The organism is Nocardioides sp. (genome assembly GCF_044226305.1).
Classification (GTDB): domain Bacteria; phylum Actinomycetota; class Actinomycetes; order Propionibacteriales; family Nocardioidaceae; genus Nocardioides.
On sequence record NZ_JBGAHF010000008.1, the window covers coordinates 57007 to 170153 of the forward strand.

The window sequence follows — 113147 nt, forward strand, 5'->3', positions numbered from 1 at the left end:
CGTTCAACGTCAAGGGCGGCCGGTGCGAGGCCTGCTCCGGCGACGGCACGATCAAGATCGAGATGAACTTCCTGCCGGACGTCTACGTCCCGTGCGAGGTCTGCCACGGTGCGCGCTACAACCGCGAGACGCTCGAGGTGCACTACAAGGGCAAGACCATCGCCGAGGTCCTCGACATGCCGATCGAGGAGGCCGCCGAGTTCTTCGCGGCGGTGCCGGCGATCGCGCGGCACATGAAGACGCTGGTCGAGGTGGGCCTCGGCTACGTCCGGCTCGGCCAGCCGGCGACGACGCTGTCCGGCGGCGAGGCGCAGCGGGTCAAGCTGTCCTCGGAGCTCCAGAAGCGCTCCACCGGACGAACCGTCTACGTGCTCGACGAGCCGACCACCGGGCTGCACTTCGAGGACATCCGCAAGCTGCTGCTGGTCCTCGGCCGGCTCGTCGACCAGGGCAACACGGTGCTGGTCATCGAGCACAACCTCGACGTCATCAAGACCGCGGACTGGCTGGTCGACATGGGGCCCGAGGGTGGGTCCCGGGGCGGCATGGTGGTCGCGGAGGGCACCCCCGAGACCGTCGCGGCCGACCCCGGCAGCTACACCGGCCAGTTCCTCAAGCCGCTGCTCGACGGTCGGGAGGCCTCGCAGCCGACCACCCGGCGTACGCCGCGCTCGTCGACCGCCACCGCGAAGAAGGCGGCGAAGCCGCGGACCGCCGCCAAGAAGGCGGCCGCGCGCGCCCGGCGGGCGAGCTGAGCCCCGACGGATTCACAGCGAACTCACATCGAGGTGAACCACCTGCGGTCTCCGGCCGTGGGTACGGTGAAGATTCAACCACCAGCGGCCGAGAGGACGACACCGTGAGCACCCCCCACCCCCCGTCGGGGATGACCCGTCGCCAGACCCTGACCGGAGCGACGGTGGTCGGCGTCGGTGTGCCGCTGCTCGCCGCCTGCGGCTCCAGCGGTGGCAGCGGGGCGACCGACACGGCGCCCACCGCGCAGGCGGGGGAGACCCTCGGCGCGGCCTCGGACGTCCCGGTCGGCGGCGGCACCGTCTACGCCGACCAGAAGGTCGTCGTGACCCAGCCGAACGACGGGGACTTCAAGGGCTTCTCCGCGGTGTGCACCCACCAGGGCTGCCTGGTGTCGAACGTCGAGGGCGGCACCATCAACTGCACCTGCCACGGCAGCAAGTTCTCGATCGAGGACGGCTCGGTGGTCAACGGCCCCGCGACGTCGCCTCTCCCGGCGGTGCCGGTCGAGGACAAGTCGGGTCAGATCACGACGGCGTGAGCGCCGGTCCGGCAGGACTCCCGCCACCGCTCGTCCCGCGGTGAGCGACGCCGGTCGAGCCGCTCGTCGAGCAGCACGCGCGCCTCGTCGAGGCGGTCGGCGCGCAGCAGTGCCGCGATCCGCGCCTCCTCGACCACCTCGCGCTGGGCGTCGGACCCGCCGAGGCGCGGCACCGACGGCGTGAGCGCGGCGAGGGCGTCCGCCGCGGCCGAGCACTCGCCGGCACCCATCCGGGCGAGCGCGGCGGCCAGCGGCGCGACCACCTCGCGGTGGGTCGGGTTGCGGTGGCCGGCGGCCCAGGCCTCGAGGCGGCGCAGTCCGGCCAGGTCGTCGGTGGCGAGCAGCGTGACCGCCGCGTGCATGCCGAGGAACGGCGTGGCGGGGCGCTCCAGCGTCCCGCGCCCGGCGGCGTCGGCGACCGCCCGGATGTCCGGCACCGCCGTCGCGTCCGGGGTGAGCGCCCAGCGGAAGAGCAGCGAGCCGCTGTCGACCAGCGCGCGGCAGCCGAGACCGTGGTCGGGGCGCAGCTGGGCGTCGTACCGCCGGCGGACGGCGTCCTGGTCGCCGAGCGAGAGCTCGTGGAGGGCGGCGTGCCACGAGAAGTGGCTCAGGCTGTCGATCGAGGCGCCGTCGCCGGTGACCCAGGCGTCCATCCAGGCCAGCCCGGCCACGTGGTCACCGGTCTCGTAGTGCGCGTGCGCCCGGGCGTGGGCCGAGTGGCCGGCCCCCGGCTCGACGGCCAGCGAGGTCAGGGCCAGGTCCATGGCCTCGTCGAAGCGGCGCTGCTCCTGCCGCACGAACGCGAGGAGGCCGAGGAACCACCAGTCGTCGTCGTACGCCGGGATCGCGGCCTCGACGAGCGCCCAGGCCTCCTCGGGGACTTCGGTGACGCCGGCGAAGGCGATCGTCGGGACCGCGGTCGAGAGCAGCACGGCGTCGCGGGGGTGGTCCCGGAGGTGCCGCACGAGCGGGCCGGAGTCACCGCGGAGGTGGGCGACCACCGCGTGCACGTGGCTCCGCTCGCGGGTGGTGGCCCGCGCGGCGTGGCGCTCGGCGTCGCGGACCCGGGCGGGGATGTCGACGGCGGCGCACATCTCGTGCCCGAGCAGCGCCAGCGTCGCGTGGCCGACCGCGAAGGTGGGGTCGAGCGCGATCGCGGTCGCGATGGCGTGCACGGCGCCCGCCCGGAGCCGAAGAAGGTCCAGCACGCCGCGGCTGTAGGCGGCGCCCGCCTCGTCCGTGCACGAGAGGGCGTAGCCGTAGGGATCGCGACAGACCATGTAAGTAGAGTAAGACACGCGACATAAGGTCGGCAGCACCGGAGTGTCGGGGCCGGTGTCGGCACCGGACCGTAGGGTTGGAGGCGTGTCACGCGCCCTGTCGTACCGGCCCGCTCCGGGCTCGATCCCGACCCAGCCGGGCGTCTACCGCTTCCGCGACCCGAAGGGCCGGGTCGTCTACGTCGGCAAGGCGAAGAACCTGCGCGCGCGGCTGTCGTCGTACTTCCAGGACATCGGCAACCTGCACCCGCGCACGGCCACGATGGTGACCACGGCGGCGAGCGTCGAGTGGACGGTCGTGAAGACCGAGGTCGAGGCGCTCCAGCTCGAGTACTCCTGGATCAAGGAGTTCGACCCGCGGTTCAACGTCAAGTACCGCGACGACAAGTCCTACCCGTGGCTCGCCGTCACCGTCGGCGACGAGTTCCCGCGGGTGATGGTCGGCCGGGGCGCCAAGCGCAAGGGCACCCGGTACTTCGGCCCCTACAGCCACGCCTGGGCGATCCGGGAGACCGTCGACCTGCTCCTGCGGGTCTTCCCGATGCGCTCGTGCAGCAACGGCGTGTTCAAGAGGTCGGGCCAGATCGGTCGGCCGTGCCTGCTCGGCTACATCGACAAGTGCGTCGCCCCCTGCGTCGGCAACGTGACCGCCGAGGAGCACCGCGCCATCGTCGACGACTTCTGCGACTTCATGGCGGGGCACACCGCCGCCTTCGTGCGCCGGGTGGAGAAGGAGATGTACGCCGCCTCCGACGCGCTCGACTTCGAGAAGGCGGCCCGGCTCCGCGACGACCTGGGCGCGCTCAACAAGGCGCTGGAGAAGCAGGCCGTCGTGCTCGGCGACGGCACCGACGCCGACGTGATCGCGCTCGCCGAGGACCCGCTCGAGGTCGCGGTGCAGATCTTCTACGTGCGGGGCGGCCGGATCCGCGGCCAGCGGGGCTGGGTCGCCGACCGGGTGGACGAGGGCGGCACCGCCGAGCTCGTCGACGACTTCCTCCTCCAGCTCTACGCCGGCGGCGACCCCGACTCGATCCCCCGCGAGATCCTGGTGCCGGCGCTGCCGCCCGACCACACGACGTACGAGCAGCTGCTGAGCGACATCCGCGGGTCCCGGGTCGCGATCCGGGTGCCGCAGCGCGGCGACAAGAAGACGCTCCAGGAGACGGTCGCGCAGAACGCCGCGCAGTCGCTCGCGCTCCACAAGACGAAGCGGGCCAGCGACCTCACGACCCGCAACCGGGCGCTCGAGGAGATCCAGGAGGCGCTCGGCCTCGACGAGGTGCCGCTGCGGATCGAGTGCTACGACGTCTCCAACCTCCAGGGCACCGAGGTCGTCGCGTCGATGGTGGTCTTCGAGGACGGCCTGGCGCGCAAGAGCGAGTACCGCCGCTTCGTGATCCGTGGCGTCGACGGGCAGAACGACGTCGCGTCGATGCACGAGGTCATCACCCGGCGGTTCCGGCGGCTGCTGGAGGAGCAGGCCTCGTCGACCGAGACGGTCACCGACAGCGGCCCGATGCTCGTCGATCCCGAGACCGGGCGCCCCCGGAAGTTCGCCTACGCGCCCGGGCTGGTGGTCGTCGACGGCGGCCCGCCGCAGGTGGCCGCCGCCCAGCGGGCGCTCGCCGAGCACGGGATCGTCGACATCCCAGTCTGCGGGCTCGCCAAGCGGCTCGAGGAGGTGTGGCTCCCCGACCAGGAGGACCCGGTGATCATGCCGCGCTCCAGCGAGGGCCTGTACCTCCTCCAGCGGGTGCGCGACGAGGCGCACCGGTTCGCGATCACCCACCACCGGTCCCGCCGGTCCAAGTCGATGGTGGAGAGCGTGCTCGACGACGTGCCTGGGCTCGGCGAGGTACGCCGCAAGACGCTGCTCAAGCACTTCGGCTCGCTGAAGAAGCTGCGCGAGGCCTCGGTCGACGAGATCGCGCTGGTCCCGGGGATCGGACCGCGGACCGCGGACGCGATCAAGGGTGCGGTGGCTCAGGCGAGCAGCAAGACTGGGTCCACGGCCCGCGGGCCCGTGAGCATCAACACCGCCACCGGCGAGATCGAGGAGGGCTGAGGTGACCCAGCACGAGGAGCACCCCGGCGAGCTGGTCGTGGTGACCGGCATGACCGGCGCCGGACGGAGCACGGCGGCCAAGGAGCTCGAGGACCTCGGCTACTACGTCGTCGACAACATGCCCCCCAGCCTGCTCCGCGACGTCGTCCGGCTCGTCGACGAGAGCCGCGGGGTCGGGCAGCCGATCGCGGTCGTGGTCGACGTACGGTCCGGGTCGTTCTTCGAGTCCGTGCAGGCCAACCTGGCGCAGGGCGCGACCGGTCGGCACGCCACCTTGGTGTTCCTCGAGGCCACCGACGACGTGCTCGTGCGCCGCCAGGAGGCGGCCCGCCGGCCGCACCCGCTCCAGGGCGCCGGCCGGCTCCTCGACGGCCTGCACCGCGAGCGCGAGGTGCTCGCCGACCTGCGCAGCGACGCCGACCTCGTCATCGACACGACCACCCTCAACGTGCACCAGCTCACCGACCGGATCGCCGAGGCCTTCGGCACCCCCGACACGGTGCGGCTGAAGGTCACGGTCACCAGCTTCGGCTTCAAGTACGGCATCCCGGTCGACGCCGACTTCGTCGCCGACATGCGGTTCCTGCCCAACCCGTACTGGGTCCCGGAGCTGCGCCTCAGCACGGGCCGCGACCGCGAGGTCGTCGACTTCGTGCTCGCCCAGCCGGGGGCGGCGGAGTTCCTCGACGGCTACGTGCCCGTGCTCGAGGGGGTCGCCGCCGGCTACCTCCGGGAGGGCAAGCGGTTCATGACGGTGGCGATCGGCTGCACGGGCGGCAAGCACCGCAGCGTGGCGATGAGCGAGGAGATCGCGCGCCGGCTGAGCCTGGCCGGCTACGAGACCCGCGCCAGCCACCGCGACCTGGGGCGGGAGTGACCCCGGTCGGCCGCGCCCTGCAGCGGGCGCAGTCCGTCGTCGCGTTCGGCGGCGGCCACGGGCTGGCCGCGACGCTCCAGGCGCTGCGTCGGCTCGTGGACGACCTGGTGGTCGACGACCTCACCGCCGTCGTCACGGTCGCCGACAACGGTGGCTCCTCGGGCCGGCTGCGCTCGGAGTTCGGGGTGCTCCCGCCGGGCGACCTGCGGATGGCGCTCGCGGCGCTGTGCTCGCCGGACCGCTGGGGCGACACCTGGGCGCAGGTCCTCCAGCACCGGTTCGCGGGACAGGGCGAGATGCGCGGGCACGTGATCGGCAACCTGCTGATCGTCGGCCTCTGGGAGCAGCTCGGCGACCCGGTCGCCGCCCTCGACTGGGTCGGTCGGCTGCTCGGCACCTCGGGCCGGGTGCTGCCGATGGCGCTCACGCCGCTCGACATCACCGCCGACGTCCGCGGCCTCGACCCCGCCGACCCCGACCTGCTGACGACGGTGCGCGGCCAGGTGGAGATCGCCACGACCGACGGCGTGATCACCTCGATCGCGCTCGACCCGCCGGACCCGACGCCCTGCCCCGAGGCGATCGAGGCCGTGCACGGCGCGGACTGGGTGGTGCTCGGTCCGGGGTCCTGGTTCACCTCGGTCATCCCGCACCTCATGGTCCCCGCCCTGCGCGAGGCGATGATCGGCAGCGACGCCCGCGTGGTGGTGACGCTCAACCTCACCGAGCAGGAGGGGGAGACCCCCGGGTTCGAGGCGTCCGACCACCTCGCCGTGCTCGCCCAGCACGCCCCGGACCTGCGCCTGCACACGGTCCTCGCCGACGAACGGCACGTCGCCGACGGCCTCGAGGACCTCGAGGACCTGGTCCGCGCGACCGGCGCCACGTTGGTCGTCGCCGACCTCGCCCGCGACGACGGCACGCCCCGCCACGACCCGGCGAAGCTGGCGGCGGCGTACGCCGGGATCATGGCCTCGGTGCCGGCCTGAGCCGATTTCGACGGGGCCGATCCGGGTCGTTGACTCGCGTGGAAAGATCGGCCCCATGGCGATGACGGCACAGGTGAAGGCTGAGCTGGCGAGCACCCAGATCACGAAGACGTGCTGCCGCAAGGCCGAGGTCGCCTCGATGCTCCGCTTCGCCGGCGGGCTGCACATCGTGAGCGGCCGGATCGTGGTCGAGGCCGAGTTCGACACGGGGGCCGCGGCGCGTCGGCTGCGCACCAACATCGCCGAGGTCTACGGCCACCAGTCCGACGTCGTGATGGTGCAGGGCAACGGGATCCGCAAGGGCAGCCGCTACATCGTCCGCGTCGTCAAGGACGGCGAGGCACTCGCCCGGCAGACCGGGCTCCTGGACTCGCGCGGTCGCCCGGTGCGCGGCCTGCCGCCCGCGGTCGTGTCCGGCGGCGGCTGTGACGCCGTCGCCGCGTGGCGCGGGGCCTTCCTCGCGCACGGCTCGCTGACCGAGCCGGGCCGGTCCTCCGCGCTGGAGGTCACCTGCCCCGGCCCGGAGGCGGCGCTCGCCCTCGTGGGAGTCGCGCGCCGGCTCGGCATCCACGCGAAGGCCCGGGAGGTGCGGGGCGTCGACCGGGTCGTGATCCGCGACGGCGACGCGATCGGCCAGCTCCTGACCCGGCTCGGCGCCCACGAGTCGCTGATGGCCTGGGAGGAGCGCCGGATGCGCCGCGAGGTGCGCGCGACGGCCAACCGGCTCGCCAACTTCGACGACGCCAACCTGCGACGCTCGGCCCGGGCCGCCGTCGCCGCCGGGGCACGGGTCGGCCGGGCGATGGAGATCCTCGCCGACGACGTACCCGACCACCTCCGGATGGCCGGCGAGCTGCGCCTGGAGCACAAGCAGGCCTCGCTCGAGGAGCTGGGCCAGCTGCACGACCCGGTCCTCACCAAGGACGCGATCGCGGGCCGGATCCGGCGGCTGCTGGCGATGGCCGACAAGCGGGCCGAGGAGCTCGGCATCCCCGACACCGAGGCCTCCCTCACCCCGGAGATGCTCGCCGACGAGGGCTGAGCGGCTGCGGACCGCGTGACTTCGGTTTCCTGAAGGCTGAAGGCCCAGGTCGACGGGACCTTCGGTCGTTACCCGCACGTACGGCGGGACGCGAGACTGGCGGCGGCGGCCCGGGCGATAGGGTCAAGACACCGCGGGTTCGCCGTGCGTGACCCATGCACTGACCACGGAACCCCCACCAGCTACCGCTACAGAGGAGCCCTGCTGTGACCGTTCGAGTAGGCATCAACGGGTTCGGCCGGATCGGCCGCAACTTCTTCCGCGCCGTCGTCGCCTCCGGCGCCGACATCGAGATCGTCGCCGTCAACGACCTGACCGACAACAAGACGCTCGCGACGCTGCTGAAGTACGACTCGATCCTCGGACGCCTCGACGGCGACGTGTCCCACACCGACACCGAGATCACCGCGGCCGGCCACACCTTCAAGGTCTTCGAGGAGCGCGACCCGGCGGCCCTGGACTGGAGCGGCGTCGGCGCCGACATCGTCATCGAGTCCACCGGCTTCTTCACCGACGCGACCAAGGCCAAGGCCCACATCGACGGCGGCGCCAAGAAGGTCATCATCTCCGCGCCGGCCAAGAACGAGGACGTCACCATCGTGATGGGCGTCAACGAGGGGGACTACGACCCGGCCGCGCACACGATCATCTCGAACGCGTCCTGCACGACCAACTGCCTCGCCCCCATGGCGAAGGTGCTCAACGACGAGTTCGGCATCGTCAAGGGCCTGATGACCACCGTGCACGCCTACACCGGCGACCAGAACCTGCTCGACGGTCCCCACAAGGACCTGCGCCGGGCCCGCTCCGCCGCGACCAACATCGTCCCGACCTCGACGGGGGCGGCCAAGGCCATCGCCCTGGTGCTGCCCGACCTCAAGGGCAAGCTCGACGGCTACGCGCTGCGCGTCCCGGTCCCGACCGGCTCGGCGACCGACCTGACCTTCGAGGCCGGTCGCGAGACCACGGTCGAGGAGGTCAACGCCGCCGTGAAGGCCGCCGCCGACGGCAAGTTCCTCAAGTACAGCGAGGACCCGATCGTCTCGAGCGACATCACCACCGACCCGGCGTCCTGCATCTTCGACGCGCCGCTGACCAAGGTCATCGGCAACCAGGTCAAGGTCGTCGGCTGGTACGACAACGAGTGGGGCTACTCGAACCGGCTGGTCGACCTCGTCGACTACGTCGGCGCGAGCCTCTGACCGTGGGCGACTACTCCTCCCTCGGCGACGTCGCCGGCAAGCGGGTCCTTGTCAGGTCCGACCTGAACGTCCCGCTCGACGGGGCCACCATCACCGACGACGGCCGGGTGCGCGCGAGCGTCCCGACCATCAAGGCGCTGGCCGACGCCGGCGCCCGGGTCGTGGTCGTCGCCCACCTCGGGCGGCCCAAGGGTGAGCCGGACGAGCGCTACACGCTGCGGCCCGTGGCCGCCCGCCTCGGCGAACTGCTCGGCCAGGAGGTCGCGTTCGCGACCGACACGGTCGGTGAGAGTGCCCAGGAGACGGTGGCCGGCCTGGCCGACGGGCAGGTCGCGGTCCTCGAGAACGTGCGCTTCAACGCCGGCGAGACCAGCAAGGACGAGACCGAGCGCGGTGCCTTCGCGGACCAGCTGGCCGGGCTCGCCGACGCGTTCGTGTCCGACGGGTTCGGGGTCGTGCACCGCAAGCAGGCGTCCGTGTACGACGTGGCGCAGCGACTCCCGCACGCGATGGGGCAGCTGGTGGCGACCGAGGTGGGCGTGCTGCGGCGACTCACGGAGGACCCCGAGCGGCCCTACGTCGTCGTGCTGGGCGGCTCGAAGGTGTCCGACAAGCTCGGCGTGATCGACAACCTGCTCGGCAAGGCGGACCGGCTGCTCATCGGCGGCGGGATGGTCTTCACCTTCCTCAAGGCGCAGGGCCACGAGGTCGGGAAGAGCCTGCTCGAGGAGGACCAGCTCGACACCTGTCGCGGCTACCTCTCCCGGGCCGCGGAGTCGGGCGTCGACATCGTCCTGCCGACCGACGTCGTCGTCGACACCGAGTTCCCCTCCGGGGACCGGGAGCCGCACCCGCAGGTCGTGGCCGCCGACGCGATCCCGGCCGACGCCCTCGGGCTCGACATCGGGCCCGAGTCGGCGCGTGCCTTCGCGGCGGCCCTGTCGGACGCGCGCACCGTGTTCTGGAACGGCCCGATGGGCGTGTTCGAGGTCGCCGCGTTCGCCGAGGGCACCCGCGCGGTCGCCGAGGCGCTGACCGGCATCGACGGCCTGTCCGTGGTCGGCGGGGGCGACTCCGCCGCCGCCGTACGCAAGCTGGGCTTCGCGGAGTCGGCGTTCGGGCACATCTCGACCGGTGGGGGTGCCAGCCTCGAGTACCTCGAGGGCAAGACCCTGCCGGGCATCGCGGTTCTGGAGGACTGATGGCGAGCAAGCGCACCCCGCTGATGGCGGGGAACTGGAAGATGAACCTGAACCACCAGGAGGCGGTGGTCCTGGTCCAGAAGCTGGCGTGGACCCTCGCCGACAAGAAGCACGACTTCGGTCGGGTCGAGGTGGTCGTCGTGCCGCCGTTCACCGACCTGCGGTCGGTGCAGACGCTGGTCGACGGTGACCGGCTCCTGGTGAAGTACGGCGCGCAGGACGTGTCGACGCACGACTCCGGGGCCTACACCGGCGAGATCTCGGCGGGCATGCTCGCCAAGCTCGGCTGCTCCTACGTCGTCGTCGGTCACAGCGAGCGCCGCGAGTACCACGCCGAGGGCGACGACCTGGTCAGCGCGAAGGCCCACCAGGCGCTCGCGGCCGGCATGACGCCGATCGTGTGCGTGGGCGAGGGCCTCGACGTGCGCAAGGCCGGCGAGCACGTGCCGCACTGCCTCGCCCAGGTGGACGGCTCGCTGGCCGGCTTCACCGCCGAGCAGGTCGCCGGGCTGGTCGTCGCCTACGAGCCGGTCTGGGCGATCGGGACCGGCGAGGTGGCGACCCCCGAGGACGCCCAGGAGGTCTGCGCCGCGATCCGGGTGCGGATCCGGGAGGTGCACGGCGATGCGGCGGCCGACGGCGTCCGCATCCTCTACGGCGGCTCCGTGAAGGCCTCGAACGTCGGCGGCATCATGGCGCAGGGCGACGTCGACGGCTGCCTGGTCGGTGGCGCGAGCCTCCAGGCGGACGAGTTCGGGGGCATCTGCCGCTTCTACGACATGCCGATCATCTGATCGTCGGACACCTGACGTAGGGTTTGCACCGTGCAACTGCTCCTCACCATCGTGCTCCTGATCACCAGCGGCCTGCTGATCCTGCTCGTGCTTCTGCACAAGGGTCGCGGTGGCGGACTCTCGGACATGTTCGGTGGTGGCGTATCCAGCTCACTCGGCGGGTCGTCCGTCGCGGAGCGAAACCTCGACCGCCTCACGGTCGGGATCGCCGTCATCTGGTTTGCCTGCGTCATCGCCCTCGGGCTGCTGCTGGCGTACTGAGAGATCGAGAAAGGGAACGAATTCCGTGGCTGGTGGAGGAAACGCTATTCGCGGGAGCCGGGTCGGAGCCGGCCCGATGGGAGAGGCCGAGCGCGGCGAGGCTGCGCCGCGTCAGTCCGTGACCTACTTCTGTGCTCACGAGCACCGGTCGGTGGTCACGTTCTCGTCCGAGGCCCAGGTGCCGGACATGTGGGACTGCCCCAAGTGCGGTCTGCCGGCGAGCCTGGACTCCGACAACCCGCCTCCGGCTCCGAAGATCGAGCCCTACAAGACGCACCTGGCCTACGTGAAGGAGCGCCGCTCCGACAAGGAGGCGGCGGACATCCTCGACGAGGCCCTCGAGCTGCTCCGCTCGCGGCGCAAGTCCGGCGACATCGTCTTCTAGGTCGGATCGAGACTTCTGACCGTCCGATCGGGAGTTCTGGACACCGCGGTGGCCGGAACTCCCGATTCGGGTGTCCGGAAGTCCCGACTCGAGCGCCAGAGGTCTCGACTCGACCGTCAGAGCTGGCTGGCGGCGCCGCGGTCGAGGAACCAGATGGTCTCCTCGTGGCCGGTGACGCCGGCGGCGGGGACGTCGTGGTGGTCCGCGTCGTCCCCCAGGGCGGCGGCGACTGCCCCGGACTTCCCCTCGCCGCTGACCAGGAACCAGACCGACCGGGCCCGGTTGAGCGCCGCGAAGGTGAGGCTGATCCGCTCGGGCGGCGGCTTGGGGGAGCCGGTCACGCCGACCGCGATCCCGTCGTCGTCGAGCTGCGGGAACCCCGGGAACAGCGACGCCACGTGGCCGTCCGGACCCACGCCCAGCATCACGATGTCGAACTCGCCTCCGCCGTGCGTGCGCAGCTCGTCGGCGTACGCCGCCGCACCGGTGTCGACGTCCGTCGCGTCCGCCGTGGAGGGCATCTCGTGCACCCGCGCCGAGTCTGCGCCGACGGCGTCGAGGAACGCGGTCCGCGCGCCCGCCGCGTTGCGGTCGGGGGAGTCGGGGGCGACGAACCGCTCGTCACCCCACCAGAACCCGACCTGCGACCAGTCGACCTCGGTGCCGGGGGCCAGCCGCGCGATCTCGCGGTGGATCTCCTCGGCGATCGTGCCGCCGGTCAGGGCGACCTGGGGTACGCCGCCGGCGGCCTGGGCGTCGGCCAGCCGGCTGAGCAGCTCCCCGGCGACGGCGGTGGCGAGCGTCGCGGGGTCGGGGTGGACCTCGATGCGCGGGGTGCCGGTCACGTCGCCGTCTCCATCTTCAGCAGCCTCCGGGCGGTCTCGGCATAGACGTCGTCCTCGTCGAGGCGGCGCAGCTCCTCGGCGAGCAGCTCCGGCAGGTCGCGGCGCTTGAGGGCGATCGGCCGGTCGGGCCGGTCGGGGGAGGTGAAGGTGGCGAGCTTGCCGTCGGTCCGCGAGATCCGGATCGGGCCCTCCTTGGTGTCGAGCACCACCTCGGTGATCCCCGGCCCGGCCGAGTTCTTCCGGGTGATGTCGACCTTGAGCCGGTCGGTCAGCCAGGCGACGAGGAGGTCGGCGCTCGGGCTGATCCGCTCGGCGGTCACCGAGCCACCGGTGACCTTGAGCGGCTGCTGGTCGAGCGCGGCCGCCAGCAGGGCCCGCCAGGAGGTGATCCGGGTCCACGCCAGGTCGGTGTTGCCGACCGTGTAGGCCTCGCACTGGCGGTGGATCGCCCGCCTCTTGGCGCGCGCCGCGGCGGCGGCGTCGGTGATCCGGCGCTGGCCGAGGCGCCCGATCGGGTCGGACGCCGGGTCGTCGGGCGGGTGGTTGGGCCACCACACGGCGACCGGCGAGTCAGGGAGCAGCAGCGGCAGCACGACCGACTCCGGGTGCTTGACCACCTCGCCGTGGAGCCGGATCAGGGCGGTCTCGCCGGTCCAGCCGGAGCCGATGCCGACCTGCGCGTTGATCTGGGCGGCGCCGCGGGCGGTGCCGAGGATCACGCCGAGGACCCGGGCCGGGTGCTCGTGGGAGGCGGCGCGGGCGGCGTCCATCGCGCCCTCCGCGTCGTCGTCGTCGACGACGATGACGAGGGTCATCACCATGCCCATGGCCGGGCTCCCGGCCCGGGTGCGGGCGCGGATGAACTCCGCGGCGATCTCGGACGAGTTCGTGTCGAGGAGCTCGATCATCAGGGACGCCTCCAGACGCGGCCGTCGCGGGCCAGCATCGCGTTCGCCGACTCCGGGCCCCAGGCGCCGGAGGGGTACTGCTCGGGCTTGCTCTTGCCGTTCGCGTCCTGCTTGGCCCAGTGCTCGAGGATCGGGTCGAGGATCTTCCAGGAGAGCTCGACCTCCTCGTGGCGCGGGAAGAGCGGCGGGTCGCCGAGCAGGACGTCGAGGATCAGCCGCTCGTAGGCCTCCGGCGAGGACTCCGTGAAGGCACCGCCGTAGACGAAGTCCATGTTGACGTCGCGGATCTCCATGTGGGTGCCCGGGACCTTCGAGCCGAACCGCAGGGTCACGCCCTCGTCGGGCTGGACCCGGATGACCAGCGCGTTCTGCGTCAGCTCCTCGGTCGCGGACGCGGCGAACGGCAGGTGCGGGGCTCGCTTGAACACGATCGCGACCTCGGTCACGCGGCGGCCGAGCCGCTTGCCGGTGCGCAGGTAGAAGGGCACGCCGGCCCAGCGGCGGGTCTCGACGTTCAGCTTCACGGCCGCGAAGGTCTCGGTGGTGGAGGACTTCTTGATGCCCTCCTCCTCGAGGAAGCCGGCGACCTTCTCGCCGCCGGCCCAGCCCGGCGCGTACTGGCCGCGGGCGGTCGTGAGGTCGAGGCGCCGCGGGAGCGTCACGCTAGAGAGCACCTTCTGCTTCTCGATCCGCAGGCTGTCGGGGTCGAACGACGTCGGCTCCTCCATCGCGACCAGGCACATCAGCTGGAGGAGGTGGTTCTGGATGACGTCGCGGGCCGCGCCGATGCCGTCGTAGTAGCCGGCGCGGCCGCCGATCCCGACGTCCTCGGCCATCGTGATCTGGACGTGGTCGACGTAGTTGGAGTTCCAGATCGGCTCGAACATCTCGTTGGCGAACCGCATCGCCAGGATGTTCTGCACCGTCTCCTTGCCGAGGTAGTGGTCGATCCGGAAGATCGATCCCGACGGGAAGACGTCGCCGAGCACCGCCTGCAGCTCGCGGGCCGACTGGAGGTCGTGCCCGAACGGCTTCTCGATGACGACGCGGCGCCACGAGCCGGGCTCGGGGTCGGCGAGCCCGTGCTCCTTGAGCTGGCTGACCACGTCGCCGAAGAAGCCGGGCGGGATCGCCAGGTAGAACGCGTGGTTGCCACCGGTGCCGCGGAGCTCGTCGAGCTCCTCGATGGTGCGGCGCAGGTGCTCGAACGCATGGTCGTCGTCGAAGTTGCCGGGGACGAACCTGAAGCCCTCGGAGAGCTGCTTCCAGACCTCCTCGCGGAACTCGGTGCGGGCGTGCTCCTTGACCGAGTCGTGGACGATCTGCGCGAAGTCCTGGTCCGCCCAGTCCCGGCGCGCGAAGCCGGTGAGGCTGAACCCGGGTGGCAGCAGGCCACGGTTCGCGAGGTCGTAGATCGCCGGCATGATCTTCTTGCGGGACAGGTCACCCGTTACGCCGAAGAGCACCATGCCGCAGGGCCCGGCGATGCGCGGCAGCCGGCGGTCGCGCGGGTCGCGCAGCGGGTTCTCGATCACGAACGGTGCCTCCGGTAGTAGTCGATGAGCGCCTGGGTCGACGCGTCCTGCTGGGCCGCCACCTCGGTGTCGCCGGCGACCGCGGGGCTGATCTGCTGGGCGAGCTGCTTGCCGAGCTCCACGCCCCACTGGTCGAAGGAGTCGATGCCCCAGACCGCACCCTGTGTGAACGTGATGTGCTCGTAGAGCGCGATCAGCTGACCGAGCACGGACGGCGTCAGCCGCGGCGCCATGATCGAGGCCGTCGGCCGGTTGCCGGTGAACACCCGCGCCGGGACGATCTCCTCGGCCGTGCCCTCCGCGCGGACCTCGTCGGCCGTCTTGCCCAACGCGAGCGCGCGCGTCTGCGCGAAGAAGTTCGCGAGGAACAGCTCGTGGACGTCCGTGCTCTGCCCGTCGTGGACGTCCTTCAGGGGATAGGCAGGGTCGGCGAACGCGATGAAGTCGGCCGGGACCAGGCGGGTGCCCTGGTGGATGAGCTGGTAGAACGCGTGCTGGCCGTTGGTGCCCGGCTCGCCCCAGAAGACCTCGCCGGTGTCGTAGCCGACCCGGGTGCCGTCCCAGCGCACGCCCTTGCCGTTGGACTCCATCGTCAGCTGCTGGAGGTACGCCGGGAAGCGGTGCAGCAGCTGGGAGTACGGCAGCACCGCGTGGGTCTGGGCGCCCAGGAAGTTGGAGTACCAGACGTTCAGCAGACCCATGAGCACCGGCACGTTGCGCTCCGGGGGAGCGGTGCGGAAGTGCTCGTCCATGGCGTGCATGCCGGCCAGCAGGTCGGCGAAGCCCTCCGGTCCGATCGCGACCACGAGGGACGTGCCGATCGCCGAGTCCACGGAGTACCGACCGCCGACCCAGTCCCAGAACCCGAACGCGTTCGCCGGGTCGATGCCGAACGCGGCGACCTTGTCCAACGCCGTCGAGACGGCGACGAAGTGCTTCGCGACCGCGGTCTGCTCGTCCAGGCCGGCGTCGAGGCCGGCGAGGCCCTCGAGCAGCCACGCCTTGCACAGCCGGGCGTTGGTCAGCGTCTCGAGGGTCCCGAAGGTCTTGCTGGAGACGATGAACAGGGTGGTCGCGGGGTCGAGACCGGCCAGCGTCGTCGCGGCGTCGGTCGGGTCGATGTTGCTGATGAACCGGCACTCGAGGCCGTCTTGGTGGTAGGGACGGAGCGCCTCGTAGGCCATCACCGGTCCGAGGTCGGACCCGCCGATCCCGATGTTGACGACCGTGCGGATCCGCTCGCCCGTGACACCGGTCCAGGTCCCGCTCCGGACCTTCTCCGCGAAGTCGTACACGCGCCGGAGGACGTCGTGGACGTCGGCGACGACGTCCTGCCCGTCGACCTCCAGGTGGGCGTCGGCGGGCAGCCGGAGGGCGGTGTGCAGCACCGCGCGGTCCTCGGTGGCGTTGACGTGCTCACCACGGAACATCGCGTCGCGGCGCGCCGACAGGCCTACCTCGTCGGCGAGCGCCAGGAGCGAGCCGAGCACCGCGTCGTCGACCAGCCCCTTCGAGAGGTCGACGTGGAGGTCCGCCGCGGTGAACGTGAGGCGCTCGACGCGCCCGGGGTCCTCGTCGAACCACCGGCGCAGGTCGGGCTCGAAGGTCTCGGCGACCGTGCTCAGCCGCGTCCAGGCCGGGGTCGTGGTCGGGTCGACCGCCGGAGCGGTCACGCCCGGGCCTTCTCCATCTGGCCCGAGACGGTCTCGACGAGCTCGTTCCACGACTTCTTGAACTTGTCGACGCCCTCGTGCTCGACCGTCACGAGCACGTCCTCGAAGTCGACGCCGACGGCAGCCAGCCGGTCGAGGACGGCCCGGGCCTCGTCGGCCTTGCCGGTGACCTGGTCGCCCTGGACCTCACCGTGCTCGGCGAAGGCGTCCATCGTCTTCTCCGGCATCGTGTTGACCGTCTTCGCGACCACGAGGTCGGTGACGTACATCGTGTCCGAGTACTCGGGGTTCTTCACGCCCGTCGACGCCCACAGCGGTCGCTGCGGGTTGGCGCCGGCCTCGGCCAGGGCCTTCCAGCGGTCGCTCGCCACGACCTCCTCGTAGGCGGCGTAGGCGACGCGTGCGTTGGCGACGGCGACCGTGCCCTGGAGGGCCTTCGCCTCGTCGGACCCGATCTCGTCGAGGCGGTTGTCGACCTCGGTGTCGATCCGGGACACGAAGAACGACGCCACCGACTGGATCCGGCGCAGGTCGAGCCCCGCGTCGCGGGCCGCCTCGAGGCCGGACAGGTAGGCGTCCATGACCTCGCGGTAGCGCTGCTCGCCGAAGATCAGGGTGACGTTGACGCTGATGCCCTCGGCGATCGCCGCCGTGATCGCCGGCAGGCCCTCCTTGGTGGCGGGGATCTTGATCAGCACGTTGGGGCGGTCGACCGCGGCCCACAAGGCCCGGGCCGAGGCGATGGTGCCCTCGGTGTCGTTGGCGAGGTCCGGCTCGACCTCGATCGACACCCGACCGTCGGCGGACTCCTCGCCCGCCAGCGGAGCGAAGATGTCGCAGGCGTTGCGGACGTCCTCGGTGGTCAGCTCGAAGACCACCCGGTCGACGGGCTCGCCCTTGTCGACCAGCTGCGCGACCTGCTCGTCGTAGCGCTCGCCGTCGGCGATCGCTGCCGCGAAGATCGTCGGGTTGGTGGTCACGCCGACCACGGACTTCTTCTCGATGAGGTCGGCGAGGTTGCCGGTCTCGATCCGCTCGCGCGACAGGTCGTCGAGCCAGATCGATACTCCCGCGTCGGCGAGATCCTTGAGGCGGTCGGTCATTGTTCCTCCTAGGAACGCTGGGGTGTGGGTACCTGGTCCGGCGTCGATCAGACGCCCGCCGCCAGGATCGAGTCGTGCGCGGCGGAGACCACGGCGTCGGCGGTGAGGCCGAACTCCTGGTAGATCCGGGCGTAGTCCGCCGAGGCGCCGTAGTGGTCGATCGAGATGATCCGGCCGTGGTCGCCGACGTACTCGCGCCAGCCCTGCTTGACGCCGGCCTCGACCGAGACCCGCGCCTTCACGATGGGCGGGAGCACGGTGTCGCGGTAGGACTGGTCCTGGTCCTCGAACCACTCCAGGCACGGCATCGACACGACGCGGGCCTGGACGCCCGCCTCGGCGAGCTTGGCACGCGCCTCGACGGCGATCTGCACCTCCGAGCCGGTGCCGATCAGGATGACGTCGGGGGTGCCGCCCTCGGCGTCGAGCAGGACGTAGCCGCCGCGGTGCACCTCGCTGGTCTCGGCGAACCCGTCCTCGCCGCGCGGGAAGACCGGCACGTTCTGGCGGGTCAGGGCGAGGGCGGCGGGCCGGTCGGTGTGGCCCAGGACCGTGAACCAGCAGGCGGCCGTCTCGTTGGCGTCCGCCGGGCGCACGACGTCGAGGCCCGGCATCGCGCGCAGGGCGGCGAGGTGCTCGATCGGCTGGTGGGTCGGACCGTCCTCGCCCAGGCCGATCGAGTCGTGCGTCCAGACGTAGGTCACCGGGAGCTGGCTCAGGGCCGCGACCCGGACGGCGCCGCGCATGTAGTCGGAGAACGTGAGGAACGTCCCGCCGAAGACCCGGGTGAGGGCGTCGGCGGCGATGCCGTTCATGATCGCGCCCATCCCGTGCTCGCGGATGCCGAAGTGGAGCACCCGACCCTGGTAGGGGTCGGCCTTCCACTCCTCGACACCGCGGTCGGCCGGGAGGAACGACGGCGCCGACTTGATCGTGGTGTTGTTGGAGCCCGCGAGGTCGGCCGAGCCGCCCCACAGCTCGGGCATCAGCGGCGCGAGGGCGTTGATGACCTCGCTCGACGCGACGCGGGTGGCGACACCCTTGGTGCTGGCCTCGAAGGTCGGGAGCGCCTCCTCGAGCCCCTCGGGGAGGGTGCGGGCCTTCAGCCGGTGCAGGAGCGTGGCCTTGTCGGGGTTGGCGTCCGCCCAGGCGGCGTACTGCTCGTCCCAGGCCGCGCCCCACGCGGCACCTCGCTCGCTGAGCCTGCGGGTGTGGGCGAGCACGTCCTCCGGCACCTGGAACGTGAGGTCCGGGTCCCAGCCGAGGACCTTCTTGGTGGCCGCGACCTCCTCGTCGCCCAGGGCGCTGCCGTGGGCCTTCTCGGTGCCCTGCGCGTTCGGGGCCGGCCACGCGATGATCGTGTCGAGCACGATGAGGGACGGCCGGTCCTTCACCTTGCCCGCGGCGGTGATGGCGTCGTAGAGGGCGGGGACGTCCTCGACGTACTTCTTGCCGCCGTTGGTCCAGTCGACGACCTGCACGTGCCAGCCGTAGGCCTCGTAGCGGGCCGCCACGTCCTCGGTGAACGCGATGTCGGTGTTGCCCTCGATCGAGATCCGGTTGCGGTCGTAGATGACGGTCAGGTTGCCGAGCTGCTGGGTGCCGGCGATCGAGCTGGCCTCGCCGCTGACGCCCTCCTGGAGGTCGCCGTCGGAGCAGAGTGCGTAGACGTGGTGGTCGAAGAGGCTCTTGCCGGGCGCCGCGTCGGGGTCGAGCAGGCCGTGGACGCGCCGGGCCGACATCGCCATGCCGACGGCGTTCGCGACGCCCTGGCCGAGCGGGCCGGTCGTGACCTCGACACCCGCGGTGTGGTGGAGCTCGGGGTGGCCCGGGGTCTTGGAGCCCCAGGTGCGCAGCGCCTTGAGGTCCTCGAGCTCGAGGCCGAAGCCGCCGAGGTAGAGCTGGGTGTAGAGGGTGATGCTCGAGTGGCCGCAGGAGAGCACGAAGCGGTCCCGGGCGATCCAGCGCGAGTCCGCGGGGTCGTGCCGCATCACCTTCTGGAAGAGGAGGTAGGCCGCCGGCGCGAGGCTCATCGCGGTGCCGGGGTGGCCGTTGCCGACCTTCTGCACGGCGTCCATCGCGAGCACCCGAGCCGTGTCCACCGCCTTCTCGTCGAGGTCGGTCCAGTCGAGTCGAGCGGTCTGCGTCACAGGGTTCCTTTCAGGGGGCTACGGCCAACCCCGAGCGTACTCATGACGGGGGCTAGACTCCCACCCGTCCAATGCCGTGATCCGGTACCCGCATTCCCCGCCCGAGGAACCTCGTGACGTACGTCGGCCAGTCGGCCTCCGCTGCTCAGCAGCCAGCGGTGGAGCGGGCGACCGTCAAGGACGTCGTGGCGGCGTACGTCGGCCTCACCAAGCCCCGGGTCATCGAGCTGCTGCTGCTCACGACGGTGCCGGTGATGTTCTACGCCGCGCGCGGTGTCCCCGACCTCGGGTTGGTCGTGGCGACCGTGATCGGCGGCACGTTCTCGGCCGGGTCGGCGTCGGTCTTCAACTGCGTCTACGACCGCGACATCGACGAGCAGATGCGAAGGACCCGGCGACGCGCACTGCCCCGACACATCGTGTCGCCGAGGTCCGCGCTGGTCTTCGGGTTCGTGCTCGGCATCGCCTCGACGGTGATCCTCTACGTCTGGGTGAACCCGCTCTCGGCCCTGCTGGCGGTGCTGGCCAACGCGTTCTACGTCTTCGGCTACACGATGCTGCTCAAGCGGCGCACCACCCAGAACATCGTCTGGGGCGGGATCGCCGGCTGCTTCCCGACCCTGATCGGGTGGACGGCGGTCACCGGGTCGCTGTCCTGGACGCCGGTCGTGCTGTTCCTGGTGGTGTTCTTCTGGACGCCGCCGCACACCTGGGCGCTCGCGCTGCGCTACCGCGAGGACTACGCGAACGTCGACGTCCCGATGCTGCCGGTGGTCGCCTCCGCCCGCACCGTCGGCCGGCAGGTCGTCATCTACAGCTGGCTGATGGTCGCCACCTCGCTGCTCCTGTGGCCGGTCGCGGACACCGGGCTGTTCTACCCGGTCGCCGCCGCCGTGCTGGGCGCCGTGTTCCTGCTCGAGGCCTACCGCATGTGGGCCCGCGCCCGGGGCACCGAGAGCCTCGCGGTGATCCAGCCGATGCGGCTGTTCCACACCTCGAACCTCTACCTGTCGCTGCTGTTCGTGGCCGTCGCGCTCGACCCGCTGATCAGCCGCTGACCCTCGTCGACGAAAAATGTCTGCACCCGAGGCAACCGATCGGGCCGCGACCTCGTCTAGGTGAGTGACGGCGGCCTGCCCGGCCACGGGGGACGGGCGGCCGGCCGTCGCCAACGTGCGGCCCGGCGAGACTCAGCCGACCTGGCTCGGCACCCGCTCGGACGGCCGGGACGAGCGCGCGGGCTCGCGGACCTGGATCAGCGCCCAGGTGACGGTCGCGGAGATGAGCGCGGCACCGAGCATGTGGAGCGCGACCAGCACGACCGGCAGCTCGGTGAAGTACTGCACGAAGCCGACGGCGCCCTGGGCGACCTCGACGACGAGCAGCCAGACGACCGCGGTCCGGGTGGCGCGGGGGTACCCGCCGGCGAGCACGGCGAACAGCAGCCCGAGCGTGAGGCCGACGAAGAGGAACACCAGGTCGGCGTGCAGCTGGCTCATCTGCAGGGGCGAGAGGCCGTTGCGGTCCGAGCTCGCGTCGCCGGCGTGCGGCCCGGAGCCGGTGACCACGGTGCCGACGTACAGGACCGCCCAGGCGGCGGCGAAGGTCGCCCACGCGAGCCCGACGACGGCGCCGCGGGGTGCGACCTCGGGCGCCGGGTGGGAGACGCGCTGCAGGAACAGGACGGCGACGTCGATGATCACCAGCGAGCAGATCAGGTGGAGCGAGACGATCCACGGGTTCAGGTCGGTGAGGACCGTGATCCCGCCGATCACCGCCTGGGCCGGGATGCCGAGCGCCATCACCAGCGCCAGGCGGCGCAGGTCGCGGCGGCCGGACTGCCAGGCGGCCACGAAGGTGCCGACGGCGACCGCCACCAGCACGTAGGTGAGCATCCGGTTGCCGAACTCGATCGCCTGGTGCACGTCGTACGCCCCGTGCGGGGTGAAGGACTCTTCGGTGCACCGCGGCCAGGTCGGGCAGCCCAGGCCGGACCCGGTGAGGCGGACCACCCCGCCGGTCACCACGATCACGCAGTTCGCGATGATCGAGGCCCAGGCCCAGCCGATCAGCCAGTCGTCGAGACGCTTGAGGCGCGCCGTCACTCCCACTTGAAGGTCCTTGCCGTGAGGGTCGTGCCGACCGCGGCCCAGCCGCAGAGCACGAGGAGGTCGCGCCACGAGGTGACGCCGTCGATGAGCGCAGCGCGCATCGCGCTGCCCAGCGCCCCCGAGGGCAGCCACCGCACCACGTCGCCGAACGCGCCGTACGCCGAGATCGGCAGCACGACCGCGCCGCCGGCGAGCAGCAGCAGGTAGACGAGGTTGGCCGCGGCCAGGGTGGCCTCGGCGCGGAGGACGCCCGCGAGGAACAGCCCGAGCGCCGCGAACGCCGCCGTGCCGGTCACCACCGCGAGCAGGAAGCCCAGCACGTCCGGGGTCGGGTCCCAGCCCAGCGCCAGGGCGACCGCGCCGATGACGACGACCTGGAGCGCCTCGACGAGCAGCAGCGCCCCGACCTTCCCCATGAGCAGACCGGAGCGGGGGAGCGGCGAGGCGCCGAGGCGCTTGATCACGCCGTAGCGGCGCTCGAAGCCGGTCGCGATCGCCAGCGAGGTGAAGGCGGTCGACATGATCGCCAGGGCGAGGACGCCGGGGGTGAACACGTCGACCGGGTCGTGGTCGAGGGAGAGCCCGAGGTGCTCGGAGCCGGTGACCCCGCCGATCAGCACGATGACCGGGATCACCACCGCGAGCAGGAGCTGCTCGCCGTTGCGCAGCATCAGCCGCGCCTCCATCCGGGCCTGGGCCCGGACCTGGCGCGCCAGCGGGGCGGCCCCGGGCAGCGGCGTGAAGGTCCCGGTCACGAGGCCGCGTCCTCGGCCGTGGTGCGGAGCACCTCGTCCGGGCCGACGGCGAGCCCCCGGCCGGTCAGCTGGAGGAACACGTCCTCGAGGTTGCGCTGACCCAGCGTGAGGGACTCCGGGAGCACGTCGTTGGCCTCGCACCAGCGCGACACCCGGGCGAGCGTCGAGGCGTCGGCCGGCCCGGTGACGAGCAGGCTGACCTCGTCGAGCTGGGTCACCTCGGTCCCGGCGCCGAGCGCGGCGCGCAGCGAGTCCGGGGCACCGGGCGGGAACGGCCGGGTGACCACCAGCCGGATGGTCGCGTGCGTGCCGCCGCGGGTCAGCTCCAGCGGCGACCCCGAGGCGATCAGCCGGCCCTGGTCGATGATGTGGATGTGGTCCGCGAGCCGCTCGGCCTCGTCCATGTAGTGGGTGGTCAGCACCACCGTGACGCCGTCGCCGCGCAGCTCCTCGAGCAGCGCCCACGTCGTGCGGCGGGCCTGCGGGTCCATCCCGGCCGTCGGCTCGTCGACGAACACGATCTCGGGGCGGCCGACGATCGCCATCGCGAGACCGAGGCGCTGCTGCTGGCCCCCGCTCAGCCGGCGGTACGGCGTCCGCCCGCAGTCGCCCAGGCCCAGCCGCTCGGAGAGCATCGCGGTGTCGAGCGGGTGCGCGTGGAGACGGGCGACGTGCTCGAGCATCTCCATCGCCCGCACGCCGCTCCACGCCCCGCCGCCCTGCAGCATCACGCCGATCCGGGGGAGCAGCGCGTGGCGGTCGTGCACCGGGTCGAGCCCGAGCACGCGAACCGACCCTTGCTGGGGCTTCCGGTAGCCCTCGCAGGTCTCGAGCGTGGTGGTCTTCCCGGCCCCGTTCGGACCGAGGACCGCGGTGATGGTCGCCCGCTCGACGGCGAGCGAGAGCCCGTCGACGGCGACCTTGTCGCCGTACCGCATCACCAGGCCGTCGACCTCGACGGCGGGAGCGGTCTCAGCAGTCACGCACCGAGTCTAGGAACGTGCGCCGGGTCACACCTCGGCGCCCTCGGTGACCGACGACCCGGCCGAGTCCGGCGCGATGGCGTCGAAGGCGGCCGGCGGCTCGCGCCACAGGTCGGGGAGGGTCCCGGAGCGGGCCTGCTGGACCGCGCGCCAGACCCGCTCCGGCGTGCAGGGCAGGTCGAGGTGGCGGACGCCGAGGTGGCTGAGCGCGTCGACGACCGCGTTCTGCACGGCGGGCGTGGCCCCGACGGTCGCGGACTCGCCGATCCCCTTGGCACCCAGCGGGTTGAGCGGCGTGGGGGTCTCGGTGGTCGACACCTCCAGCCGGATCGCGTCGGCGGCCGTCGGGATCGCGTAGTCGACGAACGACGACGTGAGCGGCGTCCCGTCGTCGTCGTACTGCATGTGCTCCCAGAGGGCCTGCGAGATGCCCTGGAGCGCGCCGCCGTGCTGCTGGCCCTCGACGAGCAGCGGGCTCAGGACCGTCCCGCAGTCGTCGACCGCGACGTGCCGCAGCGGGGTGACCTGCCCGGTCTCGGTGTCGACCTCGACGACCGAGACGTGCGCCCCGAACGGGAAGGTGGCGCCGCGGCTGGTGAAGTCGTGGGTGCTCGACAGGCCGCCGACCCGGCCGGCGACCTCGGCCCAGGTGACGCTCGCGCCGGTGCCGCGGACACCGAGGCCGCCGTCGACGACCTCCACGTCGGCCGCCGCCGCCTCCAGGAGCTCGGCAGCGACCTCGCGGGCCCGCTCCAGGACCTCGTCCGCCGCGCCCCCGACGGCGCTGCCGCCGAGCTGCAGCGAGCGCGACCCGCCGGTGCCGCCGCCGGTGCGCACCCGCGCCGTGTCGGACTGGACGAACGAGATCCGGTCCATCGGGATCCCGAGGCGGTCCGACACGATCATCGCGAACGCCGTCGCATGTCCCTGCCCGTGCGAGGAGGTCCCGGCGGTGACCGTCGCGGAGCCGTCCTCGTGCACCTCGACCGCCCCCAGCTCGGTGCCGCCGAACCCGGTGATCTCGACGTACGTCGACAGCCCGATGCCGAGCAGTCGCGTCTCGCCAGCGTCGCGACGCCGGCGCTGCTCGGCGCGGAGCGCGTCGACGTCGGCGATGCGCAGCGCCTCCCGCAGCGGCAGGTCGAAGTCGCCGACGTCGTAGCGGGCACCGGTGCGCGTGCGGTAGGGGAAGGCGTCCGTCGGCACCAGGTTGCGTCGCCGGATCTCCTCGGGCTCGAGGCCGACCTCGTCGGCCGCGACGTCCATCAGCCGCTCGACGAGCGCCGCCGCCTCCGGCCGGCCGGCGCCACGGAACGCGCCCATCGGCGTGGTGTTGGTGAGCGCGGCGATGGCGGCGTACCGGATCTCCGGGATCTCGTACACGCCCTGGCTCATCAGGTAGGTGCCGCCGAGGACGAAGGATCCGCCGAACCCGGCGTACGCGCCGCTGTCACCGACCAGGCGGAGCCGGAGCCCGAGGATGTGCCCGGCGGCGTCCAGCCCCATCTCGGCGTACTGCACCTGGCCGCGGCTGTGCATCGAGAGCATCGTCTCGCTGCGGGTCTCGGTCCACTTCACGGGTCGGCCGAGCATCCGGGCCGCCGCGACCACCGCGCCGTGCTCGGCGGTCACGCCGGCCTTGCCGCCGAAGGCCCCGCCCACGTGGGGCGCGACGACCCGGACCCGCTCCGGCGGCAGCCCGGTGAACCGGGCGATCTGGTCGCGGGCGCCGTGCGGCTGCTGGGTCGCGACGTGCACGGTCAGCACGTCCTCGCCGGGGCGCACGACGATCGTGTGCCCCTCCATCGGGGCGGTGGCGACCCGCTGGTTCTCCATCCGGACCCGGACCACGTGCGCGGCGCCGGTCCACGGCTCGGCCTGGTCGTCGTCCTTGCGCGAGCCCGCGATGTTGCTGCCCCGCTCCTCGAACTGGAGCGGAGCGCCGGGCTCCAGGGCGGCCTCCATGTCGGTCACCGCGGGGAGCGGGTGGTAGTCGACGTCGACGAGCTCGGCCGCGTCGACCGCGGCCGCCCGCGACCCGGCGACGACGAGGGCGACCGGGTCACCGACGTACCGGACCTTGTCCCGCGCGAGCGGGTAGCGCTCGATCCGCTCGTCGACGACCGCGAACGGCGGGAACGCGCGGTCGGCGACGTCGGCCCCGGTCAGGACGGCCACGACGCCGGGGGCGGCCGTCGCCTCGGACGTGTCGACGGCGGTGATCCGCGCGTGCGCGAACGGGCTGCGGACGAAGACGGCGTGCAGCAGGCCGTCCTCCTGCTGGTTGTCGACGAAGGTCGACCTCCCGACGAGGAGGTCGGGGTCCTCGACGCGTCGGACCATGGTCCCCAAGATCGATCCAGGCACGCGACGACCCTATGTCGCGGGTGGGAGGCCCCTGCGGCCCACGGGTAAGGCATGCCTTACTTGAACGGCCACGACCAATAACGGCACACTGACGTTGTGGAATTGGACGAGAGGCCCGTCACCGGGCACGACCAGCCGACGCGTGAGCGCGTGGCCCGGTCGATCCTCGTCAACGGACCCTCGACCGCGGCCGTGCTGGCCGGGCGGCTGGACCTCACCCCGGCCGCCGTCCGCCGCCACCTCGACCAGCTGCTCGAGGAGGGTGCCGTCGAGGCGCGCGAGCCGCGCAGCCAGGCCGTCCGCGGGCGCGGCCGGCCGGCGAAGGTCTTCGCCCTGACCGAGGGCGGACGCGACCGGTTCGACCAGCAGTACGACGACCTGGCCGTGCAGGCGCTCCGGTTCCTGCGCGAGACCGGGGGTGACGACGCCGTCCGGGAGTTCGCGACCCGCCGGGCCTCGTTCATCCAGGACCGCTTCGAGGACGTCCGCGCGGAGCACCCCGAGCTCGGGTCGGCTGAGGTGCTGGCCAAGATCTTCACCGACGAGGGGTACGCCGCCGCGGTCCGCGAGCTGCCGGTGGGGGAGCAGCTGTGCCAGCAGCACTGCCCGGTCTCCCACGTCGCCCACGAGTTCCCGCAGCTGTGCGAGGCCGAGACCGAGGCGATCAGCCAGGTGCTCGGCCGCCACGTGCAGCGCCTGGCGACCATCGCCCACGGCGACGGCGTCTGCACCACCTGCATCCCCACCCTGCCGATCCACGACATGCCCACGACCACCGACAAGAAGGAGCGGGTCAGCTGATGACCTCCATCGAGGAACTCAACCCGGAGCTCAAGGGCATCGGCCGCTACGAGTTCGGCTGGGCCGACAAGGACGACGCCGGCGCCACGGCCAAGCGCGGTCTGAACGAGGACGTCGTCCGCGACATCTCCGGCAAGAAGAGCGAGCCGCAGTGGATGCTCGACCTGCGACTCAAGGGCCTCAAGCTCTTCGGTCGCAAGCCGATGCCCTCCTGGGGCTCGGACCTGTCCGGCATCGACTTCGACAACATCAAGTACTTCGTGCGCTCCAGCGAGAAGCAGGCCGCGACCTGGGACGACCTCCCCGAGGAGATCAAGAACACCTACGACCGGCTCGGCATCCCGGAGGCGGAGAAGCAGCGCCTGGTCTCGGGTGTCGCGGCGCAGTACGAGTCCGAGGTCGTCTACCACTCGATCCGCGAGGACCTCGAGGCCCAGGGCGTGCTGTTCCTCGACACCGACACCGCGCTCAAGGAGCAGCCTGAGCTGTTCCAGGAGTACTTCGGCACCGTGATCCCGGTCGGCGACAACAAGTTCGCCGCGCTCAACACCGCGGTCTGGTCCGGCGGCTCGTTCATCTACGTGCCGAAGGGCGTGCACGTCGACATCCCGCTGCAGGCCTACTTCCGGATCAACACCGAGAACATGGGCCAGTTCGAGCGGACCCTGATCATCGTCGACGAGGACGCCTACGTGCACTACGTCGAGGGCTGCACCGCGCCGATCTACAGCTCGGACTCGCTGCACTCCGCGGTCGTCGAGATCATCGTCAAGAAGGGCGGCCGCTGCCGCTACACGACCATCCAGAACTGGTCGAACAACGTCTACAACCTCGTGACCAAGCGCGCGACCTGCGAGGCCGGCGCGACCATGGAGTGGGTCGACGGCAACATCGGCTCCAAGGTGACGATGAAGTACCCGGCCGTCTACCTGATGGGCGAGCACGCCAAGGGCGAGACGCTGTCGATCGCGTTCGCCGGCGAGGGCCAGCACCAGGACGCCGGCGCCAAGATGGTGCACGCGGCGCCGCACACCTCGTCCTCGATCCTGTCGAAGTCGGTCGCGCGGGGCGGCGGGCGGACGTCGTACCGCGGGCTGATCCAGATCAACGAGGGCGCGCACGGCTCGAAGTCCAACGTGCTGTGCGACGCGCTGCTCGTCGACCAGATCTCGCGCTCGGACACTTACCCCTACGTCGACATCCGCGAGGACGACGTGTCGATGGGGCACGAGGCCAGCGTCTCCAAGGTCTCCGACGACCAGCTCTTCTACCTGATGTCCCGGGGCATGGAGCAGGACGAGGCGATGGCGATGATCGTGCGCGGCTTCGTCGAGCCGATCGCCAAGGAGCTGCCGATGGAGTACGCCCTCGAGCTCAACCGCCTCATCGAGCTGCAGATGGAGGGGGCCGTGGGCTGACCCGTCTCGCTCCGCTCGCCGTGCCGGCCCCCGGAGACTCGCGTGTCGTCGCTTCGCTCCGCCACGCGGGCCCCCACCTGGGCCACCGCGGTCTGTGGTCACCGTGACGTGGTTGCGGCCCTGCCCTCCCGAAGGAAGAAAGAGAAACACTCTTGACTGTGACTGATGCTGCTCGTGAGAGCGTCACCGCCGCCCTGGAGCAGGGGCCGGTGGAGAGCCATCTGAACCCGGCGCCGTCGTACGACCTGGAGGACCACCCGGTCCCGACCGGGCGCGAGGAGGTGTGGCGGTTCACGCCGCTCAAGCGCCTGCGGGGGATCCTCGACGGCGAGGCCTCCGATGCGACGCTCACCTGGGACACGACGATCCCCGAGGGCGTGACGCTCTCGAGGATCACCGCCGACGAGGCGCGTGACCTGGGCGAGCTGGGGCCGAACGACCGCCCAGCCGCGCTGGCCGTGGCCCGCGCCGACGGCGCCGTCCTGCTCGACGTCCCGGCCGACCAGGTCGTGGCGGAGCCGGTCGTGCTGCGCCTCACCGGCGAGTCGGTCGACGACCTGGTGTGGGGACGGCTGCTGTTCCGCGTCGGCGCGCACGCCGAGGTGACGATCGTCCTGGTGCACACCGGCTCGGCGCGCTACTCGGCGATCTCGAGCTTCCTGGTCGGCGACGGCGCGAAGGTCAACGTGCTCAGCCTGCAGGACTGGGACGACGACGCGGTCCACCTCGGCCGCGACGCCATCCGCGTCGGCCGCGACGCCAGCGTCCAGCACACCTCGATCTCCTTCGGCGGCGACCTGGTCCGGATGCACGCCAACGTCGAGTACGCCGGCCCGGGCGGCTCGGCCGAGCTGCTCGGCCTCTACTTCGCCGACGAGGGCCAGCACCTCGAGCACCGCCTCTTCGCCGACCACAACGCGCCGAAGACCCGCAGCCACGTCGTCTACAAGGGCGCGCTGCAGGGCCAGGGCGCCCACACCGTCTGGATCGGCAACGTGCTGATCCGCAAGGTCGCCGAGGGCATCGAGACCTACGAGGAGAACCGCAACCTCGTGCTCACCGACGGCTGCCAGGCCGACTCGGTGCCCAACCTCGAGATCGAGACGGGCGAGATCGAGGGCGCCGGCCACGCGTCCGCGACCGCCCGGTTCGACGACGAGCAGCTGTTCTATCTGCGCTCGCGGGGCGTGTCGGAGAAGGAGGCCCAGCGCCTCGTCGTGCACGGCTTCTTCAACGACCTGATCCGCAAGGTCGGCGTCCCCTCCATCGAGGAGCGGCTGCTCACCACCGTCGAGGACGAGCTGGCCAAGAACGTGCTGAAGGAGACCTCGTCATGACGTTCGAGCGCGCGTGCGCGCTCGCCGAGGTCCCCGAGGACGAGGCCCTCGGCGTCACCATCGGCGCCTACGACGTCGCCGTGGCCCGCCACGACGACGAGGTCTTCGCGATCCAGGACCTCTGCTCGCACGCCGCAGTCGCTCTCAGCGAGGGCGAGGTCGCCGACTGCACGGTCGAGTGCTGGCTGCACGGCTCCCGCTTCGACCTCCGCACCGGCAAGCCCACCGGCCTGCCGGCCACCGAACCCGTCGCGACCTTCCCCGTGGAGGTCCGCGGCACCGACGTCTACGTCGACACCACCACCACCCTGAACGGAGTCACCCCCTCATGAGCGAGCTCGTCATCAAGGACCTGCAGGTGTCCGTGGACACCGAGGACGGTCCCAAGGAGATCCTCAAGGGCGTCACGCTGACCATCCGCGACGGCGAGACCCACGCGATCATGGGCCCCAACGGGTCCGGCAAGTCCACGCTGGCCTACTCGGTCGCCGGCCACCCGAAGTACACCGTCACCGGCGGCTCGGTCACGCTCGACGGCGAGGACGTGCTGGCGATGTCGGTCGACGAGCGCGCCCGCGCGGGCCTGTTCCTCGCGATGCAGTACCCCGTCGAGGTGCCCGGCGTGTCGGTCTCGAACTTCCTGCGGACCGCCAAGACCGCCATCGACGGCGAGGCGCCGAAGCTGCGCACCTGGGTCAAGGACGTCAACGCCGCTCTCGAGCAGCTCAACCTCGACCCGACGTTCGGCACCCGCTCGGTCAACGAGGGCTTCTCCGGCGGCGAGAAGAAGCGCCACGAGATCGCCCAGCTCGAGCTCCTGGACCCGAAGGTCGCGATCCTCGACGAGACCGACTCCGGCCTCGACATCGACGCGCTCAAGGTGGTCTCGGAGGGCGTCAACCGCTTCCGGACGCGCGAGGGCAAGGGCGTCCTGCTGATCACGCACTACACGCGGATCCTGCGCTACATCAAGCCCGACCACGTTCACGTCTTCGTCGACGGCAAGGTCGCGGAGTCCGGTGGCTCCGAGCTCGCCGAGCAGCTCGAGGCCGAGGGGTACGAGAAGTACCTCGGCGCCGGGGTCTGACATGACCACGACGCAGCTGCCCGGACTCCTCCCCGAGCTGGAGGTGATCCGCGCGGACTTCCCGATCCTCGAGCGGACCCTCGCGGGCGGGCTGCCGCTGGTCTACCTCGACAGCGCGAACACCTCGCAGAAGCCGCAGGTCGTCATCGACACGATGGTCGACCACCTCGAGCGCCACAACGCGAACGTCGCCCGGGCGATGCACCAGCTCGGCGCGGAGTCCTCCGAGGCGTTCGAGGCCGCGCGCGACAAGGTCGCCGGGTTCATCCATGCGCCGAGCCGCGACGAGGTGATCTTCACCAAGAACGCCTCCGAGGCGCTCAACCTGGTGGCGAACACCCTCGCCTGGGCCCGCGGCGACCTCGAGATCGGTCCCGGTGACGAGGTCGTCATCACCGAGATGGAGCACCACTCCAACATCGTGCCGTGGCAGCTCCTGACCGAGCGCAAGGGCGCCACCCTGCGGTGGTTCGGGCTCACCGACGACGGCCGTCTCGACCTCGGCGACATCGACTCGCTGATCAACGAGCGGACCAAGGTGGTCTCGCTGACCTGGGTCTCCAACATGCTCGGCACCGTCAACCCGGTCGCCGAGATCGCCCGTCGGGCGCACGAGGTCGGCGCGATCGTCGTCCTCGACGCCTCGCAGGCCACACCCCAGCTCCCGGTCGACGTCGTCGCCTCGGGGGCCGACCTGCTGGCCTTCACCGGCCACAAGACGGTCGGACCCACGGGCATCGGCGTGCTCTGGGGCCGGCGCGCGGTGCTCGACCAGCTGCCGCCGTTCCTCGGGGGCGGCGAGATGATCGAGACGGTGCGCATGGAGCGGTCGACGTACGCCCCGATCCCGCACAAGTTCGAGGCCGGCACCCCGCCGATCGTCGAGGCGGTCGGTCTCGGCGCGGCGGTCGACTACCTCTCGGCGGTCGGCATGGAGGCGATCCACCGGCACGAGCAGACCATCACGGCGTACGCCCTGGAGGGTCTGGCCACCATCCCCGGCCTCACCGTCCTCGGCCCGCTCGACGCCGCCGAGCGTGGGGGAGCGGTGTCGTTCGAGATCGAGGGCGTGCACCCGCACGACGTCGCGCAGGTGCTCGACTCCCGCGGCGTCGCGGTCCGTGCCGGCCACCACTGCGCCAAGCCGGCGCACGCGCGGTTCGGCGTGCAGAGCTCGACCCGGATGTCGTCGTACCTCTACACGACGCCCGCCGAGATCGACGCGCTCGTCGAGGGCCTGGAATACACCCGCTCCTACTTCAAGTTGGGTTGAGGCGATGACCCAAGAGCTCGACAACCTGTACCAGGAGATCATCCTGGACCACTACAAGAACCCCCACCACCGAGGGCTGCGTGACCCCTTCGAGGCGGAGGTGCATCACGTCAACCCGACCTGCGGCGACGAGGTGACGCTGCGCGTCCACGTCGCGGCCGGCGCCGACGGCGTGCCCCGCGTCGAGGACGTCTCGTACGACGCCGTGGGCTGCTCGATCTCGCAGGCGTCCGCGTCGGTCCTGACCGACCTCGTCATCGGCAAGCCGGTCGACGAGGCGATGTCGATCCACGAGACGTTCCTGACCCTGATGCAGGGAAAGGGCACCGTGGAGCCGGACGAGGACGTCCTGGAGGACGGCATCGCGTTCGCCGGTGTCGCCAAGTTCCCCGCGCGCGTGAAGTGCGCACTGCTGTCCTGGATGGCCTGGAAGGACGCCACCGCGCGCTCCCTGGAGGGCTCGAACTGATGGAGGAAGCCATGGCTGACCACAGCGACCTGCCCGAGGTGCCCGAGGCCACCGGCGGGGGCGTCTCGACGGTGTCCGTCGACGACGTCACCGAGGCGATGAAGGACGTCGTCGACCCCGAGCTCGGCATCAACGTCGTCGACCTCGGCCTGGTCTACGGCGTGCACCTCGACGAGGGCACCAACGTCGTCATCGACATGACGCTGACCTCGGCGGCCTGCCCGCTGACCGACGTGATCCAGGACCAGACCAACTCCGCCCTCGAGGGCCTGGTCAACGACGTCGCGATCAACTGGGTCTGGATGCCCCCGTGGGGCCCGGACAAGATCACCCCCGACGGTCGCGAGCAGTTGCGCGCCCTCGGCTTCAACGTCTGATTCCGCCTGCCCGGCACGCACGCACGCGGCGTTGGGGTGCTCGACGACCCGCTTCGCTCCACGGTCGCCTTCGCGTCCCCGCCGTGCGAGCGCACGCACCGGACGACCGGAATCCGGCCGTCGTAGTCTCACCGCATGCCAGTCGTCCTCGTCCCCGCGGACCGGGTGGCCCGCTGGGTGGAGAACTTCACCGACCGCCACGGCGGTGCCGAACTGGCGGTCGACGGCGGAGCGTTCACGGGGCTGGCCGAGGACGGCAGCACCTTCACCGCCCGCCTCCCCTTCGCCGAGGGGTACGGCGGCAGCGCGGACGCGAGCGCCTTCGCGGCCGCCGTCCGGGCGCCTGACGACTGGGGCGTGCTGCTGGTGCGCAAGGGCGGGTTCGCGGTCGCCCGGCTGCACGGGGCGGCCGTCGTCGACAGCAAGGTCGGCCAGCGGCACGTCCAGGGGCGCACCAAGGCCGGCGGGCAGAGCCAGCAGCGGTTCGCCCGGCGCCGGGACAACCAGGCCCGCCAGGCCTACGAGGCGGCCGCCGACCACGCAGCGCGGATCCTGGCCGGGCTCCTCGGACCGCTGGTCACCGGGGGCGACCACACGGCCGTCGAGGAGGTGCTCGCCGACCCGCGGTTCCGGGAGGTGGACGTGGCGGGTCCCTGGCTCGCCGTCCCGGACCCGAGGCGGGGCGTGCTGGAGCAGGCGGTCCGCGACGCCTGCTCCGTCCGCGTCGAGGTGGACAACGCCTAGCCGCAGTAGGTCGCGTCCTGGGTGCCGGAGATGCCGTGCCAGGCGCGCTCCATCGGCTTCTCCCACCGCTGCGTGACGGCCGCGAACGCCCGCGGGGTGCGGATCGGGTCACCGGGCGGGTTGGTGGAGCGCGCGCGGACGACGGTGATCCGCAACGTGACCGCGTCCTTCGCGGTGCCGGCCCAGCAGGCGGAGGCACGCTTCTTGGTCCGGGCGACCGCGTCGGTGACCTCGTCGCCGACCCGCTCGCCGCCGTAGCGGAAGGCGACCGTCGGCACGTAGCCCGCGCCACCGTCCCACGGGGCGAGCACGGTGACGCTGAGGCCGTGGGTCCGGCTGGTCGGGATGCTCCAGGAGGCCGTGCCGTGCCGGACGGTGCGTCCCTTCGACTGCCACACCTGCTCGCGTCCGTCGAGCGCCTGGGTGAGCCTGATGTCGCAGCCGTTGCAGCCGGTGAACCTCATCGTGAGATGCGTGCGGGGTACGTCGGCCCGGGCCGCCTCGGGCGGCCCGGTCGGAGCGCCCGCGGTCGCGGATCCGGCAGCGAGTGAGGTGGCGATCGCGGCGGCGAGCGTGGTGGCGAGCGTGGTGGTCAGAGCGGCGGTGCGAGCCCGAGAGAACATGTCCCGTCCTTCGTCAGCGGCCCGGCCGGTCCGGGCGTCACGGGGGAGACGCGCGGCCGGCTCGGTTTGTTGCCGGCCCGCGCAGGTGGGGACACGACGGCCGCGACCTCCAGGACCGCGACGCTCCAGGACAGGGACCTCGGGCACGTCGATCTGCACCCTCTGCCCCTGCGCACCCGAGGTCGCCGGCGTTACCGTCGAGGGGTGACCGACGGACCTGTCATCGAGATCAGCGGCCTGGTGAAGTCGTTCGGCAAGGTCCGGGCGCTCGACGGGCTGGACCTGACGGTCAGCGCCGGCGAGGTGCACGGCTTCCTCGGCCCGAACGGCGCCGGCAAGTCGACCACGATCCGGGTCCTCCTGGGCCTGCTGCGCAAGGACGCGGGGGAGGTGCGGCTCTTCGGCGCCGACCCGTGGGCCGACGCGGCCGAGCTGCACCGACGCCTCGCGTACGTGCCCGGGGACGTGAACCTGTGGCCGAACCTCACCGGCGGGGAGGTCATCGACCTGCTCGGCCGGCTGCGCGGGGGAGTGGACCGGTCGCGGCGCGACCGGCTGCTCGAGGCGTTCGAGCTCGACCCGACCAAGAAGGGACGCAGCTACTCCAAGGGCAACCGGCAGAAGGTCGCGCTCGTCGCCGCGCTCGCCACCGACGTCGAGCTGCTGGTCCTCGACGAACCGACCTCGGGGCTCGACCCGCTGATGGAGTCCGTCTTCCGCCGCGAGGTCGACGCGCTCCGTGACGAGGGGCACTCGGTCCTGCTGTCCAGCCACATCCTCGAGGAGGTCGAGCGGCTCTGCGACCGGGTGAGCATCATCCGCGCCGGCCGCTGCGTGGAGTCCGGGACCCTCGCGGACCTCCGGCACCTCACCCGGACCTCGATCACGGCCGACCTCCGCAGCGTCGCGACCGGGCTGGACGCGCTGCCGGGCGTGCACGACGTCGAGGTCGACGGGCACCGGGTCCACCTGGAGGTGGACAGCACGGCGCTCGACCCGGTGCTCGACGCGCTCCAGGCCGCGGGCGTCGAGTCGCTGACCAGCCAGCCGCCGACGCTGGAGGACCTGTTCCTGCGGCACTACGGCGACCAGGTGGAGCCGGGGGCCGAGGCCGACACGTGACCGGCACCCTCACCTTCCTGCGCGTGTTCCTGAGGCGGGACCGCTGGTTCTACCTGTGGTTCGGCCTCGGCACGGCTCTGCTCTACGTCAGCCAGGGCTGGAGCGTGGACGGCCTGTACACCACCCAGGCCGAGTTCGACCGGGCCGCCGCCGGGATGGGGGACAACGCGGCGTTCGTCGCGATGGCCGGGCCGGCGCGGGCGCTGAACACCACCGGGGGCCAGGTCGCCTGGCAGGCGTCCGCCTTCGGGGCGGTCGTCGTCGGCCTGATGGTGATGTTCATCGTCGGGCGGCACACCCGCGCCGAGGAGGAGACCGGTCGCGACGAGCTGCTGCGAGCCGCTCCCGTCGGGCGGTACGCGACGAGCGCCGCGGCGCTGCTCGACGCCCTGCTGGCGAGCGTCGTGGTGGGCCTCCTGGTCGCGGCCAGCCTGATCGCCTACGGGCTCGCCACCGCTGACTCGCTCGGGCTGGGGGTCGGGGTCGCCGGCTGTGGGTGGTTCTTCGCCGGTACGGCGCTGCTGGCGGCGCAGCTGTCCTCGAGTGCCCGCGGCACCTACGGGCTCGCGGGCACCGTCATCGGCCTGTCGTACGGCCTCCGAGCGGTGGGGGACGTCAGCGCGCCCGTGCTGAGCTGGCTGTCGCCGATCGGCTGGTACCAGGCCATGCATGCCTTCTCCGGCCTGCGGTGGTGGCCGCTGCTGCTCCTCGTCGTCGGCGCGGCGGTGGCTGCTGCCGTGGCGTTCGCCGTCTTCGACCGGCGCGACTACGGATCGGGCGTGCTGGCGACGCGACCGGGCCCGGCCCGCGCGGGTCGAGGGCTCCGCAGCGGGCTCGGTCTCGCCTGGAACCTCCAGCGCCCGGCCTTCCTCGGCTGGGCCGTCGGGATGTTCGTCTTCAGCCTCGCGTTCGGGGTGATGGGCGACGACGTGGGTGACCTCGTCGGCGACTCCGACCTCAGCAAGGAGATGGTCTTCCAGGGCGGTGGGAACCTCGTCGACGCCTTCTACGCGACCATGCTCGCGATGCTCGCCCTCCTGGTGTGCGGGTACACGGTCTCGTCCGCGTTGCGGCCGCACGGCGAGGAGGAGGCGGGCCGCCTCGAACCTCTGCTCGCCACGGCCCTGCCGCGCTCCCGCTGGCTGGTCGGCCACGTCGCGATCACGGTCGTCGGCACGGTCGTGGTGCTGCTCCTGTGCGGCGTCGGGCTGGGGACGACGTACGCGCTGGTCACCGGCGACGGGAGCGCCGTGCTGCGCATGACGGCCGGCATGGCGTCGTACCTGCCGGCCTGCCTCGTGCTGAGCGGCACCGCCCGTCTGCTCCACGGCGCGGTACCACGCGCCTCGCAGGCCGCCTGGCTCCTGCTCCTGCTCGCCTCGGTGGTGCTCCTCTTCGGCGAGGTGCTGCGGCTGCCGCAGTGGTTCCAGGACCTCTCGCCGTTCGAGCACCTGGCGTTCGTGCCCGCCGAGCCCTTCGCCTGGGCGCCGTTCCTGGCGCTGAGCGCGCTCGCGCTGGTCCTGAGTGTCGCGGGCCAGCTCGCGTTCTGGAGGCGCGACATCCACTAGCGTGCGAGGCATGTGGCAGCCCCAGCCCGGCTGGCACCTGCTCCAGAGCGGGTCCGGTGGGTCCACGGTCGGTGTGTGGCGCACCGTGCTCGGCGACCAGGCCGTGGTCGTCAAGAGGATCGCCGCTCCGGCCGAGGGCGACCCGCCCGAGCTGTCCGAGCCGCGCCACTTCGCCTACTGGCGCCGCGCGGCCGACGTCGTCACGGCGGGCACCCTCGCGGACACCCCGGGGCTGCGCTCGCCGCGGCTGGCCGCGGTCGAGGAGGACGACGAGGGCGTCACGCTCACCGAGGAGTGGGTCGAGGACGCGGCGACCAGCGGGCTGTTCGTCGCGCACGCGCTGGGCAGGTTCGCCGGCTGCCACCTCACGCCCGCGCCGTGGCTGGCCCGCAACCACCTGCACGACCGGATGGCCCGGGTCGAGCGCAACGGCGGCTGGCGGACCCTGGCGCGGACGACGGTGGCCGACGTCGCCGACGTGCTGTGGGCCCGCCGCGCGGAGCTGCTGGCCGCGGCCGACGCGCTGGTCCAGGTGCCCGTCCACGGTGACGCCACCCCGGCCAACCTGCCCGGGCGCGAGGGCGACGACGTGCTCGCGGTGGACTGGGCGATGCTCGGGACCGGGCCGGTCGGCTCCGACCTCGGGTTCTACGCCCTCGCCGCGCGCGAGGAGCTCGAACCGCTGCTCGACGCCTACCTGATGGGTCTCCCGGACGGCCTCGCCACCCGCGAGGAGGTCACCCTCGGCGCCCGCGTCACCGCCGTCTACACCGTCCTCAACCGCGCCGAGTGGGCCCTCGCCCGGGTCGCCGGTGGTGAGGGAGCGCTGGCGGGGAAGTACCGGCACCCCGCCGTCGCGCCGCACCTGCGTGCCCTCCAGCGGCAGTTCCCGCACCTCGAGGCGCTCGTCGGGCGGTAGGGCGGGCGTTTCCGTTCAATTGCTGGGGAAGGGACCGGTGGGAGCGCGCCCAGGGGGCCGGACGGCGCAATAGGCCTCCAGCGAGCCCGAGCTGTAGCCGGTGCGGAACCACTGCACCCGCTCCTGCGACGAGCCGTGGGTCCACGAGTCGGGGTCCACCCCGCGGCCGGACTGCTGCTGGATCCGGTCGTCGCCCACGGCGGTGGCGGCGTCGATCGCCTGTTGCACGTCCTGCTGGGTCAGGTCGGAGATGAGCACGACGCCCTGCGCGTCCTCGGTCGAGGTGGCCGACCGCGCCCACATCCCGGCGTAGCAGTCGGCCTGGAGCTCCAGCTTGACGCTGTCGCTGTGCGGGCCCTGCTGGGTCTTCACCCGCCCCATCGTGCCGAGCAGGTTCTGGATGTGGTGGCCGTACTCGTGCGCCAGCACGTACGGCTCCACGAACGCGCCGCTCGGCCCGGCGAGCTGGCCCTGGAGGACGTCCTCGAAGAACGTGGTGTCGAGGTAGATGGTCTGGTCGCTCGGGCAGTAGAACGGGCCCACGTCGGCGGAGGCCTGGCCGCACCCGGTGGAGATCGCGCCGGTGAAGGTCTCGACCTTCTGCTCGGGCCGGAACGACGCGTCCGACTGGTCCGGCAGTGTCGAGGACCAGTAGTCGTAGAGCGAGTTCTCGACTGCGACCCGGGCGCAGTCGGTCGAGGAGTTCGCGTCCTCGCCGGTCTGGCAGCCGTCGTAGCGGCCGGTGTCGGACATCCGGCTGTCGTCGTAGCCGCCGCCGGACGAGCCGCCGCCGGGCAGCCCGCCCCCGAGCCACATCGACAGGCCGACGACGATGACCAGGATGATCAGCCCGCCCACGCCGCCGCCGGCGAGGCCGCCGGGGATCGGCAGCCCGCCGCCCCCGCCGGCGCGCGCCCCCGAACGACCGGCATCGCCCATCCGGCGGGTGTCGAGCCGCGCCTTGGGGTTGAACCGCATGCTGTCTCCTCGGGTGCTGCGCCGATGTCAGTCAGGACCGTACCCACATCTAGACTCTCTGCCCTCATGATCCCCTCCCCACGGAGTCGCGCGATTCCCCCGCTTCGCTCCTCCACCGCACGATTCCGCGGGGACCCCGGATGATCACCACTCACCGCCTGGAAGTCCGGGCCGGTGCCCGTCTGCTCATGGAGGACGTCAGCTTCCGCGTCGGACCCGGCGACAAGGTGGGCCTCGTGGGCCGCAACGGCGCCGGCAAGACCACGCTCACCAAGATCCTGGCCGGCGAGGCGCTGCCCGCGTCCGGCTCCGTGCAGGCCACCGGCGAGGTCGGCTACCTCCCGCAGGACCCCCGCACCGGCGACCCCGAGGTCCTGGCCCGCGACCGGATCCTGTCCGCCCGCGGCCTCGACGCCGCCGTACGCCGGCTGCGGCAGTCCGAGCTCGACATGGCCAGCGACGACCCGCAGGTCCGGGAGCGCGCGATGCGCCGGTACGAGCGCGCCGATGCCGAGCTGCACGCCGCGGGCGGGTACGCCGCGGAGTCCGAGGCGGCGCAGATCGCCCAGAGCCTCGGCATCGAGGAGCGGGTCCTCGCGCAGCCGCTCAAGACCCTCTCCGGAGGTCAGCGCCGGCGCGTCGAGCTGGCCCGCATCCTCTTCTCCGGCGCCGAGACCCTGCTGCTCGACGAGCCGACGAACCACCTCGACGCCGACTCGATCGTCTGGCTGCGCGACTTCCTCAAGGCGCACCGGGGCGGCCTGATCGTGATCAGCCACGACACCGGGCTGCTCGAGGCGACGGTCAACAAGGTGCTGCACCTCGACGCGAACCGGGCCGAGATCGACGTCTACAACATGGGCTGGACGGCGTACCTGACCCAGCGCGAGACCGACGAGAAGCGCCGCAAGCGCGAGCGGATGAACGCCGAGAACAAGGCGCGGACGCTCACCGACCAGGCGAACAAGATGCGCGCGAAGGCGACCAAGGCGCAGGCCGCGCAGTCGATGCTCAAGCGCGCGGAGAAGCTGCTCGCCGGTGTCGAGACCGAGCGGCAGTCCGACAAGGTCGCCCGGATCGCGTTCCCCAAGCCCGCACCGTGCGGCAAGACGCCCCTGACGGCGAGCGAGCTGTCGAAGTCCTACGGCTCGCTCGAGGTCTTCACCGACGTCGACCTCGCGATCGACCGGGGGTCGCGCGTGGTCATCCTCGGGCTCAACGGCGCGGGCAAGACGACGCTGCTGCGGATCCTGGCCGGGATCGACCGTCCCGACACCGGCGCCGTCGAGCCCGGGCACGGGCTCAAGCTCGGCTACTACGCCCAGGAGCACGAGACCCTCGACGTCGAGCGCACCGTCCTGGAGAACATGCAGAGCGCGGCGCCGCAGCTGACCGACACCGAGGCCCGCTCGGTGCTGGGGTCCTTCCTGTTCTCCGGCGACGACGCCTACAAGCCGGCGAAGGTGCTCTCCGGAGGTGAGAAGACCCGGCTGGCGCTCGCCTCGCTGGTCGTCTCCAGCGCCAACGTGCTGCTGCTCGACGAGCCGACCAACAACCTCGACCCCGCCTCGCGCGAGGAGGTGCTGGCGGCGATCCGCGCCTACGAGGGCGCCATCGTGCTGGTCACCCACGACGAGGGCGCCGTCCTGGCCCTGGAGCCGGACCGGGTGCTGATCCTGCCCGACGGGGTCGAGGACCTCTGGAACCCCGACTACGCCGACCTGGTGTCGCTGGCGTAGGCCTGCCTGGCCGCGGGTCCGGGGGAGGGCACCTCTATCGTGCGGAGCATGGACGCCTCCACCCTCGAGCGCGCCGGCCTGCAGTACGACGTGACCGGGCCGGTCGCCACGATCACCCTGCACCGCCCCGACGTGCGCAACGCCCAGACCCCCAGGATGTGGCGGGCGCTGGCCACCCTCGGGGCCGAGATCCCCGACGACGTACGCGTCGTCGTGGTGAAGGGCTCGGGCCACTCCTTCTCCGCCGGCCTCGACCGAGCGATGCTCGACCCGGCGAACACCTCCGGCGAGGAGTCGGTCGCCGGACTGCTCGCCCTCTCGGACGCCGAGCTGTCCGCGACGATCGACGACTACCAGCGCGGCTTCACGTTCCTGCGTGACCCGCGGTTCGTCTCGATCGCGGCGGTCCACGGCTACGCGATCGGCGCCGGCTTCCAGCTGGCGCTGTCCTGCGACCTGCGGGTGGTCGCCGACGACACGCAGTTCTGCATGAAGGAGTCGGCGCTGGGCCTGGTCCCGGACCTGACGGGAACAAAGCCGCTCGTGGAGTGCGTTGGGTACGCCAGAGCGCTGGAGATCTGCGCGACCGCCCGGATGGTGGGTGCGGCGGAGGCCGTGGACATCGGACTGGCGATCGCCGCCGTTCCGGTCGCCGAGCTGGACGCGTCGGTCGCAGACCTCGCGGGCGCCCTGACCGCCCCGATGGCCGGTGCGGTCCGGGAGACCAAGGCGCTGCTGCAAGGAGCGGCCGACCGCAGCCTCGACGAGCAGCGGCGGCTCGAGCGTGAGGCGCAGTCCCGGCGGTTCCGGGAGCTGGCCGCGTTGATGGGGGCCTGACAGCCGGGCCATGGGGTCCGACCGGGGCCGGTGATCGAGGAGGACACGTGGCGCACACGGGGATGGGCATCGGACCGGCGTTCCGGTCGTTGCGGACCGACCGGACCGCGACCCAGCAGCGGCTGGCCCGTGGCACGCTCCGGCGCGTCGTCGCCTACGCGAGCCCGCACCGGGCGCTGATCGCCCTGTTCCTGGTCTTCACCGTCGTCGACGCGGGCCTCGTCGTCGTCTCCCCGTTGCTGGTCCAGCGCATCGTCGACGACGGCATCCTCGGCGACGACGCGGAGCTCGTGACGGTGCTCGCCCTCGCGATGGCTGCGGTGGCGGTCTTCGACGCGCTGCTGACCGTGCTCACCGGCTACCTGTCCTCGCGGATCGGCGAGGGCCTCATCTACGACCTCCGCACCGAGGTCTTCGGCCACGTGCAGCGGCAGTCGCTGGCGTTCTTCACCCGCACCCAGACCGGCGCGCTCGTCTCCCGTCTCAACAACGACGTCATCGGTGCGCAGCGGGCGTTCACCACCACCCTCTCGGGCGTCGTGTCGAACGCGATCTCGGTGGTCGTCGTCGGTGTGGCGATGCTGGCGCTGAGCTGGGAGATCACCCTGCTCTGCCTGCTGCTGTTCCCGATCCTCTACCTCTGCTCGCGCTGGGTCGGCAACCGGCTGGCCGGCCTCACCCGCGACCAGATGAACGGCAACGCCGACATGGGCAACACCATGACCGAGCGCTTCAACGTCGGCGGCGCCATGCTCCTCAAGCTCTTCGGCCGGCGGGACGAGGAGGACCGCGGCTTCGCGACCAAGGCGGCCGTGGTCCGCGACCTCGGCGTCCGGATCTCGCTCATCCAGCGGGTGTTCATGGCCACGATGCTCGCGGTGCCGGCGCTGGCGACGGCGGTCGTGTACGGCGTCGGCGGCCACCTCGCGATCAGCGGGGCGCTCACCGTCGGGACCGTGCTCGCCCTCGCCACCCTGCTGGTGCGGCTGCTCGGCCCCCTGCAGGGCCTGTCCAACGTCCGCATCGACGTGATGACCGCCCTGGTCAGCTTCGAGCGGGTCTTCGAGGTCCTCGACCTGCCGTCGCTCATCGAGGAGAAGCCCGACGCCGTGGTGCTCCCGCCGACGGCGTCCAGCCTGGAGTTCGACCACGTCGCCTTCGGGTACCCGAAGGCCGAGGACATCTCGCTGGCGTCGCTGGAGTCGATCGCCCGCACCGAGAGTCGCGACAGCGGCCAGGTGCTCGCCGACATCACGTTCACCGCCGAGCCGGGCCAGATGGTCGCGCTGGTCGGGCCCTCGGGCGCCGGCAAGACCACGATCACCCACCTGGTGGCGCGCCTCTACGACGTCGGCGCCGGCGAGGTCCGGGTCGGCGGCCAGGACGTCCGCGACGTGACGCTCCAGTCCCTGGAGGACGTCGTCGGCTACGTCACCCAGGACGCCCACATGTTCCACGACACCATCCGCGGCAACCTGCTGTACGCCCGTCCGGGGGCCTCCGACGAGGAGGTCTGGCAGGCCCTGGAGGCCGCGCAGATCGCCACCTTGGTCCGGAGCCTGCCCGACGGGCTCGACACCGTGGTCGGGGACCGCGGCTACCGGCTCTCCGGTGGCGAGCGACAGCGCCTGGCGATCGCCCGGCTGCTGCTAAAGGCGCCCGCGATCGTCGTGCTCGACGAGGCGACCGCTCACCTCGACAGCGAGTCCGAGGCCGCCGTCCAGCGGGCGCTGGACAACGCGCTGGCCGGCCGGACGTCGCTCGTCATCGCCCACCGGCTCTCGACCGTGCGGGACGCCGACCAGATCCTGGTCGTCGCCGACGGGCGGGTCGTGCAGCGCGGGACCCACCTGGAGCTGCTCGCCGAGGGCGGGCTCTACGCGGACCTCTACCGCACCCAGTTCCAGGACTCCGGCCAGGCGGACGCGTGGACCTCGGCCTGAGAGACCGGGTCTTCCTCGTCACCGGCGGTGCCCGGGGTCTCGGTCGGGCGACGGCCGACGAGCTCGTCGGCGAGGGGGCGCGGGTCGTCATCTCGAGCCGCACCGCCGCGTCCGTCTCCCGCGCCGCCCACGACCTCGGGGAGCAGGCGGTGGGGGTGGTGGCCGACAACGCCGACCCGGACACGCCGTCCCGGCTGGTCGGGGCCGCCCTGGAGCGCTGGGGGCGGCTCGACGGAGCGCTCGTGAGCGTGGGTGGCCCGCCTCGGGGACCGGTCACGACCGTGACCGACGAGCAGTGGACGGCCAGCTTCGGGTCGGTGTTCCTCGGCGCCGTGCGGCTGGCCCGCCAGGTCGGGGAGGTCCTGGGACCCGGCGGCTCGATCGCGTTCGTGCTGTCGACGACCGCGCGCGCGCCCCAGGCCGACATGGCGCTCTCCAACGGGCTGCGGCCCGGGCTGGCGATGGTCGCGAAGACCCTCGCCGACGAGCTCGGGCCGGCCGGCATCCGGGTCAACGGCCTGCTGCCGGGGCGCGTGCACACCGAGCGGCTCGAGGAGCTGGAGGAGGCGTCCGGAGACCCGGCGGCGGCGCGCCGGGCCGGCCTTGCCGAGGTCCCGCTGGGGCGCTACGGGGAGCCGGCGGAGTTCGGCCGGGTGGCGGCGTTCCTGCTGTCTCCGGCGTCCTCGTTCGTCTCGGGGGCGATGGTGCCCGTCGACGGCGGGATGCTGCGCGCGCTCTGAGCGTCCTCCCGCTCGCGGCGCTCCGCCTCGTAGGCACGCTGGTAGGCGGCCCGCACGGCCTGCTTCTTGGCGTTCTTCGCCGCACGCCGGCGCTTGCGCTCGGCGAGCGCCTCCTCCTGGCCCGCCTCCACGCCGCCGTTGCGGGTGCGCCACTCGTCGACGGCCAGGTAGCCGAACCCGACGATCGCGAGCAGCCCGAAGAACCACCACTGGAGGCCGTAGAAGAAGTGCGGTCCGTTGTCGAGCTCGGGCAGCTCCACCGGCTCCAGGCCGGCGGCGGGCCGCCCGTCCTCCGACCTCAGCTCGACGAAGCCGCCGTACACCGGCCGGTCGAGCGCCGCTCCGATCGCGGCGCTCGAGATCGCCCGCGTCGAGTGGTCGTCGACCGCCGTGCTGTCACCCGTGGCGTCCGCGCGGACCCACCCCTCGACGGTGACCTCGCCGGACGGCGGCTCGGGCAGGTCGGTCGGGCTGGCGCCCTGGTTGTCCGAGGCCATCCAGCCCCGGTCGACGAGCAGGGCGGTCCCGTCCTGCGTCACCAGTGGGACGACGGCATCCACTCCCGAGTCCCCGTCGCGGGTGCGGTAGCGGACGATGACGGTGTCCTCGACGTCGTACGTGCCCGTGGCCGTGACCACCCGCCACTCGTCGGCGTCGTCGACCGTGCCGCCGGGCGCGAGCACGTCCTCGACCGCTGCCGGTGCCCGGTCCTCGTTGGCCTGGACGATGGCGTTGCGCTGCTTGCGGTCGTCGAGACGGTGGAACTGCCACTCGCCCAGCCACCAGGTCGCGTAGCACAGCACGACCACGATCAGCGCGAACAGCAGCCACCGCCGACTCAGCAGGAAGCGCAAGGACCGCACCGCTCGAGGCTAGCCGCCGCCCACCTGCGACCTAGACTGCAGGGGTGCAGACGAGCAAGCTCGAGGATCGCTTCGGCCGGGTCGCCACCGACCTCCGCGTGTCGCTGACCGATCGGTGCAACCTGCGGTGCTCCTACTGCATGCCCGCCGAGGGCCTGGACTGGCTCCCCGACGAGTCGGTGCTCACCGACGACGAGGTGGTCCGGCTGGTCCGGATCGGCGTCGAGCTGCTCGGTGTGCGCGAGGTGCGGTTCACCGGGGGCGAGCCGCTGGTCCGTCGCGGGCTGGTCGACATCGTGCGGGCGACCAGTGCGCTCGGGGTCGAGACGTCCCTCACGACCAACGCGCTCGGGCTCTCCCGGACCGCCCACGCCCTGGCCGCCGCGGGGCTGGACCGCGTGAACGTCAGCCTGGACAGCATCCGCCGGGAGTCGTTCCGCGAGATCACCCGCCGCGACCGGCTCGGCGACGTGCTCGCCGGGCTGGCCGCCGCCCAGGAGGCCGGCCTCGGCCCGGTCAAGGTCAACGCGGTGCTGATGCGCGGGACCAACGACGACCAGGCTGCCGAGCTGCTCCGCTGGGCGGTCGCGGAGGGCTACCAGCTCCGGTTCATCGAGCAGATGCCGCTGGACGCCCAGCACGGGTGGAGCCGTGAGGGCATGGTGACGGCCGACGAGATCCTGGCGCGGCTGGAGGCGGAGTTCGTGCTGACGCCGGCCGCCGAGCCGCGCGGGAGCGCGCCGGCCGAGCTGTTCGTCGTCGACGGCGGTCCTGCCACGGTCGGCGTGATCGCGAGCGTCACGCGGCCGTTCTGCGGCGACTGCGACCGGGTCCGACTGACCGCGGACGGTCAGGTGCGCAACTGCCTGTTCGCCCGGGAGGAGTCCGACCTGCGTGGTGCGCTCCGTGCCGGCGCGTCCGACGAGGAGATCGCCGAGCGCTGGGTCGTCGCCATGCGCGGCAAGCGGGCCGGCCACGGGATCGACGATCCGTCGTTCCTCCAGCCGGACCGGCCGATGTCCGCCATCGGCGGCTGACTGCGGCGCCGGCCTCCGCTCAGTGCGGGACGACGTCCCGCAAGAACCTCCGGGCCTCGAGGAACTCCGACAGCGACTGTCGGTGCTCGTCGCACGCCAGCCAGGTCTTGCGCCGCTCGGGCGTGTGCAGCTTGGGGTTGTTCCACAGCAGCTCCCAGGCGGCGGGCGCCTGGCAGCCCTTCGCGGAGCAGATGTCGCTGGTCACCGGAAGCCTCCTGGGAACAGGAACGGTGCCGGACAGCCACGGGGGAAGCCGTCCGGCACCGTTGCGAACCAGGACGGGGGAGACCCGGCTCGCGCGCAAGATTGTGTCATGCGGACGGTTTCAGTCCAAGGGTGGCTGGCGAGGTTCCGCGACCGGATCCGCTCCCGAGGTCAGCTGCTGACGGCCGTACTGCGTGTCGAGGAGCTCGAACCCGTCGGACTTCGAGAACGTCGCGTTGGCCATGACGACGGCGACGTACGGCAGGACCAGCGCTCCCGCGATGAGGATCGGCCACAACCAGGCGATGCCGGCCAGGGCGGCGACGATCGCGCCCACGAAGCAGACCGAGCGCAGCGTCATCGAGAACAGGTAGCGGCGCTGCCGGGCGGCGATCTCGTCCCGGCGGTTCGACGGGGCGGTGGTGATCCGGACTGCCTCGTCCGCCCCCTGTCGGGTGCTGCGACGAACGTCCCGGGCCATGACCCCCATCGTACGTCGGGGCTCCACAGCGTCTCGTCGTGGCTACCCTCAGGGCATGAGCAACCGCACCTACCGCGTCACCGAGATCGTCGGCACCTCTCCCAACGGGATCGACGAGGCCATCCGCAACGGCATCGAGCGTGCGGGCCGGACCCTGCGCCACCTCGACTGGTTCGAGGTGACCCAGGTCCGCGGCCAGGTCAAGGACGGGGCCGTCGAGCACTTCCAGGTCGGCATGAAGGTGGGCTTCCGGCTCGAGGACGACTGAGCCGCCGCCGTACCGCCGACCGACCCGGCCCCATTCGGTCTACCGACGGGTAGTCGCTAGCGTCACGTGACGTGAGCGAGACGCAGGAGTCCAGGTCGGTCCTGGTGACCGGTGGCAACCGTGGCATCGGGCGCGCGATCGCCGAGGCCTTCGCGGCGAACGGCGACCGGGTGGCGGTCACGACGCGCAGCGGCGGTGCCCCGATGGGCACGCTCGACGTGCGCTGCGACATCACCGACCCCGGCCAGGTCGAGGCGGCCTTCGCGACCATCGAGGAGGCCCACGGCCCGGTCGAGGTGCTGGTCGCCAACGCCGGCGTCACGGCCGACACCCTGATGCTGCGGATGTCGGAGGACGACTGGTCCACGGTGCTGGACACCAACCTGACCGGCTCGTTCCGGCTCGCCAAGCGCGCCTCGAAGGGCATGCTGCGGATGCGCCGCGGCCGGATCGTGTTCATCTCGTCGGTGGTCGGCCTTCTCGGGTCGGCCGGCCAGGTCAACTACGCCGCGTCGAAGGCCGGCCTGGTCGGCATGGCCCGCTCGATCGCCCGCGAGCTGGGCTCCCGGTCGATCACGGCGAACGTCGTCGCGCCGGGGTTCATCGAGACCGACATGACCGCGGTGCTGTCCGACGAGCAGAAGGACGCGATCAGGACGCAGGTCCCGCTGGGCCGGTACGGCTCACCGGAGGAGATCGCACAGACAGTGCTGTGGCTGACCGGCCCCGGCGCGGCGTACGTCACCGGGGCCGTCATCCCGGTCGACGGTGGACTCGGAATGGGGCACTGACGATGGCAGGCATCCTGGAGGGCAAGCGCATCCTCGTCGCGGGCGTGACGATGGACAGCTCCATCGGCTTCGCGACCGCGAAGGTCGCGCAGGAGCAGGGCGCGACCGTCCTGATCTCGAACTTCGGCCGCGCGCTCGGCATCACCCGCAGGATCGCGCGACGGCTGCCGGTCGAGCCGCCGGTCCTCGAGCTCGACGTCACCGACGACGACCACCTCGCCGGGCTGGAGGCGCAGGTGCGTGAGCACGTCGACGGCCTCGACGGCGTCGTGCACTCGATCGCCTACGGCAACCCGGAGACGCTGCTCGGCGGCAAGTTCCTCACCGGCCCGTGGCCGGACGTGGCGCAGGCCGTGCAGGTGTCGGCGTACTCCCTGATGTCCCTGACCCAGGCCTGCCGCCCGCTGATGGCCGACGGGGGCTCCGTCGTGGGGCTCACCTTCGACGCGACCGTCGCGTGGCCGGCGTACGACTGGATGGGCGTGGCGAAGGCCGGGCTGGAGTCCTGCGCGCGCTACCTCGCCCGCGACCTCGGCCCGGAGGGCATCCGGGTCAACCTGGTCTCCGCCGGGCCCCTGAAGACGCTCGCGGCGAAGGCGATCCCGGGGTTCGAGGACCTCGAGGCGATGTGGAGCACCCGGGCGCCCCTGGGCTGGGACAACACCGACCAGGAGCCGACGGCGAAGGCGGTCTGTGCGCTGCTGTCGGACTTCTTCCCGGCCACCAGCGGCGAGATCGTGCACGTCGACGGCGGCTTCCACGCGATGGGTGCCTGACGACCGTCGCCGTGCCAGAGTGTGCGGGTGGACCTGGCTGAGAACCCGGCACGTCTCCTCGTCGTCATGCGGCACGCCAAGGCCGAGCAGGTCGGGCCGACCGACTTCGACCGCGCCCTGGCCGACCGTGGGCACACCGACGCCCGCGAGGCGGGCAGCTGGCTCGCGGGCCAGGGGTTCGTCGCGGACCACGCGCTCGTCTCGGCCGCCCTGCGGACCCGGGAGACCTGGACGACCGTCGCGGAGTCGGCCGGCTGGGACGTCGACCCGGACCTGGACCGGGGCCTCTACACCGCGGAGCCCGCGACCGCGGTCGACCTGGTCACCCGCGTCGACGACGACGTGCGCCGGCTGGTGATGATCGGTCACAACCCGACGATGGCCTACCTGGCGCAGCTCCTCGGCGACGGTACGGCGCCCGCCGAGCTCGAGCGCGAGCTGCTCTCCGGCTTCCCGACCTCGGCGCTCGCGGTCTTCGCCGTCGACGGCCCGTGGAGCGGTCTCACCGAGGGCAGCGCCCGCCTGGTCGGCTACCACGTCGGTCGCGGCTGACGCCGACTCGGCGTCCTGGGGGTCAGACCGGGGGAGCGGGGGTGACGATGCCGGCCTCGGCGTCGGCCGCCACGATCTCCTCGCGGGAGATCCCGAGCAGGTAGACGATCGTGTCGAGGTACGGGACGTTGACGGCGGTGTCGGCGGCGTCGCGCAGGACCGGCTTGGCGTTGTAGGCGATGCCGAGGCCGGCCGCGTTGAGCATGTCGAGGTCGTTCGCACCGTCGCCGATGGCGATCACCGCGGCCTCGGGCACCCCGATCTCCGCGGCGAACTCGCGCAGCGCGGCCGCCTTGCCGGCGCGGTCGACGACCGGTCCGACGATCCGGCCGGTGAGGAGCCCGTCGACGACCTCGAGCTCGTTGGCGCGCGAGAAGTGGATGCCGAGGTCCGCGGCGAGCCGGTCGGTGATCCGGGTGAACCCACCGGAGACGATCGCGAACCGGTAGCCGAGGCGGCGCAGCGTGCGCACCATCGTGCGCGCGCCGGGGGCGAGCTCGATGGCGTCGTACACCTCGTCGAGCGCGGACTCCGGCACCCCCTCGAGCAGCGCGACCCGGGCCCGCAGCGACTCCTCGAAGTCCATCTCGCCGCGCATGGCGGCCTCGGTCACCGCGGCCACCTCGGCCTCGCACCCGGCGTGCGCGGCGATCATCTCGATCACCTCGCCCTGGATCAGCGTCGAGTCGACGTCCATGACGATCAGGCGAGTGCCGCGCCGGAGCAGGTTCGCGGGCTGGACGGCGATGTCGATCGACTGGCGGGCGGCCTCGGCGGCGAGCACCGTCCGCAGCGCCTCGGTGTCGACACCGCTGACGTGCAGGTCGATGGCGGTGACCGGGTAGCGCGCCATCCGCTCGATCCGGTCGATGTTCGCGCCGGCGTCGGCGATCCGGCCGGCCACCGCCCCCATCGCGGCGGCCCGCAGCGGAGCACCGATCACGGTGACGTGGGAGCGGCCCGACGCGCGCGACCGGTTGTCGCCGGCTCCGGTCTCGAGGTCCACGCTCATGCCCAGCTCGGCGGCGGTCGACTGCACCGCCTCGGTCACCCGGCGCAGGTTGCGCGGCGCCGTCACCAGCACGCCGAGGATCAGCCGGCCGCGCAGCACGATCTGCTCGATGTCGAGCACCTCCACACCGGCGCCGGCGAGCGCCGAGAAGACCGACGAGGTCACGCCCGGACGGTCCCGGCCGGTCAGCGTGATGAGCAGGGTCTCGGGCTTGGCGGCAGTCATGACACCCGGGAGGCTATCCCGCGGCGCCGCCCGGCTCAGTCGGGCGGCCACACCTCGGGCGAGCAGGCCGCGGTCAGGGCGGCCCGTCCGGCCCGGTCCAGGGGCACCAGCGCGTCCCGCCGTCGCCGCGCCTCCTCGGCCGTGACGGCAGCGCCGTCGTCCTCCAGGGCCAGCCCGACGATGCCCGTGGCCTGGAGCCCGCGGGCGGCGAGCTCCACGCAGCGGGCCGGCACGCCGTCGGGCGCGGCGACCGGCTCCCGGTGCCGGAGGTCCATCAGCCGGTCCGCCACCTCGGGCCGCCAGCGGGCGACCTCGAGCGCGGCCAGGGCGTCGGCGGTCTCGACCAGCGCCCGGCGCAGGCCGCGGTCCGCCTCGCCGACGTCCGGCAGCTGGCGGCGGTCCGCCGGCTGCGCCGTCCAGACGACGGCGGCGCCCGTGCGCTGCGGCACCAGCCCGAGACCGGTGCCGGCGACGACGACCGCCTCGCCGGCGTCGAGGGCGTCGGTGTTGAAGGTCCGCGGCCCGCCCAGGCCGACCGGGTCGCCCTCGGCGGGGAAGGCCGCGCCGAAGCCGGTCGCGCCCAGCCGGCGCAGTGCGCCCAGCCCCTCGACGAGGGTCGCGGTGCCGTCCGCGTCGGGCAGCCCGGCGACCACGTGCGTCGCGTCGTCGGCGATCACGGCGTCGATGACGAGGTCGGTGACGACGTACCCACGGAGCCAGCCGGTGGCCCACCAGGCGAGCCGGGCGGAGGCGGGGAGCAGGTGCGTCACGGCGGCCGAGGATACGCGTGAACGGGCTGCGGGACGGCGCGGGGTGTCTCTATAGGGTGAGGCCCATGACCGCCGTTCTCGACTTCGCCGAGGTGACCATCCGGCGCGGAGGGGCGACGCTGCTGGACCGGGTGTCCTGGCGGGTCGAGGAGGAGGACCGCTGGGTCGTCCTCGGCCCGAACGGCGCCGGCAAGACCACCCTCCTGCAGGTCGCGTCCGCGCAGATCCACCCCACCGAGGGCGTCGCCGGGATCCTGGACGAGGTGCTCGGCACCGTCGACGTCTTCGAGCTGCGTCCCCGGATCGGGCTCACGAGCGCGGCGCTCGCCGAGCGGATCCCGCGGCACGAGCGGGTGCACGACGTCGTCGTGTCCGCCTCGTACGGCGTGGTCGGCCGCTGGCGCGAGGCGTACGACGACCTCGACCACGACCGCGCCGGGCAGCTGCTCACCGAGGTCGGTGCCGCCCACCTGGTCGACCGCACGTTCGGGACCCTGAGCGAGGGCGAGCGCAAGCGGGTCCAGATCGCCCGGGCGCTGATGGCCGACCCCGAGCTGCTGCTGCTCGACGAGCCGGCGGCCGGTCTCGACCTCGGCGGCCGCGAGGACCTCGTCTCGACGCTCTCGGTGCTCGCCGCCGACCCGGGGTCGCCGGCGACCGTGCTCGTCTCGCACCACGTGGAGGAGATCCCGCCCGGCTTCACCCACGCGCTCCTGCTGCGTGGCGGTGGGGTGGTCGCCTCCGGCCCGATCGACGAGGTGATCACCGAGGAGCACCTGGCGGCGACGTTCGGGATGCCGCTGGTGCTGGGCCACGAGGACGGCCGGTGGAGCGCCCGTCGCCGGACCAGGCACCGCTGAGGCCGCGTGTCCGGTCGGGAGTTGAGGCGCTGAGGATAGGGTCGGAGACATGGACTGGCTGAGTGAGCACGCGTGGGTCGCGTGGCTCGGCATCGCGGCCGTGCTCGGCGCCGCCGAGCTCGTCAGCCTGGACCTGGTCCTCATCATGCTCGCGGTCGGCGCGCTGGCCGGAGGGGTCAGCGCCGCCCTCGGAGCCGCCGTCGTCGCCCAGGTCCTGGTCGCCGGCATCGCCTCGATCGCGATGCTCGCGCTGGTCCGTCCCGGCCTCGTCTCCAAGCTGCACCAGGGGCCCGAGCTCCGGCTCGGCCACACCAAGCTGGTGGGGCAGCGCGGCGTCGTGACGCAGCGGATCACCGGCCTCGCGGTCGGCCAGATCAAGCTCGCCGGCGAGACCTGGTCCGCGGCCCCCTACGACGAGAACGTCACCATCGAGCCGGGGTCGACCGTGGAGGTCTTCGAGATCCGCGGCGCCACGGCGTACGTCCACCCGGTCGCCGAGCTCGGCGAGTGACCCTGTGAAGGAGAGTCCCGTGCCCCTCGCGATCCTGATCGTGCTCCTGCTGCTGCTGATCTTCGTCGTGGTGCTGCTGGCCAAGACGGTGCGGATCATCCCGCAGGCGCGCGCCGGCGTGGTCGAGCGCTTCGGCAAGTACCTCAAGACCCTGCCGGCCGGCCTCAACATCGTGGTGCCGTTCGTCGACAAGGTGCGCTACATCATCGACCTGCGCGAGCAGGTCGTCAGCTTCCCGCCGCAGCCGGTGATCACCGAGGACAACCTCGTGGTCTCGATCGACACGGTCATCTACTTTCAGGTCACCGACCCGATCGCGGCGACCTACGAGATCGCCAACTACATCCAGGCGATCGAGCAGCTCACGATGACCACGCTGCGCAACATCGTCGGCGGCATGGACCTCGAGGAGACGCTGACCAGCCGCGACCAGATCAACTCCGGGCTGCGCGGGGTCCTCGACGAGGCCACCGGCAAGTGGGGCATCCGGGTCAACCGGGTCGAGCTCAAGGGCATCGACCCGCCGCCCTCGATCAAGGACTCGATGGAGAAGCAGATGCGCGCCGACCGCGAGAAGCGCGCGGTCATCCTCACCGCCGAGGGCCAGCGCCAGGCCGCGATCCTCACCGCCGAGGGTGCGAAGCAGTCCTCGATCCTCAACGCCGAGGGCGACCGGGAGTCGCAGATCCTGCGCGCCCAGGCCGACCGTGAGTCCCAGATCCTCCGCGCCCAGGGCGAGGGGCAGGCCATCCAGACCGTCTTCCAGGCCATCCACGACGGCCAGCCCGACCAGTCGCTGCTTGCCTACCAGTACCTCCAGATGATGCCCAAGATCGCCGAGGGCGACGCCAACAAGGTCTGGATCGTGCCCAGCGAGATCGGCAAGGCGCTCGAGGGCCTCGGCTCGACGATGAACAGCCTCCAGGGCATCCCGCAGGACGTGGCCGGTCCGCTCAAGCGCGTCGACATGGGACCCACCGAGCCCGAGCTGCCCAAGACGGACACCACGCTGAACGAGACCAACGCCGCCGTGGAGGCCGCGATCAAGGAGGCGGAGAACGCCGCGAACCCGGGCCGCTCCGGCCGCGCCGCACCGGCCGACCCGTCGACGCCGCCGGCCGCGCCGCCGACGACGCCGCCGACCACGCAGCCGACCGCGACGGACCCGTCGATCGACCCGGGTGAGGTGCCCCCCGCGACGTGAGTCCGTTCGAGGTCGTCGCGATCCTGCTCGCCGGGGTCGCGGCCGGCACCATCAACACCGTGGTGGGGTCGGGAACGCTGATCACGTTCCCGACCCTGCTGGCGTTCGGCATCCCGCCGGTGACCGCCAACGTGTCGAACACGATCGGCCTGGTCCCCGGCTCCGTCTCCGGCGCCGTCGGCTACCGCCGCGAGCTGGCCGGGCAGCGGTCGCGGGTGCTGCGGCTCGGCGTCGGCTCGCTGATCGGCGGCACCCTCGGCGCGGTCCTGCTGCTCGTCCTGCCCGCGGGCGCGTTCGAGGCGATCGTGCCCGTGCTCATCGTCCTCGGCCTGGTGCTCGTCGTCCTCCAGCCACGCATCTCGGCGTGGGTCGCGCGCCGCCACGAGGCGTTCGGCGGGATGCCGCACCACGGCACCTGGTGGGTGTGGCCGGGGGTCCTGCTGACCGGCGTGTACGGCGGCTACTTCGGTGCCGCCCAGGGCGTGCTGCTGATGGCGGTGATGGGCACCGGCATCGACGAGTCGCTCCAGCGGCTCAACGCCGTGAAGAACGTGCTGGCCGCGATCGTCAACGCCGTCGCGGGCCTGATCTTCGCGCTCGTCGCGGACGTCGACTGGTGGATCGTGCTGCTGATCGGCGTCGGCTCGGTGATCGGCGGGCAGCTCGGCGCGACCGTGGGCCGGCGGCTGCCGAGCACGGCTCTGCGGGTGACGATCGTCGTCGTCGGTCTCGTCGCGCTCGGCGTGTTCCTGCTCGGCTGAGCGCTAGGGTCCCTCGGGCGCCCGGATGCACCAGTCAGCTCGTGTCGTTGGTGCCCGCGTCCGGGGGACCTTGGTCCCTACGGTGCACCTGCACCCCGGGGGACCGTCGACACCATGAGCTTGCGGATGCAGATCACCCAGGGCGTCGACGAGACGTGGGCCTGCGTCCTCGAGGGCGTCGAGCTCGACGAGCACGACAGCCTGGTCGACGCGCTCCTGCACCTCCAGGAGGAGGCCGACCACCTCGAGGACGAGCCGGAGCTGTGGGTGCTCTTCGCCGACGGCGTCACCGAGGAGCTGGCGGTCGTCCCGTTCTTCCCGCTGATGTGACCGCCGCGCCTCAGCCCCGGCGGACCATCCCGACGAGCCCGGCGCCGATGGCGCCGACCGCCGGCCCGATGAGGGTCATTGCGGTCTTGCGGGAGACGGTCCCGTCCTGCATCGCGAGGTAGCCGGTGGCGGCGTCCGCGGCGTCGACGAGGATGCCGACGCCGATCAGGCCCTTCTGCGCGCGGCCGCGTGCGACCAGCGTGACCAGGCCGAGGGCCACCTCGCGGGAGCCGAAGATGCGCGCCACGTAGGGGACCTGCGGGTTCGACACCGGGTCGAGCTGGAACATGCGGGCGGCGGTCTCGGGGCTGGCCAGGGCCACCGCCCCGACCGCGATCCGGCCGAGGGACAGTCCGATCACAGGGTTCATGGCGAGCAACCTAGCGTCCCCGTGACAGGCTCGGGGCATGGATCTGTACGACGTCATGCGCACGACCCCCGCCGTCCGCGAGTTCACGGACGATCCGGTGCCGGACGAGACCCTGCACCGCATCCTCGACCACGCCCGGTTCGCGCCGAGCGGTGGCAACCGGCAGGGCACCCATGTCGTGGTGGTCCGCGACCAGGGGACGCGGGAGCGGCTCGCCGAGCTCAACCAGCCCGCGGTGCGTCGCTACGTCGCCCAGATCAAGGCCGGCCAGAGCCCGTGGAACCCGCTCGAGCCGCCCGCTCCCTCGGCCGAGGAGATCGCGGCGACCGAGGTCCCGGAGCAGTTCACCCGGCCGGTCCTGACGGCCGCCGCGGTCCTGGTCTTCTGCGTGGACCTGGGGGTCGTCGCCGCCATGGACCAGGACCTCGACCGGGTCGGCCTCGTCTCCGGCGCGTCGGTCTACCCCCTGGTCTGGAACGTGCTGCTGGGCGCCCGCAACGAGGGCCTGGGGGGCACCATCACGACGATGGCGGTCGCGCAGGAGCCGGCCGTCCGCGAGCTGCTCGGGATCCCCGATCAGTACGCCGTCGCCGCCGTCGTCCCGCTGGGGAGGCCGGTCCGCGTGATCACGAAGCTGCGTCGGGTCCCGGTCTCCGAGCTCGCCACCCGGGAGCGGTTCGACGGCGAGCCCTTCTGAGCGACCCGGGCACCTGGTCCGGCGAGCACGCGGGCGCCGTACAAGTGCACGTTCGGGTCGTACGACGGGAGGTCGGCCGGGTCGTCGGGGTGGGTCGGGTCCCAGTGGTCGACCACCGCCAGGTCGCCGACCCGCCCGAACGACCCACCGCCGGCCTGGACCCAGCGGGGCTCGCCGAGGCACCGACGCGGGACCAGCACGGTGAGCGCCCGGCCGTCGTCCGACACGCGCGCGCCGAGCGGCGTGGGGCACGGTGCGTAGCCGATGCCGCCGTACCAGGCCTGGCAGTCCGGCGTGCCGTCGTCATCGACGTCGACGGGGACCTGCGAGTAGGTGATCTCCGGCATCAGCTCGGCGGCGGGCCCGTCGCCGCCGGGTGTCACGTCGACGAACCACCGGCGGCCCGGCGTGCGGAGGTGCAGGTCGACGCTGCGTGCGTCCGCGGCTCCTGCGTAGCGCACCGTCACGGAGACCAGGTGCGGCTTGTGCCGCACCGAGAGGCCGGTGACGTCGTGCCCGGTCGCGGCGTCGGGGCCGGGCACCGGGGTCGGCTCGCCACAGACCGGGTCGTCCGCGTCGACCTGCCAGACGATCTCGTCCCCGACCGGCTCCGGACCGCGCAGCACGTCGGCGTGGGCCGGGACCGTGAGCGCGAGCGGGAGCGCTGCGGCGAGCGCGGCCGTGACGAGGGTCCGAGACATGTGACCATCATGCGTCGTCCGCCCGCGCCCGCGTCGGGCTTCGGGTCGGCCCGCGATCACGGCTGGAGGACGTAGGTGGCGTGCCAGCGCTCGATCTCGGTGTACGCCTTCTCGCGCGGCTCCTTGCGGGAGAGCACGACGTCGTGGCGGGCGCCGTCGATCGCGACGTAGGTGACGTGGCTGCCGATCGCCGTGGCCCACCGCCGGATCTGCGGCACCTCGAGCACGATGTCGTAGCCATGGGCGTCCTCGCCCATCTCCCGCGGCCAGCGGGTGCCGGCGGAGGAGAGGACGAGCACCGGGCAGCCGACCTCGAGGCCCCCCTGCAGCTCCTCGTGCCCGAGGCGGATCGCGCGCAGCCAGCCGAAGGTGACGGGGAACGAGTCGAGCGGCTTCCAGTCGGTGTTGAACATCCACTCGCCGTCGTGCTCCACGTGCAGGCTGCGCCCGTAGTGGCCCTCGACGGTGCGGGGGAGGACCCGGGTCGGCGTCCGCGCGCCGACCCGCTTGACGACCGAGGTGCCGACGCTGCGCACCAACGGGCCGCCCTGCATGTCGAGCCACGGGGAGTTGAGCACCAGGCCGGCGATCGCGGGACGGCGCTCGTTGGCCCACAGCGAGGCGATCAGGCCGCCGGTCGAGTGGGCGCTCACGACGACGTGGTCGTGGCCGTCGCGCTCGGCGACGCGGTGCAGGGCGGCGTCGATGTCCGGGAAGTGCTCGCGCAGGTCGGTGACGAAGTTCGGCGTCTGGTGCGGCCGCAGCGACCGGCCGTACTTGCGCAGGTCGACCGCGTAGAAGTCGTAGCCGCGCTCGGTCCACCACTCGGCGTACTCGGTGTGGAAGAAGTAGTCGCAGAACCCGTGCACGTGCAGGACGGCGCGGCCGGTGGGCCGGGCGGCGCGGCGGACGACGAGGGTGGTGACGACCGGGCCCTCCTGGTCCGGCGGCAGGGTGATGGTCTCGGCCAGGTAGGGCTCGCCCAGGACGTCCGGGACGAGCTCGTCGAAGGCACCACTGGTCATGGCGGAAGTCTGTCAGCCCGCAGGCGCAGGGCCAGCGCGGGCTCGTTGGTCGTCACCATCCAGGCGCGACCGGGTCGCATCCAGTACGCCAGCGACCGCGGCGTGTCGACGGTCCACACCAGCAGCGGGAGCCGGTGCCGACGGGCGAAGCGCGCGACCCGGATCCGCGCCAGCCAGTGGTGGGCGACGGCGACGTTGGCGCGCGAGTCGTCGTAGCGGAGCTCGGGCCAGATCTCCGAGGTGCGCACCTTCACCAGCTGCCAGAGCGCGAACCCCGGGACGCCGCGCCCCAGGGACAGCCCGACCAGCAGGTGGTGGCCCCCGGCGTCGGCCCAGTCGCGGACCGAGCGGACCCCGTCGTCGTACCCCGTGGCCACGAGCAGGTGGTCGGTCCCGAGCCGTTCGACGGCGATCGCGACGGCCTCGACCTCGCCGCCGTGGAACTTCAGGTCCAGGTGGACCCGGGCGCGTCCGGCGATCAGGCCGAGCGCCTCGTCGTAACGGAGCAGCTCCGGACCGGGTACGTCGACGGGGTCGTGGTGCAGCACCAGGGAGCCGTCCGCGGTGCGCTGCACGTCGATCTCGACGTAGTCGGCGCCGAGGGCGATCGCCGCCTCGATGTCCGGGCGGGTGAGGCAGCGGTGGGCGCTGACGAGCGTCGCGACCCTCATCGCGCCGCGGCGCGGGCCGCGGCCGCCTCCACCAGCCCGGCGAGGAGCCCGACGTCCGCCGCGGTCTCGGGGTGCCACTGCACGCCGACGCAGAACCGCTCTCCGGGCGCCTCCATGGCCTCGAGGGTGCCGTCAGCGGCGTGGGCCACGGCCGTGAAGCCCGGGTGGGTGCGCACCGACTGGTGGTGGTGGCAGCTCACGGACAGCTCGTCGCCGACCAGCCCGGCCAGCCGGGTGCCGGGGACGGTCGAGACGGCGACCGTGCCGAACTCGTCGCCGCCGGGGGAGTGCTGCTCGTGGTCGACGAGGTCCGGGACGTGCTGGTCGAGCACGCCGCCCGCGTGCACGGCCATCACCTGCATGCCGCGGCACACGCCGAGCACCGGCAGCCCCGCGGCGTCCGCGGCGTCGAGCAGGGCGGTCTCCCAGGCGTCCCGGTCGGGCCGCCACCCCGCCGTGCGGGGGTGCGCCTCCTGGTCGTAGCGCGTCGGGTCGACGTCCGCACCGCCGCTGACGACCAGCCCGTCGAGCCGGGCGACCACGACCGCCGCCGACTCCGGACGGCCGACCGGCAGCAGCACCGGGACGCCGCCGGTCGCCTCGACGGCCGCGGCGTACTGGGTCGGCAGCAGGTCGGCACGCTGGTGCCACACCCCCCACGCCGCGTCCTCGCGGTAGGTGGTGAGCCCGATCAGCGGGGTGCTCATGACGGCCGGCTCACAGCGGCGTGACGTACGCCCCGGAGATGCCGCCGTCCACCAGGAAGGTGCTGGCGGTCATGAACGAGGAGTCGTCGGAGGCCAGGAACAGCACCGCCGAGGCCATCTCCTCGGGCTCTCCGAAGCGTCCCATCGGGACGTGCACGAGGCGACGGGCCGCGCGCTCGGCGTCCTTGGCGAACAGCTCCTGGAGGAGCGGGGTGTTGACCGGGCCCGGGCACAGGGCGTTCACCCGGACGCCCTGGCGCGCGAACTGCACGCCGAGCTCGCGGGTCATCGACAGCACCCCGCCCTTGGAGGCCGAGTAGGAGATCTGCGACGTCGCGGCCCCCATCACGGCCACGAACGACGCGGTGTTGATGATCGACCCGCGGCCCTGCTCGATCATGTAGGGCAGGGCCGCCTTGCAGCACAGGTACACGCTGGTCAGGTTGACCTCCTGCACCTTGCGCCAGGCGTCGAGGTCGGTGTCGAGGATCGAGTCGTCCTCGGGCGGGCTGATGCCGGCGTTGTTGAACGCGATGTCGACCGACCCGTAGGTGTCCTTCGCGGTCCGGAAGAGCGCGTCGACCTGCTCCTTGTCGGTGACGTCGACGTGCACGTAGGTGGCCACCGACTCCCCGCCGAGCTGGCCGACGAGCTGGTGCCCGCGCTGGTCGTCGATGTCGCCGATGACGACCTTCGCGCCCTCCTCGACGAACCGCTGCACCGTCGCCAGGCCGATGCCCGAGCAGCCTCCGGTCACGACCGCGACCCGGTCCTGGATGCGTCCTGCCATGGGTCAACCCTCTCTGCTGGAGTACTGGATGGCTTTTCCCTGCACTTGTCGGGTGTTGCTTCGGCCGACAAGTGAGGGTTTCCCCGGCCAGCCGGGGAAACCGACCGGTCAATGGGCGAAGAAGACGTTCTTCTCCTCGGTGAACGCCATCGGGGCGTCCGGGCCGAGCTCCCGGCCGAGTCCGGACTGCTTGTAGCCGCCGAACGGCGTCCAGTAGCGCACCGACGAGTGCGAGTTCACGCTGAGGTTGCCCGCCTCGACGGCCCGGGCGACCCGCAGCCCGCGGCCGAGGTCGGAGGTGAAGATGGAGCCGGACAGGCCGTACTCGGTGTCGTTGGCCTTGGCGACCGCGTCCGCCTCGTCGTCGAACGGCATCACCGCGACCACCGGGCCGAACACCTCCTCGCGCCAGATCCGGGTGGCCGGGTCGTCGACGGTGACCACCGAGGGCGGCACCCAGAAGCCGTCGCCGCCGGGGGCGGAGCCGGCGAAGGCGACCTCGACCTCGTCGAGGTAGCCGGTCACGGACTCCTTCTGCTGCGCGGAGATCAGCGGCCCCATCTCGCTGGACTCGTCGCTGGGGTCGAGCACCCGCAGCCCGCGCACCGCGGGCTCGAGCTTGGTGAGGAACTCGTCGTACGCCGACCGCTCCACCAGGATCCGGGAGCGGGCACAGCAGTCCTGGCCGGCGTTGTCGAAGACGGCGTACGGCGCGCTCGCCGCCGCGGCGTCGATGTCCGCGTCGGCGAAGACGATGTTGGAGCTCTTGCCGCCCAGCTCGAGGGTCACCTTCTTCACCTGCTCGGCGCAGCCGGCCATGATCCGCTTGCCGACCTCGGTCGAGCCGGTGAAGCAGACCTTCTGGACCAGCGGGTGCGTCACGAACCGCTCGCCCACGACCGAGCCCTTGCCCGCCACGATCGTCAGGACGTGCTCGGGGAGGCCGGCCTCGAGCGCCAGCTCGCCGAGCCGGATCGCCGTCAGCGGGGTGAGCTCGGCCGGCTTGAGGACGACGGTGTTGCCGGCCGCCAGGGCCGGGGCGAAGCCCCAGCCGGCGATCGGCATGGGGAAGTTCCACGGCACGATCACGCCGACCACGCCGAGCGGCTCGTGGAAGGTGACGTCCACCCCGCCGGCCACCGGGATCTGGCGGCCGAAGAGGCGCTCGGGAGCCCCGGCGTAGTAGTTGAGGCAGTCCCGGACGTTGCCGGCCTCCCAGCGGGCGTTGCCCCAGGTGTGGCCGGCGTTGCGGACCTCGAGCTCGGCGAGCTCCTCGACGTGGGCGTCCACGACCGCGGCGAACCGGCGCAGCAGGGCCGCCCGCTCGCCCGGCGGCAGGGCGCGCCAGGCCGGGAACGCCGCGTGCGCGGCCTCGATCGCGGCGTCCGCGTCGGCCAGCGAGGCCAGCGGCAGCTCGGTCACCGGGGTCCCCGTCGCGGGGTTGATCACCAGGTGCGTCACGGGGGTCGTCGTCACGGTGCGGTCACCTACAGCCTCTCGAATCCACGGAACAGCTCCCAGTCGGTCACGGCGGCGTTGAACGCGGCCAGCTCGACGTCGGCCATGTTGGTGTAGTGGTCCACGACGTCGTCGCCCAGGGTCTCCCGGGCGATCGCGGACGTGGCGAACGCCTCGCGCGCCGCCGCCAGGGTGGTCGGGACCTTCGGGTGGTCCGACGTGTAGGCGTTGCCGACCAGCTCGTCCTCGAGGGGGAGCTCGTGCTCGATCCCGTACAGACCACCGGCGATCATCGCCGCCAGCGCGAGGTACGGGTTCGTGTCGGCGCCGGGCAGCCGGTTCTCCATCCGGGCGCCCGCCCCCTTGCCCACGAGGCGTACGGCGCAGGTGCGGTTGTCCAACCCCCACGCGATCGTGGTCGGGGCGAACGAGCCGTCCGCGAACCGCTTGTAGGAGTTGACGTTCGGCGCGAAGAACAGCGTGAAGTCGGCCATCGTGGCGAGGACGCCGGCGATGAAGTGGTCGTAGAGCGGGGTGCGGGCGCCGTCCTTCCAGAACACCAGCTCGCCGTCCGTGCCGCGCAGCGAGAGGTGGATGTGGCAGGAGCTGCCCTCGCGCTGGTCGTACTTCGCCATGAAGGTGATGGCCTTGCCCTGCTGGGCGGCGATCTCCTTCGCGACCGTCTTGTAGACGGCGTGGTTGTCGGCCGTGGTCAGCGCGTCCGCGTAGAGGAAGCCGACCTCGTGCTGGCCGAAGTTGCACTCGCCCTTCGCGCCCTCGACGTCGAGGCCGGCGTCGTACATGGTGTTCCGGATCGCCCGCAGGAGCGGCTCGACCCGGGTGGTGCCCAGGATCGAGTAGTCGACGTTGTACTGGTTGACCGGCGTGAGGTCGTGGTAGCGCTGCTCGTGCGCCGCTTCGTAGGTCGTGTCGAAGGCGATGAACTCGAGCTCGGTGCCGGCCAGCGCCTGCCAACCGGCGGCGGCGACCTTGTCGAGCTGTGCCTGCAGGATCGAGCGGGGCGACTGGACGACGGGGGTGTGGTCGGGCCACACCAGGTCGCACTGGACCATCGCGGTCGCCGGGAGGTGGCTCAGCACCCGGATCGTCCGCTCGTCCAGCACGAACTCCATGTCGCCGTACCCGCGGTCCCACGACGAGATGGAGTAGCCGTCGACGGTGTTCATGTCGACGTCCACGGCGAGCAGGTAGTTGCAGCCCTCCGTGCCGTGCGGCACGGCGACCTTGGCGAAGTACTGGCCGTGCAGCCGCTTGCCCTGGAGGCGCCCCTGCATGTCGGTGAAGGCGACGACGACGGTGTCGATGCTGCCCTGCCCGATCCGGTCGAGCAGGTGCTGCATCGAGAGGTGCCGGTCGTTGCGCAGGTCGGTCATGCGGGCTCCGTTCCCAGGACTATCCGATGAGGCCGCGCAGCAGCGCGGCCGTGTCGTCGCAGTGTTCCTCCATGACCGAGCGCGCCCGCCCGGCGTCCCCGGCCAGCACCGCCCTGACCAGGGCGGCGTGCTGGCGGTCGGAGTGGGCGATGTTGGTGCCGAGCACCGGGATCGCGAGCAGCATCTCGTGGAGCGTGGCCTGCACCTCGGTCACCGCCTCGATGACGCGCCGCGACTCGGCCAGCGAGGCCACCGTCAGGTGCAGCCGGGAGTCGGCCTGCCGGTGCTGGGCCGGCTTGCGGGCCGCAGCCACGTCGGCGAGCGCCTGCTCGAGCTGCTCCCGGCGTACGCCGGTCGGTGCGGTGCCCGCCGCCAGGTAGGCCGCTCCCGGCTCGACCACCCGGCGGAAGTCCAGCGCGTCGAGCCAGTCCTGGCGCTGGGCCGGGCTGACGCGGGCGGCGGCGCGCCCGCCGGGGGTGCGCGGCTTGAGGGTGACGACGGTGCCACCGCCGCGACCGCGAGTGGTCTCGACCAGTCCGGCCTCGCGCAGCGCCGCCATCGCCTCGCGCAGCGTGGCCCGCGAGACCGCGAGCCGAGCGGCTAGCTCGCGCTCGCTGGGCAGGGCACTGCCGAGCGGGTAGACCCCGAGCCGGATCGCGGTCGCGAGCTGCTCCACGCACGCCTCGAACGCGTGGTGGCCCCGCACCGGCCGCAGCACCGCTTCCGGCAGACGCTGGTCGGGGGAGGCGGTCACGGGCTCAACCTTCGGGTCGCGGCCGCAGGGTGTCAATGGCCGATTGGTCTGAGTTCATACCATTTTCACACGGATCTCTTTACACCCAGATCGCGCCGGGTCTACCGTCCGGTTCACATTCGCACGAACCGCCCCCGGAAGGTGTTTCGCATGCCCGAAGCGTACGAGCCGGCCTCGGCTCCTCACCCCCACCTCAGCGAGGACGAGCAGCACCTCGCCCGTCTCGGGTACAAGCAGGAGCTCAGCCGCAGCTGGTCCGGCTTCTCCAACTTCGCCATCTCCTTCTCGATCATCTCGATCCTCGCCGGCTGTCTGACGACGTACGGCGCGGGCATCGCGAACGGCGGACCGATCTCGATCTCGTGGTCCTGGCCGATCATCTCGGTGTTCATCCTCATCATCGGCTTCACGATGTCCGAGCTCGTGTCCTCGATGCCGACCTCGGGCGGGATCTACTACTGGTCGTCCAAGCTCGGCGGCGCACGGGCCGGGTTCTTCACCGGCTGGCTGAACCTCATCGGCCTGATCGCGGTGACCGCGTCGGTGGCCTACGGCTGTGCCACGTTCTTCGAGCTGACGTTCCTGGAGTGGGGCTGGTACGACACCTTCTCGCTGAACCGGATCTTCGTCTACTTCGTGGTCATCCTGGTCCTGATCACCCTGATCAACATCTTCTCCAGCCACCTGCTGGCGCTGCTCAACAACGTCTCCGTGTGGTGGCACGTCGTCGGCGCTGCCGTGCTGATCGGGGTGCTGATCTTCGTGCCCGAGGACCACCTGAGCCTGTCCCAGGTGTATACCGACACCTACAACGGCTCGGGCTGGGACGGAGGGTCGACCAGCTCCCTGGCCTTCTTCTTCGTCATCATCCCGTTCGGATTCATCCTGACCCAGTACACGATCACCGGGTTCGACGCCTCGGTCCACCTCTCCGAGGAGACCCAGGGTGCGGCGAAGTCCGCCGCCCAGGGGCTGTGGCGGTCGATCTTCTACTCGGCGGTCGGCGGCTACGTCCTGCTCCTCGCGGTCACCTTCGCGATCCCGCAGGTCGACGGCCAGCCCGACTACGCCAGCATCCCGGCCGGCGGCGTCGCCTACGTGTTCGACGCCTCCCTGGGCTCGAGCTGGGCGGGCACGCTGCTCTTCATCTCGGCCTCCGCCCAGCTCTTCTGCGCCACGGCCTGCCTGACCTCGACGTCACGGATGATGTTCGCCTTCAGCCGCGACCGCGCGGTCCCCGGCTCGCGGATGTGGTCGAAGGTCAACGCGCGCAAGACCCCGGTCAACGCGGTCCTCTGCGCGGCGGTCATCGGCGGCCTCATCACGCTGCCGGCGCTGAAGTCCGTCAACGGCATCCCGACCGCGTTCTACGCCGTCGTCTCGGTGTCCGTGATCGGCCTGTACTTCTCGTTCGCGATCCCGATCTACCTGCGTTGGCGGCACGGAGACAGCTTCCAGGTGGGCAGCTGGAACAACGGCAAGAAGTACAAGTGGATGAACCCGATCGCGGTGATCGAGATCCTCTTCGTCGGCATCATGCTGATGCTCCCGACCTCGCCGTACGGCGCTCCCTGGACCGACGAGTTCACCTGGGCGAGCGTCAACTACGCGCCGATCATGACCGTCGGCGTGCTGGTCGTCCTCTGGATCTGGTGGGCGGTGTCGGCGAAGAACTGGTTCACCGGCCCGGTCCAGACGATCGACCAGGCGGTCGTCGACGCGTTCGACGACTGACCCGCGCGCTCCCGGGTGACGACACCGCCGCTGGACCGCCTCGCCTGCCTGGCGGGGCGGTCCTGGCGTGTCCGCGAGCTGCCCGGTGGCCTGACCAACACCAACTTCCACGTGACCACCGACGACGGGCGCGACCTCGTCGTGCGATGGTCGCAGGGCGACGCCGGCCTCCTCGGTATCGACCGTGACAACGAGGCCCACAACACCGCGGCTGCGGCCGAGGCGGGCGTGGGGGCGGAGGTCGTGGAGTACCGCCCCGACCTGGCGATGCTGGTGATCACCTACCTGCAGGGGCGGGCGCTGGTCGACGAGTCCTTCGCCGACCCGGCGGTCCTGGCCCGGGCGGCGGACGCCTGCCGCCGGCTGCACGCGGGACCGCGGTTCGCCGGCGACTTCGACATGTTCAGCCGGCAGGCGGCCTACCTGCGGACGGTGCGGGAGCGCGGCTACGCCCTGCCGGACGGGTACGACGACCACGCGGCCGCCTGGGCCGACGTGCGCCGGGCGCTTGCCGTGGCGCCACGACCGACGGTGCCCTGCAACAACGACCTGCTCGCCGGCAACTTCATCGACGACGCCACCTGGCACGGGCAGGGGCGGGTCTGGCTCATCGACTACGAGTACTCCGGCAACAACGACCCGTGCTTCGAGCTCGGCAACACCGCCACCGAGTGCGGCCTGAACCCGGAGCAGGTCGAGGCCTACGTCGAGTGCTACTTCGGCCGGCCGACCCGGGCCGACCTCGCCCGGGTGCGCCTGCAGATGCTCTGCAGCGAGTACGGCTGGTCGCTGTGGGGCTTCATCCAGGCCGCCGCGAGCCCGATCGACTACGACTTCCACGGATGGGGCATGGAGCGCTACGAGAAGGCGGTCGCCACGTTCCGCGGCCCGGACCTCCCGCGGCTGCTGGAGGAGGTGGCGACGGGTGGCTGACCTGCCGACCCGGGCCCGGGTGGTGGTGGTCGGCGGCGGCATCGTCGGCACGTCGGTCGCCTACCACCTGGCGAAGCTCGGCTGGACCGACGTGCTGCTCCTGGAGCAGGGGACGCTGTCGTGCGGGACCACCTGGCACGCGGCCGGCCTGGTCGGCCCGCTGCGTGCCTCCGAGAGCGGCACCCGGCTCGTGCAGTACTCCGCCGAGCTCTACGACGCCCTCGAGGCGGAGACCGGACTGGCGACGGGCTACCGGAACGTCGGCGGCCTCGTCGTCGCCCGCACCGAGGAACGGATGGTGCAGCTGCGGCGCACCGCGGCCAACGCGGTCGCCTACGACCTGCCGTGCGAGCTGGTGTCGCCCGAGCAGGCCCAGGAGCTGTGGCCGCCGATGCGGGTCGACGACCTGCTCGGGGCGATCTGGCTGCCCGGCGACGGCAAGGTCAACCCCGCCGACGTCACCCAGTCGTTGGCGCGTGGTGCCCGCCAGCGGGGTGTCCGGATCGTCGAGCGGGTGCGCGTCACGGGCTTCGAGGTCGAGGCCGGACGGGTGACCGGGGTCCGCACCGCCCACGCCGGCGGACACCAGAGCGTCGAGACCGAGGTCGTCGTCAACTGCGCCGGCCAGTGGGCGAAGGCGCTGGGAGACTTGGTCGGCGTGACCGTCCCGCTCCACTCGGCCGAGCACTTCTACGTCGTGACCGAGTCGGTGCCGGGCACCCACCCCGACCTGCCGATCATGCGGGACCCGGACGGCTGGACCTACTTCAAGGAGGAGACCGGCGGCCTGGTGGTCGGCGGGTTCGAGCCCGAGGCGAAGCCGTGGCGCTCGCCGGACGACCTCCCGTACCCGTTCGAGTTCCAGCTCCTGGAGGAGGACTGGGACCACTTCTCGATGCTGATGGACGAAGCACTACTGCGGATCCCGGCCCTCGAGGAGACCGGCATCCGGAAGTTCTACAACGGGCCGGAGTCCTTCACCCCCGACAACCAGTTCCTGCTCGGCGAGGCGCCCGGCCTGCGCGGCTACTTCGTCGGTGCCGGCTTCAACTCCGTGGGCATCGCGTCGGCCGGCGGCGCCGGTCGGGCGCTCGCGGAGTGGATCGTGGCGGGGGAGCCGCAGGACGACCTGGTCGCCGTCGACGTGCGCCGGTTCGCCCCGTTCCACGGCGACAACCAGTGGCTGCGCGCCCGGGTCGCGGAGGTGCTCGGCCTGCACTACGCGCTGCCCTGGCCGAACCGCGAGCTCGAGTCGGCCCGTCCGCAACGCACCTCGCCGTTGCACGAGCGCCTGACCGCGGCCGGTGCGGTCTTCGGCACCCGGATGGGCTGGGAGCGTCCGAACGTCTTCGCGCCCGCGGTCGACTACTCCTGGGGCAAGCCGTCCTGGCTGCCGTACTCGGTCGAGGAGCAGCTGGCCACCCGGACCGACGTCGCGGTCTTCGACCAGACGTCGTTCTCGAAGTACGAGGTGGCCGGGCCGCACGCCCTGGCCGGCCTGCAGTGGGTCTGCGCCGCCGACGTCGACGTCGAGGTCGGGCGGTGCGTCTACACGCCGTTCCTCAACGACCGCGGCACCTACGAGGCCGACCTCACGGTCACCCGGACCGGCGTCGACTCGTTCCTGCTGGTCTCGAGCTCGGCGACCACCGTGCGCGACCTCGACTGGCTGGCCCGGCACGGCGTGCCCGCCGAGGACGTCACCGAGCGGTACGCCGTGCTCGGGGTGATGGGACCCCGCTCGCGGTCACTGCTGGAGGGGCTCTCGGACGACGACTGGTCCGACGAGGGCTTCCCGTTCGCCACGAGCCGGGAGGTGACCGTGGCCGGCGTGCGGCTCCGCGCGACCCGGATGACCTACGTCGGCGAGCTGGGCTGGGAGCTGCTCGTCCCGGTCGAGCACGCGGTGGCGGCGTACGACGCCATCTCCTCGGCCGGCGCGCGTGACGCTGGCTACTGGACGATCGAGTCCCTGCGCCTCGAGAAGGGCTACCGCGCGTTCGGGCGCGAGCTGACGCCCGACTACGGCCCGGTCGAGGCCGGCCTGGTGTTCGCCACGGCGCTGTCCGGGACCAAGGACTTCCTCGGCCGGTCCGCGCTCGCCGCCCACCGTGCCACGCTGGCCGCGGGGGGACCGCGGCGGCGCTTCGTGTCCCTCGTCGTCGAGTCGCCCGAGCCGATGCTGTGGGGAGGCGAGCTGCTCCTGCGTGACGGCGAGCCGGCCGGACAGGTCACCAGTGCCGCGTGGGGTGCGACCGTGGGCGCCGCCGTCGGCCTCGGCTACCTCCGCAACGACGGACCGGTGACGACGGACTGGCTCGCGCGGAGCGCGTTCGAGGTCGACGTGGCGGGGGAGCGGTACGCCGTCCGCTGCTCGCTCAAGGCGCCCCTCGGGCCGTGACCGACCCTGCTGCGACCGAGCCGCAGGGCCACTCGCACGACCTCGCGCAGCACCGAGGCATGACAACGAGCGGGACCCGACCGGGTCACGTGTGATCCCTCAGCGGTCTGGACCAGGGTTCGGACCGGTCCAGACCGGCAACTACTCAAGCACGCCCGACGGGCTCGTCGGATGTGGGGAATCATCAGCGGTCGCCGCGGCGACCCGGACGACGGAGTCAGCATGCGCACATCTCGGAGGATCACGCCTGTCCTCGCCCTGGCCTCGGCCGCCACGCTCGCCTCGCTGTCCTGCGGGGCCCTGGTCGGCAGCGCCGTCGCCGACCCGGGCAAGGACCACCAGGACCACGGCCAGCACCAGGGCCAGGACGGTAGTCACGGGCACCAGGGCCAGGACGGCAGCCACGGCCACCAGGGCCAGGGCGGCAGCCACGGCCACCAGGGCCCGGGTGCCAGCCACGGCCACCAGGGCCAGGGCGGCAGCCACGGCCACCAGGGCCAGGGCGGCAGCCACGGCCACCAGGGCCAGGGCGACGGCCACGGCCACCAGGGCCAGGGCGACAGCCACGGCCACCAGGGCCAGGGCGGTGGCCATGGGTCGGACGACCCGAACGGCAACAACGGGACCGTGAAGATCGCCGGCCCCGGGGACGCCGTCGGGCACCCCAGCAACAACCCGCACCCGGGCTGCACCTTCGACGTCGAGTGGTTCGGGTACGACGAGGGGGACGACGTCGTCTCGACCGTCACCTTCACCGCCCAGGCGCCGACCTCGGACGCCACCATCGGCGGCACCTCGCCGGGGTCGGTCTTCGTCGGCGGCGACCCCGCCGGTGGTGGGACCGACCTGGACGGTCGCCAGGCCTACACGCTGACGTTCAGCGGAGCGGAGCCGCACCCGAAGCAGGGCTACCACGTCAAGCTCACCGTGGCCACGCCGCACTCGCTCGGCAACGACACCAAGACGAAGGTGTTCTGGGTCCAGCCGTGCGAGGCCGGCGGGTCCGACACCCCGGACACCCCCGGCGGACCCGGCGGCTCGGGTGGCTCGGGCGGCTCGGGCGGTTCGGGTGGCTCGGGGGGCGGCTCGTCGTCCTCCACCGGCACCGGCTCGCACGCCGTCACGACGCCTGCGGGCTCCTCGCCCACCGACGCGGCTTCGCCGGGCTCGACGTCCGGCTCCACCGCCGCCGTCCCGACCTCGGTCGACGCGGGCGAGGACGGCGCCCTGCCGGACTGGGCGCGGTCGCCGCTGCCCCTCACGCTGGTGGCCGCCGGACTGGTGGTCGCCGGAATCGCGATCGCCCGTCGATCGTCTCGTGCCTGACCGACGCGACGTCGCGCTGGCGGCGGCGGGCCTGACGCTCGCCGCCGCCGGGGCGTTCGCCTGGTGGTCGCCGTCGGCGAACAGCAGCAACGGTCCGACACCCGGGTCTGCGGCCTCGACCACCGGGTCCGCGGCCCCGGCGACCGGGGCGAGCGACCCGGCCTCCGCCCCGGCCGAGCCACCCCGGACGCGCCCCGAGCCCGGCGACCCGGAGCAGCTGAGCATCCCGGCGCTGGGGGTGTCGGCACCCGTCGTACCGGTGCGAGCACCGGGGCGCACGCTGGTGCCGCCGGGCGACCCGACGACCCTGGGCTGGTGGGCGGACGGGGCGCGGCCCGGTGCCGCACGCGGCAGCGCGCTGGTGGCCGGCCACACGGTCCACACGGGCGGCGGGGCCCTGGACGACCTCGAGGACGCCCGACGGGGGGACCGGGTCGTCGTCCGCACCGACCGCGGCCGGATCACCTACGTCGTCCGGCAGGTCCACGTCTACGACAAGGGCCGGATCGCCGACGACGCGACCCGGCTGTTCAGCCAGCAGGTCCCCGGCCGCCTGGTCATCGTGACCTGTGAGGACTGGGACGGCGAGCAGTACCTCAGCAACGTCGTCGTCACCGCGACCCCGGTCGGCTGAACTCGCCCCGGGACCGTGGTGAACCGGCACTTCCCACGGCGGGCAGGCCGTGGGAAGTGCAGGTTCATCGACAGACCATGGTGAAACTGCGGCCTGAACCAGCGGCGTGAACCTGCGGCCGCAGCCTCAGGAGCCGGCGTGCGTGTTCGACTCCACGACGGGGTCCTGGGCGTGCTCGCGGGCCTGGTCGTCCTGGCCGCCGGGTCCGCCCAGGTCGGCCTCAGCGCGCACCAGCTCCTCGATCCGCTTGCCGCACTCGGCGTCGACCCGACGCCAGTACTCGAAGGCGCGCTCGAGGACGTCGCCCTCGACGCCGCCGAGCAGGTGCCCCGCGACGGTCTTCACGAAGACCTCGCGCTGCTCGTCGGTCCACACGTCGCGCACCAGCGCGCCGGGCTGCGACCAGTCGTCGTCGTCCGGGCGCAGCGTGTACGCCTGGCGCACCATCGCCCCGTCGGCCTCCCAGCCCGGGTCGACCTCGCCGACCTCGTCGGCGTACCCGCGCCCGAAGGAGTTCGGGGCGTAGACCGGGTCGTCGCCGCGGTGCTCGTAGGCCATCGGGCCGTCCTGGGTGTAGGTGTTCACCTCGACGCGCGGCCGGTTCACCGGCAGCTGCAGGTAGTTGGGCCCGATCCGGTGCCGGTGCGTGTCGGAGTAGGCGAACGCGCGGCCCAGGAGCATCTTGTCGGGGGAGAACCCGATCCCGGGCACGAGCGCCGACGGCTCGAAGGCCGCCTGCTCGACCTGGGCGAAGAAGTTCTCCGGGTTGCGGTCCAGGGTCATGGTGCCGACCCGGATCAGCGGGTAGTCGGCGTGTGGCCAGATCTTCGTCAGGTCGAACGGGTTGATCCGGTACGTCGCCGCATCGTCGTACGGCATCGCCTGGACCGACAGCGTCCAGCTCGGGAACTCGCCGCGGTCGATGGACTGGTAGAGGTCGCGACGGTGGAAGTCGGCGTCCTCGCCGGCGATCTTCGTGGCGTCCTGGTCGGTGAGGCCCTCGACGCCCTGGTCGCTGTGGAAGTGGTACTTGACCCAGTGCTTCTCACCAGCCGCGTTGATCCACAGGTAGGTGTGGGAGCCGTAGCCGTTCATGTGCCGGTAGGTCCGCGGGATGCCGCGGTCGCCCATCAGGTAGGTCACCTGGTGCGCCGACTCCGGGTTGAGCGTCCAGAAGTCCCACTGCATGTTGTTGTCGCGCAGGCCCGACCCGCCGCGGCGCTTCTGCGAGCGGATGAAGTGCGGGAACTTCATGGTGTCGCGGATGAAGAAGACCGGGGTGTTGTTGCCGACCAGGTCGTAGTTGCCCTCGGTCGTGTAGAACTTCAGCGCGAACCCGCGCGGGTCGCGCCAGGTGTCGGGGGAGCCCTGCTCGCCCGCGACCGTCGAGAACCGGGCCAGCATCTCGGTCGTGACTCCCGGCTGGAACAGCGCCGCCTTCGTCAGGTGCGACACGTCCTCGGTGGTCTCGAACCGGCCGAACGCGCCCGAGCCCTTCGCGTGCACGTTGCGCTCCGGGATCCGCTCGCGGTTGAAGTGCGCCATCTGGTTCAGGAAGTGCACGTCGTGGAGCAGGATCGGCCCGTCCGGGCCCAGGGTCAGGCTGTTGCGGTCGCTCGGCGCCGGCGCTCCCGTGTCGGTCGTGGAGCCGAGCCGTGCCTCGTCGGACGGGGAGGTGGCGATGGACGTGCCGTCGTTCGGCTGGGGCAGGTCGGGCATGGTGCTCTCCTCGCGTCGGGGTCGTCGTCTACCCCGCGGGTACCCGACCCTCCCGCCGCACACGCAGCCAGAGCACCAGCAAACCGGCGCACAGCGCCCCGAGCGTGCCGAGCACCTCGTCGCCGAGGGTGTCCTCGTACGCCGTGTCGAGCTCGGTGCCGTGGCGGATGAACGTCCACCACTCACCCACCTCCCAGCCGATCGCGAGGATCGCGCCGAGGCCGCACACGACGAGGACGACCGCCCAGCGCGGCCGCACCGCCCCGCAGATGAGCAGGCCCAGACCGCTGAGCAGCAGGAACCAGTTGAAGAAGTGGTTGAAGTCGTCCCACCACACGACGGTGTCGTAGAGGTCGAGGGTGTTGCCGGTGACGTCGACGAGGAACGGGGCCATGACCAGGGTGAACGCGCCGTACGGCGGCACGCCCCGGGGGTCGCGTCGGCGGTCCACCAGCCACCAGATGGCCGGCACGACCAGCATGAGCAGCGGGTAGGCGAGCAGCCGAGCGCCGAACGCCTTGCCCTCGAACCGCTCGATGCCGGGCACCCACTCCGCCACGGCGAGCTGGCCGACGGTCAGCAGCAGGACGAGGATCGGCACCCAGATGGGACAGCGGCGTTCCTGAGGTTCCGGCACGGGAGGATGGTCGCAGGAATAGGCCGCGGGCGGATCCTGTTGACCGGTTAGTTCGTGATTCAACTACACCCCACGACGCAGAGGACAGAGAGCGGACCATGCAGATCGGCATCTTCACCGTCGGTGACGTCACGCCGGACCCGACGACGGGCCGGACCCCCACGGAGCACGAGCGGATCAAGGCGACCGTCGAGATCGCGAAGAAGGCCGAGGAGATCGGCCTGGACGTGTTCGCGACCGGCGAGCACCACAACCCGCCCTTCGTCGCCTCCAACCCGACGGCGACGCTGGCCTACATCGGCGCGCAGACCGAGCGGATCATCCTGTCGACGGCGACCACGCTGATCACCACGACCGACCCGGTGCTCATCGCCGAGGACTACGCCAAGATCCAGCACCTCACCGACGGCCGTGTCGACCTGATGATGGGTCGCGGCAACACCGGCCCGGTGTACCCCTGGTTCGGCAAGGACATCCGGCAGGGCATCAACCTGGCCATCGAGAACTACGCCCTGCTGCGCCGGCTGTGGCGCGAGGACGTCGTCGACTGGGAGGGCCGGTTCCGGACCCCGCTGCAGGGCTACACCTCGACGCCGCGCCCGCTGGACGGTGTGCCGCCGTTCGTGTGGCACGGCTCGATCCGCAGCCCCGAGATCGCCGAGCAGGCGGCGTACTACGGCGACGGCTTCTTCCACAACCACATCTTCTGGCCGGCCGCGCACACGAAGCAGATGGTCGACCTCTACCGGCGCCGCTGGGAGCACCACGGCCACGGACCGGCCGACACCGCGATCGTCGGCCTGGGCGGCCAGTTCTTCATGCGCCGCAACAGCCAGGACGCGGTCGACGAGTTCCGCCCGTACTTCGACAACGCCCCGGTCTACGGCCACGGCCCGTCGCTGGAGGACTTCACCGAGGCCACGCCGCTGACCGTGGGCTCGCCGCAGCAGGTGCTCGAGCGCACGCTGTCGTTCCGCGAGTACGTCGGGGACTACCAGCGCCAGCTGTTCCTGGTCGACCACGCCGGGCTGCCGCTGAAGACCGTGCTGGAGCAGCTGGACCTGCTCGGCGAGATCCTGCCCGACCTGCGGGCCGGCTTCGCCGAGGGCCGGCCGGCGCACGTCCCGGACGCGCCGACCCACGCGTCGCTGGTCGCGGCCGCCGGCGGTGGGCACGACTCCACCGTGTACGCCCCGGCCGACGACGTCACCGGCACGACCGACCGTGGGACCGACCGTGAGACCGACCGTGAGGGAGTGTCCGCATGACCCGACTCGTCGTCGTCAGCGCCGGGCTGAGCGTGCCGTCCTCGACCCGGCTGCTCGCCGACCGGCTGACCGCGGCCACGGCGGAGGCGCTCGGCGAGGTCGACGTGACCCACGTCGAGCTGCGCGACCTCGCGCACGAGATCACCGACCGGCTCCTCACCGGCTTCCCGGGCCCGGCGCTGAGCGCGGCCGCGGACGCGGTCCGGGACGCCGACGGGCTGGTCGTGGTGACCCCGGTCTTCGCGGCGTCGTACTCGGGGCTGTTCAAGAGCTTCTTCGACGTCCTCGAGCCGGGGACCGTCGACGGCACGCCGGTGCTGCTGGCCGCCACGGCCGGCACCGCCCGGCACTCGCTGGTCATCGAGCACGCGCTGCGGCCGCTGTTCGCCTACCTGCGCGCCGTCCCCGTCCCGACCGGCGTGTTCGCCGCGACTGACGACTTCGGCGACCGCGGGCTCCAGGAGCGGGTCGAGCGCGCCGCGGGCGAGCTGGCCACGCTGATGGGCAAGGTCGACACGAGTGGTGCCGCACGACGGCGCCGGACCGTCGAGGACGAGCTGGCCGACCCGACCCCGTTCGACGAGCTGCTCCGGCGGGCGTCGGGCGACTGACCGGGGCGGTTCACCCCCGCCGCTCGGGCCTCAGGGCTCCTCGCAGCCGCTCACCGTCTCGGCGCGGCACCAGTCGACGTCGCCCTGGCCGCGGGCCAGGTCGGTGCCGAGGCCACCGTCGAGGTGATCCCGGTACGGGCCACCGCGCAGCCGGTCGTCTCCGCGCCCGCCCAGCACCCGGAAGCGGGTGCGGTCCTCACACCCGCGGCCAGCGTTGACCCAGTGCAGGCGGTCGCCACCGCCGTTGCCGCGGACGTGGACCGTGCAGCCGTCGTAGCCGAGCTCGTCGGCGCGCGGGCCACCGATCATCCGGACCCGGTCCGCCCCGACCCGGTAGTACTCGAGGCCGGCCAGCCGGTAGCCGTCGCCGTCGGTCGACCGGGCCAGCCGGTGCTGACGCAGGTCCAGGTCCACCGATGTCCGGGCGAACGCGTTCAGGGAGTCGTGGCCCGGACCGCCGGCGATCCGGCGGGTGACGACCCCGCCGAGATCGAAGAACAGCAGGTCGTCACCGGTCCCGAGGTCGGCACTGCGGAGGTTCACGGCGAGGAACAGGTGGTCGTCACCGCCCGAGCCGACGTACCGGACATCGACGCCGCGCTTCCCGTCGACGCTCGCGACACCCAGGGCGGCCCAGCGGGAGACGACCGTGCCGGCCCGGCGGAGCTCGTCCGCCTCGTCGTCGACGACCCAGGTGCCGGCCGACAGGTCGAGCGACACGTCGTTCTTCGCCGGGCCTCCGTCGAGCGAGCCGCCGTTGTGGTCCGACGCCAGGAAGAGGTGGTCGTTGCCACGGCCGAGGTCGACGTCGTCCTGGTCGGCCAGGAGGCGCTGGCCGGTGAAGACGTAGTCGTGGCCGCGACCGGTCGTCACGCGGTCGGTGTCGGCGTCCACGAGGTCCGTCCCGGTGGTGACGGTGTCGCGGCCGGACCCGCCGACGAACGTGTCGGCTCCTGTGCCCAGGACGACACGTACCTGGTCGTGGAGGTCGTCGAAGGCGGTGGTGTCGACGACGTCGTCCCCGTCGCCGGCGTCGACCAGGTAGGCGTAGCCGCCCGTAACGCAGATCGTGTCGGCGCCTGCGCCGGCGTCGGTCTCGGTTGCGCCGTTGGTGACGATCACGTCGTCACCGTCGGTGCCGGTCACGGTCCCGCCCGGCTCGCCGACGATCGTCGCTGTCTGCCCCCGGCAGGTCTCCTGCGCGGCGTGGGCCGGGGGCACCACCAGGGCGACGGCGAGCAGCGTGAGCGGGAGGATCCGAGAGGGCCGCATGGGCCGACCGTCTCACAGGCCGTAGACGCGCCGCGCGTTCTCGCCGCCGACCAGGTCGGCGACCCGGAGCGCGTCGTCGAGCGACCAGTCGCCCCGGCGTACCCACCCGCCGAGGACCTCGGCCATCGCGCGCCGCCACAGCACTGAGCCGAGGAAGTGGAGCTCGGGCAGGCCGTAGGCGTCGGAGGAGTAGAGATGCTTCGCGAACGGCGCCAGCTCCATCGCCTCGGCCACCAGCTCGGCCGAGCGGGCGCCGAGGTGGCTGACCGCGAGCCCGACGTCGAAGGAGACGTGGTCGAAGGCCTGGGCGAGGTAGCCGGCGTGGCGGTGGAACGGGTAGCAGTGCAGCAGCAGCACCGGGGTCGAGACCGCCCGGAGCAGCGGCAGCAGGTGCAGCGGGTCCGCGCGCCGCAGGTCGAGGTCGCGGTCGCCGAAGCCCGTGTGGACCTGCAGCGGCAGCCCCCGGGCGGCCGCCTCGTGCGCGCCGAACGCGACGAGCACCGGGTCGACGACCCGCGGCCCCGACTCGCGGGCGCGCGTCGCGACGGCGGCGTCGTCGGGTCGGGTCCAGTCGATGTCGAGTCCGCAGCGGTACGCCGCGATCGTCTTCGCCCCCACGACGACCGGTGACGCGGCCGCGGCGTCGAGCCGCTCGCGGAAGGCGCCGGGCACGTCGTCGGCCCCGAGCACCTGCTCCAGGAGCAGCTCCAGCCGCACCACCTCCGACCGGGGCTCCGGATCGGTGACGAGGTCGGGCGTCAGGCCCGTGTCGACGACCCACCGGTCGACCCCGGCGGCGTCCAGGAACATCCGCACCAGGTCGTCGTACGGCGTCGCGGACCGTGCCTCCCAGTACGCGTCCGGCGTGGCCAGCGGCGGCAGTCCGAGCAGGGGCGCGCACCACCGGCGCACGGCCACCCCCACGGGCAGGTCGAAGCCGGACATGAACGGCGGCACCGACCTGGTCGAGCCCTCGACGAGCGCGCACTCGAACGCGGCCCGGTCGCCGGGCTCGGTGAACCAGCCGTGGACGTGGTGGTCGACGAGCCGGACCGCGGCCAGGTGCTCCTCGACCGGGTCCACTCAGCAGCTCCAGGACAGCCGGAGCGCCTCGGCGACCTCGGGCGCAGCCGGGTCCGGGAACGTCTCGACCTCGTAGCGGCGGACCGAGAGGAGACCGCTCATGATCGGCGCACCGAGAACCGCGCGAGCCACCGGGGACGCCTCGAAGGCGTCGAGGACGGCGGCCTGCCCGACGGGCAGGGCCGGGAGCGACGCCGCGGACCCGGCCGGGTCGTCGGGGACCTCCGGCGGCAGCAGGAGGCCCGCCCGGATGCCGTGCTGCGCGCTGGCGAGCAGGGCGGCCACGGCCAGGTAGGGGTTGGCGCTCGGGTCGACGACCTTGAGCTCGACGTTGGCGCCGTGGGCGCTGGCCGGGCCGCCGGCGACCAGCCGGACGGCCGCCTCCCGGTTCTCCAGGCCCCAGCAGAGCGCCGCGCCGGCCCAGTTGCCGGGCTGGAGCCGCACGGTGGAGAGCACCGAGCCGGCGTACACGCCGACCAGTCCGGGCAGGGCGTCGAGGATCCCCGCGATCGCCGCCTCGCCGACGGGCGTGAGCCCGTGCGGCCCGGGGCCGCCGCCGAAGACCGGCCCGTCCTCGGTGGCGAGCGAGAGGTGCAGGTGGGCGCCGTTGCCGACCTCGCCGGCGAACGGGTACGGCGAGAAGGACACCTGCATCCCGTGGCGGGCCGCGACCCGACCCAGCAGCAGCCGCGCGAGCACCACGTCGTCGGCGGCGCGCAGGGGGTCGGCGGGGGAGAGCGAGACCTCCAGCTGGTCCTGGCCGTACTCCATGTGGAGCTGCTCCAACCCGAGCCCGACCCGGGCGGCGGACTCGGTGAGGTCGACCAGGAACGCGGCCTGCTCCAACGAGGTCCGCAGCCCATACGGCGACCGGGCGCCGGTCGTCGCGTGGCCTCCGTCGGGCCCGAGCAGGGGGCACTCCAGCTCGGCGCCGACGAGCGCGGTGAGGCCGGCGTCGGCGGCCGTCGCGACGGCCCGGCGCAGCGCTGACCTGGCACACATGTCGTCGCTCCCGCCGCCCTGGTCGTGGAACTCGCCGGGAGCCCAGGCGACGCCGTCCTCGACCACCCGCAGGTCGGCCGGGTCGATGCGGATCCGCAGGTCGCCGACCACGTTGAGCTCGGGGGTGAACGCCAGGTTGCCGTCGACGCAGAACACGCTCCAGCAGGGCGAGGCGCCCATGCCGACGCGGTGGAAGGTGGCGAGGCGCTCCACGGGGACGTACTTCGCCCGCGCGACGCCGGCCATGTCGACGACCGAGCCGCCGACGAGCCGGACGCCCTGACCGGTCAGCTCCTCGACGTACCCCGCGAGGTCCGCATCCGTGTAGGTCACGTGGCGCGACTAGTGCTGGTAGGTGCCGTGCAGGATCGCGCGGCCCGCGGTCTTGAACGCCAGGTTGAACGACACGACCGCCGGCGAGGCGTCGGAGTCGACGCCCAGGGACTCCTCCTTCACCGCATGGACGACGAAGAAGTAGCGGTGCACCTGGTCGCCCTCCGGAGGAGCAGCGCCCATGAACGCCTTCGACCCGCCGTCGTTGCGGCACATGAAGGCGCCGCCGGGGAGCGTGGCGCCCTCGGCGCCGGCGCCGGTGTCCAGCGAGGTCACGTCGGCCGGGAGGTCGACCAGGACCCAGTGCCAGAAGCCGCTCGGCGTCGGTGCGTCGGGGTCGAAGCAGGTGACGGTGTAGCTCCTGGTGCCCTCCGGCGCGCCCTCCCAGGAGAGCTGGGGCGAGGTGTTGCCCGCGGCCGCGACCTGGTCGTCCTTCAACGGCCGGCCGTCGCTCACGTCGGCGCTGGTCACCGTGAACGACGGCACGGCGGGCAGCAGGTCGTAGGGGTTCGGGGCGACCGGGCGGTCGAGGCTCATGGCTCTCCTGTCGGGGTTCTCTGTCCGGGGTCTTCTGTCCGGGGTCACGGTCCGGGCTCGCGCCGGGCTGCTGGCGCACGTAGCGCGCCGGACGCGTCACGATCAACGTAGTCCGGTGGGTGGGCCCGCGCCACGCTCCTCGGCGCCGTGGCGGCGATGATGGTCCGATGGAGGACTTCCCGACCTACCCCTCCGGCCTCCGGCTGGCCGGGCGCCGGGTGCTGGTGGTCGGCGGCGGCCACGTCGCTCAGCGCCGGGTCCCGCAGCTGATCGCGGTCGGCGCCGACGTGCACCTGGTCTCCCCGGAGGTCACCCCGGCGGTCGAGGGCATGGTGGGCTCGGGCGAGGTCACCTGGCACCGGCGCGGGTTCGAGGAGGGCGACGTCGACGGCGCCTGGTACGTCATCGCCGCCACCGACGACCGTGCGGTCAACGAGCGGGTCTCCGTCGAGGCCGAGGCCCGACGGGTGTTCTGCGTCCGGGCCGACGACGGGACCCGGGCGACCGCGTGGACCCCCGCCGTCGGCCGGCACGCCGGCGTCACGGTGGCGGTGCTGGGCCAGCGGGAGCCGCAGCGGTCCGCGGCCGTCCGCGACGAGATCCTCGAGGGTCTGCGCGAGGGCACGATCGTGGCCCGGCACCAGCGGGACCGCTCGCCGGGCGTCGTTCTGGTCGGCGGCGGCCCGGGCGACCCCGAGCTGATGACCGTGGCCGGTCGCAAGGCGCTGATGGAGGCCGACGTCGTGGTCGCCGACCGGCTCGCCCCGCGCGAGCTGCTCGGCGAGCTCCCGGCCGACGTCGAGCTGATCGACGTCGCCAAGCTCCCGCGCGGTCGGTCCGCGCTGCAGGAGGAGATCAACCGCGTCATCGTGGAGCGCGCACTGGCCGGCAAGCGGGTGGTGCGGTTCAAGGGCGGCGACAACTTCGTCTTCGGCCGCGGCTACGAGGAGGTCCTCGCGTGCCGGGCGGCCGGCGTGCCGGTCACCGTCGTGCCGGGGTTGAGCAGCCCGGTCGCCGTCCCCGGCGTGGCCGGGATCCCGGTCACCCACCGCGGCGTCGCCCACGAGTTCACCGTGGTCTCCGGGCACCTGCCGCCCGACCACCCGGAGTCGCTGGTCAGCTGGCCCGCCGTGGCGGGAATGTCCGGCACCGTGGTGCTGATGATGGCCGTCGAGAACGCCCCCGCCATCGCCACCGCGCTCGTCGCCGGCGGCCGGCCCGCGTCGACGCCCGTCGCGGTCGTCTGCGAGGGCACCATGCCGGGGGAGCGGACCGTGCTCGCGACCCTCGGCACGCTCGGGGAGCGGCTCGAGGCCGAGGCGGTGCGGCCGCCCGCGATCATCGTGGTCGGCGAGGTCGTCCGGGTCGCCCACCCGGCAGGCTTCTCCTGATGGCCACCTTCGTCGAGATCGACGATCCTGCCGACCCGCGCCTCGCCGACTACCGGGACCTGCGCGACGTCGAGCTGCGCAAGAACCTGGAGGTCGAGCACGGCCTCTTCCTCGCCGAGGGGGAGAAGGTGGTCCGCCGCGCGGTCGACGCCGGCTACGCACCCCGCTCGTTCCTGATGGCACCGCGCTGGCTCGAGGGGCTGGCCGCGCAGCTCGCCGGGACGGACGCGCCCTGCTACGTGCTCGCCGAGCCGCTGATCGAGGAGGTGACCGGCTTCCACGTCCACCGCGGCGCGCTGGCCTCGCTGGCGCGCCGGCCGCTGCCGAGCGTGGCGTCGGTCCTCGAGGGCGCCCGGTCGGTGCTCGTCCTGGAGGACCTGGTCGACCACACCAACGTCGGCGCCGTGTTCCGGTCGGGTGCGGCGCTCGGGTTCGATGCCGTGCTGCTCGCCCCCCGCTGCGCGGACCCGCTCTACCGGCGCGCGATCAAGGTCGGGATGGGGGCGGTCTTCACGACGCCGTGGACCCGCCTCCCGGACTGGTACGACGCCCTGCCGTCGCTCTCCGAGGCGGGGTTCACGACCGTGGCGCTGACGCTCGCGCCCGACGCCGTACCCGTCGACGAGGCGGTGGCCGGCCTGGACCGGGTCGCCCTCGTGCTCGGCTCGGAGGGCCACGGCCTGTCGACGCGGTGGGAGCGCGCCGCCGACCGACGCGCCGTGATCCCGATGGCCGCCGGGATCGACTCCCTCAACGTGGCCGCCGCCTCCGCGGTCGCCTGCTACGTCACCGCCCGCCGCTAGCGCGGGTCAGATCCAGCGGCGCTTCTTGAACACGCCCCAGAGGGTCACGCTGACGAGGAGCATCAGGACCAGGGCGAACGGGTAGCCGCCGGCCCAGTGCAGCTCGGGCATGTGGTCGAAGTTCATGCCGTAGACGGTGCCGACGAGCGTGGGGGCGAACAGGATCGCGGCCCAGGCGGAGATCCGCTTCACGTCGTCGTTCTGCTCGATGCTGGCCTCCGACAGCGCGCGCATCTCCTCGTTCTGCCGCTGGGCGACGAGCGTGGCGTTCACGGTGAGGATGTCGCGGAGCAGCTGGCGGAACCCGTGCACCCGCTCGATCACCTGGGTGAGGTGGTCCTCGACGTCACGCAGGTAGCGCTGCAGCTCCTCGTCGGTGCCGTACTTCTCGAACCCGGCGACCAGGTCGTCGAGCACCGTGGCGAGCGGTCGGGTGGCGCGCTGGAACTCGATGACCTCGCGGCTGAGCTCGTAGATGCGCCGGGAGACGTGCGGGTCGCTGCCGAACACCTCGGTCTCGATCTCGTCGATGTCGTTCTCGAGACCGGCGACGACCGGCAGGTAGCCGTCGACGACCCGGTCGAGGATGGCGTAAAGGATCGCCTCGGGGCCCAGCGCCAGCAGCTCCGGGTCGCTCTCGAGGCGACGCCGCACGCCGGAGAGGTCGGGCGACTCCGAGTGCCGGACGGTGACCACGAAGTCCGGGCCAAGGAAGACGTGCACCTCGCCGAACGAGACCTCCTCGCGGGCGTCGTCGTAGTGGGCCGCGCGGAGCACGACGAACAGCGTGTCGTCGTACCGCTCCAGCTTGGGGCGCTGGTGGGCGACGATCGCGTCCTCGACCGCCAGCTCGTGGAGGTCGAACTCCTCGGCGAGCGAGCCCAGCTCGTGCTGGTCGGGGCGGTAGAGCCCGATCCACGCGATCGAGCCGTCGTGCTCGCGCAGGGAGCGGTAGGTGTCGGCGAGGGTGTCGGGGGAGGCGACGCGGTCGCCGGCGAGGTAGACGGCGCTGTCGACCATGCTGACCCGGTCGCCGATCCGCTCGACGGCGAGCGAGGTGCCCGGCGGCGAGAGCGGCGGGCGGGGCGGACGGCGCACCCGGCCGGTGAGCGATCGGATGGGCTTGAACGGACGGTCGGTCATGACGCCTCCTTCCGCTCGGCCCGGAGCAGGGCCCGCGACCGGGGGCCCCGAGCAGGATAGGCGCCTGCTCAGCCGGCGGGCCAGTCGGGCGGGAAGTCGCCGGCGGCCTTGTCGTGCGCCTTCTGCAGCTTCTTGCGCTGCTTGGTGGCCAGCCGGTCGCCGAAGACGGTGCCCTGGGTGTGGTCGGTCTCGTGCTGCAGGCAGCGGGCCAGCAGGCCGTCGCCGGTGAACTCCACCGGTTCGCCGTCGAGGCCGGTGCCGGTCACGGTCGCGACGTCGGGGCGCGCGCACTCGACGAACGCCCCCGGGAACGAGAGGCAGCCCTCGTCGCTCTCGTCGAGGTGCCGGTCGCGACCCTCGGGGAGGGTGAGGACCGGGTTGCAGACCACGCCGGCGGTGTGTCGGCCGCTGTCGTCGGGGCAGTCGAAGACGAACATCGCGACGTCCTCCCCGACCTGGCAGGCGGCGAGCCCGACCCCGTCGGCGGCGTACATGGTGGCCACCATGTCGGCGGCGAGCGCGCGGAGGGCGTCGTCGTACGCCGTCACCGGCTGCTGCGGCCGGTGCATGACCGGGGTGCCCCACCGGGTGATCGGCCGCGCCGTGCCGCCCGTGGGCAGCGGACCGTGCGGCGTGGTCGGCTCGGGGGTCGGCTCGGGGGACGGCGCGGGCATGCAGAGGAGGGTAGCCAGCGTGTGACCGGTCCCACGACCGCGGCTGTAGCCCGATGTGTAACTCCGAGTTACATTGACCGCATGTCCCTGGTCACCTCGATGACGAAGAGCCTCCGGCCCGGCGGGAAGCACGGCCTGTCGACGAAGGAGACGCGCGACCCGATCGGGTACGCCGTCGCCGCCCTGAGCCGGCTCGCCCAGAGCGACCTCCTCGACCGCGTCGGCCTGCGCAAGCAGACCGAGCACGCGGTCTACACCGCCACGCGCAGCGGGTTCCGCACGCTCACCGCAGCGAGCCGGACCTTCGCCCGGGCCGGCGGGTCCGGTGGACCCGGTGCCCGCCCAGCGGCCACCCCGCGCAGCGGTGTCTTCGACCTCACCCCGACCGAGGACGAGCAGATGCTCGTCGACGTGGTCACCGAGCTCGCCGACGAGGTGCTCCGGCCCGCGGCCGCCGAGGCCGACGAGGCCTGCGCCGCCCCGGAGGCGGTCCTCAAGGCCGGTCTCGACGTCGGGTTGCCGATCCTCGGCCTGCCCGAGGACCTCGGCGGTGTCTCCGAGGAGCGGTCCGCGGTCGCCGGCGTCCTGGTCGCCGAGGCGCTGGCCCGCGGGGACATGGGCCTGGCGGTGGCCTCGCTCGCCCCCGGGTCGGTCGCGACCGCGATCGGGCTGTGGGGCACCGAGGCGCAGCAGCAGACTTACCTGCCGGCGTTCACCGACGACTCGGTGCCCGCCGCCGCGCTCGCCCTCGGGGAGCCCACCGTGCTCTTCGACGTGCTCGCGCCGGCCACGACGGCGACCCGCACCGAGGACGGCTTCGTGCTCGAGGGGGTCAAGTCGGCCGTCCCGCGCGGCGCCGACGCCGAGCTCTTCGTCGTCGGCGCCTCCCTCGACGGGGCGCCGGTGCTCTTCCTCGTCGAGTCGTCGACCCCGGGCCTCGAGGTCGTCGCCGACCCGGGCATGGGCGTGCGGGCGGCCGGGTTCACGCGCCTCGAGCTCCACGACGTCCAGGTCCCGGCCGACGCGGTGCTGGGGGAGACCGACGGGACGACGTACGCCGAGTGCGTCCGCCTCTCGCGGCTCGCCTGGTGCGCCCTCGCCGTGGGCGCCGGCCAGGCGGTGCTCGACTACGTGACGCCGTACGTCAAGGAGCGCGAGGCGTTCGGCGAGCCGATCGCGCACCGGCAGTCCGTGGCGTTCATGGTCGCCGACATCGCCATCGAGCTGCAGGCGATGCGGCTGCTGACCTGGAAGGCCGCCTCGCGCGCGGCCGCCGGCAAGGACTTCGCGCGCGAGGTCGGCCTGGCCCGGCAGCTGTGCGCGGACAAGGGCATGCGGATCGGGCTCGACGGCGTGCAGCTGCTCGGCGGGCACGGGTTCGTGAAGGAGCACCCGGTGGAGCGGTGGTACCGCGATCTCCGGGCCGTCGGCGTCGTGGAAGGTGCGGTGTTGGTCTAGATGCCCTTCCAGGTTCTTGCTCCCCCGCTCCGCTCCTCCGCAACAACCCGAAAGGGGCCCAAACACTGATGGCGATCAACCTGGATGACCCCAAGAAGCTCCGGCCGCTCGTCGGCCAGGCGCACCAGGTCGCGATGAACATGCTCCGGCCGATCTCGCGCAAGTACGACAAGGCCGAGCACGCCTACCCCCAGGAGCTGGACCTGCTCGCCGCGATGATCGACGGGCTCTCGGAGTCCGGGGCGAGCGAGGGGGCGGGCGCCGCGGGCGTGCGCCGCGAGGAGACGCCCGCCGAGCAGGGCGGCGTGCGCAACGGCACGAACCTGGCCTCGGTGATGTCGATCGCCGAGATGTGCTGGGGCGACGTCGGGCTGCTGCTGTCGATGCCCCGCCAAGGGCTCGGCAACTCCGCGATCGCCTCGGTCGCCGACGCGGAGCAGCAGGAGCGCTTCGCCGGCGTGTGGGCCGCGATGGCGATCACCGAGCCCGGGACCGGGTCGGACTCCGCCAACATCCAGACGACCGCCGTGCTGGACGGCGACGAGTACGTCATCAACGGCGAGAAGATCTACGTCACCTCCGGGGAGCGGGCCGACGCCGTCGTGGTCTGGGCGACCCTCGACCGGTCGCTGGGCCGCGCCGCGATCAAGTCCTTCGTCGTGCCGAAGGGCACCCCCGGGATGCGGGTCGAGCGGCTCGAGCACAAGCTCGGCATCAAGGCATCCGACACCGCCGCGATCATCTTCGAGGACTGCCGGGTGCCGAAGGAGAACCTGCTCGGCTCGCCCGAGGTCGACACCAAGCAGGGCTTCGCCGGCGCGATGGCGACCTTCGACAACACCCGTCCGCTCGTCGCCTCGATGGCCGTCGGCTGTGCCCGGGCGTCCCTCGACCTCACCCGCGAGCTGCTCGAGCAGGCCGGCGTGACCGTCGACCACGATCGACCGGGGCACCTCCAGCACGCGGCCGCCGCGAAGCTGCTCCAGATGGAGGCGGACTGGGAGGCGGCGTACCTGCTGATGCTCCAGGCCGCGTGGATGGCCGACAACCGCCGGCCCAACTCGCTCGAGGCCTCGATGGCCAAGGCGAAGGCGGGGCGGGTCGGCTCCGACATCACGCTCTCGTGCGTCGAGCTGGCCGGGTCGGTGGGGTACAGCGAGTCCGAGCTGCTCGAGAAGTGGGCGCGCGACTCCAAGATCCTCGACATCTTCGAGGGCACCCAGCAGATCCAGCAGCTGATCGTGGCGCGGCGGGTGCTCGGGCTCAGCAGCGCCGAGCTGAGGTAGCCGCCAGGTCCCGTCAGGCCAGCAGGGGAGCGAGCCGCTCCACGTCGTCGGGACCCTCGAGGTCGCCGACGGCGAGGAAGACGGTGTCGACACCCCGGTCGGCCAGCGCGCCGTAGCGGTCGCGCTGCTCGACCGGGGTGCCGGCGTTCGTCCTCCGGGCGTACGCCGACGCGGCGGTGCCGCCGCGCAGCCTCTCGACGCGCGCCCAGGTGTCCTCGCGGTCCCTGCCGACGACCGGGAGGTCCAGCACCGTGATCCGCACGTCCGTGCCCTCGACCGCGGCCCGGGCCCGCTCGACGTGCTCGGTCCGGACGTTGACGGCATCCGCCAGCCGGGCGGCGGTGCGCAGCAGCTGCGGTCCGGACCCGCCCACCACGACCGGGATGTCGTGCACCGGCCGCGGGTAGCAGGTGGTCTCGGGCAGCGAGACCGAGCTGCCGTCGTACGCCCCCGTCCCGGGGGCCCACAGCGCGCGCATCGTCTCGATCGCGGCGGCCACGTCGCGGACCCGTTCGCGCGGTGCCGGGAACGGCAGGCCGTACGCCGCGTGCTCGCGCTCCCACCACCCGGCTCCGATCCCGACGAACGCCCGGCCGCCGGTCAGCACGTCGAGGGTGGCCGCCGCCTTGGCCGTGACGCCGGCCGGGCGGAAGGTCACCGGGGTGACCAGGGTGCCGAGCTCGAGCCCGGTGTCGAGCCCCGCCAGGAGCCCGAGCGTGACCCAGGGCTCCGGGATCGGCTCCCAGGCCCGGGCGACCTGGGGGATCTGGACGAGGTGGTCCATCAGGGCCAGGCCGGCGAACCCCGCGTCGTCCGCGGCCCGGGCGACGCCGGCCAGCCAGGCTGCCGGGTCCTCGCCCCACGGGAACCGGCCCACCTGGAGCACGAACCGCAGCCCCTGCGAGCTGCGGCGGTCCGCGGGCGGCGTCGGATCCGCGAGGACGCGCTCCGAGGCGACGTCGGGCCCACGACCGGTCGGTGCCACCCGGTGGACCACGTCCCAGCCGGCCAGGTCGAGGGCCCGGACCTTCCTCAGCTGGCCGGCCAGGGCCGGCGCCGGGACCGGCCGGTCGCGCTCGCGGTTGCGGGCCCGGCAGACCTCGTCGGGGGTCTCCAGGAGCACGGCCACGGCCGGGAGCCCGGCGGCGCGGGCGGCAGCGAGCCAGCGCGCGCGTCGTACGTCGTCGAGGCCGAGCGTGTCGACGACGGTGGTGAGGCCGCGCCCCAGCCGCGCGTCGACGACCTGCTCCAGGATCGCGAACGCGTCGTCGGACGCGCCCAGGTCGTGCGGTCCGCTGCCGACGACGCCGCGGAGGTCGTCGGAGGAGACGATCTCGTCGCGGCGGTACCGCTCCCGCGCCCAGGTCGACTTGCCGGAACCCGAGGCACCGACCAGGACGACCAGGGCCGGGTCGGGCAGCCGGTCGGCCGTCGTCAGCCCTTCTCGGGGTCGGAGGCCGCGCTGGTGCCGATCGCGTCGATCGGGCTGGGGAGCTCCGCGTCCTCGAGCAGGTCGGCCGCGGTCTTGGGGGCGGGCGCCGGGGCCGGCGTCGAGGCCTGCGTCGCCGCTGGGGCCGGCGACGGGCTGGTCTCCGCGGCCGGTGCCGCCTTGCGTGCGGGCAGCTTCGCGCTCGGCGTGGACTTCTTGGTGGGCGCCTTCTTCGCGGCGGACTTCGTGGCGGGGGCCTTGGTGGCCGGCGCCTTCTTCGCGGCGGGCTTGCGGGTCGCGGCCTTCTTGGCGAGGTCCGCGGGGGTCGCGTCGACGTGGCTGGCGTCGGCGGCCGCGTCGATGGCGTTCTCCGGGGCGGGCGGCGCCGGCGTCGTGGCGGCCTGCTCGGCCTGCTCGGCCCGCTGGGCGGCCTGCTCCTTCACCAGCTCGGTGGCGACGTCGGTCACCGGGGCCTTGACCGGGGCCTTCTTCGCGGGCGCCTTCTTCGCGGGCGCCTTCTTCGCGGGCGCCTTCTTCGCGGGAGCCTTCTTCGCGGGGGCCTTGTCCGCGGGGGCCCTGTCCGCGGGCGCCGGGACGGCCACCTCGGGCGTCCGGGCGTGCGGAGCCGCCGCCGCGCCGCCGTGGCGACCGGGGAGCCGGCTGGTCACGGCACCCGCCGCGTCCTTGGCGACCTGGCCGGCGACCGTCCGGCCGAGGGTGATCGTGCCGCGTGCGTGACCGACCGCCTTCTCGGCGGTGCCGACGGGGTGCGTGATCGCCCCCTTGACCGTCCCGACGACGGTCTCCTGGAGCTTCTGCAGAGCGCTCTTGCTGGCCACGGGGCTTCCCTTCGGTCGCGTTCCTCGGTCCTGTCCTGGATTGAAGCATGTACCCGGTCGCCCTGGGCATGCTGCGTGGCATGCGCCACTCCCCGAGCGACCGGACCGACCTGATCGTCTCGGTCCTCGACGACGCGTTCGCCCCGCTGATGGAGGCGGACCCGGTCGCCTTCCGGCGGAAGTACCGGACCATGGCCACCGACCCGCACGCGTTCTACCGCGGCACGGCCTGCCTGTTCTACGCCGACGTGACGGCGGAGGAGGACCCGTTCTGCGACGAGCGCAGCGGGCGGATCTGGGTGCACGGCGACCTGCACGTCGAGAACTTCGGCACCTACCTGAACTCCGACGGCCGGCTGGTCTTCGACATCAACGACTTCGACGAGGCCTACCTGGGGCGGTTCACCTGGGACCTGCAGCGGTTCGCGGCGTCCCTGGCCCTGGTCGGGTGGCAGAAGGCCCTGCCCGAGCAGGACGTGCGCCGCCTGGTCGGCCGCTACCTGCGCGCCTACCTGGCCCAGGTCGACGAGTACCGGCGGTCCGAGGACGACGACTTCGCACTGCACCTGGACAACACGGACGGGCCGATCCACGCCGCGCTCGTCGTGGCCCGGCAGGAGCGCCGGGCCGACCTGCTCGACTCCCTGACCGTCCTCGAGGGCGGCACCCGGGTGTTCCGGCACGACGACTCCGTCCGCCGGCTGGGGAAGCGTGAGCGGGCGCGGGTGGTGGCGGCCTTCGAGGGCTATCTGGACTCGATCCCGTCGACCAAGCGGTTCGACCGGGCGCTGTTCTACGAGCTGCGCGACGTCGTGGGGAAGACCGGGTTCGGCATCGGCAGCGCCGGCCTGCCGGCGTACAACCTGCTCGTGGAGGGGTTCAGCCAGGCGCTCGACAACGACGTCGTGCTGTCGATGAAGCAGGCCAACGTGCCGGCCGTCAGCCGGTTCGTCGACAGTGCGGCGGTCGAGCGGTACTTCGACCACGAGGGGCAGCGGACCGTGGTCAGCCAGCGGGCGCTCCAGGTGCACACCGACCCGCTGCTCGGCCACACCGAGATGGAGGGCGTGGGGTACGTCGTCTCCGAGCTGTCTCCCTACGAGGTCGACCTCGACTGGAGCAACCTGACCGAGCCCGACGAGATCGCCGCCGTCATCGACCTGCTCGGCCGCGCGACCGCCAAGATCCACTGCGCCTCCGACGAGGACAGCGACCAGGACCTCGTCGACTTCCAGGTCGAGGACGCCATCGCCGAGTGCGTGCACCGACGCCGCAAGGAGCTGGTCGCCTGGGTGACCGACTTCGGCATGACCTACGCCGAGCAGGTGCGCGAGGACCACTCCCGGTTCGTCACCGCGTTCCGCGAGGGCCGGATCGGGGTGTCCGCGACCTGAGGGTGCCGGTCAGTCCACCAGGCCGGCCCGGCCGGCGGGCTCGGCGAGCAGGTGCTGGGGGGCGGCGAAGCCGGCGGCGGCGAACGCGGTGTCGATCGCGCGGACGACGGCGTCGAGCCGGGCTGCCGGCACCAGCGCGAGCGACGACCCGCCGAAGCCGCCGCCGGTCATCCGGGCGCCGACGGCGCCGGCCTCGACCGCGGTGTCGACCGCGAGGTCGAGCTCGGGGCAGGAGATCTCGAAGTCGTCGCGCATGGAGACGTGGGACTCCGCGAGCCGGGCTCCGACGGCGGTCCAGTCGCGGGCTTCCAGGGCCGCCACGACCGCGCGGACGCGGTCGATCTCGGTGACCACGTGCCGGGCGCGGCGCCGGACCCGGTCGTCCGCCAACGCCTCGACCGCCTCGAGCGTGGCGTGCCGCAGGGACGGGACGCCGAGCGCGCGGGCCGCCTCCTCGCAGTCGGCCCGGCGCTCGGCGTACCCGCCGTCGACCAGGGCGTGCGAGACGCGGGTGTCGGTGACGAGCAGCGCGAGGCCGGCCACGTCGAGGGGGAGCGCGACCGGCTCGGAGGTGTGCAGGTCGAAGTCGATGAGCAGTGCGGACCCCACCTCGGCCAGCATCGAGACCGTCTGGTCCATCCCGCCCGTTGGTGCGCCGGCCACCTCGGCCTCCGCCCGGATGCAGGCCGCGACGACCAGCGACCGGTCCAGCTCGACCTCCGACGCGGCGCAGGCGGCGACGGCGACCGAGCACTCCAGCGCCGCCGAGCTCGACAGCCCCGCCCCGAGCGGCACCGTGCCGCTGACCAGGACGTCCGCCCCGGGTAGGGCGACACCGGCCTCCCGCAGCGCCCACAGCACGCCGGCGGCGTACGCACCCCAGCCCTCTGCGTCCGCGAGGGTCGCGAGGGTGCCCGTCCACGGCTCCGGCTGCTCCAGGCTGCCGATCCGCACCGTGTCGTCCGAGCGCGGCGAGACCGCCGCGTACGTCGCGTGGGGGAGCGCCACCGGGAGCACCAGGCCCGCGTTGTAGTCGGTGTGCTCGCCGATCAGGTTCACCCGCCCCGGGGCCCGGGCGACGACGGCGGGCGGGCCGCCGTAGGCCGACACGAACGCGTCGGACACGACGGTGCTGAGCGCTGCGGGCTGTCCTGGGGGCACGAAGGGCACGGGGTCAACCTAGACTGGTGCGACGTGCGCTTCCTCGACGCGACCCCGCCGCCCCACGACCTGACCTACGACGACGTCTTCATGGTCCCGCGGCACTCCGCGGTCGCCAGCCGGTACGACGTCGACCTGGCCACCAGCGACGGGACCGGCGCTACGCTGCCCCTCGTCGTCGCCAACATGACCGCGATCGCCGGCAAGCGGATGGCCGAGACCGTGGCCCGCCGCGGCGGGCTCGCCGTCATCCCCCAGGACATCCCGGCCGCGGTGGTCGCGGACGTGGTCGAGTTCGTGAAGTCGCGGCACCTGGTCTTCGACACCCCGATCGAGCTGGCGCCGCACCAGACCGTCGCGGAGGCCCTGGCGCTGATCCCCAAGCGGGCGCACCGGGCCGCGGTGGTCGTGGCCGAGGGACGCCCGCTGGGGGTGGTCTCGGAGGCCGACTGCGTGGAGGTCGACCGGTTCGCCCAGGTCCGGCACGTGATGCAGCCGATCGCCGTGCTCCTGGCCGCCGACGCCGACCCTCGCGACGCCTTCGACCGCCTGGACGCCGCCCACGCGTCGCTCGCGGTGGCGGTCGACGACGACGGCCGGCTGCTCGGGGTCCTCACCCGCACCGGTGCGCTGCGCGCGACCCTCTACCAGCCCGCCGTCGACGGCCGCGGCGACCTGCGCGTGGCCGCCGCCGTCGGGGTCAACGGCGACCTGCCGCAGAAGGCCGAGGCGCTCCTCGCCGCCGGCGTGGACTGCCTGGTCGTCGACACGGCGCACGGGCACCAGGAGCGGATGCTCGAGGCGCTCGCCGTCGTACGAGCCCTGGACCCGCAGGTGCCGATCGCCGCGGGCAACGTGGTCTCCGCCGAGGGCACCCGGGCCCTGGTCGAGGCCGGCGCCGACATCGTCAAGGTCGGCGTCGGGCCCGGTGCGATGTGCACGACCCGGATGATGACCGGTGTCGGACGGCCCCAGTTCTCCGCGGTCCTCGAGTGTGCCGAGGCGGCGCGCGAGCTCGGCCGGCACGTCTGGGCCGACGGCGGCGTCCGACACCCGCGCGACGTCGCCCTCGCCCTCGCGGCCGGTGCCTCCGCGGTGATGATCGGGTCCTGGTTCGCCGGCACCCACGAGTCGCCGGGCGACCTCATGCTCGACTCCGACGGCCGGGCCTACAAGGTCTCCTTCGGCATGGCCTCCGCCCGGGCGGTCGCCAACCGGACGTCCGGTGAGTCCGCCTTCGACCGGGCCCGCAAGGGGCTCTACGAGGAGGGCATCTCCTCGTCGCGGATGTACCTCGACCCGGCGCGCCCGGGCGTGGAGGACCTGGTCGACCAGATCTGCTCCGGCGTCCGCTCGGCCTGCACGTACGCCGGCGCCGCCTCGCTCGCGGAGCTCCACGAGCGGGCGGTCGTCGGCGTGCAGTCGGCGGCCGGGTTCCACGAGGGCCGCCCGCTCGACACGAGCTGGTAGGCCGAGCCGCGCCTCCGGCTCAGGCCTCCGGGTCGCGGTCGACGGCGATCACGAAGTCGTCGCCGTGCTCGGTGACGCCGGTGATGACCGCGGCCTCGACCGCCTCCTCGGCGTACCGGCGGCGGACCATCATCGGGTCGCTGCGCAGGTCCTTCACCAGTGAGACGGCCAGCCCGATCATCACCACCACGAAGGGCAGCGCCGCGACGATCGTGATCGTCTGCAGCCCGGTGAGGGCGTCGGTGCCGCCCGCGAGGAGCATGACCGCGGCGACGGCGCCTGTCGCGACGCCCCAGAACACGACCGTACGGCGGCTCGGCTCCATCGTTCCCCGCTCGGAGAGCGTGCCCATGACGATCGAGGCGGCGTCGGCGCCGGAGACGAAGAAGATCGCGACCAGGACCATCACCACGATGCTCGCGACGGTGGCGAGCGGGTAGGCCTCGAGGGTGCTGAACAGCTGCGACTCGATGCCGCCGGCCCCGGCGATGTCGGTGCCGGACTTCTGCAGGTCGATCGCGGCACCACCGAAGATGCAGAACCAGACCAGGCTGACCAGGCTCGGCACCAGGAGCACGCCGGTGACGAACTGGCGCACCGTCCGGCCGCGGGAGATCCGGGCGATGAACATCCCCACGAAGGGGGTCCAGGAGATCCACCAGGCCCAGTAGAAGACGGTCCAGGACTGCAACCAGGTGCTGGTCGCGGTGCCCTCGGCGCCGGTCCGTGCCGACATCATCGCGAGGTCCTGCAGGTAGCTGCCGATGGAGGTGGGCACCAGGTTGAGGATGAACACCGTCGGGCCGAGGACGAACACGAACGCCGCCAGCGCGATCGCCAGCACCATGTTGATGTTCGAGAGCCACTGGATGCCCTTGGCGACGCCCGAGACGGCCGAGAGGATGAACGCGACGGTCAGCACGGCGATGATCGCGACCAGGACGCCGTTGCCGACGCGGCCGATGCCGGCGACGATCTCCAGGCCGCTGCGGATCTGCAGGGCGCCGAGACCGAGCGAGGCGGCGGAGCCGAAGAGCGTGGCGAAGATCGCCAGCATGTCGATGACCTTGCCCCACCCGCCGTGGGCGCGGCTGCCGAGCAGCGGCTCGAAGGCCGCCGAGATCAACTGCAGGCGACCCTTGCGGTAGACGCCGTACGCGATCGCGAGACCGACGACGGCGTAGATCGCCCAGGGATGCAGGGTCCAGTGGAAGAGGGTGGTGGCCATCGCGTGCTGCGTGGCGGCCGGGTTCCCGGCGTCACCGGTGCCCGGCGGGGGCGTGGCGAAGTGCGTGATCGGCTCGCTGACGCCGTAGAACATCAGCCCGATGCCCATGCCGGCGCTGAACATCATCGCCACCCACGAGACGGTCCGGAACTCCGGCTCCTCGTCGTCGCGGCCGAGCGGGATGGTGCCGTAGCGGCTCGCGGCCAGCCAGATCACGAACACCACGAACGCGCTGGACGTGGTCACGAACAGCCAGCCCGTGTCGCGCATCACCCACGACAGGGCGGTGCCGGACGCGCTCGCCAGCGACCCGGTGCTGACGAATCCCCAGACCAGGAAGGCGACGGCCAGCGCGGCGGTGACGCCGAACACGACCTTGTCCAGGCCCCCCTCGGGAGCCGCCTCGTCCACCGGGTGGTGGTCGAGGGCAGGGTGGGGGACCGGGTCGTCGACGGGGGTCCTGACAGTGTCGGCGACCGGGCGGCTACGGGCGTACTGGTCGGTAGTCACGCCACTTCACGTACCACCCACCCCGCGGGGTGAAACGGCGACGTGAGCACCCTCACCCTCGGGTGCGGCGGCTCACCCGCGCGAGCTGCGCTCGGTCCGGCCGCGGACGATGCCGATGAACCGTTGGACCCACGGGTCGTCGTTCTCCACCAGCCAGGCCAGCCCGACGCTGGTCGGGGCCAGGTCGGTGACCACGCGGTAGGTGGTGTCGCGGCGGTGGTGGAGCCGCGCGACCGACATCGGCACGACGACCACACCGGTGCCCGAGGCGACCACCTCGACGGCCTCGGCGACCGACATCGGCGGCCAGGTGAGCTGCTCGGCGTCCGGTGTCCACCCCGAGCGCTCGGGCAGGACCAGCTGCTCGTCGGCGAGGTCGGCGGTGGTGACCTCCTCGGTGAGCGTGAGCAGGTGCTCGGCGCCCATGACCGCGACCGGCAGCTCCTCGTACAGCGGGATCAGGTGCAGCCCGTCCCGGTCGACCGGCAGCCGCACCAGCGCCATGTCGAGCGTGCCCTCGCGCACCCGGACCTCCTGGTCCTCCTCGGTCAGGGGGACCAGCTCGAGCGGGTCGCGGGCGTAGCGCTCGCGCCAGGTGCGCGCCCACTTGTCCGGCGTCGCACCGGTGACGAACCCGACGCGGAAGTGCCCGAAGGCGGCGCTCACCCGCTCGCGCCCGGGGTACGGGTCACGACTTGTCGGGGGTGGGCGCGGCGAAGTAGCGCCAGGCCGCGGTGACGATCAGGGCCCCGATGATCGAGCCGATGATCCCGCTGGGCTTGAGGTCGAGGCCGTCGCCGGAGAGCAGGCTGACCAGGAGACCACCGACGAACGAGCCCGCGATGCCGGCCACGATCGCCATCGTCCAGTTCACGCCGCCTTCCTCGCGGCCCAGGATGAACTGAGCGATGGCACCGACCACCATGCCGAACAGGATCAGGCCCAGAATCATGTACATGCGGTGATCCTAGGGTCGCCCGTCCGGGGCTCGCTCACCCGGTTTCACCGAACTGCTCCACGCGGATCACGTCGGGGTCCACGCCCGTGTCCTCGAGCAGCCGGGTGGCGTACGACGCGAACCCGACCGAGCCGCAGACGTAGGCGCGCTCGGCACCGCCGACGTGCGTCGCCAGCTCGTCGGGGTACGGCGGCGCCGCGACCCGGTCGCCGAGGTTCTCGCGGGTCAGCGCGATGAACGCGCCGTACCGCTGGAGCTCGGCGGCGTAGGGGAGGTCCTCCCAGGTGCGGGCGACGACGACCACGCGGAGGCGGTCCTGGAGGCCGAGCCGCCTCACCACCCGGGTCATCGCCACGACCGGGACCACCCCGGAACCGCCGGCGACGCAGACCGCGGTGACGTCGCCCTCCCAGACGAACCAGCCGCCGATCGGGCCGCGCAGCTCGAGCACGTCGCCCACCTCCGCCGCGTCGTGGAGGAACCCCGAGACCTCACCGCCCGGCAGGCACTCCACCATCAGCTCCAGCAGCGGGTCGTCGGGGTCGGAGGCGACGGAGTACGAGCGCTGGGCGGTGTACCCGTCGGGCGCCCGCAACCGGACGACGTAGTGCTGGCCGGCGAGGTGGTCGACCCGGTCGTCGACGTGGAGACGCAGGCGCACCAGCCGGTCGGTCGGGTGGTCGAGCTCGATGATGGTGCCGGTCGTCCAGCCACCGGCGGGCGCGGGCACCTAGGGCACCGTCCTCACGGGTCGCCCTGGTAGCGCTGCTCCAGCCACGGGTCGCCGCGGTCGTGGTAGCCGTTCTGCTCCCAGAACCCGGGCCGGTCGCGCTCCATCAGCTCCAGCCGGGTGACCCACTTCGCCGACTTCCAGAAGTAGAGGTGTGGCACCAGCAGGCGCACCGGGCCGCCGTGGCCGGTCGGCAGCGGCTTGCCGTCGACCTCCCAGACGACCCAGGCCTTGCCGCCGGTGACGTCCTCGAGCGGCAGGTTCGTCGTGTAGCCGGTGGTCGAGTGCGCCATCACGAACCGCGCCTCGGGCAGCGGCATCGCCGCCTCGAGCAGGGTGTCCACGCTGACCCCGGCGAACGTCATGTCGAACTTCGACCAGGTCGTCACGCAGTGGATGTCGCCGACGTACGTCGAGCCCTCCAGGGCGTGCAGGTCGGACCACGTCCAGCTCTGCGGTCGCCCGACGAGGCCGTCGACGCTCATCGTCCAGCGGTCGAGGTCGATGCGGGGCGTGGCCTCCGCGGTCAGGGTGGGCCAGGAGCTGCCGGTGTCGTACTGGCCGGGCGGGAGCCGGTCCGGACGGGAGGGTCGGCGCTTGCCGAGGAAGCCACGGGTGACAGGCACCGGACCAGTATGGCTCCGGTCGCAACCCGATCGGTGCCGTGAGGTCGTCCGTTTCCGTTCAATTGCTGGGAGAAGTCCCGGTTACCGGTCGGTAAGGCGGGCCGGACCGAGCAATTGAACGGAAACGTCCCCGCCGCGGAGACGCCCGCGACCCACCGGAACCCGACCGCGACCAGCAACTAGAACGCGTTGCAGAAATGGCCGGTGGTCGCCTACGTTGACACGCGTCGACAACGGGCCGGTGGGACCGCCGGACAGGGGGAGGGCACGGCATGGCCGAGACGATCCAGCAGCTGCTGCGCGAGCGGGCCGACGACGACGGCACCGCCGTGCGCCACGGCGAGGACTCCTGGACCTGGCGCGAGCACGTGGCCGAGGCGTCGGCGGTGGCGTCGGCCCTGATCGGGGTGGCGGCGCCGGACCGGCCGATGCACGTCGGGACGCTGCTGGGCAACACCCCGGACATGCTCCGGATGATGGCGGCCGCGGGGCTCGGCGGCTTCACCCTCTGCGGGATCAACAACACCCGCCGTGGCGACGGGCTCCTGACGGACCTCCGTCGCGCGGAGTGCCAGGTCCTGGTGACCGACGAGGAGCACCGACCGCTGCTCGACGGCCTGGACCTCGGCGACGTCCGCGTGCTGGTCACCGGCACCGACGAGTGGCGACAGCTGGTCGCCGGGGCGAGTCCGCTGACGCCGTACCGCGAGGTCGAGGCGATGGACACCTTCATGATGATCTTCACCTCCGGCACCAGCGGGGACCCCAAGGCCGTCCAGGTCAGCCACCTGATGGTGCTGTTCTCCGGGCTCAACCTGCAGGGCCGCTTCGAGCTCGGGCCCGATGACGTCTGCTACGTGGCGATGCCGCTGTTCCACTCCAACGCCGTCGTGGCCGGGTGGAGCCCGGCCCTGTGCGCGGGCGCCACGATCGTGCCGGCCCGATTCAGCGCCTCGGGCTTCCTCGACGACGTCCGCCGGTACGGCGTCACCTACATGAACTACGTCGGGAAGCCGCTCGCCTACGTGCTGGCGACCCCCGAGCGCCCCGACGACGCCGACAACACCCTGCGGGTGGCGTTCGGCAACGAGGCCAGCGACCGCGACATCGAGGAGTTCGCCCGCCGGTTCGGCTGCGACGTGTGGGACGGGTTCGGCTCCACGGAGCTGGCGGTGATCATCACCCGGGAGCCCGGGACGCCGCCGGGCTCGATCGGCAAGGGCTTCGAGGGCGTCGCGATCTACGACCCGGAGACGGTCACGGAGTGCGCGGTCGCCGAGTTCGACGAGCACGGCAAGCTCCTCAACGCGCCCGCGGCGGTGGGGGAGCTGGTGAACACCACCGGCGGGGGCTACTTCGGGGGCTACTACAACGACCCCGACGCCGACGCCGACCGGATGCGCCACGGGATGTACTGGTCCGGCGACCTGGCCTACCGCGACGCCGACGGGTGGATCTACCTCGCCGGACGCACCGCCGACTGGATGCGGGTGGACGGCGAGAACCTCGCCGCGGCGCCGATCGAGCGGATCCTCCAGCGGCTGCCCGTGGTCAACCGGGTCGCGGTCTACGCGGTCCCGGACGAGCACGTCGGCGACCAGGTGATGGCGGCGATCGTGCTCCAGGACGAGGCGACGCTCTCGCCGGCCGAGCTCGAGGAGTTCCTCGCCGCCCAGCCCGACCTCTCGGCCAAGGCCTGGCCCCGGTTCGTGCGGGTGGCGCCCGACCTGCCCAGCACGGCCACCAACAAGGTGCTCAAGCGCGAGCTCGCCGCGCAGGGCCCGACCGCGGGCGACGGCGTGCTGTGGACCCGCGAGGCTCGCGGGACGGCGTACGTCGCCGACGCGGGTGTTCCCGCCTGACGAGCCGGATCGCTCCGCTACCCTCGTCGGCGGACGCCGCGGGAGGGTGCACATGTCGACGTCGACGGACACGGTCGAGCCTCCAGCGCGCCCTCGACACCGGGCGCCGCAGCCCCGACGGTCGTTCCGGCGGGCGCGGACCCTCGGCGGTGCCCTCGGCGTGACCGTGCTCGGAGCCGCCGTCCCCGGGGCCGGCTACCTCTGGACCCGTCGCCGTCTGGGCTGGGCCGTGCTGGCGGTCTTCGTCGCCGGCCTCGGCGTCCTCGCCTACTACGCGCAGGACTGGCACCGCTTCATCGACATGGCGTTCGACCCCACCCGGCTGCGGGTCGCCGCGGTCGTGCTGGGCGTGCTGTTCCTCGGCTGGGCGTTCACCGTGGTCACGACCTACGTGATGGTCCGGCCGCTGCACCTGAACCGACTGGAGAAGACCCTCGGGGCCGTCGTGGTGTCGCTGCTGTGCGTGCTGGTGGCCATCCCCGCCGTGCAGGGCGTGCGGATCGCGAACACCCAGGCCCACTTCGTGGCCACCGTCTTCAAGGGGGAGAAGACCGCGACCGTCCCCCACGACGCCACCGTCGCCGACCCGTGGGGCGGCCGGGACCGGGTCAACGTGCTGCTCCTCGGCGGCGACGGCGGCGTCGGCCGCACCGGCATCCGCACCGACTCGGTGATCCTGCTGAGCATGGACACCCACACCGGCAAGTCGGTGATGTTCAGCCTGCCGCGCAACATGATGAACGCCCAGTTCCCGGCCGACAGCCCGCTGCACCAGGTGTTCCCCGACGGCTTCCGCTCCTCCGACCCGGCCGCGGACCCCGGCAACTGGATGCTGAACGCCGTCTACAGCCAGGTCCCGGCGCTCTACCCGCACATCCTCGGCGACTCCGAGAACGAGGGTGCCGACGCGGTCAAGCAGGCGGTCGCCGGCAGCCTCGGCACCCACGTCGACTACTACGTCCTCATCAACCTGCTCGGCTTCCAGCAGCTGGTCGACGCCATCGGCGGGGTCACCGTCAACATCAACGAGCCGATCGCGATCAACGGCAACACCGACGCCGGCATCCCGCCGACCGGCTACCTCCAGCCCGGGCCGGACCAGCACCTCGACGGCTTCCACGCCCTCTGGTACTCCCGGGGCCGCTGGGGCTCCGACGACTACGAGCGGATGCTCCGCCAGCGGTGCATGGTCGACGCCATCATCGAGGAGGCCGACCCGCTCAACGTGCTGCGCCGCTACCAGGCGCTGGCGAAGGCGGGGGAGGAGATCCTGCGCACCGACGTCCCCCGCGAGCTGATGCCGGCCTTCGTCAACCTCGCGCTGAAGGTGAAGGGCACCCACGTCCGGTCGGTGCCGTTCGTCAGCTCCGACAAGTTCTACTCCGGCGACCCGGACTTCACCTGGATGCAGTCGGTGGTGGCCAAGGCGCTCGCGCCGCACCACGGTCGCGGCGGCGCGAAGGACGACCCGGGTCGGGCGGTCCGCACCGAGGACGCCTGCGGCTACCACCCGGTGGGCTGAGGCGGCCAGCCACGAGCCGCCGGTCGTCAGGGGACGCGGACGTCCCGGGTGACCACGAGGCGGTGGACGGTGTTGCTGCCGCCGTACCGCACGGTCAGCGTGCGCGGGCCGGGCGGGAGGTCGGTGAGCACGACCGTGGCCGCGCCGTTGCGCAGCGTCGCCGTCCGGGCGACACCCGCGACGCGCACCACCACCGGGCCGGTCACGACGTCGACGCCCGGCGCGACGAGGCTCATCGTGATGCGCAGCCCATGACGGGCCGTCAGGCGCTCGACCTGGGTCCGCATCCGGGGGTCGGACCGCACGGCGACGGTCGGGTCGGAGTCGACGACCGTGGCGGTGTAGCCGGGGCGGGTGAGGGTGATCCTCGCCGAGAGCCGGCTGCCCAGGTCCACGTTCTGGATCTGGTACGACGTCCCGGTGGCACCCTCGATCGGGACACCGTCGCGCAGCCAGCGCACGTCGACGGCGGCGTCGGCGGGCCGGAAGGCGCCGGTGTCGACGGTCAGGACCTGGCCGAAGGTGACGAGCCCGTGGATCGTCGGAGGAGCGGTGACGGTGAACGTGCCCGGCGCCACCGGCTCGGTGGCCGCGGCCGCGGCGCTCACCGGCTCGTAGCCGGCTCGGGTCGCCGTGACGGTCGCGGAGATGGAGGTGCCGACCAGGTCGGGGGTGAGGGCGAGCGTGGCGGCTCCCGAGACCCCCTCGATCGGCTGCCCGTCGGCCAGCCACACCACGTCGAGCGCGTCGGGAGTCGGCGACCACACGCCGGTGTCCAGGGTGAGCTCGGAGTCCACCTGCGCCCGGCCGGAGATGGTCGGCGCGGTGACGTTCTTCAACGTGCCGGGCAGCACCGGCTCGGTCGCTGCGGACCTGGCGGTGCGGGAGGGGAACCCGAGCTTGGAGGCGGTGGTCGCGACCGTGATGGTCTGGTCGATGCGGGCCTGAGTCAGGCGGAGGGTGCTCCGGGTGGCGCGGGCGATCCGGTGCCCGTCGGCGAACCACTGGTAGGAGACCTTCACGTCGGACGGCGTCCAGCTGCCCGGGGTGCTGCTGAGGACCGATCCCACCTTGGCCACGCCGTCGATCACCGGGGCCGCCTGGTTGGCCAGGGGGCGGTCGTTGAAGTGGATGAAGCCGCTGGGCCAGTTGCCGCTCGCGCGGGTGACGACCGCCCACGAGAAGTCACCGCCCCAGCTGTCCTGGGAGATGATCACCTCGTCGTCGGAGACCACCTTCTCGACGTACGCGACGTGGCCGACCGAGCCGGCCGGACCGGCGTTGGCCTTCCACCAGGCGACGGCGCCGACGCGCGGCACGTCGTCGGTGATGTCCGGCATCGAGGTGCCCCAGTACATCGCGTTGCCGCCGCCCGACCAGGGCCGGGTGTTGGGCATCCCGCTGCGCACCATCCGGTAGGCGGCGTAGTTCGTGCAGTTGTGGCCGCTGTACATGCGCCAGTACATCTTGTCGTTCGCCTGGGCGTAGCCGGCGTTGCCCATCCCCTTCTCGCGGCAGTCCTGGTAGCCGTAGCAGAGGTAGGAGCTGCGCTTGAAGACCGCGTCCGGGCCGCGCGTGCGGCTGCCGTGGTCGCCCACCGTGGCCGCCTGCGCCGTGCTCGGGGCGAGCACGAGCAGCCCCGCGACCAGTGCCCCGACGAGGGCAGCGACCAGGGGCGCAGACAGAGGCGTGAGCAGCCGGTTGCGCAGCGACACGCCTGGGAGTCTAGGGACAGATGCGGACTCGTGGGAACAGTGTGACGCAAATTGTCAAGGATCTTGTCCGGCGTGTCCGGTTAAATCACAACCGTGTCATTCGTGCTCGCCGCGCGTTCCGGACGCGCGAGGGCCCGGCCGCGTGGTGCGGCCGGGCCCTCGGCGGCGGTGCGGTCGCCCCGACTCAGGCGAGGTCGAAGCGGTCCAGCTCCATGACCTTCACCCAGGCGGAGACGAAGTCGGCGACGAACTTCTCGTGGGCGTCGGCGCTCGCGTAGACCTCCGACAGCGCCCGCAGCTGCGAGTGCGACCCGAACGCCAGGTCCACGGCCGTCGCGGTCCACCGGACGTCGCCGCCGGCCAGGTCGCGGATCTCGTAGACGTTCTCCTCCGACTCCGAGGCCTTCCACTGCGTGCCGGGGGCCAGGAGGTTGGCGAAGAAGTCGTTGGTCAGCACGCCCGGACGCTCGGTGAGCACGCCGTGCTGCGAGCCGCCGACGTTGGCGCCGAGGGCGCGCAGGCCCCCGACCAGGACCGTCATCTCGGGAGCGCTGAGGTCGAGCATGTAGGCACGGTCGACCAGGAGGACCTCCGGCTGCAGCTTCACGCCGGCCCGCAGGTAGTTGCGGAACCCGTCGGCGCGTGGCTCCAGGACGGCGAACGACTCGACGTCGGTCTGCTCCTGGGTCGCGTCGGTCCGGCCGGGGTGGAAGGGCACCTCGATCGCGACGCCCGCGTCTGCGGCGGCCTTCTCGACAGCGGCCGAGCCGGCGAGCACGACCAGGTCCGCGACGGAGATCTGCGCGCCGCCGGCGGCGTTGAACTCGCTCCGGATGCCCTCGAGCGTCTCGAGGACGTGCGCGAGCTGCTCGGGCTCGTTGGACTCCCAGCCGCGCTGGGGCTCGAGGCGGATCCGGGCGCCGTTCGCCCCGCCGCGCTTGTCGGTGGAGCGGAAGGTCGCCGCGGACGACCAGGCCGTCGAGACGAGCTGCGCGACCGAGAGCCCGGACCCGAGCACCTTCGCCTTCAGCGCCGCCACGTCCTCGGCGCCGACCAGCTCGTGGTCGACGGCCGGCACCGGGTCCTGCCAGGGCTGCGCCTCGGGCACCCAGGGGCCGAGGTAGCGCTCGACCGGACCCATGTCGCGGTGGAGCAGCTTGTACCAGGCCTTGGCGAAGGCCAGCGCGAACTCGTTCGGGTTCTCGAGGAACCGCCGCGAGATCTTCTCGTACGCCGGGTCGAACCGCAGCGCGAGGTCGCTGGTCAGCATCGTGGGCTTGCGCTTCGGCGAGTCCGGCGTCGGGCCGGGGATGATGTCCTCGGCGTCCTTCGCGACCCACTGGTGGGCGCCGGCCGGGCTCTTCGCCAGCTCCCACTCGTAGGCGAAGAGCAGCTTGAAGAAGTCGTTGCTCCAGCGCGTCGGCGTCGTGGTCCAGGTGACCTCGAGGCCCGAGGTGATCGCGTCGGCGCCCTTGCCGGAGCCGAACGAGCTGCGCCAGCCCAGGCCCTGGTCCTCGACCGGGGCCGCCTCCGGCTCGGGGCCGACCAGCGCGGCGTCGCCGGCGCCGTGGGTCTTGCCGAACGTGTGGCCGCCGGCGATGAGGGCGACGGTCTCCTCGTCGTTCATCGCCATCCGTGCGAACGTGTCGCGGATGTCGCGCGCCGAGGCCACCGGGTCGGGGTTGCCGTTCGGGCCCTCGGGGTTGACGTAGATCAGGCCCATCTGGACCGCGCCCAGCGGGTCGGAGAGGTCCCGCTCGCCGCTGTAGCGCTCGTCGCCGAGCCAGGTGTCCTCCGGACCCCAGTAGATCTCCTCCGGCTCCCAGACGTCGGGCCGGCCGAAGCCGAAGCCGAAGGTCTGGAAGCCCATGTCCTCCAGGGCCACGTTGCCGGCGTACACCAGCAGGTCGGCCCAGGAGATCTTCTGCCCGTGCTTCTGCTTGACCGGCCACAGGAGGCGGCGGGCCTTGTCGAGGTTGGCGTTGTCGGGCCAGCTGTTGAGGGGGGCGAAGCGCTGGGCGCCGTCGCCGGCGCCCCCGCGGCCGTCGTGGATGCGGTAGGTGCCGGCGGCGTGCCAGCTCATCCGGATCATCAGCCCGCCGTAGTGGCCGAAGTCGGCGGGCCACCAGTCCTGCGAGGTGTTGAGGACCTCGACGATGTCGCGCCGGAGCTCGGCCAGGTCGAGCTCGGCGAACGCCGCCGCGTAGTCGAAGTCCTCACCCAGCGGGTTGGCGCGCGGCGAGTGCGCGTGGAGCACCGACAGGTCGACCTGCTCGGGCCACCAGTCCTTGTTGGTGCGGGGGCGGTTCGCCTTGACGGTCGGCGGGTCGATCGCCGGGTTCTCGCTCTCGCTGCCCTGGGCGGTCGCCGAGTCGTGCATGACCGGGCAACCCTCCTCCGCCTTGCGGTCGACCCCCTGCGGGCTCGCGCCCTCGGTGGGGGCGGTCACGTTGTCCTGGCTGTCGGTCATAGTCAACCTTTCGGGCTGGGTTCGGTGGCGGGAGATGACGCCGGAGATGACGCCGGAGATGACGCCGAGCAGTCGGGGCAGGTGCCCCAGTAGACGACCTCGGCCTCGTCGATCGTGAAGCCGTGGTCGTCCGACGCGGTCAGGCAGGGGATGTCGCCGACGGCGCAGTCGACGTCGGCGATGACGCCGCAGGAGCGGCACACGACGTGGTGGTGGTTGTCGCCCACCCGCGCCTCGTAGCGGGCCAGGGCCCCCGAGGGCTGGATGCGGCGCACCAGCCCGGCGGCCGACAGGGCTCGCAGCACGTCGTACACCGCCTGGTGGGAGACGTCCCCGAGGACCTCGCGGGTCGCGTCGATGACGGTCTCGGTGTCGGCGTGCGGGTGCCGGTGCACGGCGTCGAGGACGGCCGTGCGGGGTCGGGTGACCCGCAGCCCCGCGTCGCGCAGCGCCTGCTCGTAGTCGGCCGGCGCGTGCATGGCAGCACTCTGGCGCACTTTCTTGAATCATTCAAGAACTGTTCCCGTGAGAGGAACGAGGTCGCCGGGGATGTCGCCCGAAATGAAGAAAAGACCCCGTGGAGCCGGGGCCTTTCCAGTGTCCGAGGGGGGACTTGAACCCCCACGCCCTAATACGGGCACTAGCACCTCAAGCTAGCGCGTCTGCCAATTCCGCCACCCGGACGAGTGCGGGTGGAACATTAGCAAAGGGGCAGCCGAACCCACGCATCGGCACGACCCGGTTGCCGGACCCGGATCCGATGACATGCTGGAGGCATGACGGACGCTCACGTGGACCCCGATGTGGACCCCGCCGGCGAGGTCGTCGAGCTCTGCCGCGACCTGATCCGCATCGACACCTCGAACTACGGCGACGAGGACGGCCCGGGGGAGCGGAAGGCGGCCGAGCACGTCGCCGCGCTGCTCGACGAGGTCGGGATCGAGTCCCGGCTCTTCGAGGTCGACTCGGGCCGGACCTCGGTGGTCGCCCAGTGGGGCGGGACGTCCACGACGGGACAGGGCGGGCTGCTCCTGCACGGCCACCTCGACGTCGTACCGGCGCGGGCCGAGGACTGGCAGGTCGACCCGTTCTCCGGGGAGGTCCAGGACGGCTACGTCTGGGGCCGGGGTGCGGTCGACATGAAGGACTTCGACGCGATGCTGCTCTCCGTGGTGCGGGCGCGGCAGCGCTCCGGGCGGGTGCCGTCGCGACCGATCACGCTGTGCTTCACGGCCGACGAGGAGGCGGGCGGCCACCACGGCGCCCAGGTGCTCGTCGAGCAGCACGCGGAGGAGCTCGAGGGGTGCACCGAGGCGGTCGGCGAGGTCGGTGGCTTCAGCGCCACCGTCCGGGGGCGCCGGGTCTACCTCGTCGAGGCGGCCGAGAAGGGCATGGCCTGGCTGCGCCTCACCGCCCACGGGACCGCCGGCCACGGGTCGATGATCAACCGCGACAACCCGGTGACGACGATCGCCGCGGCGGTCGCCCGGATCGGTGCCCACGAGTGGCCGGTCCGGCTCACCCCGGCGATGAGGACCCTGCTCGCCGCGGTCGGCGAGCTCGCCGGCGAGGAGGCCACCCCCGAGAACGCCGAGGCGCTCGTCGAGGAGTTCGGCAGCGCCGCCCGGATGCTCGGCGCGGTCATCCGCAACACCTGCAACCCGACGATGCTCGGGGCCGGCTACAAGGTGAACGTCGTCCCGTCCGAGGCCACGGCCCACGTCGACGGCCGCTTCCTGCCCGGCTACGAGGACGAGTTCTTCGCGACCCTCGCCGAGCTCGTCGGCGACGGGATCGAGATCGAGGCGCTGTCCCACCAGCAGCCCTGGGAGACGCCGTACGACGGCGACCTGGTCGACGCGATGACCCGCTCGCTGCTCGCCGAGGACCCGGACGCGATCGTGGCGCCGTACCTGATGAGCGGCGGCACCGACGCGAAGCACTTCCGCAAGCTCGGGATGCGCTCCTACGGCTTCGCGCCACTGCGGCTGCCGGCCGACCTGGACTTCACCGCGCTGTTCCACGGGGTCGACGAGCGGGTCCCGGTCGACGCCCTCGAGTTCGGGGCACGCGTGCTCGACCGGTTCCTCGACGACGTCTGACCGCGAGTCGGCGCTGCTGTTGCGCGTGCGGTCATCTGCGCCGGCTCGGCGTCGGTCGGGTCAGGCGGTGCGGACGGCCCGGATGATCTTGCGCCGCAGGATCACCCGGCGGGTGCCGTCGGCGCCGATCCGGACCCGGTCCAGCTCCCAGCCGCCGTGCTCGGCGCGCTCGACCAGCGCCTTGGTGACGACGTTGCGCGGGAACTCGCGGGAGAAGGTGACCTTCTCGAACTCCCACTCCACCCCGCGGGTGGGTGGGCGGTGCCACGCACGGGTCATCGGGCCTCCTCGGGTCCTGGCTCCTGCCGTCAGCTCCTGGTGTCAGTCTGCCGAAACGTCGTCGAGCGCGCGCACGATCTCGTCGGGGAGGGTGAGCTCCTCCACACCGAGCGCCCCACGCAGCTGGGCGGCCGTGCGGGCGCCGATGATCGGCGCGGTCACGCCCGGCCGGTCGCGCACCCACGCGAGGGCGACCTCCAGCGGCGTCCAGCCCAATCCGTCGGCGGCCCGGGCGACCGCCTCGACGATGCTCGCCGACTGCTCGTCGAGGTAGGCGTTGACGAAGTCCGCGAAGTGCGTGGACGCCGCTCGCGAGTCCGACGGCGTGCCACTGCGGTACTTGCCGGTCAGCACGCCGCGGCCCAGCGGCGACCAGGGCAGCACCCCGAGCCCGAGCGCGGCCGCGGCGGGCAGCACCTCGTGCTCGACCGCCCGGTTGAGCAGGGAGTACTCGACCTGGGTCGACGCCAGGGGGGTGCGCCCCGGCACCGCCCGCTGCCAGGTGGCCGCCTGTGCGGTCTGCCACCCGGAGTAGTTCGACACGCCGACGTATGACGTGCGCCCGCTGCTCACGGCGGCGTCGAGCGCGGCGAGCGTCTCCTCGACCGGGGTCTCGTCGGACCAGATGTGCACCTGCCAGAGGTCGACGTGGTCGGTCCCGAGCCGCCGCAGCGAGGCGTCCAGGGTCGTGAGCAGGTGGCCCCGGGAGGTGTTGTACTCCCGGCCTCCGCCACGCCCGGCGTTGATGCCGGCCTTGGTCGCGAGCACCACCTCGTCGCGGGCGACCACGTCGCCGACCAGGGTGCCGATCAGCTCCTCCGAGGCGCCGTTGCCGTAGCCCGCGGCGGTGTCGAGGAGGGTGCCCCCGGCCTCCGCGAACGCGATCAGCTGGTCGCGCGCCTCGTGCTCGTCGGTGTCGCGCCCCCAGGTCATCGTGCCCAGGCCGAGCCGGGACACCGTCAGGCCGGTCGAGCCGACACGCCGCTGCTGCATGGGAGAGAAGGTAGCCAAGCAGCCGCCGTCCGGCGGCCCCGGCTCGCCGTTCATGTTCCGCACAGGTGCCGACCCGTAGGCTGGCGCCCGCCTTCCCGCACCCACCCGAAAGCGAGTCGATGGACTACTTCGACGCCGTCGTCCTTGGCATCGTCGAGGGGCTCACCGAGTTCCTCCCCATCTCCAGCACCGGTCACCTCACGATCGCCGAGAAGGCGCTCGGTCTCGACCTCGCCGACCCGGCGGTCACCGCCTACACCGCGGTCATCCAGATGGGGGCGATCGCGGCGGTGATCGTCTACTTCGCGAAGGACATCGGGCGGATCGCGAAGGCGTGGTTCCTCGGCCTGTTCAAGCCCGAGTACCGCGGCCACCTCGACCACCGGATGGGCTGGTACGTCATCGTCGGCACCATCCCGGTGGGCATCGCCGGGCTGCTCCTCAAGGGCGTCATCACCGGTCCGCTCAGGTCGCTGTGGGTGGTCGCCGCCGCCCTGATCGGCTGGAGCGTCGTGATGTGGGCGGCCGAGCGGGTGGCCCGCCAGGACCGTTCCGAGAAGGACCTGCGGCTCCGCGACGCCGTCGGCATCGGCCTGATCCAGGTGCTCGCCCTGATCCCCGGGGTCTCCCGGTCCGGGGCCACCATCTCCGGCGGCCTGTTCCTCGGGCTCGACCGGGTGACCGCGACCCGGGTCAGCTTCTTCTTCTCGATCCCCGCCCTGGTCGCCGCCGGCCTCTTCGAGCTGCCCGACGCCATGGACGGCGACATCGGGCTCGGCGTCGCCCTGGTCGGGATCGGCGTCGCGTTCGTCGTCGCCTACGCCACGATCGCCTGGCTGCTGCGCTTCGTCGCCGGGCACCCGATCACCTGGTTCATCCCGTACCGCGTCGCCCTCGGCCTGCTGCTCATCGGCCTCCTCGCGACCGGCGTGATGGCCCCGACCTGAGCCGCTCGACCCGCGGCCCGGCCTAGAGCCAGCCGGAGCGCTTGAACATCACCCAGAGGAAGCCCGAGATGGCCACCATGAGGAACAGCGCGAACGGGTAGCCCGCGTGCCAGCCGAGCTCGGGCATGTGGCGGAAGTTCATCCCGTAGATCCCGGCGATGAGCGTCGGCGGTGCGATCAGCCCGACCCAGGCGGAGATCTTGCGCATGTCGTTGTTCTGCTGGACCGAGATCTGCGCCAGGTGCGCGTCGAACGCGGTCGACAGCAGCCCGTCGAGCGAGTCGACGGTCTCCGCGACCCGCGCGAGGTGGTCGGCCACGTCCCGGAAGAACGGCGCCGCCTTGTCGGGGACGCCGGCCACCGAGCCGGTCGCCAAACGGCCGAGCGGCTCGCGCAGCGGCAGCACCGCCCGGCGTACCTCGGCCAGCTCGCGCTTCAGGACGTAGATCCGCGCCGAGTCGTTCGTGCGCCGGTCGGAGAACACCGAGCTCTCGATCTCGTCGACGTCGACGACCAGCTCGTCGACGACGTCGAGGTACTCGTCGACGACGCGGTCGACGATCGCGTAGAGGACCCCGCCGGAGCCGTGCCGCAGGACGTGCCGGCTGGCCTCGAGCTGCTCCCGGGCCGTGTGCAGCTCGCTGCCCTCCCCGTGCCGGACGGTCACGACGAAGGTGTCCCCGATGAACATCGCGATCTCGCCGGTCTCGACGGCGTCCTTCTCGTCGACGTACCAGAGCGTCTTGAGGATCACGAACACGAGCTCGTCGAAGCGCTCGAGCTTCGGGCGCTGGTGTGCCTTGACCGCGTCCTCGACCGCCAGGCGGTGCAGGCAGAAGACCTCGGCGACCTCCGAGATCTCCGCCTCGGTCGGCTCGTACATGCCGATCCAGACGAAGTCGCCGGGCTCCGTGGTGCGGGTGCGCAGCTCCCGCCAGTCGGGGCTGTCCTCGATGCGGGCGCCGTCGCGGTACAGGGCGCAGTCCACGATCACGGGGCCAACCTAGCCCCACTACAGTCGCCGGCATGGCAACCCTGATCCTCGTCCGGCACGGGCGTACGACGGCCAACGCGTCGGGCACCCTCGCGGGCCGGCTGCCGGGCGTCCGCCTGGACGAGGTCGGCACCGCGCAGGCGGAGCGCACCGCCGAACGGCTCGCACCGGTCCCGCTGGTCGGCGTGGTCACCAGCCCGCTGGAGCGGTGCCGGCAGACCGCCAAGGCGGTCCGCGCAGCGCAGGGCGGCTCGCCCCCGCTCACGAGCGAGCGGGGCATCACCGAGTGCGACTACGGCGACTGGGCCGGGCGGCCGATCAAGGAGCTCGCGAAGGAGAAGCTGTGGTCCCTGGTGCAGACGCAGCCGTCCGCAGCCGCGTTCCCCGGGGGCGAGGCGATGACGGCGATGCAGGCGCGAGCCGTGGCCGCCGTACGCCGGCTCGACGCGGCGTTCGAGGCCGAGCACGGCCCCGGCGCGACCTGGGTGGCGGTCAGCCACGGCGACGTCATCAAGTCCGTGCTGGCCGACGCGCTGGGCATGCACCTCGACCTCTTCCAGCGGCTGCACGTGGACCCGGCGTCGGTCTCGATCATCCGCTACACCGCCACCCGGCCCTACGTGCTCGCGACCAACACCCACGCCGGCGACCTGTCCTGGCTGGCCCCGCCGCCGCGCCGCAAGGGACGCGGATCCCGGAGCTCGGACGCGGTGGTCGGTGGGGGAGCCGGCCCTTCGGCGACGGCCTAGGGTGAACGGCATGCCACCTCTCGTCCACGGATTCGACCCGCCGGAGCGGTTCGTCACCGGCACCGTCGGCCCGCCGGGCCAGCGCACGTTCTTCCTGCAGGCACGGGCCGGCACGCGGGTCGTGAGCGTCGCCCTCGAGAAGCAGCAGGTGCAGGCGCTGGCCGAGCGCATCGACGAGCTCCTCGACGAGGTGATGACCAACGAGCGCAACGACGCCCTGATCCCCGCGGTCGCGCCGCTCGGCCTCGACGACTCGGCCCCGCTGGAGCAGCCGATCGAGGAGGAGTTCCGGGCCGGCACCATGACCCTGTCCTGGGACCCCGACGACCAACGGGTCGTGATCGAGGTCTTCCCGTTCACCGAGGCGGCCGTGATCACCCCCGACCAGCTCGACGAGGACTTCGAGGAGCCCGAGCCCGACGAGGTCCTGCTCGTCCGCCTGGAGCCCGGGCCCGCGCGGGCGTTCGTGAAGCGCGCCGAGCAGGTCCTCGAGGCCGGCCGACCCAGCTGCCCGTTCTGCGGCAACCCCATCGACCCGGACGGCCACCTCTGCGTCCGGGCCAACGGCTTCCGGCGACGGGACCCGTGACCCAGCCGGTGCGGGGGCCCGACCTGGCGGAGGGCGAGCTCGTGCTCCACGGACGGGTGATGCCGGCGTCCAACGCCACCTTCGTCGGGGAGATCGAGGGCGTCCGCGTCGTCTACAAGCCGGTCGCCGGAGAGCGGCCGCTGTGGGACTTCCCGACCGGCACGCTCGCCGACCGCGAGCGCGCGGCGTACCTGGTCTCCGAGGAGCTCGGCTGGAACGTCGTCCCGGAGACCTGGCTGCGCGACGGTCCGCACGGGCGGGGGATGGTGCAGCGCTGGCAGGAGCCCGACGAGGAGCAGGTCGCGGTGACCCTGGTGCCGGAGGGCGAGGTGCCCGAGGGCTGGCGGCACGTGTTCGACGGGCTGGACGGCCACGACCGGCCGATCTCGCTGATCCACGAGGACACCGCGCCGTTGCGGCGGATGGCGGTGCTCGACGTGATCATCAACAACGCCGACCGCAAGGGCGGCCACGTCCTCGAGATGAGCGACGGCCACCGCTACGGCGTCGACCACGGGGTCACCTTCCACTCCGAGCACAAGCTCCGGACCGTGCTGTGGGGCTGGCTCGGCGAGCCCCTCACCGCCGAGGAGGTGCTCGCCGTCGAGACGGTCGGCGCGCAGGCCCACGGCACGCTCGGCGACGTGCTCGCCGCGCACCTCAGTGACCTGGAGATCGAGGCGCTCGCCCGACGCTGCGAGCGGTTCGTCGCGCGTGGGGTGATGCCGTCGCCGCGCGGGGAGTGGCCGGCCATCCCGTGGCCGCCTTTCTGACCCCACTGGATAGTCTTCGCGCATGCGCTCGTGGCCGTCCCCGGACATCCCCACCCTGTCCGTCGCCGGTCCGCCGGTGGCGCTGCACGACACCCCATCGGGGGACCGGGTCACGACCACCCCGGACGGCCCGGCCCGGCTCTACGTCTGCGGCATCACGCCGTACGACGCCACGCACCTGGGCCATGCCGCGACGTACGTCGCCTTCGACCTGCTCAACCGGGCCTGGCGCAACGCCGGCCACGGGGTCACCTACGTCCAGAACGTCACCGACGTCGACGACCCGCTCCTGGAGCGGGCCGCGAAGGTGCACGTCGACTGGGTCGAGCTCGCCGAGCGCGAGACCGAGCTGTTCCGGCAGGACATGGCCGCGCTGCGGGTCCTCCCGCCCGACCACTACGTCGGCGCGGTCGAGTCGATCCCGCTGGTCATCGACCTGATCGGCCGGCTCGAGGCCGTGGGGGCGATCTACCGGGTCGAGGACGACCTCTACTTCTCGGTCACTGCCGACCCGGCGTTCGGGGCGGAGTCGGGCTGGACCCGCGAGCGGATGCTCGAGGTCTACCCGGAGCGCGGCGGCGACCCGGAGCGTCCGGGCAAGAAGGACCCGCTCGACTGCGTCGTGTGGCGCGGCCGGCGCGAGGGCGAGCCGTCGTGGGAGAGCCCGTGGGGTCCGGGCCGACCGGGCTGGCACGTCGAGTGCACCGCGATCGCGCAGGAGCACCTCGGCGGCGCCTTCGACGTCCAGGGCGGGGGCAGCGACCTGGTCTTCCCGCACCACGAGATGTGCGCCGGCCACGCCCAGGTGGCGGTGCCCGGGACCCCGTTCGCGCAGGTCTACAGCCACGGCGGGATGGTCGCCTACGACGGCGAGAAGATGTCGAAGTCGCGGGGCAACCTGGTCTTCGTCTCGGCGCTGCGCAACAGCGACGTCGACCCGATGGCGATCCGGATGGCGCTGATGCGGCACCACTACCGCTCCGACTGGGAGTGGACCGACGACGAGCTGTGGACCGCCGTCGACGACGTCGACCGCTGGCGGCGGGCGCTGTCGCTGGGCGCCGGTGCCCCCGCGGGGCCGGTCGTCGAGGAGGTCCTGGCCGCGCTCGCCGACGACCTGGACGCGCCGCGCGCGCTGGCCGCGGTCGACCGCTGGGTGGCGGCGACCCTCGGCACCGACGGGCTCGCGGACACCAGCGACCCGGACGCCGGAGCGACGGTCCTCAGGCTGGCCGACGCGGCCCTCGGCATCCTGCTCTAGCCGGACGGATCGGCGCTCACGGCCGGGGGCACGTCGTACGCCCGGCTGCCCGGGCGACCGGGACGTATGACGTCCCGCGGGGCCACCCGGGCGGTGCCGCCAGCTGCCGGATCTGCTGAGTTGCGGATGTCGCAACGCAGCGGTCGGTGAGCCACCTTTCAAGCGTTGGGTTTGGTGGAACACTCACCGCTGCCCCGGGTCGGCGCCGACCGCCGGTGAGCTGTCCACCGATCTACTCCGCGAGAAGGTGGACAGCGCACCGCCGCCTGAGATCCGGATCTGCCGCAGAGCGGGCGTGTTGCGCGTGCGGCGGACAGGCGGGGTCTACCTCCCAGCGCTTCTCCCACCTTCCGGTGGAACCCGTCGCTGTCTCTTACCTGCTGGGATGACCGAGCGCGACGATACGACCACACCCAGCGATCTGCCGCGAGCCGGGCGCTAGCCGGGCGCGATCGTGCAAGGCGGGGCCTGGGCAGCGCTCGCTGGCTAGGCGGGGTCCCGGTGCAGCGGGGCGGGATCGCCGTACCCGACCTGCCGCACGGCTCCGGGCAGCGCGTCGAAGAGCGCCTCGGACACGGCTGCCGAGCAGCCCACGGTGAACTCGATCTCCTCATCGGCCTCGCACGCCAGGCACCAGGCCCGATCCTCGGGCCACACCAGGTGCGGTTCCTGGAAGTGGCCCCGGGCCGTCCCGAACCACGCCAGGGCCGGGGCGTCTCTGAGGACACTGACAGGACCCGTGAACACCAGCATCGGCCGGTGAGGGATCTCGAGGCGTGGCGCAACCGGAGCCGGGGTCCAGGCGGTCCAGCCCTCCCAGATCGCCGCGTACCCGGCCGAAGGCGTGGCCGTGTGGACGGCGAGGACCTCGAGGACCCGCCGCATGACAAGGTGCTCCCCGTCGACCTCAGGGTCGTCCGGCTGCGCGGTGAAGGCGATGCGCACGTACGCCTCGAAGCCCGGGGGACCGTAGCGAACCAGGTCCCGCCAGGCAGCCGGGGCCGAGAGGAGCCACTCCCCGGCATCCGCACTCGTCGCTTGTCGCACCGGACTCACGCAACGAGTGTCTCAGCGACCGAGGTCGGACAACGCGGCACACCAGGGACGCACCCCGTCAGTCAGCCCGTCGGTCAGTCCTCGTCCTGGCGGCGCTTGAGATAGCGCTCGAACTCGCGGGCGATGGCCTCGCCGGAGGCCTCGGGGAGGTCGGTGGTGTCGCGGGTCTCCTCGAGCGCGCGGACGTAGTCGGCGACGTCCTCGTCCTCCTCGGCGAGCTCGTCGACGCCGCGC

General features: G+C 72.5%; 110 protein-coding genes and 1 tRNA gene (2 of these 111 only partly in view). 60 read left to right on the top strand and 51 right to left on the bottom strand.

From position 1 onward, the window contains the following. Positions 1 to 755 carry the 3' end of an excinuclease ABC subunit UvrA gene (gene uvrA, locus ACILQ5_RS10235; protein ID WP_395657894.1) on the top strand. The gene continues 2224 nt to the left of window position 1, outside the view, so 755 of the gene's 2979 nt are visible here — the last part of the coding sequence; the start codon falls outside the window, past its left edge; it ends in the stop codon at positions 753 to 755. Between the two features lie 104 nt (positions 756 to 859). Beyond that, positions 860 to 1294, top strand: coding sequence for a Rieske (2Fe-2S) protein (locus ACILQ5_RS10240; RefSeq protein WP_395657895.1), 435 nt, complete (start codon positions 860 to 862; stop codon positions 1292 to 1294). Here ACILQ5_RS10240 and ACILQ5_RS10245 read toward each other — a convergent pair. Next, on the bottom strand, positions 1276 to 2574 hold the full coding sequence (locus ACILQ5_RS10245) for a pyridine nucleotide-disulfide oxidoreductase (protein WP_395657896.1): 1299 nt from the start codon (positions 2572 to 2574) through the stop codon (positions 1276 to 1278). The genes ACILQ5_RS10240 and ACILQ5_RS10245 overlap by 19 nt on opposite strands. A gap of 85 nt (positions 2575 to 2659) precedes the next feature. On the opposite strand from ACILQ5_RS10245, the gene uvrC reads away from it, so the two are divergent. The 9 genes from uvrC to ACILQ5_RS10290 all read left to right on the top strand — a co-directional run bounded on the left by uvrC (position 2660) and on the right by ACILQ5_RS10290 (position 11394). Continuing rightward, a complete protein-coding gene (uvrC, locus tag ACILQ5_RS10250; protein ID WP_395657897.1) occupies positions 2660 to 4642 on the top strand; it encodes an excinuclease ABC subunit UvrC in 1983 nt (660 codons plus the stop codon). Between the two features lies 1 nt (position 4643). After that, positions 4644 to 5519, top strand: a complete 876-nt coding sequence (rapZ, locus tag ACILQ5_RS10255) for an RNase adapter RapZ (RefSeq protein ID WP_395657898.1) — start codon at positions 4644 to 4646, stop codon at positions 5517 to 5519. Beyond that, on the top strand, positions 5516 to 6508 hold the full coding sequence (yvcK, locus tag ACILQ5_RS10260; RefSeq protein WP_395657899.1) for a uridine diphosphate-N-acetylglucosamine-binding protein YvcK: 993 nt from the start codon (positions 5516 to 5518) through the stop codon (positions 6506 to 6508). The genes rapZ and yvcK overlap by 4 nt, the downstream gene beginning before the upstream one ends. A gap of 55 nt (positions 6509 to 6563) precedes the next feature. After that, the gene (gene whiA / locus ACILQ5_RS10265; protein ID WP_395657900.1) at positions 6564 to 7550 is read left to right on the top strand and encodes a DNA-binding protein WhiA; all 987 of its coding nucleotides are present in this window, start codon (positions 6564 to 6566) and stop codon (positions 7548 to 7550) included. A 206-nt stretch (positions 7551 to 7756) separates the two neighbouring features. Next, the gene (gap, locus tag ACILQ5_RS10270) at positions 7757 to 8752 is read left to right on the top strand and encodes a type I glyceraldehyde-3-phosphate dehydrogenase (RefSeq protein ID WP_395657901.1); all 996 of its coding nucleotides are present in this window, start codon (positions 7757 to 7759) and stop codon (positions 8750 to 8752) included. Between the two features lie 2 nt (positions 8753 to 8754). Then, positions 8755 to 9954 (top strand): phosphoglycerate kinase, encoded by a 1200-nt coding sequence (locus tag ACILQ5_RS10275; protein WP_395657902.1) that lies wholly within the window; start codon positions 8755 to 8757, stop codon positions 9952 to 9954. Next, positions 9954 to 10748 carry a triose-phosphate isomerase gene (tpiA, locus tag ACILQ5_RS10280; RefSeq protein ID WP_395657903.1) on the top strand — a complete coding sequence of 265 codons (795 nt, stop codon included), beginning with the start codon at positions 9954 to 9956 and terminating at the stop codon, positions 10746 to 10748. Before ACILQ5_RS10275 ends, tpiA begins: the two co-directional genes overlap by 1 nt. 30 nt (positions 10749 to 10778) lie before the next feature. Then, on the top strand, positions 10779 to 11009 hold the full coding sequence (secG, locus tag ACILQ5_RS10285; RefSeq protein WP_395657904.1) for a preprotein translocase subunit SecG: 231 nt from the start codon (positions 10779 to 10781) through the stop codon (positions 11007 to 11009). A 25-nt stretch (positions 11010 to 11034) separates the two neighbouring features. Then, complete coding sequence (locus ACILQ5_RS10290) at positions 11035 to 11394, top strand: RNA polymerase-binding protein RbpA (protein WP_395657905.1); 360 nt, start codon at positions 11035 to 11037, stop codon at positions 11392 to 11394. 116 nt (positions 11395 to 11510) lie between these two features. Here the strand turns inward: ACILQ5_RS10290 and pgl are convergent, their stop codons facing one another. From pgl to tkt, 6 genes are read right to left on the bottom strand one after another with little or no spacing between them, the layout of a single operon-like run. Further along, complete coding sequence (gene pgl / locus ACILQ5_RS10295) at positions 11511 to 12239, bottom strand: 6-phosphogluconolactonase (protein WP_395657906.1); 729 nt, start codon at positions 12237 to 12239, stop codon at positions 11511 to 11513. Next, on the bottom strand, positions 12236 to 13147 hold the full coding sequence (locus ACILQ5_RS10300; RefSeq protein WP_395657907.1) for a glucose-6-phosphate dehydrogenase assembly protein OpcA: 912 nt from the start codon (positions 13145 to 13147) through the stop codon (positions 12236 to 12238). The genes pgl and ACILQ5_RS10300 overlap by 4 nt, the downstream gene beginning before the upstream one ends. Then, the gene (gene zwf, locus ACILQ5_RS10305; RefSeq protein ID WP_395657908.1) at positions 13147 to 14682 is read right to left on the bottom strand and encodes a glucose-6-phosphate dehydrogenase; all 1536 of its coding nucleotides are present in this window, start codon (positions 14680 to 14682) and stop codon (positions 13147 to 13149) included. Before zwf ends, ACILQ5_RS10300 begins: the two co-directional genes overlap by 1 nt. Then, positions 14679 to 16355, bottom strand: coding sequence for a glucose-6-phosphate isomerase (gene pgi / locus ACILQ5_RS10310; protein ID WP_395657909.1), 1677 nt, complete (start codon positions 16353 to 16355; stop codon positions 14679 to 14681). The genes zwf and pgi overlap by 4 nt, the downstream gene beginning before the upstream one ends. Then, positions 16352 to 17458, bottom strand: a complete 1107-nt coding sequence (gene tal, locus ACILQ5_RS10315) for a transaldolase (RefSeq protein ID WP_395657910.1) — start codon at positions 17456 to 17458, stop codon at positions 16352 to 16354. The genes pgi and tal overlap by 4 nt, the downstream gene beginning before the upstream one ends. A gap of 47 nt (positions 17459 to 17505) precedes the next feature. After that, on the bottom strand, positions 17506 to 19608 hold the full coding sequence (tkt, locus tag ACILQ5_RS10320) for a transketolase (RefSeq protein WP_395657911.1): 2103 nt from the start codon (positions 19606 to 19608) through the stop codon (positions 17506 to 17508). Between the two features lie 113 nt (positions 19609 to 19721). Here tkt and ACILQ5_RS10325 point away from each other — a divergent pair, with 113 nt between their 5' ends. Beyond that, on the top strand, positions 19722 to 20666 hold the full coding sequence (locus ACILQ5_RS10325; protein ID WP_395657912.1) for a heme o synthase: 945 nt from the start codon (positions 19722 to 19724) through the stop codon (positions 20664 to 20666). A gap of 132 nt (positions 20667 to 20798) precedes the next feature. Here the strand turns inward: ACILQ5_RS10325 and ACILQ5_RS10330 are convergent, their stop codons facing one another. From ACILQ5_RS10330 to ACILQ5_RS10345, 4 genes are all read right to left on the bottom strand, one after another. After that, on the bottom strand, positions 20799 to 21719 hold the full coding sequence (locus ACILQ5_RS10330) for a heme A synthase (protein WP_395657913.1): 921 nt from the start codon (positions 21717 to 21719) through the stop codon (positions 20799 to 20801). Further along, positions 21710 to 22474 (bottom strand): ABC transporter permease, encoded by a 765-nt coding sequence (locus ACILQ5_RS10335; RefSeq protein ID WP_395657914.1) that lies wholly within the window; start codon positions 22472 to 22474, stop codon positions 21710 to 21712. Before ACILQ5_RS10335 ends, ACILQ5_RS10330 begins: the two co-directional genes overlap by 10 nt. Beyond that, positions 22471 to 23412, bottom strand: a complete 942-nt coding sequence (locus ACILQ5_RS10340) for an ABC transporter ATP-binding protein (protein WP_395658046.1) — start codon at positions 23410 to 23412, stop codon at positions 22471 to 22473. The genes ACILQ5_RS10335 and ACILQ5_RS10340 overlap by 4 nt, the downstream gene beginning before the upstream one ends. A gap of 72 nt (positions 23413 to 23484) precedes the next feature. Then, positions 23485 to 25800 carry a xanthine dehydrogenase family protein molybdopterin-binding subunit gene (locus ACILQ5_RS10345; RefSeq protein ID WP_395657915.1) on the bottom strand — a complete coding sequence of 772 codons (2316 nt, stop codon included), beginning with the start codon at positions 25798 to 25800 and terminating at the stop codon, positions 23485 to 23487. A gap of 120 nt (positions 25801 to 25920) precedes the next feature. Here ACILQ5_RS10345 and ACILQ5_RS10350 point away from each other — a divergent pair, with 120 nt between their 5' ends. The 9 genes from ACILQ5_RS10350 to ACILQ5_RS10390 all read left to right on the top strand — a co-directional run bounded on the left by ACILQ5_RS10350 (position 25921) and on the right by ACILQ5_RS10390 (position 33330). Next, complete coding sequence (locus ACILQ5_RS10350) at positions 25921 to 26625, top strand: helix-turn-helix transcriptional regulator (protein ID WP_395657916.1); 705 nt, start codon at positions 25921 to 25923, stop codon at positions 26623 to 26625. Beyond that, entirely contained in the window at positions 26625 to 28043 is a 1419-nt protein-coding gene (sufB, locus tag ACILQ5_RS10355) for a Fe-S cluster assembly protein SufB (protein WP_395657917.1), read from the top strand. The genes ACILQ5_RS10350 and sufB overlap by 1 nt, the downstream gene beginning before the upstream one ends. Positions 28044 to 28195: 152 nt before the next feature. Then, positions 28196 to 29380 carry a Fe-S cluster assembly protein SufD gene (gene sufD, locus ACILQ5_RS10360; RefSeq protein WP_407077006.1) on the top strand — a complete coding sequence of 395 codons (1185 nt, stop codon included), beginning with the start codon at positions 28196 to 28198 and terminating at the stop codon, positions 29378 to 29380. After that, entirely contained in the window at positions 29377 to 29712 is a 336-nt protein-coding gene (locus tag ACILQ5_RS10365) for a non-heme iron oxygenase ferredoxin subunit (protein ID WP_395657919.1), read from the top strand. Before sufD ends, ACILQ5_RS10365 begins: the two co-directional genes overlap by 4 nt. Continuing rightward, on the top strand, positions 29709 to 30467 hold the full coding sequence (sufC, locus tag ACILQ5_RS10370; protein ID WP_395657920.1) for a Fe-S cluster assembly ATPase SufC: 759 nt from the start codon (positions 29709 to 29711) through the stop codon (positions 30465 to 30467). The genes ACILQ5_RS10365 and sufC overlap by 4 nt, the downstream gene beginning before the upstream one ends. A 1-nt stretch (position 30468) precedes the next feature. Next, positions 30469 to 31740, top strand: a complete 1272-nt coding sequence (locus ACILQ5_RS10375; RefSeq protein WP_395657921.1) for a cysteine desulfurase — start codon at positions 30469 to 30471, stop codon at positions 31738 to 31740. A 4-nt stretch (positions 31741 to 31744) separates the two neighbouring features. Further along, the gene (gene sufU, locus ACILQ5_RS10380) at positions 31745 to 32209 is read left to right on the top strand and encodes a Fe-S cluster assembly sulfur transfer protein SufU (RefSeq protein ID WP_395657922.1); all 465 of its coding nucleotides are present in this window, start codon (positions 31745 to 31747) and stop codon (positions 32207 to 32209) included. Between the two features lie 11 nt (positions 32210 to 32220). Then, complete coding sequence (locus tag ACILQ5_RS10385) at positions 32221 to 32586, top strand: metal-sulfur cluster assembly factor (RefSeq protein ID WP_395657923.1); 366 nt, start codon at positions 32221 to 32223, stop codon at positions 32584 to 32586. A 135-nt stretch (positions 32587 to 32721) separates the two neighbouring features. Continuing rightward, on the top strand, positions 32722 to 33330 hold the full coding sequence (locus ACILQ5_RS10390) for an acVLRF1 family peptidyl-tRNA hydrolase (RefSeq protein ID WP_395657924.1): 609 nt from the start codon (positions 32722 to 32724) through the stop codon (positions 33328 to 33330). On the opposite strand, the gene ACILQ5_RS10395 is transcribed toward ACILQ5_RS10390, so the two are convergent. Continuing rightward, positions 33327 to 33953: a hypothetical protein gene (locus ACILQ5_RS10395; protein ID WP_395657925.1), complete on the bottom strand. Its 627-nt coding sequence runs from the start codon at positions 33951 to 33953 to the stop codon at positions 33327 to 33329. The two genes, ACILQ5_RS10390 and ACILQ5_RS10395, sit on opposite strands and share 4 nt — an antisense overlap. Positions 33954 to 34157: 204 nt before the next feature. On the opposite strand from ACILQ5_RS10395, the gene ACILQ5_RS10400 reads away from it, so the two are divergent. Genes ACILQ5_RS10400 through ACILQ5_RS10410 form a run of 3 tightly spaced genes read left to right on the top strand, consistent with a single transcriptional unit; the run spans position 34158 to position 37562 of the window. Beyond that, entirely contained in the window at positions 34158 to 35075 is a 918-nt protein-coding gene (locus ACILQ5_RS10400) for an ATP-binding cassette domain-containing protein (protein WP_395657926.1), read from the top strand. Beyond that, complete coding sequence (locus tag ACILQ5_RS10405; protein WP_395657927.1) at positions 35072 to 36643, top strand: ABC transporter permease; 1572 nt, start codon at positions 35072 to 35074, stop codon at positions 36641 to 36643. The genes ACILQ5_RS10400 and ACILQ5_RS10405 overlap by 4 nt, the downstream gene beginning before the upstream one ends. 10 nt (positions 36644 to 36653) lie before the next feature. Beyond that, on the top strand, positions 36654 to 37562 hold the full coding sequence (locus ACILQ5_RS10410) for a phosphotransferase (protein WP_395657928.1): 909 nt from the start codon (positions 36654 to 36656) through the stop codon (positions 37560 to 37562). Positions 37563 to 37577: 15 nt separating this feature from the next. Here ACILQ5_RS10410 and ACILQ5_RS10415 read toward each other — a convergent pair whose 3' ends face one another. Beyond that, positions 37578 to 38540 carry a neutral zinc metallopeptidase gene (locus ACILQ5_RS10415; RefSeq protein ID WP_395657929.1) on the bottom strand — a complete coding sequence of 321 codons (963 nt, stop codon included), beginning with the start codon at positions 38538 to 38540 and terminating at the stop codon, positions 37578 to 37580. Positions 38541 to 38680: 140 nt separating this feature from the next. Here ACILQ5_RS10415 and ACILQ5_RS10420 point away from each other — a divergent pair, with 140 nt between their 5' ends. The 4 genes from ACILQ5_RS10420 (at position 38681) to ACILQ5_RS10435 (ending at position 43799) form a co-directional block, all read left to right on the top strand. Next, a complete protein-coding gene (locus tag ACILQ5_RS10420) occupies positions 38681 to 40279 on the top strand; it encodes an ABC-F family ATP-binding cassette domain-containing protein (protein ID WP_395657930.1) in 1599 nt (532 codons plus the stop codon). Between the two features lie 48 nt (positions 40280 to 40327). Beyond that, positions 40328 to 41116 (top strand): enoyl-CoA hydratase/isomerase family protein, encoded by a 789-nt coding sequence (locus tag ACILQ5_RS10425; protein WP_395657931.1) that lies wholly within the window; start codon positions 40328 to 40330, stop codon positions 41114 to 41116. A 62-nt stretch (positions 41117 to 41178) separates the two neighbouring features. After that, positions 41179 to 43059, top strand: a complete 1881-nt coding sequence (locus tag ACILQ5_RS10430; protein ID WP_395658047.1) for an ABC transporter ATP-binding protein — start codon at positions 41179 to 41181, stop codon at positions 43057 to 43059. Beyond that, positions 43044 to 43799, top strand: coding sequence for an SDR family oxidoreductase (locus ACILQ5_RS10435; protein WP_395657932.1), 756 nt, complete (start codon positions 43044 to 43046; stop codon positions 43797 to 43799). Before ACILQ5_RS10430 ends, ACILQ5_RS10435 begins: the two co-directional genes overlap by 16 nt. Here the strand turns inward: ACILQ5_RS10435 and ACILQ5_RS10440 are convergent. Continuing rightward, the gene (locus ACILQ5_RS10440; protein ID WP_395657933.1) at positions 43685 to 44662 is read right to left on the bottom strand and encodes an SURF1 family protein; all 978 of its coding nucleotides are present in this window, start codon (positions 44660 to 44662) and stop codon (positions 43685 to 43687) included. The two genes, ACILQ5_RS10435 and ACILQ5_RS10440, sit on opposite strands and share 115 nt — an antisense overlap. A 44-nt stretch (positions 44663 to 44706) precedes the next feature. Between ACILQ5_RS10440 and moaA the strand changes: the two genes are divergently transcribed. Continuing rightward, a complete protein-coding gene (gene moaA, locus ACILQ5_RS10445; protein ID WP_395657934.1) occupies positions 44707 to 45699 on the top strand; it encodes a GTP 3',8-cyclase MoaA in 993 nt (330 codons plus the stop codon). A 19-nt stretch (positions 45700 to 45718) separates the two neighbouring features. On the opposite strand, the gene ACILQ5_RS10450 is transcribed toward moaA, so the two are convergent. Beyond that, positions 45719 to 45904, bottom strand: a complete 186-nt coding sequence (locus ACILQ5_RS10450) for an acetone carboxylase (RefSeq protein WP_395657935.1) — start codon at positions 45902 to 45904, stop codon at positions 45719 to 45721. 120 nt (positions 45905 to 46024) lie between these two features. After that, the gene (locus tag ACILQ5_RS10455) at positions 46025 to 46384 is read right to left on the bottom strand and encodes a DUF3099 domain-containing protein (protein ID WP_395657936.1); all 360 of its coding nucleotides are present in this window, start codon (positions 46382 to 46384) and stop codon (positions 46025 to 46027) included. 55 nt (positions 46385 to 46439) lie between these two features. Here ACILQ5_RS10455 and ACILQ5_RS10460 point away from each other — a divergent pair, with 55 nt between their 5' ends. The 4 genes from ACILQ5_RS10460 to ACILQ5_RS10475 all read left to right on the top strand — a co-directional run bounded on the left by ACILQ5_RS10460 (position 46440) and on the right by ACILQ5_RS10475 (position 48771). Further along, positions 46440 to 46652 carry a dodecin gene (locus ACILQ5_RS10460; protein ID WP_395657937.1) on the top strand — a complete coding sequence of 71 codons (213 nt, stop codon included), beginning with the start codon at positions 46440 to 46442 and terminating at the stop codon, positions 46650 to 46652. A 71-nt stretch (positions 46653 to 46723) separates the two neighbouring features. Then, entirely contained in the window at positions 46724 to 47443 is a 720-nt protein-coding gene (locus ACILQ5_RS10465; protein ID WP_395657938.1) for a beta-ketoacyl-ACP reductase, read from the top strand. Between the two features lie 2 nt (positions 47444 to 47445). Next, the gene (fabI, locus tag ACILQ5_RS10470; RefSeq protein ID WP_395657939.1) at positions 47446 to 48219 is read left to right on the top strand and encodes an enoyl-ACP reductase FabI; all 774 of its coding nucleotides are present in this window, start codon (positions 47446 to 47448) and stop codon (positions 48217 to 48219) included. Between the two features lie 27 nt (positions 48220 to 48246). Further along, positions 48247 to 48771, top strand: a complete 525-nt coding sequence (locus tag ACILQ5_RS10475) for a SixA phosphatase family protein (RefSeq protein WP_395657940.1) — start codon at positions 48247 to 48249, stop codon at positions 48769 to 48771. A gap of 22 nt (positions 48772 to 48793) precedes the next feature. Here ACILQ5_RS10475 and serB read toward each other — a convergent pair whose 3' ends face one another. Together serB and ACILQ5_RS10485 are read right to left on the bottom strand one after the other, a co-directional pair. Next, on the bottom strand, positions 48794 to 50008 hold the full coding sequence (gene serB / locus ACILQ5_RS10480; protein WP_395657941.1) for a phosphoserine phosphatase SerB: 1215 nt from the start codon (positions 50006 to 50008) through the stop codon (positions 48794 to 48796). Between the two features lie 35 nt (positions 50009 to 50043). Further along, positions 50044 to 50778, bottom strand: a complete 735-nt coding sequence (locus ACILQ5_RS10485; protein WP_395657942.1) for a hypothetical protein — start codon at positions 50776 to 50778, stop codon at positions 50044 to 50046. A 65-nt stretch (positions 50779 to 50843) separates the two neighbouring features. On the opposite strand from ACILQ5_RS10485, the gene ACILQ5_RS10490 reads away from it, so the two are divergent. The 5 genes from ACILQ5_RS10490 (at position 50844) to ACILQ5_RS10510 (ending at position 54444) form a co-directional block, all read left to right on the top strand. Continuing rightward, positions 50844 to 51638 carry an ABC transporter ATP-binding protein gene (locus ACILQ5_RS10490; protein ID WP_395657943.1) on the top strand — a complete coding sequence of 265 codons (795 nt, stop codon included), beginning with the start codon at positions 50844 to 50846 and terminating at the stop codon, positions 51636 to 51638. 49 nt (positions 51639 to 51687) lie between these two features. Further along, positions 51688 to 52149 carry an NfeD family protein gene (locus ACILQ5_RS10495; protein ID WP_395657944.1) on the top strand — a complete coding sequence of 154 codons (462 nt, stop codon included), beginning with the start codon at positions 51688 to 51690 and terminating at the stop codon, positions 52147 to 52149. 19 nt (positions 52150 to 52168) lie between these two features. Then, a complete protein-coding gene (locus tag ACILQ5_RS10500; RefSeq protein ID WP_395657945.1) occupies positions 52169 to 53353 on the top strand; it encodes an SPFH domain-containing protein in 1185 nt (394 codons plus the stop codon). After that, positions 53350 to 54114: a sulfite exporter TauE/SafE family protein gene (locus tag ACILQ5_RS10505; protein ID WP_395657946.1), complete on the top strand. Its 765-nt coding sequence runs from the start codon at positions 53350 to 53352 to the stop codon at positions 54112 to 54114. Before ACILQ5_RS10500 ends, ACILQ5_RS10505 begins: the two co-directional genes overlap by 4 nt. A gap of 114 nt (positions 54115 to 54228) precedes the next feature. After that, a complete protein-coding gene (locus ACILQ5_RS10510) occupies positions 54229 to 54444 on the top strand; it encodes a hypothetical protein (RefSeq protein ID WP_395657947.1) in 216 nt (71 codons plus the stop codon). Between the two features lie 10 nt (positions 54445 to 54454). Here ACILQ5_RS10510 and ACILQ5_RS10515 read toward each other — a convergent pair whose 3' ends face one another. Beyond that, on the bottom strand, positions 54455 to 54814 hold the full coding sequence (locus tag ACILQ5_RS10515; protein ID WP_395657948.1) for a DUF4267 domain-containing protein: 360 nt from the start codon (positions 54812 to 54814) through the stop codon (positions 54455 to 54457). A 37-nt stretch (positions 54815 to 54851) separates the two neighbouring features. Between ACILQ5_RS10515 and ACILQ5_RS10520 the strand changes: the two genes are divergently transcribed. Further along, on the top strand, positions 54852 to 55511 hold the full coding sequence (locus ACILQ5_RS10520) for a nitroreductase family protein (RefSeq protein WP_395657949.1): 660 nt from the start codon (positions 54852 to 54854) through the stop codon (positions 55509 to 55511). Positions 55512 to 56268: 757 nt separating this feature from the next. On the opposite strand, the gene ACILQ5_RS10525 is transcribed toward ACILQ5_RS10520, so the two are convergent. The 7 genes from ACILQ5_RS10525 to ACILQ5_RS10555 form a co-directional block, all read right to left on the bottom strand. Then, positions 56269 to 57237, bottom strand: coding sequence for an alpha/beta hydrolase (locus tag ACILQ5_RS10525; protein ID WP_395657950.1), 969 nt, complete (start codon positions 57235 to 57237; stop codon positions 56269 to 56271). Further along, entirely contained in the window at positions 57234 to 57908 is a 675-nt protein-coding gene (locus tag ACILQ5_RS10530) for a glycerophosphodiester phosphodiesterase (protein WP_395657951.1), read from the bottom strand. Before ACILQ5_RS10530 ends, ACILQ5_RS10525 begins: the two co-directional genes overlap by 4 nt. Next, complete coding sequence (locus ACILQ5_RS10535) at positions 57905 to 58615, bottom strand: gamma-glutamyl-gamma-aminobutyrate hydrolase family protein (protein WP_395657952.1); 711 nt, start codon at positions 58613 to 58615, stop codon at positions 57905 to 57907. Before ACILQ5_RS10535 ends, ACILQ5_RS10530 begins: the two co-directional genes overlap by 4 nt. Positions 58616 to 58625: 10 nt before the next feature. Continuing rightward, positions 58626 to 59405: a 3-oxoacyl-ACP reductase gene (locus ACILQ5_RS10540; protein ID WP_395657953.1), complete on the bottom strand. Its 780-nt coding sequence runs from the start codon at positions 59403 to 59405 to the stop codon at positions 58626 to 58628. A gap of 108 nt (positions 59406 to 59513) precedes the next feature. Continuing rightward, positions 59514 to 60881, bottom strand: coding sequence for an aldehyde dehydrogenase family protein (locus ACILQ5_RS10545; RefSeq protein WP_395657954.1), 1368 nt, complete (start codon positions 60879 to 60881; stop codon positions 59514 to 59516). 11 nt (positions 60882 to 60892) lie between these two features. Next, positions 60893 to 62257: a glutamine synthetase family protein gene (locus ACILQ5_RS10550; RefSeq protein WP_395657955.1), complete on the bottom strand. Its 1365-nt coding sequence runs from the start codon at positions 62255 to 62257 to the stop codon at positions 60893 to 60895. Positions 62258 to 62276: 19 nt separating this feature from the next. Next, positions 62277 to 63011 carry a FadR/GntR family transcriptional regulator gene (locus ACILQ5_RS10555; protein WP_395657956.1) on the bottom strand — a complete coding sequence of 245 codons (735 nt, stop codon included), beginning with the start codon at positions 63009 to 63011 and terminating at the stop codon, positions 62277 to 62279. Positions 63012 to 63161: 150 nt separating this feature from the next. On the opposite strand from ACILQ5_RS10555, the gene ACILQ5_RS10560 reads away from it, so the two are divergent. The 5 genes from ACILQ5_RS10560 to ACILQ5_RS10580 all read left to right on the top strand — a co-directional run bounded on the left by ACILQ5_RS10560 (position 63162) and on the right by ACILQ5_RS10580 (position 70039). Next, positions 63162 to 64745 carry an amino acid permease gene (locus tag ACILQ5_RS10560; RefSeq protein ID WP_395657957.1) on the top strand — a complete coding sequence of 528 codons (1584 nt, stop codon included), beginning with the start codon at positions 63162 to 63164 and terminating at the stop codon, positions 64743 to 64745. A gap of 15 nt (positions 64746 to 64760) precedes the next feature. Beyond that, complete coding sequence (locus tag ACILQ5_RS10565; protein ID WP_395657958.1) at positions 64761 to 65678, top strand: phosphotransferase; 918 nt, start codon at positions 64761 to 64763, stop codon at positions 65676 to 65678. After that, complete coding sequence (locus ACILQ5_RS10570; RefSeq protein ID WP_395657959.1) at positions 65671 to 68079, top strand: FAD-dependent oxidoreductase; 2409 nt, start codon at positions 65671 to 65673, stop codon at positions 68077 to 68079. Before ACILQ5_RS10565 ends, ACILQ5_RS10570 begins: the two co-directional genes overlap by 8 nt. A 222-nt stretch (positions 68080 to 68301) precedes the next feature. Next, a complete protein-coding gene (locus ACILQ5_RS10575; protein ID WP_395657960.1) occupies positions 68302 to 69405 on the top strand; it encodes a hypothetical protein in 1104 nt (367 codons plus the stop codon). Beyond that, positions 69398 to 70039: a sortase domain-bontaining protein gene (locus ACILQ5_RS10580; protein ID WP_395657961.1), complete on the top strand. Its 642-nt coding sequence runs from the start codon at positions 69398 to 69400 to the stop codon at positions 70037 to 70039. Before ACILQ5_RS10575 ends, ACILQ5_RS10580 begins: the two co-directional genes overlap by 8 nt. Positions 70040 to 70165: 126 nt before the next feature. Here ACILQ5_RS10580 and ACILQ5_RS10585 read toward each other — a convergent pair whose 3' ends face one another. After that, positions 70166 to 71758, bottom strand: a complete 1593-nt coding sequence (locus ACILQ5_RS10585; RefSeq protein ID WP_395657962.1) for a catalase — start codon at positions 71756 to 71758, stop codon at positions 70166 to 70168. 28 nt (positions 71759 to 71786) lie between these two features. Further along, positions 71787 to 72395 carry a hypothetical protein gene (locus ACILQ5_RS10590; protein WP_395657963.1) on the bottom strand — a complete coding sequence of 203 codons (609 nt, stop codon included), beginning with the start codon at positions 72393 to 72395 and terminating at the stop codon, positions 71787 to 71789. 98 nt (positions 72396 to 72493) lie between these two features. Here ACILQ5_RS10590 and ACILQ5_RS10595 point away from each other — a divergent pair, with 98 nt between their 5' ends. Together ACILQ5_RS10595 and ACILQ5_RS10600 are read left to right on the top strand one after the other, a co-directional pair. Further along, on the top strand, positions 72494 to 73663 hold the full coding sequence (locus tag ACILQ5_RS10595; protein ID WP_395657964.1) for an LLM class flavin-dependent oxidoreductase: 1170 nt from the start codon (positions 72494 to 72496) through the stop codon (positions 73661 to 73663). Then, positions 73660 to 74274, top strand: a complete 615-nt coding sequence (locus ACILQ5_RS10600) for an FMN reductase (protein ID WP_395657965.1) — start codon at positions 73660 to 73662, stop codon at positions 74272 to 74274. Before ACILQ5_RS10595 ends, ACILQ5_RS10600 begins: the two co-directional genes overlap by 4 nt. Positions 74275 to 74304: 30 nt before the next feature. Here the strand turns inward: ACILQ5_RS10600 and ACILQ5_RS10605 are convergent, their stop codons facing one another. From ACILQ5_RS10605 to ACILQ5_RS10620, 4 genes are read right to left on the bottom strand one after another with little or no spacing between them, the layout of a single operon-like run. Beyond that, positions 74305 to 75546, bottom strand: coding sequence for a hypothetical protein (locus ACILQ5_RS10605; protein WP_395657966.1), 1242 nt, complete (start codon positions 75544 to 75546; stop codon positions 74305 to 74307). A gap of 12 nt (positions 75547 to 75558) precedes the next feature. Next, positions 75559 to 76629: an amidohydrolase family protein gene (locus ACILQ5_RS10610; protein ID WP_395657967.1), complete on the bottom strand. Its 1071-nt coding sequence runs from the start codon at positions 76627 to 76629 to the stop codon at positions 75559 to 75561. Then, positions 76630 to 77964 carry a hypothetical protein gene (locus ACILQ5_RS10615; RefSeq protein WP_395657968.1) on the bottom strand — a complete coding sequence of 445 codons (1335 nt, stop codon included), beginning with the start codon at positions 77962 to 77964 and terminating at the stop codon, positions 76630 to 76632. Positions 77965 to 77973: 9 nt separating this feature from the next. Further along, positions 77974 to 78501, bottom strand: coding sequence for a YbhB/YbcL family Raf kinase inhibitor-like protein (locus ACILQ5_RS10620; protein WP_395657969.1), 528 nt, complete (start codon positions 78499 to 78501; stop codon positions 77974 to 77976). Between the two features lie 167 nt (positions 78502 to 78668). On the opposite strand from ACILQ5_RS10620, the gene cobA reads away from it, so the two are divergent. Further along, positions 78669 to 79892, top strand: coding sequence for a uroporphyrinogen-III C-methyltransferase (cobA, locus tag ACILQ5_RS10625; RefSeq protein WP_395657970.1), 1224 nt, complete (start codon positions 78669 to 78671; stop codon positions 79890 to 79892). Then, the gene (locus ACILQ5_RS10630; protein ID WP_395657971.1) at positions 79892 to 80695 is read left to right on the top strand and encodes a TrmH family RNA methyltransferase; all 804 of its coding nucleotides are present in this window, start codon (positions 79892 to 79894) and stop codon (positions 80693 to 80695) included. The genes cobA and ACILQ5_RS10630 overlap by 1 nt, the downstream gene beginning before the upstream one ends. A gap of 6 nt (positions 80696 to 80701) precedes the next feature. On the opposite strand, the gene ACILQ5_RS10635 is transcribed toward ACILQ5_RS10630, so the two are convergent. Both ACILQ5_RS10635 and def read right to left on the bottom strand, forming a co-directional pair. Then, the gene (locus ACILQ5_RS10635) at positions 80702 to 81838 is read right to left on the bottom strand and encodes a magnesium and cobalt transport protein CorA (protein ID WP_395657972.1); all 1137 of its coding nucleotides are present in this window, start codon (positions 81836 to 81838) and stop codon (positions 80702 to 80704) included. Positions 81839 to 81906: 68 nt separating this feature from the next. Beyond that, positions 81907 to 82512 carry a peptide deformylase gene (def, locus tag ACILQ5_RS10640; RefSeq protein WP_395657973.1) on the bottom strand — a complete coding sequence of 202 codons (606 nt, stop codon included), beginning with the start codon at positions 82510 to 82512 and terminating at the stop codon, positions 81907 to 81909. An 81-nt stretch (positions 82513 to 82593) separates the two neighbouring features. On the opposite strand from def, the gene ACILQ5_RS10645 reads away from it, so the two are divergent. Beyond that, positions 82594 to 83970: an acyl-CoA dehydrogenase family protein gene (locus ACILQ5_RS10645; protein ID WP_395657974.1), complete on the top strand. Its 1377-nt coding sequence runs from the start codon at positions 82594 to 82596 to the stop codon at positions 83968 to 83970. Positions 83971 to 84038: 68 nt separating this feature from the next. Further along, complete coding sequence (locus tag ACILQ5_RS10650) at positions 84039 to 85256, top strand: acyl-CoA dehydrogenase family protein (protein ID WP_395657975.1); 1218 nt, start codon at positions 84039 to 84041, stop codon at positions 85254 to 85256. A 13-nt stretch (positions 85257 to 85269) separates the two neighbouring features. Here ACILQ5_RS10650 and ACILQ5_RS10655 read toward each other — a convergent pair whose 3' ends face one another. Together ACILQ5_RS10655 and ACILQ5_RS10660 are read right to left on the bottom strand one after the other, a co-directional pair. Next, positions 85270 to 86694, bottom strand: a complete 1425-nt coding sequence (locus ACILQ5_RS10655) for an LLM class flavin-dependent oxidoreductase (protein ID WP_395658048.1) — start codon at positions 86692 to 86694, stop codon at positions 85270 to 85272. After that, positions 86691 to 87524, bottom strand: coding sequence for a hypothetical protein (locus ACILQ5_RS10660; RefSeq protein ID WP_395658052.1), 834 nt, complete (start codon positions 87522 to 87524; stop codon positions 86691 to 86693). The genes ACILQ5_RS10655 and ACILQ5_RS10660 overlap by 4 nt, the downstream gene beginning before the upstream one ends. Before the next feature lie 47 nt (positions 87525 to 87571). Between ACILQ5_RS10660 and ACILQ5_RS10665 the strand changes: the two genes are divergently transcribed. Continuing rightward, on the top strand, positions 87572 to 88918 hold the full coding sequence (locus ACILQ5_RS10665; protein WP_395657976.1) for a DUF2252 domain-containing protein: 1347 nt from the start codon (positions 87572 to 87574) through the stop codon (positions 88916 to 88918). 9 nt (positions 88919 to 88927) lie between these two features. Here ACILQ5_RS10665 and galK read toward each other — a convergent pair whose 3' ends face one another. Further along, complete coding sequence (gene galK / locus ACILQ5_RS10670) at positions 88928 to 90088, bottom strand: galactokinase (RefSeq protein ID WP_395657977.1); 1161 nt, start codon at positions 90086 to 90088, stop codon at positions 88928 to 88930. A gap of 24 nt (positions 90089 to 90112) precedes the next feature. Here galK and ACILQ5_RS10675 point away from each other — a divergent pair, with 24 nt between their 5' ends. Then, positions 90113 to 91549 (top strand): GuaB1 family IMP dehydrogenase-related protein, encoded by a 1437-nt coding sequence (locus ACILQ5_RS10675; RefSeq protein WP_395657978.1) that lies wholly within the window; start codon positions 90113 to 90115, stop codon positions 91547 to 91549. 19 nt (positions 91550 to 91568) lie between these two features. On the opposite strand, the gene ACILQ5_RS10680 is transcribed toward ACILQ5_RS10675, so the two are convergent. The 5 genes from ACILQ5_RS10680 to ACILQ5_RS10700 form a co-directional block, all read right to left on the bottom strand. Next, positions 91569 to 93287: a BCCT family transporter gene (locus tag ACILQ5_RS10680; RefSeq protein WP_395657979.1), complete on the bottom strand. Its 1719-nt coding sequence runs from the start codon at positions 93285 to 93287 to the stop codon at positions 91569 to 91571. A 72-nt stretch (positions 93288 to 93359) separates the two neighbouring features. Beyond that, a complete protein-coding gene (locus tag ACILQ5_RS10685) occupies positions 93360 to 93953 on the bottom strand; it encodes a LysR family substrate-binding domain-containing protein (RefSeq protein WP_395657980.1) in 594 nt (197 codons plus the stop codon). A 22-nt stretch (positions 93954 to 93975) separates the two neighbouring features. Further along, positions 93976 to 94245, bottom strand: coding sequence for a GlsB/YeaQ/YmgE family stress response membrane protein (locus ACILQ5_RS10690; protein ID WP_395657981.1), 270 nt, complete (start codon positions 94243 to 94245; stop codon positions 93976 to 93978). A gap of 34 nt (positions 94246 to 94279) precedes the next feature. Next, positions 94280 to 94975: an FAD-binding oxidoreductase gene (locus ACILQ5_RS10695; protein ID WP_395657982.1), complete on the bottom strand. Its 696-nt coding sequence runs from the start codon at positions 94973 to 94975 to the stop codon at positions 94280 to 94282. Positions 94976 to 94989: 14 nt separating this feature from the next. Beyond that, positions 94990 to 95601 carry a sulfite oxidase-like oxidoreductase gene (locus ACILQ5_RS10700; RefSeq protein WP_395657983.1) on the bottom strand — a complete coding sequence of 204 codons (612 nt, stop codon included), beginning with the start codon at positions 95599 to 95601 and terminating at the stop codon, positions 94990 to 94992. A gap of 272 nt (positions 95602 to 95873) precedes the next feature. Between ACILQ5_RS10700 and fadD1 the strand changes: the two genes are divergently transcribed. Both fadD1 and ACILQ5_RS10710 read left to right on the top strand, forming a co-directional pair. Then, the gene (gene fadD1, locus ACILQ5_RS10705) at positions 95874 to 97463 is read left to right on the top strand and encodes a fatty-acid--CoA ligase FadD1 (protein WP_395657984.1); all 1590 of its coding nucleotides are present in this window, start codon (positions 95874 to 95876) and stop codon (positions 97461 to 97463) included. Positions 97464 to 97515: 52 nt separating this feature from the next. Continuing rightward, positions 97516 to 98985 (top strand): LCP family protein, encoded by a 1470-nt coding sequence (locus ACILQ5_RS10710; protein WP_395657985.1) that lies wholly within the window; start codon positions 97516 to 97518, stop codon positions 98983 to 98985. A gap of 26 nt (positions 98986 to 99011) precedes the next feature. On the opposite strand, the gene ACILQ5_RS10715 is transcribed toward ACILQ5_RS10710, so the two are convergent. From ACILQ5_RS10715 to ACILQ5_RS10730, 4 genes are all read right to left on the bottom strand, one after another. Then, entirely contained in the window at positions 99012 to 100700 is a 1689-nt protein-coding gene (locus tag ACILQ5_RS10715; protein ID WP_395657986.1) for a CHAP domain-containing protein, read from the bottom strand. Between the two features lie 184 nt (positions 100701 to 100884). Continuing rightward, positions 100885 to 103170 carry a catalase/peroxidase HPI gene (gene katG / locus ACILQ5_RS10720; RefSeq protein WP_395657987.1) on the bottom strand — a complete coding sequence of 762 codons (2286 nt, stop codon included), beginning with the start codon at positions 103168 to 103170 and terminating at the stop codon, positions 100885 to 100887. A 2-nt stretch (positions 103171 to 103172) separates the two neighbouring features. After that, positions 103173 to 103649, bottom strand: a complete 477-nt coding sequence (locus tag ACILQ5_RS10725; RefSeq protein ID WP_395657988.1) for a Fur family transcriptional regulator — start codon at positions 103647 to 103649, stop codon at positions 103173 to 103175. Positions 103650 to 103768: 119 nt separating this feature from the next. Further along, positions 103769 to 103854, bottom strand: a tRNA-Leu gene (locus ACILQ5_RS10730). A 92-nt stretch (positions 103855 to 103946) separates the two neighbouring features. On the opposite strand from ACILQ5_RS10730, the gene ACILQ5_RS10735 reads away from it, so the two are divergent. Then, entirely contained in the window at positions 103947 to 105272 is a 1326-nt protein-coding gene (locus tag ACILQ5_RS10735) for a M20/M25/M40 family metallo-hydrolase (RefSeq protein WP_395657989.1), read from the top strand. Positions 105273 to 105332: 60 nt separating this feature from the next. On the opposite strand, the gene ACILQ5_RS10740 is transcribed toward ACILQ5_RS10735, so the two are convergent. Together ACILQ5_RS10740 and ACILQ5_RS10745 are read right to left on the bottom strand one after the other, a co-directional pair. After that, positions 105333 to 105551 carry a DUF5703 family protein gene (locus ACILQ5_RS10740; protein ID WP_395657990.1) on the bottom strand — a complete coding sequence of 73 codons (219 nt, stop codon included), beginning with the start codon at positions 105549 to 105551 and terminating at the stop codon, positions 105333 to 105335. A gap of 42 nt (positions 105552 to 105593) precedes the next feature. Beyond that, complete coding sequence (locus ACILQ5_RS10745) at positions 105594 to 106544, bottom strand: aldo/keto reductase (RefSeq protein WP_395657991.1); 951 nt, start codon at positions 106542 to 106544, stop codon at positions 105594 to 105596. A 119-nt stretch (positions 106545 to 106663) separates the two neighbouring features. On the opposite strand from ACILQ5_RS10745, the gene ACILQ5_RS10750 reads away from it, so the two are divergent. Next, positions 106664 to 107491 (top strand): undecaprenyl-diphosphate phosphatase, encoded by an 828-nt coding sequence (locus tag ACILQ5_RS10750; RefSeq protein WP_395657992.1) that lies wholly within the window; start codon positions 106664 to 106666, stop codon positions 107489 to 107491. 22 nt (positions 107492 to 107513) lie between these two features. On the opposite strand, the gene corA is transcribed toward ACILQ5_RS10750, so the two are convergent. Further along, on the bottom strand, positions 107514 to 108485 hold the full coding sequence (gene corA / locus ACILQ5_RS10755) for a magnesium/cobalt transporter CorA (RefSeq protein WP_395657993.1): 972 nt from the start codon (positions 108483 to 108485) through the stop codon (positions 107514 to 107516). Positions 108486 to 108517: 32 nt separating this feature from the next. Between corA and ACILQ5_RS10760 the strand changes: the two genes are divergently transcribed. From ACILQ5_RS10760 to mshC, 4 genes are read left to right on the top strand one after another with little or no spacing between them, the layout of a single operon-like run. After that, on the top strand, positions 108518 to 109234 hold the full coding sequence (locus ACILQ5_RS10760) for a histidine phosphatase family protein (protein WP_395657994.1): 717 nt from the start codon (positions 108518 to 108520) through the stop codon (positions 109232 to 109234). Between the two features lie 10 nt (positions 109235 to 109244). Beyond that, positions 109245 to 109823 (top strand): DUF3090 domain-containing protein, encoded by a 579-nt coding sequence (locus ACILQ5_RS10765; RefSeq protein WP_395657995.1) that lies wholly within the window; start codon positions 109245 to 109247, stop codon positions 109821 to 109823. Further along, positions 109820 to 110596: an SCO1664 family protein gene (locus ACILQ5_RS10770; RefSeq protein WP_395657996.1), complete on the top strand. Its 777-nt coding sequence runs from the start codon at positions 109820 to 109822 to the stop codon at positions 110594 to 110596. Before ACILQ5_RS10765 ends, ACILQ5_RS10770 begins: the two co-directional genes overlap by 4 nt. A gap of 22 nt (positions 110597 to 110618) precedes the next feature. Next, positions 110619 to 111857 carry a cysteine--1-D-myo-inosityl 2-amino-2-deoxy-alpha-D-glucopyranoside ligase gene (gene mshC, locus ACILQ5_RS10775; RefSeq protein WP_395657997.1) on the top strand — a complete coding sequence of 413 codons (1239 nt, stop codon included), beginning with the start codon at positions 110619 to 110621 and terminating at the stop codon, positions 111855 to 111857. Positions 111858 to 112343: 486 nt separating this feature from the next. Here the strand turns inward: mshC and ACILQ5_RS10780 are convergent, their stop codons facing one another. After that, on the bottom strand, positions 112344 to 112904 hold the full coding sequence (locus tag ACILQ5_RS10780; protein WP_395657998.1) for a hypothetical protein: 561 nt from the start codon (positions 112902 to 112904) through the stop codon (positions 112344 to 112346). An 83-nt stretch (positions 112905 to 112987) separates the two neighbouring features. Beyond that, positions 112988 to 113147, bottom strand: the end of a protein-coding gene (locus ACILQ5_RS10785) for a PAC2 family protein (RefSeq protein WP_395657999.1). Its footprint extends 689 nt past the window's final position; 160 of the gene's 849 nt are visible here — the last part of the coding sequence; its start codon lies beyond the right edge, outside the window; it ends in the stop codon at positions 112988 to 112990.

Bases quoted from the DNA above. Each gene is read 5' to 3' on its own strand.
- ACILQ5_RS10245 (WP_395657896.1), bottom strand. From the start codon at position 2,574: ATGGTCTGTCGCGATCCCTACGGCTACGCCCTCTCGTGCACGGACGAG.
- whiA (WP_395657900.1), top strand. From the start codon at position 6,564: ATGGCGATGACGGCACAGGTGAAGGCTGAGCTGGCGAGCACCCAGATC.
- tpiA (WP_395657903.1), top strand. From the start codon at position 9,954: ATGGCGAGCAAGCGCACCCCGCTGATGGCGGGGAACTGGAAGATGAAC.
- ACILQ5_RS10300 (WP_395657907.1), bottom strand. From the start codon at position 13,147: ATGATCGAGCTCCTCGACACGAACTCGTCCGAGATCGCCGCGGAGTTC.
- tal (WP_395657910.1), bottom strand. From the start codon at position 17,458: ATGACCGACCGCCTCAAGGATCTCGCCGACGCGGGAGTATCGATCTGG.
- ACILQ5_RS10340 (WP_395658046.1), bottom strand. From the start codon at position 23,412: ATGCGGTACGGCGACAAGGTCGCCGTCGACGGGCTCTCGCTCGCCGTC.
- ACILQ5_RS10345 (WP_395657915.1), bottom strand. From the start codon at position 25,800: ATGGTCCGACGCGTCGAGGACCCCGACCTCCTCGTCGGGAGGTCGACC.
- sufB (WP_395657917.1), top strand. From the start codon at position 26,625: ATGACCTCCATCGAGGAACTCAACCCGGAGCTCAAGGGCATCGGCCGC.
- ACILQ5_RS10365 (WP_395657919.1), top strand. From the start codon at position 29,377: ATGACGTTCGAGCGCGCGTGCGCGCTCGCCGAGGTCCCCGAGGACGAG.
- sufC (WP_395657920.1), top strand. From the start codon at position 29,709: ATGAGCGAGCTCGTCATCAAGGACCTGCAGGTGTCCGTGGACACCGAG.
- ACILQ5_RS10375 (WP_395657921.1), top strand. From the start codon at position 30,469: ATGACCACGACGCAGCTGCCCGGACTCCTCCCCGAGCTGGAGGTGATC.
- sufU (WP_395657922.1), top strand. From the start codon at position 31,745: ATGACCCAAGAGCTCGACAACCTGTACCAGGAGATCATCCTGGACCAC.
- ACILQ5_RS10385 (WP_395657923.1), top strand. From the start codon at position 32,221: ATGGCTGACCACAGCGACCTGCCCGAGGTGCCCGAGGCCACCGGCGGG.
- ACILQ5_RS10390 (WP_395657924.1), top strand. From the start codon at position 32,722: ATGCCAGTCGTCCTCGTCCCCGCGGACCGGGTGGCCCGCTGGGTGGAG.
- ACILQ5_RS10395 (WP_395657925.1), bottom strand. From the start codon at position 33,953: ATGTTCTCTCGGGCTCGCACCGCCGCTCTGACCACCACGCTCGCCACC.
- ACILQ5_RS10410 (WP_395657928.1), top strand. From the start codon at position 36,654: ATGTGGCAGCCCCAGCCCGGCTGGCACCTGCTCCAGAGCGGGTCCGGT.
- ACILQ5_RS10415 (WP_395657929.1), bottom strand. From the start codon at position 38,540: ATGCGGTTCAACCCCAAGGCGCGGCTCGACACCCGCCGGATGGGCGAT.
- ACILQ5_RS10420 (WP_395657930.1), top strand. From the start codon at position 38,681: ATGATCACCACTCACCGCCTGGAAGTCCGGGCCGGTGCCCGTCTGCTC.
- ACILQ5_RS10425 (WP_395657931.1), top strand. From the start codon at position 40,328: ATGGACGCCTCCACCCTCGAGCGCGCCGGCCTGCAGTACGACGTGACC.
- ACILQ5_RS10430 (WP_395658047.1), top strand. From the start codon at position 41,179: ATGGGCATCGGACCGGCGTTCCGGTCGTTGCGGACCGACCGGACCGCG.
- ACILQ5_RS10455 (WP_395657936.1), bottom strand. From the start codon at position 46,384: ATGGCCCGGGACGTTCGTCGCAGCACCCGACAGGGGGCGGACGAGGCA.
- ACILQ5_RS10460 (WP_395657937.1), top strand. From the start codon at position 46,440: ATGAGCAACCGCACCTACCGCGTCACCGAGATCGTCGGCACCTCTCCC.
- fabI (WP_395657939.1), top strand. From the start codon at position 47,446: ATGGCAGGCATCCTGGAGGGCAAGCGCATCCTCGTCGCGGGCGTGACG.
- serB (WP_395657941.1), bottom strand. From the start codon at position 50,008: ATGACTGCCGCCAAGCCCGAGACCCTGCTCATCACGCTGACCGGCCGG.
- ACILQ5_RS10490 (WP_395657943.1), top strand. From the start codon at position 50,844: ATGACCGCCGTTCTCGACTTCGCCGAGGTGACCATCCGGCGCGGAGGG.
- ACILQ5_RS10495 (WP_395657944.1), top strand. From the start codon at position 51,688: ATGGACTGGCTGAGTGAGCACGCGTGGGTCGCGTGGCTCGGCATCGCG.
- ACILQ5_RS10510 (WP_395657947.1), top strand. From the start codon at position 54,229: ATGAGCTTGCGGATGCAGATCACCCAGGGCGTCGACGAGACGTGGGCC.
- ACILQ5_RS10515 (WP_395657948.1), bottom strand. From the start codon at position 54,814: ATGAACCCTGTGATCGGACTGTCCCTCGGCCGGATCGCGGTCGGGGCG.
- ACILQ5_RS10520 (WP_395657949.1), top strand. From the start codon at position 54,852: ATGGATCTGTACGACGTCATGCGCACGACCCCCGCCGTCCGCGAGTTC.
- ACILQ5_RS10525 (WP_395657950.1), bottom strand. From the start codon at position 57,237: ATGACCAGTGGTGCCTTCGACGAGCTCGTCCCGGACGTCCTGGGCGAG.
- ACILQ5_RS10530 (WP_395657951.1), bottom strand. From the start codon at position 57,908: ATGAGGGTCGCGACGCTCGTCAGCGCCCACCGCTGCCTCACCCGCCCG.
- ACILQ5_RS10535 (WP_395657952.1), bottom strand. From the start codon at position 58,615: ATGAGCACCCCGCTGATCGGGCTCACCACCTACCGCGAGGACGCGGCG.
- ACILQ5_RS10540 (WP_395657953.1), bottom strand. From the start codon at position 59,405: ATGGCAGGACGCATCCAGGACCGGGTCGCGGTCGTGACCGGAGGCTGC.
- ACILQ5_RS10550 (WP_395657955.1), bottom strand. From the start codon at position 62,257: ATGACCGACCTGCGCAACGACCGGCACCTCTCGATGCAGCACCTGCTC.
- ACILQ5_RS10560 (WP_395657957.1), top strand. From the start codon at position 63,162: ATGCCCGAAGCGTACGAGCCGGCCTCGGCTCCTCACCCCCACCTCAGC.
- ACILQ5_RS10575 (WP_395657960.1), top strand. From the start codon at position 68,302: ATGCGCACATCTCGGAGGATCACGCCTGTCCTCGCCCTGGCCTCGGCC.
- ACILQ5_RS10585 (WP_395657962.1), bottom strand. From the start codon at position 71,758: ATGCCCGACCTGCCCCAGCCGAACGACGGCACGTCCATCGCCACCTCC.
- ACILQ5_RS10595 (WP_395657964.1), top strand. From the start codon at position 72,494: ATGCAGATCGGCATCTTCACCGTCGGTGACGTCACGCCGGACCCGACG.
- ACILQ5_RS10600 (WP_395657965.1), top strand. From the start codon at position 73,660: ATGACCCGACTCGTCGTCGTCAGCGCCGGGCTGAGCGTGCCGTCCTCG.
- ACILQ5_RS10605 (WP_395657966.1), bottom strand. From the start codon at position 75,546: ATGCGGCCCTCTCGGATCCTCCCGCTCACGCTGCTCGCCGTCGCCCTG.
- ACILQ5_RS10620 (WP_395657969.1), bottom strand. From the start codon at position 78,501: ATGAGCCTCGACCGCCCGGTCGCCCCGAACCCCTACGACCTGCTGCCC.
- cobA (WP_395657970.1), top strand. From the start codon at position 78,669: ATGGAGGACTTCCCGACCTACCCCTCCGGCCTCCGGCTGGCCGGGCGC.
- ACILQ5_RS10630 (WP_395657971.1), top strand. From the start codon at position 79,892: ATGGCCACCTTCGTCGAGATCGACGATCCTGCCGACCCGCGCCTCGCC.
- ACILQ5_RS10635 (WP_395657972.1), bottom strand. From the start codon at position 81,838: ATGACCGACCGTCCGTTCAAGCCCATCCGATCGCTCACCGGCCGGGTG.
- def (WP_395657973.1), bottom strand. From the start codon at position 82,512: ATGCCCGCGCCGTCCCCCGAGCCGACCCCCGAGCCGACCACGCCGCAC.
- ACILQ5_RS10645 (WP_395657974.1), top strand. From the start codon at position 82,594: ATGTCCCTGGTCACCTCGATGACGAAGAGCCTCCGGCCCGGCGGGAAG.
- ACILQ5_RS10650 (WP_395657975.1), top strand. From the start codon at position 84,039: ATGGCGATCAACCTGGATGACCCCAAGAAGCTCCGGCCGCTCGTCGGC.
- ACILQ5_RS10665 (WP_395657976.1), top strand. From the start codon at position 87,572: ATGTACCCGGTCGCCCTGGGCATGCTGCGTGGCATGCGCCACTCCCCG.
- ACILQ5_RS10690 (WP_395657981.1), bottom strand. From the start codon at position 94,245: ATGTACATGATTCTGGGCCTGATCCTGTTCGGCATGGTGGTCGGTGCC.
- fadD1 (WP_395657984.1), top strand. From the start codon at position 95,874: ATGGCCGAGACGATCCAGCAGCTGCTGCGCGAGCGGGCCGACGACGAC.
- ACILQ5_RS10710 (WP_395657985.1), top strand. From the start codon at position 97,516: ATGTCGACGTCGACGGACACGGTCGAGCCTCCAGCGCGCCCTCGACAC.
- katG (WP_395657987.1), bottom strand. From the start codon at position 103,170: ATGACCGACAGCCAGGACAACGTGACCGCCCCCACCGAGGGCGCGAGC.
- ACILQ5_RS10725 (WP_395657988.1), bottom strand. From the start codon at position 103,649: ATGCACGCGCCGGCCGACTACGAGCAGGCGCTGCGCGACGCGGGGCTG.
- ACILQ5_RS10735 (WP_395657989.1), top strand. From the start codon at position 103,947: ATGACGGACGCTCACGTGGACCCCGATGTGGACCCCGCCGGCGAGGTC.
- ACILQ5_RS10740 (WP_395657990.1), bottom strand. From the start codon at position 105,551: ATGACCCGTGCGTGGCACCGCCCACCCACCCGCGGGGTGGAGTGGGAG.
- ACILQ5_RS10745 (WP_395657991.1), bottom strand. From the start codon at position 106,544: ATGCAGCAGCGGCGTGTCGGCTCGACCGGCCTGACGGTGTCCCGGCTC.
- ACILQ5_RS10750 (WP_395657992.1), top strand. From the start codon at position 106,664: ATGGACTACTTCGACGCCGTCGTCCTTGGCATCGTCGAGGGGCTCACC.
- ACILQ5_RS10760 (WP_395657994.1), top strand. From the start codon at position 108,518: ATGGCAACCCTGATCCTCGTCCGGCACGGGCGTACGACGGCCAACGCG.
- ACILQ5_RS10765 (WP_395657995.1), top strand. From the start codon at position 109,245: ATGCCACCTCTCGTCCACGGATTCGACCCGCCGGAGCGGTTCGTCACC.
- mshC (WP_395657997.1), top strand. From the start codon at position 110,619: ATGCGCTCGTGGCCGTCCCCGGACATCCCCACCCTGTCCGTCGCCGGT.